The organism is Leisingera aquimarina DSM 24565 (genome assembly GCF_000473165.1).
Lineage (GTDB): Bacteria > Pseudomonadota > Alphaproteobacteria > Rhodobacterales > Rhodobacteraceae > Leisingera > Leisingera aquimarina.
Genome location: NZ_KI421504.1, coordinates 1,565,878 through 1,677,840, shown reverse-complemented (window position 1 = coordinate 1,677,840; position 111,963 = coordinate 1,565,878). Strand labels below are relative to the sequence as shown.

Sequence of the window (111,963 nt, the reverse complement as noted above, 5' to 3'; positions counted from 1 at the left end):
TGCCGGCGGAATGTTCCCGACAGGCTCAAGCAGACGGCGGTTGTTGAACCAGTCCACCCATTCGAGTGTTGCGTATTCCACTGCCTCGAAGTTGCGCCAAGGGCCGCGGCGGTGAACGGCCTCGGCCTTGAACAAGCCGTTGATCGTCTCGGCCAAGGCATTGTCGCAACTGTCTCCGGCGCTGCCGGCAGAGGGCTCGATACCAGCTTCTCCCAACCGCTCTGTGTATTTGATCGACAGGTATTGGCTGACCCACTGCGTGACAGGCGATGCGAGCATCGCCGAGAACGGCGGCCGGAGTGGTGAACAAGCCCCATCGCCTTTGCCGGCCGCCGCTCGTGAACAGCCTGCTCCAGAGCATCGAGAACGAACCCGGCATGCGCCGGGGTGCTGACACGACCCATTGACCGGCAGGCGATTTGGCCATGCCAGATCTGCCGGGAGGGGGCCGGCGATCTTGCGGGCATAGGCATCAATGAGCGAGCCTTTGTCCGCCATTGGTCCGAGGACAATGGCGAGCGCCTTGAATACCCATGCCCTTCATCAGCCGAGCAACCGTGCAGCGGGCGGCGTCAAAGCCTTTCCGCTGCAATTGCCGCCAGACCTTCCGCACGCCATAGACCCGCCAGTTCTCTTCGAAAACCCGCCGGATCTCGGGCCGCAATGCCGCGTCACGCCGGGCACGCTCCGACAACCGGGCCGGACCGGCCCGCTTCGCCAGGTGCTCATAATACCTGGAAGGGGCAATCGGCAGGAATGAGACATGCCGCGCCATTGGTCCGAGCGGCAATGGCGAATGCAGATCGGCTTGCCCCCATGCTCCGCGCGATGCATGCCGGTAAATGACACCATCACTTGGACCGGCGGCCGAGCGCCGCCATCGCAAAATACGCGGAGGCTTTGCGGAGGATCTCGTTCGCCTGGCGCTGCTCGCGGTTCTCCCGCTCCAGCGCCTTCATCTTGCCGGCTGCATCTGTTGGCACGCCCGCCCGCTTGCCGCTGTCGGCTTCTGCCTTCTTAACCCACTCATTCAGCGTATGCGCCGGACGCCGGTCTTTGCGGAGATCGACATGATCGCCTGCCAACGGGAACTGTGCTGGCCGTTCGCCATTGGGCGCGAACCAATGGCGCCTCAATGGCTCACTTGTCCAGCACCAGCCGCACCGCACGCTCGCGGACCTCAGGAGAATACTTGTTTGTTGTCTTGCTCATTGTGGCTTCATCCTAATCAGGAGGTGAAGCCTCCGGCAAACCCGGGGCGGTTCAAGGATCCGGGCCGTCTTGTTCGTCATCGCCACGGCCGCCACGCGGGCTGGTTTACGCTCGAGCAGCGCTGTCGGCCACTTGCTGGCACGGTTGGGATGGGACCGTGTCTGCCGGACCAGAGAGGTCATGCCGACAACCAGCAACTGCCGCAGATACTGGCCGCCCATTTTGGTGATCCTGCCCAATCGCTCCTTTCCGCCGCTCGACTTGTTGGCAGGCGTCAGGCCGAGCCACGCGGCGAATTCGCGGCCGTTTCTGAACTGAGGGCCACCACCAATGGCTGCAGCAATCGCCGAAGCCGTCACCGCGACGGCACCCGGGATGGTCTGCAACAACTGAACCCGCGCATCGCGTTTGGCTTCCAGCCGCAGCCCTGCCTCCTGCCTCCTGCCTCCTGCCTCCTGCCAGCGAACCTGGCTATGAAGGGTTCTCAATTGCTGGGACAGGTTACGGATCACGTCCTGCGCGACGGAAGGCAGCCCAAGGTCTGTACCTTCAACCACGCCTTCGGCAAAACTGATCACCCGTGCCAGTCCGCGGGCGATGCAGACGCCGAACTCGGCCAGTAGGCTGCGCAGCGCATTGATCAACTGAGTCCGTTGGCGAACAATCAAGTCTCGCGCACGGTGCAATGACAGGAGCGCCCGTTGATCAGTGGATTTGACTTCGACGAACCGCATGGAGGGCCTGGTCACCGCCTCGCAGATTGCCGCCGCATCGATGGCGTCTGATTTGCCTCGCTTGACGTACGGCTTGACATGCATGGGCGGCATCAGCCGCACATCGTGGCCCAGCCGCGTCAGTTCGCGCGCCCGGCAATGACTGGTGCCGAAAGCTTCGATTCCGATCAGGCATGGCTCCAAACGCTCAAAAAAGGACAGAACCTGCGGGCGCCGATGCGGCCGATTGAAGACTATGTTCCCTTCTGGGGCAATCCCGTGAACCTGAAAGATGTTCTTGGCCAGATCAAGGCCGGCTGTTGCAACCTGCATTGGGCGGCTCCTCTTGCAGCAGGCAACTGCATCATGGCGCATTGCGGCGCCGGTTCGAGCAGGAGCCATCCACCCCATCGGCTATAGTGAGCAGCACTTCGGCCAATCGGAGAGAGGAGCAGGCTTTGCGCCGCTACGAGTTGACGGATCGATGCCGCGCCCTTTACGTCCCGGGCAAACCGGCAGTGATACCAAACCCCTGGTATATTTGATCAGCAAAGACAATGGCGCAGCCAGGTGCGCAGGCGCAGGCGACAACACCTTCAGGGTATGGCGTCACGCTGGGCCTGACCGATGGCCGCCAGATCACGCGCGACATCGCCCTGCAGCACGCTGCCAGTATCTGCGCATCGGTCGACGTGCCGGTGAACCGCGATTTCGAAAACGGTTTCGGAGACGATCCCGAGACTGTGAAACTGGCAGCAGAGGCCGGGCTTTCTGGGGTTTCGGTGAAAGACACGGCTGTCCCGGGGACAAATTCCAATCCGTTTGATCCGGCATTGGCACGGATAGAGGCTGCGGGGATCGTGCTGACTGCCCGCGCTGATGGCTGGCTCATGAATAGTTATGAACTAGCCGAGGCGCTGCGCCGCTGCCACGCGTTCGCCCAAGCAGGTGCAGATGTGATGTACGCCCCGCTGGTAGATGCCGGAACCACCCGCGCGCTTGCCGCCACAGGCACACCCGTCAATCTGCTGGCCGCGGGTGCGATGCGCGATCTCACAACAGATGAAATTGGTGCACTGGGTCCCGCCCGGATTTCCATCGGCGTGGGCTGGCCCGCGTCACCCAGCAGGTGTCCTGGATGGCACCAGTGCGATGCTGGAACGGGGCGATTTCACGATCCTGAAGGGGGCGGCAAGCACGGCCGAGATTGATGCGATGTTAGCAGGGTGAGCCGCAAACCTGCCTTCGCCGACCTTTGCGTGCAATTCCCTCCCTGCAAAACCCGACATGCGGCGACAGAGGGCAGTCCAGGCGCTTCAAGCCTTGATTCAGCGGGCTGCCCTTCCGCAAGCCGGCCATTTTCTGCGGCTAGACCAAGTGAGAAACAGTGGACCTCAATGACCACAAGAAAAGGCCGCCCCGGATGGAGCGGCCTTCTTTGAATTCGAAAGCTCCGGCGCCTTAGGCTGCCAGCGCGTCCTGTGCCTGGCGCACGATGGCACCAAAGGCTTCGGGCTCGTGCACGGCTAGGTCGGCCAGAACCTTACGGTCCACTTCAATGCCGGCCAGGGTCAGGCCGTTGATGAAGCGGGAATAGGTCAGCGCTTCGTCGTGCGAACGGACAGCAGCGTTGATCCGCTGGATCCACAGCGCGCGGAAGTTACGCTTGCGGTTCTTACGGTCGCGGGTTGCATACTGGTTCGCCTTGTCGACGGCCTGACGGGCAACTTTGAAGGTATTCTTGCGGCGGCCGTAATAACCTTTGGCTGCCTTGATGACCTTCTTGTGACGGGCGTGAGTGACGGTACCACCTTTAACGCGGGACATATCTCAATCTCCTCTTAGCGGTCGTAGGGCATGAAGCCCTTGACGATCTTTGCGTCGGGTGCCGACAGGGTTGTGGTGCCGCGGGCGTCGCGAATGAACTTGCGGGTCCGTTTGATCATGCCGTGGCGCTTGCCGGCCTGACCACCCATGACCTTGCCGGTCGCAGTCACCTTAAAGCGCTTCTTGGCGCTCGACTTTGTCTTCATCTTGGGCATTTCCGTCTCCTTCAATGCGGGTTCGCTAGACGCGCGACTCGGCATGCCTAAGAAAGGCCGGCCACGCGGAACAGAGCTGCCCAATACGCAATGCCTGCCCGGTGGGCAAGCTGATTCTCTAAAGAAGGCGTCCCAGAACCCGGAAAAACGCATCCGGGATCTCGTCCAGGCGGTAGCCGCCGGGTTTCATCACCACCGCATAGATGATCAGACCGATGGCAATCAGAATGGTCGCCACAGAGGCCCGCGGCGGGCGCCGCTCGCTGAAGGCCGACAGAATCGACGGCACCGTAAACCCGGCGATCACCAGCCCCGCAATCAGCGGCAGATCCGTTTCCATCCGACTCTTACCTCACACACCTGTGAAGTCAGGCTATTCCGGGTCGGTGCTGTAAATCAATCGCTCATCACAGGGGGCAATGCGCAGGATGTTTGTGGTGCCCGGCACGTTGAAAGGCACGCCGGCAGTGACCACGATCTGGTCGGTGTCCCCGGCATAGCCGCCGGAGCGCGCCGCCCGCGCCGCACTCACCACCGCACCTTTGAAGCGGTCCAGTTCCGGCGTCATCACGCATTTGCAACCCCAGCTGAGACACAGCCGCCGGGCGGTGGCGCTGACCGGGGTCATGGCAATGATCGGCACACCGGGGCGTTCGCGGGCAGTCAGCAGCGCAGTGGTGCCCGACTGGGTGAAACAGCAGATCGCCTTGATCTCGGTCTTTTCCGCAATCTCGCGCGCTGCCGCCACAATGCCATCGGCCACAGTGGTGCCCTTGGCCGAGCGCGAGGCGGCGATGATCTGGGTATAGGTCGGGTCTGCCTCGACCTCGACTGCGACCTTATCCATGGTCTGCACCGCCTCGATCGGATACTGGCCTGCGGCGCTTTCGGCGCTCAGCATAATCGCGTCGGTGCCCTCGTAGATGGCCGTCGCCACGTCCGAGACTTCGGCGCGGGTCGGCATCGGGCTTTCGATCATGCTTTCCAGCATCTGGGTCGCCACGATCACTGGCTTGGCCGCGGCGCGGCACTTGCGCACCAGCCGTTTCTGGATCGGCGGCACCGCGGCAACCGGCAGCTCAACCCCCAGATCGCCGCGCGCCACCATGATCCCGTCCGAGGCGTCCAGAATAGCCTCGAAATCCTCCACCGCCTGCGGCTTTTCAATCTTTGACAGTACCGCGGCGCGGCCGTCCGCAAGCCCGCGGGCCTCAAACACGTCCTTGGCCCGCTGCACGAAGGACAGCGCCAGCCAGTCCACACCCAAGGCGCAGACAAATTCCAGATCCGCCCGGTCCTTCTCCGACAGCGCCGCCAGCGGAAGCACCACGTCGGGCACGTTCACCCCCTTGCGGTTGGAAATGGTGCCGCCGGTCTCCACCACGCAATCGGCAAAATCCGGACCGCACGCCTCGACCGCCAATCGAATCTTGCCGTCATTGACCAGGAGATGCGCCCCCGGCTCCAGCGCCTGGAAAATCTCCGGATGCGGCAGGCACACGCGGTTCACGTCGCCCTCCGCCTCATCCAGATCGAGGCGGAACTTGGCGCTTTCCATCAGATCCTCGGCCCCGTTGGCAAAGACCCCGACCCGCAGCTTCGGTCCCTGCAGGTCCGCCAGAATGGCAATCGGGCTGTCCAAATCCTGTTCCACCTGGCGGATGATCTTGTGCTTCTCGGCAATCTCCGGATGGCTGCCGTGCGACATGTTCAGCCGGAATACATCGGCGCCGGCCTCATGCAGGGCGCGGATCGTTTCATAGGTCTCCGAAGCCGGCCCCAGGGTGGCGACAATCTTCACATTGCGCGAACGTTTCATAGGGGTCTTCTCCTCCGGACCTGAAATATGTTACCGCAAACAGCGTTCAGGGTGCTTATCCCCCAATTCCCATTCTGCCGCAACTCCCGTAAACAGCTTGCGGCAAAACATATCAGGCTCATGACATACACACCCTATTTTGTTCACGGCGCAGACCGCCCCGCCCGCTGGCTGATCACCTGCGACCACGCCACCAACCACGTGCCGGAATTTGCCGGCGGCGGCGACCTCGGCCTCCCGCGCGAGGATATGGAGCGCCACATCGCCTATGACGTCGGCGCCTATGAGGTGTCGAAGCTGCTGGGCGAAATGCTGGACGCGCCGGTGGTGGCCTCCAACTTCTCGCGGCTGGTGATCGACCCCAACCGCGGCGAGGACGACCCGACCCTGTTGATGAAGCTTTACGACGGCACCATCATCCCGGCCAACCGCCACGCGGGCGCGGCAGAGCTGACCGAGCGGCTGGAGAATTGCTACCGCCCCTACCACCGCGCCCTGGCGCGGCTGGCGGAACGTCCCCGCACGGTGATCGTCTCGGTCCACAGTTTCACCCGCCAGCTGCGCGGGCGCCCCCCGCGGCCCTGGGAGATCGGCATCCTGTTTCCCGAAGGTGAACGGTTCTCTCCCTTCGTGATCGACGAACTGAAAGCCGAGGGCGGCCTGTGCGTGGGCGTCAATGAGCCCTACACCGGCTATCTGCCCGGCGACGCGATTGAGACCCACGCCACCAAACCGGGCCGCCCCAACACGCTGATCGAGCTGAGGAACGACCTGATTGCCGAGCACAAGAGCCAGCACATCTGGGCCGAACGCTTGGCCGGTGTCCTGCCCAAAGCGCTGGAGGCCTCCGGCCTCTGAACCGGAATTCGACGCGAATTCCGGCCAGGAAAAATCGATTTTTCCTGGCCGTTTCCCTCAAAGGGAAACCGCCCCGCATTGCGGAACTGGCAGAAAATCCCCATATTCGTAACGGAAGCGCGGGCGAAACGGGAAAGGAGTCATCATGACCCTGGACATTCTCTCTGCTTTCTTCGGCTGGCTGACCGTGCTGCATCTTAGCTTGTTCACCCTGTCTGCCCTTTTGCTGCTGGCCCTGCGGGATTGGGTCGCCGGCCTGCACGCACGGATGTTCGGCCTGGCGCCTGCCGATGTCAGCCTCACCGTCTACCGCTGGCTCGGCACCTATAAAATTGTGATCTTTGCCACCGCGCTGGGACCGTGGGTTGCGCTGCAGCTGATCTGACGCCCCATGTGGCCCCATTGCCCGCACTAGCGTCGGCTGCTAGGCCTGTGCCAGACGCCAATATTCACTCCGGAGCCACCGCCATGGACAAGCAAACCGAGATCGAAATCCAGGCCGCCGCCTTCCGCCGCCTTCAAAAGCACCTGATGGAAGAACGCACTGACGTTCAGAACATCGACCTGATGAACATGGCCGGCTTTTGCCGCAACTGCCTGGCGCGCTGGTACCAGGAAGCCGCCAATGAACGCGGCATTGAGATGGACAAGAACGAAGCCCGCGAGATCTATTACGGCATGACCATGGCCGAGTGGAAAGCCAACTATCAGACCGAGGCCAACGCCCAAAAACAGGCCGCATTCGAGGTCGCGTTCAAGGAGAACGTGACGGACAAGCAATAGGCTGGTCAGCAGGCTTTTCAGGCCGCCGCGAGCGAACGGGCGGTTTCTGCGTCCACAGAACGGCAGTGAGTATCACCGCCCCGCCCAGAACCGTCGTCAGGCCCGGACGTTCCGCCAAGATCAAAAAGGCTAGCAAAGGCGCCAGCGGCGTCTCCAGCGCTGACAACAGCGCGGTTTCTGCCGCAGGCAACCGCCGCGCGCCCTCGCACAGCGTGACCGAGGCCACCGCAAAGACCAGCCCGAACAGCACCAGCACCGGCAGCTCCCCGGCTGGAATCTCTGCCACCGGCGCCATCAGGGCAGCCACAGGTAACAGCAGCAGCGCAGACACCGCGTTGGGCAGTGCAGCTGTGACATCCGGCCATTTGCGGTAGGCCGTCATGATCCCCGCCATCATCAGCGTCATGAACAACGCCAGGGCATCGCCCGCCAGACTGCCCCGCCCCAGCGAGCCTGAGACGATGATCCCCACACCGGCCAGCGCTGCAACACTTGCCAGCAGCACCCGGCGCGCCGGTGCTTCGCGCAGCGCCAGCCAAGCCAGCCCCGCAGCGGCCAAAGGCGCTGCCGCATAGATCAGCGCCACATTGGCCACGCTGCTCAGCTTGAAGGCTGGAATAAACGCGGCACTTCCCAAAGCCCCCATCACCGCAATCAGCCAGGCGCGGCGATCAAAAACCCGGGCTTCTCCTGCAAGTTGTCCGCGCAAGCCCAGATACGCCAGCATAAACCCCGCTGCGGTCAGCCCGCGCCAGAAGATAATGACCCATGCTGCCGCCGTGACGGAGCGGGTGAATATCCCCGCCGAGCTGAAGACCGCGGCAGAGACCGCAATCAGGATTATTCCCGCCATACGCTGAGAGATATTAAGTGACATCAAGGCCCGCCCCTCCAGTTTTCCGGGCCTGCCTATCACTGCGCTGCTGACATCTGCACGTCAGCAGCGGACAGCCTGTCCGCATTGGATCGCGGTGCAGCCGCTCCCATACTGTTTCATCCCGGCAATCAGCCTCTCCCGCGCCCGCACGAAACCCTGGCCCAACTGAGGGGGCTGCATTTTCAATGCAGATCCGGCAGGCGGGAGATCCCCGCTCAACCAACACGGACCGCCGTTTTCAGGCCACTGTTCCCCGCGCTTTCAATGCCTCGAACGCCTCGGGGGCAATGCCGATGCCTTCCAGCACCGCGGCACTGTCAGCGCCATGCCCATGCGGACCATGGTCCAGCGCCGGGCTGCCGTGATCATAGGCAAAGCCCGCCACCGCCAGGTTTTGCCCCTCCACCTCCTGCACAGCGCGGCGGGCCTGAAAATGCGGCTCAGCCAGGCTTTCCTCCAGATGGCGCACCCGGGCGGCAGGCACATGATGCGCATTCAGCAGTTGCTCCCACTCTGCCGCAGTCCGGGTCAGCATCACCTCTGTCAGAATTTCCGCATCCCAAGCCCGGCGCCCGGCGATCTCCGCTCTTGGCGTCCTAGCGATCGCGTCTGCCTCAGCCGGACGGCCCGCGGTACGCATCAGCGCCGCCATCTGCTTGCTGGTATAGGCACCTATCATCAGCGTGCCGTCCGCGGTCTTATAGCTGGCATAGCCTGCAAGCGCCGGGTCCTGATTGCCGTGCGAACGCGGCCCCTTGCCGGTGGCCAAGGCCTGGCAGGCACCCGAGTTCTGCAGCATCAGCGCAGCATCCGCCATCGCAACGTCGATACAGCGGCCCTGCCCGGTCATCGCCCGGCCATAGAGTGCCGCCGAGATGGCCAGCGCCGCCTGCGCGCCAGTGCCGTAGTCCACCATCGCAGGCCCGACCCGCACCGGGTCCTGCCCGGCCTCTCCATTGGCCGCCATGATGCCGCTGAAGGCCTGGATTACGGTGTCATAAGCGGGGTGCTCAGCCTTCGGCCCCAGCTGTCCGAAGCCGCTGATTGCGCAATAGATCAGATCCGGCTTCAGCGCCGACAACCGCTCATAAGTCAGCTCCAGCCGCCGTACCGCAGGCAGCGTGTAGTTCAGCACCACCACGTCCGCGGTCTCAACCAGGCGGGCAAAGATCTCCTGGCCTTCGGTCCTGCCCAGATCCAGCGCCAGGCATTTCTTGCCCGCCCCCTGGGCCTGAAACGCCAGCCCCATGCCCCGCGCGTTCAGCTCCGCATCCGCGCCCTCGCTCCGGGTCATGTCGGGCTGGTTCACCGGCTCGATCTTGATCACCTCTGCCCCCAGGGCTGCCAGCTGATAGGCCGCGAACGGCCCCGCGTAAACATGGGTGAGATCGAGAACCCGCACTCCCTCAAACGGCCGCATGGAAAACCCTCCCTGTTTCCTGAAGGCTAAGCGCCGCAGCCTGCACTTTTCCGGCCCGTTCCCGCCATGCCGGCTGTCGTTTTCCTGCACAAGCCGGGTGGCTGTGCGGGGTGCTGCCCCTCTTGGCCTGCCGACCAATTCACCCCGGAGTATTGCAGACGGGAAGAAACGCGGATTGAAAACGTGCCACACCCGCAAGGCGTGAAAAGACTTGTGCAGTTTACACCATGAGTGAATACACCCGGCACAGAGCATGATTGGAAGACTGTGAATGAAGGTTTTGATACCAGCTTTCGCCCTTGCAGGCGCACTATTGCCCCTGCCGTCCTGTTCGCCAGCACACCGCCGCCGGCAAGAAACTGTAATGCATGGCGGAGGCTGCCGGAAAAGCTCTCCTCCGGGCCAGTGCTGCCATATGGAAAAGGCAACTGGCACGGTCCATTGCCATTAAAAAGCAAAAAGGCCGCCGGTCAGGGGCGGCCTTGTCATTTCTGTTGCGGGGCCGTGCCGGGCGTAGTCCCTTGGGTGATCCAGCAACACAGGGGGCTGCACACAGGACAAGGCGGTGAAGCTCAGCCGCAGAACCGGCCAAGCAACCGCGCCGCAAGCGAACTTGTGACTGAAGGCTCAGAAGCCCGCGCTTTGCCCGCGAACCAACCGCGCTTGGCAGCCGACTGCGCTATCTCCGGTTCAATGACCTCTTCTGCCGTCAGCACTCTGCGCACCGCCGCCAGGATTTCTGCTTCGCTGCCCTCGGCTGACGGGCCTTCCACAACTGCGGCGAACTCCGGCTGAAAGGTCTGGTCCATGGGGCAACTCCCTAACGTGAAACTCTGGCAAACACCCGGTTATACGGGCACTGCTTTCTATGCCTCCACCCTATCCTATTTCGTCCTGAACTGGCCCATTTTGTGTAAAATTAGTTAAAATCCTGCCGCGAAGGGCCAAATCTGGAGACATTCACCCGGCGCGCAAGCGACTGTGCCCAGGCGGGCATCAATGGCGGCCAGTCCTCACCGCATCAAACCGTGTGAAGGCCTCGCCATCTGCCAAGGAATGCAGAAAGGCCGCCCCAGCGGGACGGCCTTCATCATCTGTCCCAGCATCATCGATCCGGCTACCGTTAATCCGGGCTGTGCGCCTCAGACCGCTTTCTTGCGGCTTTCTTCCAGGTAAATCTCGCGCAAGCGCTTGGCGATCGGGCCGGGGGTCCCGTCGCCCAAGGCCACACCGTCGATCTCTACCACCGGCATCACAAAGGCCGAAGCCGAGGTGGTGAAAGCCTCATCCGCTTCCTTAGCTTCGTCGATGGTGAACAGGCGCTCTTCGATTTCCATCTGCGCTTCTTCCGCCAGACGCAGCACTGCGGCGCGGGTGATGCCGTGCAGGATGTCATTGGACAGCGGCCGGGTCACGATCTTGCCGTGCTTTACGTAATAGGCGTTGTTCGAAGTCCCTTCGGTGACATGGCCATCCTCGATCAGCCAGGCATCGTCGCAACCGGCCTTCTTGGCCATCATCTTGCCCATTGACGGGTACAGCAGCTGCACGGTCTTGATGTCGCGGCGGCCCCAGCGGATGTCCTCGATCGAGATAATCTTGGCGCCCTTCTGCGCAGCTGGGCTGTCGGCCAAGCCCGGCTTGTTCTGGGTGAACAGCACCAGCGACGGCGGGGTATCGGCGGAGGGGAACACAAAATCACGGTCGCCATCGGAGCCGCGCGAGACCTGCAGGTACACCAGGCCTTCCTCGATGCCATTCAGTTCCACCAGCTTGCGGTGGATTTCCAGCAGTTCGTCCTTGGTGCAGGGCGAGGCCATGTCCAGCTCTTTCAGCGAGCGGTCCAGACGCACAGCGTGGCCGTCAAAATCGATCAGCTTGCCGTCCAGAACCGAGGTCACTTCATAAACCGCATCGGCAAACAGAAAGCCGCGGTCAAAGATTGAAACCGTGGCTTCCCCCTCGGGCAGGTATTCGCCATTCACATAAACGGTACGGGTCATGGTATTCTCCTCAGCCCCAGAGTGCAGCCACTGGCGGGTGCACGCCCTCGGCATCAAATGTCAAAGGTTCCTCGCGGTCTTCGGCCAGCAAGAGCGGCCCGTCAAGATCCGTAACCGCCGCACCCTGCGCCACAAGCGTCGCGGGCGCCATCGCCAGCGAGGATCCAACCATGCAGCCGACCATCACCTGATAGCCCTCAGCCAGCGCCTGCGCGCGCAGCTTCAGCGCCTCGGTCAGGCCGCCGGTCTTGTCCAGCTTGATGTTGACCACATCGTATTTGCCTTTGAGCTTGGGCAGGCTGGTCCGGTCATGGCAGCTCTCGTCGGCGCAGACCGGCACCGGACGCTCCATGCCAATCAGCGCGTCGTCCTCGCCCGCGGGCAGCGGCTGCTCCACCAGTTCCACGCCCAGCCGCACCAGATGCGGTGCCAGTTCGGCATAAACTTCGGCCGACCAGCCCTCGTTGGCGTCGATGATGATCTTGGCGTCCGGCGCGCCGGCGCGCACGGCTTCCAGCCGCGGCATGTCATCGGGCGTGCCCAGCTTGATCTTCAACAGAGGGCGGAAGGCGTTCTCTGCAGCTTGCGCCTGCATCTTCTCGGCTGTGTCCAGCGACAGGGTGTAGGCGGTGATCTCCGGCCCAGGCGCTTCCAGCCCGGCCAATTCCCAGACACGTTTCCCCGCCTGCTTGGCCTCCAGATCCCACAGCGCGCAGTCAACCGCGTTGCGCGCGGCACCGGCGGGCAGCAGCGATTGCAGCTCTGCGCGGGTGAAATCAGCAGGCAGCCCTTCGATCTCGGCGGTCACGCTGTCCAGCGTCTCGTTGTAACGAGCATAAGGCACGCATTCGCCCCAGCCTGTAACGCCCTCCTTCTCCATCTTGACGGTCAGCACCTTCGCTTCGGTGCGCGAGCCGCGCGAGATGGTAAAGACCTGCGCCAGTTTAAAGACGTCAGAAGTGACGGTAATGTTCATGAAGCAGCCCTTTCCACCGGTTCTCCGCAACTGGCGGCTAACCTCAGCCGGACGCCCGGAAAATCCGGCTCCGGCGCTTTCATCTTTTCAAAAATACTCCCGCCGGAGGCTCCTGCCCGCAAAGCAAGCACCTCCGGCGGGGCTGTTAGATCAGACTACAGCCAGCGCGTCCACCAGGCGGCCGGCACCGTGACGGTACGGGTCGACGGCGGGCAGGCCCATCCGCTCTTCAACTTCCGCCAGATACTTGACCGCCTCATCCTCGGACAGGTGCTGCGTGTTCACCGAGACACCGACAACTTTGCAAGCCGGGTTGGCGCGCTGCGCCAACGGCAGGGCCACGGCTTTCAGCTCTTCCAGGCTCGGCACGTCATAATCCGGCAAGCCGCGCATATGGGTGCGGGTCGGCTCATGGCACAGGATCAGCGCATCCGGCTGGCCGCCGTGCACCAGCGCCATGGTGACACCCGAGTAGGACACGTGGAACAACGAGCCCTGGCCTTCGATCAGGTCCCAGTGGTCATCGTCGTTGTCCGGGGTCAGGTATTCGATCGAACCTGCCATGAAGTCGGCAATGACCGCGTCCAACGGCACGCCGTGGCCGGTGATCAGGATGCCGGTCTGGCCAGTGGCGCGGAAGGTCGATTTCATGCCACGCTGCTGCATCTCGGCATCCATCGCCAAGGCGGTGTACATCTTGCCGACCGAACAGTCGGTGCCGACAGCCAGGCAACGCTTGCCTTTGCGCTTCACACCATTGGCAATCGGGTAGCCGACAGTGGGAACGCGCACATCATGCAGGGTTCCGCCGTGGGTCTGGGCTGCCGCCACCAGGTCGCCCTCGTCACGCAGCAGATTGTGCAGGCCCGAAGCGATGTCATAGCCCATTTCCAGCGCCGCGATCAGCACCTCTTTCCATGCGGGCGAAATCACACCGCCGCGATTGGCCACGCCGATCACCAGCGTCTTGGCGCCGGCTTCCTTGGCTTCCGCCAGGGTCATTTCGGTCAGGCCCAGGTCGGCGCCGCAGCCCGGCAGGCGGATCTGGCCAACGGCGTGGTCCGGTCGCCAGTCGCGGATGCCGATGGCAACCTTGGCGGCCAGCATGTCAGGCGCGTCGCCCAGGAACAGCAGATAAGGGGTCTCGATCATCGCGCTCATCCTTCGAGTTAAATTAGTCGTGCTAAAATCGGGCTAATTTCGCGCAAAGTCCTCTCGAAATCGCGCAGGAACACCCTCCATGCGCGATTTTCTTCGCGATATTTACCGAATTTCCGAAGATTCTTCGTGACCGCCACTACTTACAGACGTTTCCTCCTCTTCCGCCCATGATTCCGCCTGAAGCACACCCGGCTGCGCCACGCCGATCACACCCATGGCCTGGAATTCGCCGGTGTCCTCGGGCGCCTCTGAGGTCGCGCGCCGCGCAATGGCGATCAGCGCCACGGTCACACCGACCCCGATCAACAGGTATTGCAGCCCCCGCCCGTCTGCGACGCTGATCATGTTTGGCCCGATCAGGATGCCGAAAAACTGCCCCAGCTGCAGCAGGAACGCCATGGTGCCGCTGGCCGGCACCACCTGCCCCGGCTGCAGCTGGTCGTTGGCGTGGGCCGCCAGGATCGAATAGATCGGCAGCGTGGTTGCAGCGATAACCGAAAAACCGACCACAATGCGCGACGGCGCCGTGTCCACCGCCATCCACAGCGCAACCACCGCCGAGATCCCCGACAGCGCGATCACCACATAACGCCGGTCAGTGCGGTCCGACAGCCAGCCGACCGGGTATTGCACCAGCGCCGAGGCGACAAGCGCAATCACCAGCGCGCCCGAGGCCTGTGCCTCGCTGAACCCGTTCTGCAGCGCATAGAGCGGCAGGCTGATGTACCAGGCCACCACCCCCGCCCCCATGATAACGATGCCCAGGACCGTCATCGGCGACACTTTGTACAGCCGCGTCACCGGCATCCGGTCCGGCGCCGAGTAGTCCGGTGCCCGGATGTTGGACAGCAAAAGCGGCACAATGGCCACCGACAACAGGATCGAGGTGACACCGAACAGCAGGTTGCCGCTGGGATCCGGCAGGCCGACCATCGCGGTGCCCAGCGCCGGCCCCGCCGTCTGGATGATGAAATAGACCGACAGCACCTGCGCCCGGATCCGGTTTTCCGACTTGGCATTGAGCCAGCTTTCGGTGATCACGTAGAGGCCCGGAAAACAAAAGCCCGCCAGCAGGCGCATCGCTGCCCAGCTGACCGGGTCTGAGGTCAGCAGATGGGCAATCGCCGCCACCGAGACCATCGACGCCAGCGCCGAAAACACCCGGATATGGCCGACCTTCTCGATCAGCCCCGGGGTCAGCATGGTTCCGGCCAGCGCCCCCAGCGGATAGCAGGCCTGCATGACGGAAATTTCGAGATCCGTGAACCCCAGTGTTGAGCCGCGGATCGTCAGCAGCGTGACCAGCAGCCCGTTGCCGACCATCAGCAGCAGCATGCCTAGAAACAGAGCCCAATTGTCGATCAAAGCGCGTTTCATGAAACTCCTTTTCCGCACGGATCTGCGCCCGTGTCTTTTCTTGCGCAATGCAGCATGCCGACGGTTGTTTCGCGCGGGTTTGCGACGGAAAAGGCGCAAACGGGATTGCCGCAACGCGGCGTTTCGTGCCGCAAGTGCAAAATCCACTTGCAAGCAAGCGCGCAATTTAATAACCCGAAGGGCGAAAATTCTGCAATTTCCTTACCCAGGAGGTTTCCGCATGTCCTTCCGCATCCAGCCCGCCGCTCCGGCGCGCCCCAACCGCTGCCAGCTGTTCGGCCCCGGCTCCAAAGTCAAACTGTTCGAGAAGATGGCGGCTTCGGCGGCTGACGTGATCAACCTGGATCTTGAGGATTCGGTGGCGCCCTCTGACAAGGAACAGGCCCGCGCCAATGTGATCGAGGCGATCAACGGCGTCGACTGGGGCAGCAAGTATCTGTCGGTGCGGATCAACGGGCTCGACACCCCCTACTGGTACCGCGACGTGGTGGACATTCTGGAACAGGCGGGCGACCGGCTCGACCAGATCATGATCCCCAAGGTGGGCTGCGCCGAGGACGTCTATGCTGTCGACGCCCTGGTCACCGCGATTGAGCGTGCCAAAGACCGGACCAAGCCGATTTCTTTCGAGGTGATCATCGAGTCGGCAGCAGGCATTGCCCATGCCGAGGACATCGCCAAATCCTCCCCCCGGCTGCAGGCGATGTCGCTGGGCGCTGCGGATTTCGCCGCCTCGATGGGGATGCAGACCACCGGCATCGGCGGGACGCAGGAGAATTACTACATGATCCGCGAGGGCCAGAAGCATTGGTCCGATCCCTGGCATTGGGCGCAAGCCGCTATTGTCGCCGCCTGCCGCACCCATGGCATCCTGCCGGTGGACGGGCCATTCGGCGATTTCTCGGATGAAGACGGCTATGTCGCGCAGGCGAAACGGTCCGCGACTTTGGGCATGGTCGGCAAATGGGCGATTCACCCAAGCCAGATCGCGCTGGCCAATCAGGTCTTCACCCCCTCGGATGAGGCTGTGTCGGAAGCCCGCGAGATCCTGGCGGCGATGGAAGAGGCCAAGGCGTCGGGTGCCGGCGCGACCGTCTACAAGGGCCGTCTTGTCGATATCGCCTCGATCAAACAGGCTGAGGTGATTGTGGCGCAGGCCGAACTGATTGCGGGCAGCTGACGCCAGTTCGCATAGACAGATTGCAAAGGCGTCCCGATGGGGCGCCTTTCTCGTTTGGAGGGTTTGATGACAGATTTGACTTTGCTGCATACGGCAGAAGTGCACGCGAGGACCTTCCGGGCCCTGGCACCCGAAGCGGATCTTAACCAGCAAGTGCGCAGTGATTGGCTGGCACGGGCGCGGGATGGCATTGGCGCGGACCTGAGGGCAGAGATTGCTGCGGCCGTCACCGAGGCTTACGGCCCGGTGCTGTGCACCTGTACCACCCTTGGTCCGGTGGCAGAGGAAGCAGGCGCCATCCGCATCGACTGGCCGATGATGCAGGAGGCGGCGCGGATCGGCGGGCCGGTTCTGTTGACCTATTGCCTGGACAGCACGGCAGAACCCTCGGAGGCATTGCTGCGGCGCGCCTTTGGCAGGCGTGATCCGCAACTGGCCCCGTTGTTTCTAGGACAGCACTGGCCGCTGTTTGAAACGGGCGCCGACACGGATTTTTCTGCGGCCATAGCAGAAAGCATCGCACTGGCGCTGAAGAATGGCACGTTTGGCTGCGTTGTGCTGGCGCAAGCCTCGATGGCCGGGGCGGCAGCTCTGCTGCGGGCGCAGACACAGGTGCCAGTGCTGGCCTCGCCGGAGATGGCGTTGCGGGCTTTGCTGGAGCCGCGATAGAGCGCTGGCAAGCCATGGTGTTTTACCAGCCAAGGCGCTTGCCCTGCCGGTTCCAAGCCTGCCGGGAAGCCAAGCCCCGGCACGTGATCGCGATCAACGGCAAGACTGCCATGAAACGCCCAAACCGCGTAAATGGCGCGTGCGCAGGTTACGCAACGCCTTGGGCCGCTGTCTTCGCGGCAGCGCTGTGCAGTGAGTATTTAAGAAAAAGATGAAGAGACCACTTGCTTCACCTTTTTACAAATACTCAAAATCCAAAGCCAGCCAGGGATCACGCCCGCAAGTCTTTGGGCGAGCCCATCACCACATAGGTGGTAATCGCCGTGACATAAGGAGACGTACCCAGGATATCAGTATGGAATTTCTTGTAGCTGGGAAGGTCGGCGCATTCCACGCGCAGCAGGTATTCGATGGTACCGGTGATATTGTGGCACTCAACCACCTCCGGTGCGGCCTGCATGGCGCGCTCGAAAGCCTCCTGCGCCTCTTTGGTGTGCTCTCCCAGACCCACGCCGATATAGGTAGCAAAGCCCACACCCAGCTTCTGCCGATCCAAGACCGCGCGGTAACCGGTGATGACGCCGGCACGCTCCAGTTCCTGCACCCGGCGCAGGCAGGCGGAGGGCGAAAGACCCACACGCTCCGCCAGGTCCAGATTGCTGATCCTTCCATCGCCGGTGAGTTCCTGCAATATTTGCTGGTTTATCTTATCATTCTTCGCCATTGATTGCGAAATTAGACGAGAGGCGCTGCAAAACGCAATTTCATTTGGTGCTTTTGGCGTAATCCTTTGCAAATGACCTACGAACTCCTTCTTGCGCTGGCCGGTTTTGTCTTTGGCACGGTCTTCACGCCCGGCCCCAACAACCTGATGCTGATGGCATCGGGGGCCAATTTCGGCTTTCACAAGACAATTCCGCACTTGCTGGGTGTAGCGTTCGGCTTTCCGCTGATGATCCTTCCAGTCGGGCTGGGGGTGATGCATCTGTTTGACGCTTTCCCGGTGCTGACCCCGGTGATGACAGTGCTGTCGGTAGCCTATATGCTGTGGCTGGCCTGGAAGATCGCCAATGCCGCGCCGCCCCGGGAGGGCGGGGCCGAAGGTAGGCCCCTGAGCTTTGTGCAGGCCTGCGCCTTTCAATGGGTCAATCCCAAAGCCTGGGCGATGGCGCTGGGGGCAATCACGCTGTATGCGGCCAGCCGCGACCTGAGCGCCATTCTGTGGGTCTCCGGCACCTATTTGCTGATCGGCTGTTTTTCTGCCTCGACCTGGACCATGCTGGGCCAGCAGCTGCGGCGGCTGCTGACCCGGCCCGCACAGCTGCGGGCGTTCAATTGGACCATGGCCGCGGTGCTGCTGGCCTCGCTGGCGGCAATCCTGCTGCAGCAGTAGCGGTCACTTAAGCGGCAGGCAGATTTCGGTCAGCAGCTCCTCGGGCGCGGTGCCGCGCGGGTTGTTGAGGTGGATCTCGTAACAGGGCTGATCCGCGGGTTCCTCGCCTGACTGCGGCAGCCAATTGCCGAACAGGCTGTGATAAGCGGTTTGGATGCCGGAATACGGCCCCTTGCAGGTGAGCACCGCAGCCTTGCCGCCCGGCAGGGTGACTTCCTCCATACCTTCGGGAATCGCATCACCGGCAAACTCAGCGCCCGCAAAACTGAGCAGGTCCGCCTCTGCCACCTCTTCCGGGCTGTCGAAATAGACCCCCAGCACCGCGCCCACCTGCGGCCAGAGCCCGCGGCTTTCACAGATCGCGCCAAAGGCTTCAAAGCTTTTGCCGATTTCCATTTAGGCGCCCTTGTGCGGCAGGCCGGCCAGGCGGCGGGCGGGGTCTGTTCGGATGATCACGTCATGCATCGGGTAGCTTCCTGTTCTGAGGGTTGGGTTCGGCAGCCGGATCTGCCCCTGCCGCCGGAAGGCCGCCGGGCTGCTGCCGTAAGCATTAGAGAACGCACGGGAGAATCTGTTCAGGTTGGGATAGCCTGCACGGGCCGCAGCCTGTGCGATGGGCATGTCCCCTTGCACCAGCCAGCCAGCGGCACGGTGCAGCCGGATGCGGAGCACGGCCTGGGCGCAGGTCTCGCCGGTCAGGGCGCGGAACACCCGGTGCCAGTGAAACCGCGACATCGCCGCCACATCCGCGAGCCGGTCCAGCGACAGATCGCCGTCGGTGTTGCCGTGGATATAGGCCAGAACCCGCAGGATCCGGTCTTCCTAACTGGCGGCCATTAGCGGTGCCTCCCCTGCGCTCTCTGCTCTTCCCTCTTGCCATGGCAGCAGATCACAAATCTTGCTGAGTTGCATCTTGGCGCTGCTAAGGCCATATAACGGCAAACCCGCTGAGCAGAGGCGATATGACCCAGTATCTGGAATTCGAAAAACCGCTGGCCGAAATCGAAGGCAAGGCGGAGGAGCTGCGGGCGCTGGCGCGCGCGAATGAGGAAATGGATGTGGCGGATGAGGCCGCGGCGCTGGACGCCAAGGCGGCGCAGCTGCTGCAGGATCTCTACAAGGATCTGACCCCCTGGCGCAAATGCCAGGTGGCGCGCCATCCCGAGCGCCCTCATTGCCAGGACTATATCGACGCGCTGTTCACCGAATACACGCCACTGGCCGGCGATAGGAACTTTGCCGACGACTTGGCGGTGATGGGCGGCCTGGCGCGCTTCAACGACCAGCCGATTGTGGTGATCGGCCATGAAAAAGGCTCCGACACCAAGTCGCGGATCGAGCGCAATTTCGGCATGGCCCGGCCTGAGGGTTACCGCAAGGCAATCCGGCTGATGGAAATGGCCAGCCGCTTCAAGCTGCCGGTGATCACCCTGGTGGACACCGCCGGCGCCTACCCCGGCAAAGGTGCCGAGGAGCGCGGCCAGTCTGAGGCGATAGCGCGCTCAACCGAGATGTGCCTGAAGATCGGCGTGCCGCTGATCTCGGTGATTATCGGCGAGGGCGGCTCGGGCGGTGCGGTGGCCTTTGCCTCGGCCAACCGGGTGGCGATGCTGGAGCATTCGGTCTATTCGGTGATCAGCCCCGAAGGCTGCGCGTCGATCTTGTGGAAGGATGCCGAGAAGATGCGGGAAGCGGCGGAAGCGCTGCGTTTGACTGCGCAGGACCTGCAAAAACTGGGTGTCAACGACCGGGTCATCCCGGAACCGCTGGGCGGCGCGCACCGCGATGCCAAAGCGGCGATGGCGTCGGTCAGCGGCGCGATCCAGGATATGCTGGACGAGCTGAAGGGCAAGACCGCAGACGAGCTGATCAAGGACCGGCGCCAGAAGTTCCTGGACATCGGCTCCAAGGGTCTGGCGGCCTAAGGCAGCTTACCTGCGCGGATCCGGGTGATAACGCCGTCCCGGTCCGCCCGCACTTTGTCACTGAAGCCGGTCATTGCATGGCCGGCTTTGTTGTATTTGGCGCTCCACAGGGCGATATCTGCCAGTACTGGCGCCAGATCCCGGCCTTTTTGCGTGAGCGCGTAGATATAGCTGCGGCCGTTTTCCGGATCCTTGCTTTTGCTCAGGATGCCGGCTTCCTCCAGCTGCTTCAGCCGCTGCGCCAGGATGTTGGTCGATATCCCTTCCCATCCGTTTTGAAGCTCGCCGTAGGTGCGCGCACCTTTGACCGCCATGTCGCGGATCACCAGAAGGCCCCAGCGGTCGCCGAAGATATCAAGGGCATAGGCCACCGGGCAGCCGGATTCATATTTGCTGTGTTTGCGTGTCATGAACTCTTGGTAGTTTTTATACTTGCAATATGCAAGTCATCATGCAAACCCCTATCAACTTGCAAAATGCAAGTTATCAAACCGGAGCCAACATGTCCCACGACCAAAACAACGCGGCCTTCCGCGACCGATCCCGGATGTCCCGCCGCCAGCTGCTTGCGGCCTCAGCCGGGGCGATGCTGCTGCCTTCACTTGCCAAAACACAGGAAATTGCCATGACCCCAAAAGCCTTTGTCTATACCGAAGTTGCCATCTCGGTGCCGTTCGACCAGGTGCCGCTGCAGGAAATCAACGCCGCGATCCGGCAACAACTCCATTGGCGGCTTTTACGCCTTTGACAACATTGAAAACGCCCGCAAATTCGTGACTGGCTATTTCCCAGACGAGCCGCGCAGCTTTGGCGTGGCGCACAACACGCGGGTGTTTGACGCCGAGGCCACCGCCGCGGCCAGCCGCGATATGGGTGCGGCGCATTACAACAGCGGGGCTGCGGCACCAGGGGCGTTTGTGTACACCGAACTGCAACTGTCCGTGCCGTTTGAGGAAGCCCCCTGGAAAGCGCGCAACGCGGCGCTGAAAATGCTGCCGGGTCTACAGAACAAGGTTTGGCTGAGCGGGCTGCAGACCCGGACTCTGGGCGGGTTCGACGCCTTTGACACGCTGGACACTGCACTGGATTTTGCGCTGAACCTGTTCCCGGAAACTGCGGCGGAACTGGGCTGCGCCTTTTACACAAGGGTCTTTGATGCCTCGGTCACCAAGGCGGCGAGCCAGGCAATGAACTCACCCTATTACACCGGCAGCGGCGCGTGATCAGGCGAGCCTAACCATTAGGGTACAGGCAGCGGGTCCCCCTGACATCGCCGGCCGCCGCCGCCGCTGGCGGCCTTGGGCCCGGCCCGGCGCCCCGGCACCGGGCCGGGCCCAACTGCAAAGGTCTGCCTGTCAGGCAGGCCTGCGCAGGCGGGAGCCGCCTGTCGGGAGCTATCTGCGCAGGCCAGCGCTGTTCAAGTCCGCAGATCGCTTACCAGCAAATGACTGGACGATTTCAGCTCCCTCAAGGACAGGCTGGACTTAATCCCCGACACCCCCGGCAACCGACGCAGCACGGTTTCAACGAAACGGCTGTATTCATCCAGGTCGCGCGCCACCACCAGCAGCAGAAAATCCGCATCCCCGGTTGTATTGTGGCAGGCCAGCACATTCGGGCTGGCCTCGATGGCGTGCTGGAAGTTAGCTGTCGCGGCCGCGTCATGCTCAGTGCAGCTGAGCTGAACAAAGGCCATCACTCCGAACCCCAGCGCGCGGCGGTTCACTGAGCAACAGCCGTTCCGCCAGCTTGGCATTGGACAGTCTGCCATCGCGCTGAAGGCAATCCAGGATACGGGCATCTATCTTGTCAATCTGTTCCACAGCGGAAGACTCCTGCTAAACAGTGGCATTTCTGGAAAGACTACGCCGGATTTTTCCAGAATCGTAGAGGCAGCAGAATGGCTCCCCCGGCAGTCGCCTGCTAAAAAGCCTTGTCTCCTGCAAAGGCCAAAGGAACCTGACGCGATGAAAGCTGTGCTCTATGAACGCTTTGGTGAAACACGGAAGTGGTTTCGCTGCCGGATCCGTCTCCGGCGCCCCACGGCGTGGTGGTCAAGGTTGAGGCAACCGGCGTTTGCCGCAGCGACTGGCATGGCTGGATGGGGCATGATGCGGATATCACCCTGCCGCATGTGCCGGGCCACGAATTGGCGGGCACGGTTGCGGCGGCTGGAAGGGATGTCAGCAAGTGGAATCCCGGCGACCGGGTGACCGTGCCTTTCGCCGGCGGCTGCGGCGCCTGCCTGGAGTGCCACGCCGGCCATCAACAGGTCTGCCACAGCCAATTCCAGCCCGGCTTTACCCATTGGGGGTCTTTTGCCGAATATGTGTCCATCCATCATGCGGATTTGAACCTGGTGGCGGTGCACGGCTGCGGCGGCGTTGGGCTGTCGGCGGTGATGATCGCCACCGCACTTGGCGCCAATGTGATCGCTGTCGACATATCCGAGGAGAAGCTAGCACTGGCCCGCAGCCTGGGCGCGGTTGCCGGGGTCGATGCCAGCACCGTCGCGGATGCGGCAGAAGCGGTGCGGGAGATCTCCCGCGGCGGGGCGCATGTGTCGCTGGACGCGCTAGGGGCATCCGGAAACCTGCTTCAATTCGGTCAATTGCCTGCGCAAGCGCGGCAAGCATGTGCAAGTGGGGCTGATACGGGCGGATCACAGCACGCCGCAGATTCCGATGGCGCGGGTGATCGCGGATGAACTGGAGATCCTTGGCAGCCATGGCATGCAGGCTCATCGCTACGGTGCAATGCTGGACATGGTGCAATCCGGCAAGCTGGCGCCCGGCCGGCTGGTCGGCCAGGAAATCAGCTTGGAGCAATCGCTAGCTTCACTGATGGAAATGGACCGGTTCCAATCCGTAGGCGCCACCACAATCACCCGGTTCTGAGCGGGCTGGCCAAGGCTTGCACAGCCTCGACGCAGAGCGGACCTTTAGAACTTGGCGACTTCGGCTCATGCAGGCCCTCCCGCGCCCGCGCGGCACCGGCTTTGCCAGTGCCGCTGGCAGCCTTGGGCGTGGCCCGGCGCCACGGCGCCGGGCCACGCCCAACTGTGAGGGCAGTTTTCAAATTGCCCCGAACAGGCGGGAGTGCTTCCGCCCTCGTACATGCCAGCATGATTGGGACACAGACCTACCCGGTCAGGAGCCGCAGACCCTGGGTCACGTCCGAGCGCACTGCCAAACGCAAGCCCGGTTCATCCCCAGCTTTCAGCGCCGCGATGATCAGGCGGTGGTTTTGCGGCGGATCGGTGCGGCGCAACCGGCCGTAAAGCGCCCGCATGGTGGGGCCCAGCTGCAGCCAGACGGTCTCGGCCATTGCCAGCATGGCCGGCGCCTGGGCGCGCAGGTACAGGGTGCGGTGGAACTCCAGATTGGTGCGGATATACCCGACCGCGTCGCGCTTGGTGACCATCTCGGCCACCGTTCCATTGATCATTTGCAGCCGGTCGATCAGGGCCATATGCGCGCGCGGCAGGGCGCGGCTAGACAGCTCCACCTCCAGGAGCGCGCGCAGGGCGGCCAGCTCCTCGATCCGTTCGTTGGTGAGTTCCGGCGTCGACACCCGCCCCGACGACGACAGAAACAGCGCGCCCTCGGCGGCGAGCCGCCGGACAGCCTCGCGCGCAGGCGTCATGGAGACGTCGAATTCGCGGCCGATGCCGCGCAGCGTCAGCGCTGCGCCAGGAGTGATTTCGCCATGCATGATACGGGTGCGCAAAGCGCGGTAGACGCGGTCGTGGGCCGGGGCGGCAGCGTCCTGGGGAGAGCGGGCAGTCAGGTTCATCCCCTCAAGTGATCACAAATTGAGCCGCGGTCAAGCGGACAGATCCGCGCGTGTGATCACAATTTGCGGGCACGGGCCGCAGGTCCGGAGCAGCGCGTCACGGCCGGCCGGGTAGCCCCGCCAGGCTGAACCCGGTGCGCAGCCGTTGCAAAGGGCTGCCGGGTCCGGCCCTGGAACCATAGGGAAAGGCGCCCGCTGCTTGATCCAGCGTAAGCCCCTCCGCCTGCAGCTGGGCGCAGGCGCTGCCAGCCTCGTCAAAGCGGCCCAGCGTAGCCAGCCCGGCGCAAAGCACCGCCTGGGCCAGCTGCGCCCGCGGCTCCAGCGCCAGTGCTTCGCTGGCTGAGGCAACGGCGGCCTCCTCCTGCCCGGCATCAAACAGCATTGACGCACGCAAGCTGCGGTATAGCGCTGGCGGCACCGGATTGAGCCGCAGAGCGGTGGCATAGGCGGCCTCTGCGGCTGTGCCCTGCCCCTCCATCTGCAGCAGCCAGGCCCGCAACAGATGGCCATCTGCGTCGTTTGGGAAAGAGCGTTCGAGCGTCCGCGCATGGGTCAAGGCCATGTCCGGCGCGCCACTGAACTGCGCCGCAAGAGCGCGAATGCGCAAAGTGCCGGGTGTCTCCGGCAGCCCCTCCAGCTGCTGTGCCGCTTTGGCAGAGCGCTGCGGCAGGCTGGCCAGCGGGCCGGTCAGCAACTCCAGGTCAAGCTCCGCCTGCAGCACAAGTGCCTCTGTCAGCCCCAGGACCAGAAGCAAAGCCTGATGCACGGCCAGTCTGGCCTCTTGCTGCCGTCCGGCCGCCAGCATGCTGCGCGCAGCCAGCAGCTGCATCAGCGCCTGGTCCGGCACCGGCGACGCCGCAACCTTACGCATGGGCTGACTGAAGGAACTGAGGATATCAGCCGCCACCGCGGACGCCACCGCGGACAGGCTGGTTTGCGGGCGGGGCGGCAGGGTTGCCTGCCCGGACGGGCTGCGGATATCCAGCCGGATCCCCTGCAATGGAGCGGCAGGCATGTGGCCGCTGACCAGAAACTCTGTTCCCAGCAGTTTCGCCGCCTGGTTCTGCGGCAGTCCGGCCGCCGCCCGGCTGCTGGCCGGGGCCACCACTGCCAGGCCGGGAACCGCGGCAAGAGCGCGGATCACCTCGCCGGTGAGCGCCTGGGCCAGTTCAGGAGATGCCGAGGCCGCCGTGAAAGGCAGCACGGCAACCAGAGGCCGCGCCTGCTCCGCCCCGCTGGCGGCCTGGCCCGCCCCATGCAGACCCGGCATACCCGCCGCCCACCAGCCGCCGCCCGCCGCAGCCAGGACCGTAAACGCAGCCAGCGCCAGCCACACAGGCCGCCCTGCCCGCCGGCGCGGCGGCGAAGCTGCCTGGACCGCTTTCTCTGGTGCAGCGACCGGGTGCAGACCGGGCAGCGAGGTCAGCTCGTCGCCGAGCACATACACCTGCACAGGCTCGGGAATGTTCTTGACCTCATGAAGGCCCAGGTCCTCGAACGCATAAGGAATGCGGCCCCGCACCTGGCCATATGCTTCAGCCGATAGGGCCACCCCGCCAAGCGGTGCCAAAGCCTCCAGCCGGGCGGCGATATTGACATCGTCGCCATAGATATCGCCCTGGGCAATCAGCACTTCACCCAGAGTGATACCGATCCGAAGCTGCAGATGCCGGTTGCGGGCGGCGGCGGCCTGGATCCCGGCTGCCGCCTCCACTGCCGAGATCACGCTGGGAAAAATCGCCAGCACCCCGTCGCCCATCAGCTTGATGATCCGGCCCCCGTGGCTGCGGATCGCCGGAGCAATCAGGCTTTGCTGCTGCGCCAGAACCTGGTTCAACGTGCCGGCCTCATCTTCGGCCATCAACCGGCTGAAGCCAGAGACATCCAGCACGAAAATGGCAGCAAGGCGTCGTTGCGGTTTGTCTGACACGGGCAAGCCTCAAGAACCGGGGAAACTGGAAACAGGTACCTGCCAAGAGGCTAGCCCGCGCATCGGCAGGGTCAAAGCCTTGCCGCTATTCGCCGAACCGGTAACGGTGCAGGCCGGCGCCGTTTTCGCGCAGCCAGCTGCGCGGCGGCTCGTATTGGCCATAGAGGCGTTCCACTACCGCCCAGAATGCTGCCGAGTGGTTCATTTCCTGCAGATGCGCCACCTCGTGGGCGGCGACATAACGCAGCACTGCGGGCGGCGCCAGGATCAGCCGCCAGGAATACATCAGCCCGCCATCGGCGGTGCAGGACCCCCAGCGCGACCGGGTGTCGCGCAGGGTCAGGCGGCTGTAACCCTTGCCCAGCCGGGCAGCATAGAAATCCGACGCCTCGGCCAGCCGGTTGCGTGCCAGCTCCTTCAGGTAACGCTGCAAAACCCGCCCCGGACTGTCCCCCGGAACCGCAATACGGCCCGCATCCAGCTGGATACGGCGCCCCGGCGCGCGCTCAACCACCCGGTTCTGGCCATCAACCGGCAACACCGTGCCAAACTCCGCTTCCACCGCCTCGGGATGCTTTTCCAGATGCGACCGGATCCAGTCCGCCTTCTCCTCGGCAAAGGCAAGGGCGGCGCGTTCCGGCAGGCTTTTGGGCAGGGTCAGTGTCACCCGCCCGTCCAGCGAGGAGATCCGCAGGCTGATCCGCCGCGCCCGCGCCGACCGCCGCAGCGTCAGCGGCACCGGCGGATTTCCGGGCAGGTGATGTTCGGCCATAGGCGCCCCTTTCCGGCAAAGGCTTTGACAGTGCCACCCTCATATGGCAAGGCACCGGAATCGTCGATACGACTCACCAGTAAATCAAGGGGATCCACATGCCCAAGGAAGAATGGGGTGTAAAGCGCGTCTGCCCCACCACTGGCAAGCGCTTTTATGACCTGAACAAGAACCCGGTTGTCAGCCCCTACACGGGCGAGGCTGTCGAGCTGGACACCGGCAAGACCCGCATGATCGAGGCTGATGCCGAAGATGCGGCCACCCTGAAGGCCAAAGAGAACCTCGAAGGGAATGACGCGGTTCTGGAAGATGACGACGACGTCGATGTTGATCTGGGCGATGATGTTCTGGACGACGACGATGACGAGGACAACGTTCCGCTGGACGAGATTGCCGACATGTCGACCCCCGAGGACGATTCCTAAGGCATTTCCAGCCACCCGGGGAAGCGCCTCGCCTTCCCCGGGCGGCCAGCCGGCGGTGCCGGAAAAAAAGTTTGAAACCCGGCGCATTTTCCGCTTGCAGCCCGCGCCGCCGTCCCTTAAACGACGCTCACACCGCAAGACGGACCGCACCGGAGACGGGGTGGACACGGGAAAGCGGATAGGTTTGGGGCCTTAGCTCAGCTGGGAGAGCGCCTGCATGGCATGCAGGAGGTCAGGAGTTCGATCCTCCTAGGCTCCACCAAATCTTCATTGAAAAGCGTCAGATTGATTTGCCTTTTTGGTCAGAGATATTGCTTCTGGCGGTGATTTGTGGCTGATCGGAGACCAACTCCACTTGGCACGGCCACTTGATTTCCACGAACATGATGGGCGCAAAACTGAAGTTCACTGGACAGGCGTCTCGCTTGATCGGGAACTTCCGAAGTGGACCTTGCAAAGCGGTCAACTCAATTGAATGAAGTCATTGAATAGGCACTGTTACAGCGATACGCAACTATTGGGAGAATAGAGGCGGGTCAACTAGTGCAGGTCATTGAAGGTGGCCCCGAAATCCCGGATGAACTCTTGCTTGCGCTTGATGAGGGACGCGTGGTCTTCTTCTGTGGCGCAGGTGTTTCTCGTGCCAGGGCCCAGTTGCCCGACTTCTTCGGCCTGGCAAACCAAGTTCTGAACACGCTTGGCGTTCCTGACGACTCTCCTTCAGTCAAGATTCTTGCTGAAGCTCGCGAAATTGAAGCTCGAACCGGCGTGCCCGGACTAATTTCAGCCGACCGTGTGTTTGATCTTCTAGAGCGCGATATAGAACGTGCAGTTGCGCAAGCACTTGCCCCTCAAGAAGGCGTTGACCTATGGGCACATGATCTGCTTCTGGACCTTGCTACGACCAAGGACGGCGTTGCGAAGCTGGTAACGACTAACTTCGACCGATTGTTTGATGATTGCGAGCGCGGGCTGGAAGCATGGCAACCACCTAGACTGCCTGACCCGGCAAGACCCGGAGACTTGCACGGGATTGTTTACCTGCATGGCCGCGCGCGAGAAGAATACGATGGGTCTGAAGGTGATGGGTTCGTATTGTCGAGCGCCGAGTTCGGTCGGGCCTATCTTGCAGAAGGTTGGGCAACCCGTTTCTTTAAAGATGAAATTCACTTGTTGCGGGCAGGCCACCAGAACGGATCAGCAACTTAGGTGTGTCGATCGGGAAGGTTTCAAACCAGAACGCGGCAGTATGGTGGGGCGCAAGGCAATAGGGCCTACAGTGCTCTGGGCTACCGCCCGACTGCGCCAGAGGCCATCGTCCCGATGGACCAACGGCCAACCATGCACTAACTTTCAATTTGGACCACTCAAGTGGGGCTACTCAGGGGCGGATTTCAAATCGTCCGTTCACGGCATGGAAGCTGAAGAAGCGAAATGCGGGACTTTGCAGCCGTTCGCTGCACCTGCAACCTGGGCATCACCCCGCGTCCGTTTCGCTGCAGTTAGTGACCTTTGCAAACCCGTGGCTCATTGAGCGACTTGTCGGGTTCGGCTGCCCCAATGAAGTCACTCCCGCGCTAAAAGGGAATTAACGGGTTCGAAGGTTTTTCGATGCGGGCCGCGGCGCATCGGTGGCGTTCGTGTGCAACCCGGCCCGCGTTGAATAACCTGACAAGGAGGAAGCTGCGGGAGGCTGGGCGGCGTCTATGGGGAAAGTATGCTGCGGGTGATTGCGAGAGCTGGTTCTGAGCGCCAGCCAGGCAGGAAGCGCCGGTTTAGAAAGGTTGTCCAGCGGGGTGTGATCATGCGTTCCGTGTGCCGGCGGAGCCGTTGACCGGGTGATTGCGGGCCAGCCACAGGACCGGGCGTACCGGGGGCGTTCCGGAGCACGAATTGGAACCGGGGCAGTCTTCGCGGCGTGGACGGGCGTTTCGTCATGCGGCCTGCTCCCTGGGTGGCGCGCGGCTCATCGGTTTTTGCCCGCGCCGGAAGATTTCGACGATGCGCATCGGGCCGCCGCAGCAAGGGCACGGCTCGCGCAGGGTGAGCGGTACGGTCTCAGCAGTCTCCTGCGTTTCCTGTTCGGCCGGGGTCTTCACAAGCAAGCCGCGGATGCGGGCGATGGTGGCCTTGCGGGTGGCGCCGGCCAGCAGGCCGTAGTGGCGAATGCGGTGAAAGCCGCCCATTGCCCGGCAGGCGATTTGGCCGCGCCAAATCTGCCGAAAGGGGGCAGGACGTGCAGCAGGAACCGGCGGATGAATTCGCCGGTCTTGAGCCGCATCACCTTCATCCTCCCTCTCGTGACATTGCTGCGCAATGCACTGCCGGGCAGTGGTGCGCCGCGCTTGATCCGGTAACCCTTCCATCGGAACGCCACAGTATCGGCATCGGCGCTGACAAGGCGATGGTTCGAGATCGCCACGCGGTGGGTGTACCGGCTGAGATAGGCGAGGACAGCCTCAGGCCCGCCGAAGGGCGGTTTGGCGTAGACGACCCATTCGGTCTTGCGGAGCGGGGCGAGGCAGGCGGCGAAGGCTGCGGGGTCGGCCAGTCCTTCCAGATCACCGAAGAACTGAAGCTGCCCGGCCTTGTGCAGCGCCGACAGCCCTTCCAGGAAAAGGCGCCGGAACAGCCGGGCCAGGACGCGCACGGGCAGAAGGAAGCCAGGGCGGCAGGCGATCCAGCGTGTAGCGTCAGGTGACAGGCCGCCGTCCCGTTGCCCGGCAGGCGATTGCGCAGCAATCTGCCGGGAGGGGGCACGATCATGTGGACATGCGGGTGGTGGGTCAGCGCCGAACCCCAGGTATGAAGTACAGAGGTCATGCCCACACGGGCGCCAAGATGCCGGGGATCGGCGGCGATAGTCGCCACGGTCTCGGCTGACGCTCGGAACAACAGGCCGTAGACCGCCTTCTTGTTCCAGTAGGCGATCCGTGCGATCTCCGTCGGCAGGGTGAAGACCACGTGGAAATACTCCACCGGCAGCAGGTCATCGGCCCGCGCCGCCATCCAGTCCCGCGCCGCGGGCCCCTGGCACTTCGGGCAGTGCCGGTTCTTGCAGGAATTGTACGCGACGTGCCGGTGGCCGCACTTGGCGCAGGCGGCCACATGCCCGCCGAGCGCCTCGGTCCGGCAGGCTTCGATCGCCGACATCACCCTGAGCTGGGTGAGGCTGACATGCCCGGCATTGGCCCGCCGCCATGCGGGACCATGGGCGCGAAAGATGTCAGCGATTTCAAGCCTCGGGCGGGGCACCGCCCCGGTCCGCTAATCCCGGCTTCGATCCTGCAGCTTGGCCAGCGTCTCGTAGGGGCTCGCCGTGTCACGGATCAGCTTCGTGGCGACATGTGTATAGCGTTCCGTTGTCTCGAGTTTGGCATGCCCGAGCAGTACCTGGATCACCCGCACATCCGTCCCGGCCTCCAGAAGGTGCGTCGCGAAGCTATGCCGCAGCGTGTGCAGCGTGCTGCCCGGCTTCTTGATCCCCGCGATGAGCTTTGCCGGGCTGAAGGCGCGGTGGAGCTGGCGCGACGAGAGGGGGGTGATCTTGGGCTTGCCCGGAAACAACCAGCCCTCGGGCCGCGCCTCGCGCCAGTACTCGCGCAGCAGGTTCAGCAATCCCGGCGACAGCATGACCTTCCGGTCCTTCCGCCCCTTGCCCTGTTCGACATGGATCAGCATCCGGTCGCTGTCGATATCGCTGACCTTGAGATTGCAGACTTCAGATGCCCTGAGCCCGGTCCCATAGGAAATGCTGAGCGCCGCCCGGTACTTCAGCCCCGGTCCAGGCGCGCCCCGCAGCAGCGCCGCTACTGCCTCGGCGCTGAACACCACGGGGAGCTTGCGCGGCTGGGTGCGGAACTGCATATGCCGCTTCATCTCGCCCCGCCCGCAGGTCGTCTCGAAGAAGAACCTCAGTGCGATGATGCGGGCGTTGTAGGTCGGCGGCGTGACACCGCGGTCGGTCATGTGAAGCTGGTAGGCGCGCAGATCATCCGGCGTCGCGGTGTCCGGCGACCGTCCCAAAAACGCTGCGAAGTCCTTGATTGCCCGGATGTGCGACTTCTGAGATCTGTCACCCGGCCCCTTGATCCGCATGTCCTCGATCATCCGCGCGCGAAGCGGCGTTGTTCTCCCCTCCGCCATGGGAACCTCCTGTCTTTCGATTGAGAGGTCCCAATCGTCAGACAGCCGCGCCCATTCCCAAATGCACAGCGGTCAGATCAATGCAAAACGCCTGCCACAGGCGCCAGTGCCGCGCGAGCGGCTTCGTCCTCTCCACCCCAATGCCGACATTACAGATTTGAGGTTAAAATTCAGCAGGATACGAGCAATGAGCCTATCGGCCCATGGCCCAAACGTTGGACGGGCTTTCGGTTCAATCCCCATCCGCGACCCCTTGCGCCCGCAACCGGGCTCGCCGGTTACGGTAGCTGGGCAGAATAACCAGCAAGGCGGCAATCACCAACAAACCAAGGGTCATGGGACGTTCCCAGATGAATGCGATACCGTCATAGAGCTGCATTGAGCGGGAGAAATTGTCTTCCAGCATGCCGCCGAGGATGAATCCGATCAACAGCGGAGCCAAAGGGTAATCTGCAAAGCGCAAGGCCGTGGCGCAGATCCCGAAAGCCACCAGAAGCAACAGCTCAGTTGCGTTGTTCTGACCGATGTAGGCCCCCATCAAGGTGAAGAAAAGGATGAAGGGGATTAAATAGTTGCGCGGGATTGCTAGTACTTTGGCGATATAGGGGATCAACGGCAGGTTGAGGACCAGCAAGACCAGGTTGCCGATGAACATCGACATGATCACCGCCCAGAAAATCTGCGGCTCGTCGATCATCAGCCTCGGTCCAGGGGTGACGTTGAGCGCAATGAGTGCGCCAAGCAGGATTGCGGTTGTGCCAGAACCCGGAATGCCTAACGTCAGCAGCGGCACAAAGGACCCGGTGCAGGCGGCGTTATTAGCGGTTTCCGGTGCCGCCAGCCCTTTGATTGATCCCTTACCAAACTCTGACTGTTCCTCCTTGGAGGCAATATTGCGCTCCACCGCGTAGCCCAGAAAACTTGCAATTGTCGCACCCGCACCGGGCAGAACCCCGATGAAGAACCCTTGCAGGGACTGGCGGCCAATGACCGGGGCGATGGATTTCGCTTCTTGGCGGGTGACGCGCAGCTCTTTAATTTCTTCGCCTTTGCCAGCCTGGGCTTTGGGGTTCAGCACCAAAAACAGGGCTTCAGGCAGCGCAAACATGGCCATCGCCAAGGTGATGAAGCCAAAGCCGGACTGCAGGTCCATGATCCCCATGGTGAAACGCGGCAGGTTGAATAGCGCACCTTCACCGACTGTGGCCATGATCAGCCCTAGTGTGGTCATCATCAGTGCTTTGGCGACTTGTCCGGTGCCCGCAAAGGCCGCAATGGCCGAAAGGCCAACAACCATCAGCGCAAAATATTCAGCAGAATGGAACAAGAGCGCCACCGTGGACAGGGCGGGCGCAAAGATCATCAGCAACAATGCTCCGATGCTGCCACCCGCAAAGCTGGCGATCGCGGCAATCGTCAGCGCCTTGCCTGCCTTGCCCTGCTTGGCCATCGGGTAGCCGTCGAAACTGGAGGCCACTGTGCCCGCCACACCCGGAGCATTGAGCAGGATTGAGGACGTCGAACCGCCAAAGATTGCGCCATAATAAACGCCTGCCAGCAGGATCAGCGCCGCCGAGGGATCACCCATTGAAATGGCCACAGGGATCATGATGGCGATGATCGACATCGGCCCCAGCCCCGGCAGCATTCCGATAAACGTGCCAATCAGGCAGCCGCCGATCACCATTAAAAGATTTTGGAACGAAAGGGCCGTTTGCAGGCCAATCAGGAGTCCTTCGAGCATGCCATTATCCTCCGATGAAGCCAGGTAGGGGGCGCAGGTAGATGCCAAGAACCTGTTGCACCAGGTACCAGACAATCCCGGTCGCAAGTAGGGAAACGGGCAGCATCACCAGCCATTTCCGCTCTCCCAGAATGAATGAGCCAAGGATCAGGAACGCAGAAGTGGAGAAGAGGAACCCAAGGGGACGCAGGCACAGCGCGTAAGCAACCATAAGCCCCAGCAGCAGCAGGGCCTGACCCAGATGGTAATCAGTAAGACGGCGATAATCGATCTCGGCCTTTTGTACCTTGGCCTTCTCGAGCCCCAGCAAGATCACCAAAGAGGCAGCCAATCCGATCACAGACAGGACCTTAGGAAAGGTGCTGGGCCAGATCGGGTTGCGTTGCATGAAGGGCGCCAATTCGCCATCCATCGTAAACCAGGCCGTGTAGCCATAGGTCAGGCAGACCCCGGCCAGAATGAGTGCGATCCAACGATCAAGTGCCATCTTTCCCCCCAACGAAATAGCAGAACAGAGCGGTTTCCCGCTCTGCAATTTGCGGCTTCAGAGGAAGCCCAGTTTTTTCATTAGGTCACCGATGACCTGCTCTTGGCCTTCGAGGAAGGTTTTGAAGTCATCACCCGAATTGTGGATGTTGACCCAGCCGTTACGGGCACGTACGTCTTCCCATTCCGGTGTGGCATACATCTCGCTCAGCGCCTTCTGATACTGAGTCAGCTGATCAGAAGGCAGGTCCGGGGCTGCAAAGAATCCGCGCCAGTTCACAAAGGAGGTGTCGATCCCCTGTTCTTTCATGGTCATGGCATCAGGCGCGGCGGAAACACGATTATCCGAGGTCACACCGATAATCTTAACCTCACCGGCCTCAGCCAGATCCACCGCTTCAGAGAACCCGGTCGACAGAGCAGCAATCTCACCCGACAACAGGGCTGCCATTGCCTTGCCGCCTGCGTCATAGGGGATGTATTTAACCGACAGGGCGTCCTTTCCCGCCGCTTCAAACACCATTGCGGCGACCAGATGGTCCATGCCGCCTGGAACCGAGCCGCCGCCGATAGCAGTGCTGCTTGGATCAGCGTCAAAGGCGGCCAGCAGGTCGTCCATCGAATTGACCGGGCTATCCTTGCCCACGACAACCGCAGCGTAGTCGCCGATGGTTCCGGCAACCAGCGTCAGGTCGCGGAAGTTATGCGGAAACACTCCGGTGAGCGAGCGGATCACGATCGGGGTCGAATTGACCATCAGGGTGCCATGGTTGCTGGCGGCGTTTTCGATGAGGTAACCGATGGCTTTGCCGCCACCGCCGCCCGACATGTTTTCATAGGAAGCGGAGCCGACAATGCCCGCCTTGGTCAGCGCTTCACCGGTGCCGCGAGCGGTTCCGTCCCATCCACCGCCTGCACCGCCTGGGATCAGGAAATGAATGCTGTCCAGCGTCTTGTTGCCATCGGCCAGGGCTGGCGCGGCAAATGTCATTGCGGCAAGCGTGGTGGCGATAAGGGCACGGCGGCCCATTGAGAATGTCGTCATGGTTTCCTCCCAAAAATTGACAACTGTGCGAAAGGCAGCTCAGTTGAGGAAGAGAAACACTTCAACCTGACACAGACCTGTCACGCCCGTTCAAAGGTGTAAAAAGCCATGAAATTCCTGCTGGTAGAGGATAATGCCGATCTGGCGAATGCCATCTGCTCCCGTATGACGCAGGACGGTCATGTCGTTGATCATGCAGATAAAATTCTGGATGCCTTTGCCTATTCAGAAACCGGGGACTACGATCTTATCCTGCTTGATATCATGTTGCCGGATGGGGACGGCCGCAGCTTCCTAAAGCGCCATCGGGCCGGAAAAAAGGACACCCCGGTCATTGTTCTAACGGCGCGGTCGCAGGTGTCAGACAGAATCAGCATGCTTGATCTGGGAGCGGATGACTATGTCACCAAACCGTTCGATCACGAGGAACTTCAGGCGCGATGCCGGGCGGTTCTGCGTCGCAAATCGGGCACCGGCCAAACGACGATCCGGATGGGAAATGTTGTCTTTGATCCAGTCGCAGGAAGCCTAACGATTGACGATGCAGCGATCAGTCTGCGCAATCGGGAGTTGCGATTGCTGGAGCTGCTGATCAATGCGCCCGGTCAGGTATTCCCCAAACACAAACTCTTCGACAGGCTGTTTTCCTATGACGAAGACGTGTCGGAAAACGCTATCGAGGTCTACATCGGTCGGCTGCGCAAACATCTGGAACCATCCTCGTTGCGCATAACCACCCTGCGCGGGCTTGGCTACAGGCTGGATTATGACTGAAGCGGTCAATGTCTCGGGTTCTCTGCGCAGGCGCATGACGCTGACGCTGATCGGCGGCGCTGCGGTTCTAGCAGTCGTGCTCTATGCTGTTGTCCGCCTCTATGCGGCACAGATTGCACAGCAAGGGCAAGACAGCATTCTGGCGGCCTCCGTGACCTCAATTCTGGATGCGGCGATTCTGCGGGATGGCACAGTGGAGGTGGATTTCCCTTACGCCGCGCTATCGATGCTCAGCACCGCCTCGGATGACCGGGTCTTCTATGCGATCCATAAGAATGAAACACTTCTGTCGGGATATGAACATCTGTCACCGCCCGATGGCACGTCCCATACCAGCGGCACCTACCTTGCCGAGACTCCCGACGGCGCGCTGATCAGAGTGGCAACGGATTCGCGCACCTTGGTCGGGGCGGATACCCGCTCGGTAATCACGGTATCCGTGGCCCAAACCCAAGAGGCATTGCAGGTAACGCTGAACGGGATTTCAAGAAATGTCGCACTTTTCGGTGCAGGGTTCTTTTGCCTGTCGGCACTGCTGTCCTTTTGGGCAAGCGCATCAACTATCACGCCGATCCGCCGTCTGACGTCCTCCATTGCCCGGCGCGGCCCACAGGATCTCAGCCCGGTTGCCAGCCCAGTGCCATCGGAAATGGTGTCGCTGGTGGCCTCGCTGAACCGGTTGATGGGACGGCTCGACAAGGCGCTAGCCCAGTCCGAGGATTTCATTGCCGAAGCCGCACATCGCGTGCGCACGCCTCTGGCCACGGTGCGGTCCCATGCGGAGGCCATGCTGCACCGGGTGGATCAGGATGAGAATCGCAAGGCCCTGCGGTCGATGGTGCGGGCCATCGACGAAAGTTCGCGCGCGGCAGGTCAGCTGCTGGATCACGCGATGATTACATTCCGCACCGATCACTTGGAGCGCAAAGAATTGGATCTGACAGAGCTTCTTCAAGAGCTGGTGCTGCGTCTCACCCCAGTTGCCGACATGAAAGACATCACCCTTCATGTCGAAAGCAAAGAACCGGTTTTGGTGTCTGCTGACGCTATCCTATTGCAAAACGCCATCCGCAACCTGATCGACAATGCGCTGAAATACTCGCCCGTCGAAAGCGACGTCATGATCCACGTCAGCGCGCGCCCTTTGCCGACACTGGAGATCCGCGATCAAGGGGCGGGTTTTCCACAGGACCAGATCGCACATTTGTCTTCGCGGTTTTCACGCGGCGACAATGCCAAGGGGATTATCGGCTCGGGCTTGGGATTGACCATTGCACAGGAAGTTGCCGAGGCCCATGGCGGCGCACTCAAGCTATCTAACCTGCCAGGAGGAGGCGCATGCGTTACATTCTCTTTGTAATTAGCCTGCTGTGGCCGGCGTTCATCAGCGCCCAGACCTGGGAGGATCAGCAGCTGTTCAACGAGGCAGCCCCAAGCCAGACTCTGCGCATTCTGTCGAGCACGGACACTGCGTTCTTTTCCCCGATCATCGAAGATTTCCTGGAAGAAACACCGGGTTGGAGTGTTGAATATCTGGTGACCGGCACTGCTGATATCAGCCGCGTTCTTCAACAGGATCCTGAAGGCTATGACGTTGTTATTTCAAGCGCAATGGACCTTCAAGTGAAGCTTGTGAACGACGGGTTTGCTTTGAAGCTTGCAGACATCAGCCACCGGGATTGGGCGCAATGGCGCCAAAGCCTGTTTGCCTTCACGTCAGAGCCTGCAACCATTGTCGTCAATCGCGAGGCCTTTGAAGGAAAGCCCATTCCCGGTACCCGACAAGAGCTGATCCAAGCTCTGAGAGCTGAGCCAGATCTCTTTCGGGGCAAATTGGGCACCTATGATGTGCGAAGCTCTGGCGTTGGCTATCTCTTTGCCACGCAGGACGCCCGCGCCTCGGAAACTTTTTGGCGGCTGATGGAGGTGATGGGGGGCCTGGAGATACGGCTTTATTGCTGTTCAGGAGATATGATTGACGATGTAGCCTCTGGCGATCTCTTGGTTGCTTACAACGTGCTCGGCAGTTACGCCGCCGCACGCCAGGCGCAGGACAATCGGTTCGAGATCATTCTGCCTTCAGACTTTCCGACCACGATGATGCGCACGGGATTTGTGTCAAAGGAAACCAAGCACCCAGCTGCAGCAGAAGGTTTTGTCCGCCATATGATCGAGGCGCAGGATTTGGCGACAGGTGCAAAATCCTCTCCGCTTCCGCCACTGGGCTTGCATCCTGACGGGCGGAACCCAACCGTAATCGCGCTGGAACCGGCGTTGATGACCTATCTCGACAAGTTGAAGCGAAGAACTTTCATTCAGGAATGGTCAAATGCGGTAATTCAATAGCCCGATTTCATCGATTTTTATCATGATTGTACATGGCATCCTTTCTCCGGGAGCGGCCCTTTGCATCCGCGACATCCCAGTTGATGGGCAAGAACGGCTATGGGCGTATTCCGTTCTCTAATTTGTCAATGATGTCCTTCTTTTGTCGATGTCTGAGGTTGCCTTCGTTCTCTTCGAGCTCCGGGGCTCATGATGGGGTTGGCTGGAGGTAGGCCAGCAAGGTTGAAACCGCAATTTGGCTTGCGCCGCTGCTACAGAATACGCGCCGTGTCCTACGCCCTCCCTCGGGCATCGTTCCCGCTGGGAACTGGCTGTTGGAATCCTCGCTTTGGTCCTTTTGGTTCAGGCTGCTTTGAACTTGGTATGGTCGCGCATGATGGCGTGAAGAATTATCGCGAGCCGCCGAGCCAAGGCGACTCTGGCTTTGCGCATTGTTGAGCGGGCCGCAATGCCGAGCGCCCACGATTTCAGTTTGATCGGAGCCGTGCATCTGGTGAGCATGACGTTTGCCGCCTCATAGAGGAGCGTCCGCACTTTGACATCTCCACGTTTTGTGATGCTGCCCGTGTAATCAATTTCGCCGGACTGATGCCGCTGCGGCACGAGCCCGAGATACGCTCCCACGTCACGCGATTTCTTGAAGCGCGATGGATCGTCAATAGCGGCCGCGAAGGCCAGCGCAGTTATTGGGCCGACGCCCGGCACTGTCATTAAACGTCGGCAAACGTCAGATTTTCGAGTCATCTTCTTGATGTCGGCGTCGATGGCGGACACGGCTGTCAGAATAGCTTCGCGCTGCAAAGAGCCCACGTAGCGCAGCATGCAAGCCGGGGACACCATCGCTGACTTTCAGTGCCGCATCCTTGAACGCAGGCGACAAGGCTCGAGGCAGCCGCACACCAAACACGACCACTAGGCCGCGGATATGATTATCAATCGTCACGCGCTGCCCGACTAACTTTTTGCGAGCTGCGATAAGGGACCGGACTGCATGAGCAGGCAGGGATTTGACGTGGGTCGGTTTGTAGAAGCCGGTCCGAGCCAAGTGGGCCAAACCGCGCGCATCGTTCCTATCCGTCTTATGCCCTGCCAGCGATTTGAGCGCCTGGTAGGCCTGTCTGCTTTCAATGCATTGCACAGGAACGCCGCGCTCTGTGAGGCCGTGATACAGCATGGGAGCCATTCTGCCGGTCTCAAACACCGCGTCCTTACAGTCAGGTCCAGCGGCCAAGAATTCTGCTATCGCAACTGGCGACGTTTGGGTTTTCCCTTCCCGGATCAAAGTACCTTCGCGATCCAAGATGCAAATATGGGTCTCTTCCATTGAGACATCCAACCCGGCAAAGTAATCCATCTGGTAGCTCCTCAAAATTACGTACGGTCCAGACTCTACAGTGTCTTGGTAGGCCCAGATGATGATTACGCCATGTTGAAAAACTCCTTCTTGATTGAGGTGCCCGCGGCTGATTCAATTCCCTCATTGGGTGGGAGGATCGGCGATGATGGGACCGCGGCAAGAGGCGCAACCGGCGCTGTTTTACGAGTTCTCGCTCGAGGATCATGTCCCGCAAAACCATTTCCTGCGCTCCATCGACCGGTTTGTGGATCTGTCCGGGATCCGCAGCTACCTTGCCGATTTCTATAGCCACACAGGTCGGCCTTCGATTGATCCCGAGCTGCTGATCCGCATGTTGCTGGTCGGCTATTGCTTCGGCATCCGGTCGGAACGGCGGCTGTGTGAAGAGGTCCACCTGAACCTCGCCTATCGCTGGTTCTGCCGCCTTGATCTGAGCGACCGCACCCCGGATCACTCGACATGATGTGATTGCGGCGGCCGCTCTCCGGTGGCGAGCGAGGTCCAGTAGCCTGGCCTCATGGATATAAGCCGTGAGGAGAACGACCATGAAGTATTTTGCAGGTTTGGATGTTTCTTTGAAAGAGATTTCCATGTGTGTTGTCGATGACGATGGCAGCGTTGTCTTTCGGAAGAGCTTGCCCTTTTGTCCGCTAGCCGTACGGGATGCTTTGGAAGAGCAGAAGTTGATGCCTGAGAGGATCGTGCATGAAAGCGGCCAGATATCGATCTGGCTTCAGCGGCAACTTGAAGACTTGGGGCTACCCGCCATCTGTATCGATGCGCGGTCGGCCCACAAGGTGCTATCAGCAAAGCTTAACAAGTCTGATCGTTCCGACGCGGAAGGATTGGCGCAATTGGCCCGGATCGGCTGGTTTACTGCCGTTCACGTCCGCAGCGAAGACGCTGACCGCCTCCGGACAATCATTGGTGCCCGCGATCGTTTTGTGCGTCTCAGAATGGAGCTTGAGGCGCATGCGCGGGGGATCCTTGAGACATTCGGCATTCGCCTGACAGCAATCGGAAATGGGCGGCAAAGACAGCGCTTCAGAGATCAGCTATCAATTGCGCGGCAGTCCGACCCGGCGCTAGCCGTAATCATTGATCATGTTCTTCCCTCGCATGAAGCCATATGCGCAGCGGCGGCTGCGCTCGAGGTTGAGATTACTGCTATCGCCAAACGCCATGATCTGTCTCGTCGTTTGATGACGATCCCTGGGATCGGACCGGTTGTTGCGTTGAGCTTTCTGGCACTCATCGAGAACACCGAGCGGTTTCCAAAGACTGCAAATGTCGGAGCGTTCGTGGGCCTAACGCCGAGACGATATCAGTCCGGTGAGGTCGACTACTCTGGCCGAATATCCAAAAGAGGCGATGCCGCCATGCGTCGCCTGCTGTACGAAGTGGCCAGTACATTGATCAATCGTGTGAAGCGATATTCACCGTTGAAGTCTTGGGCTGTCCGCCTAGCGGCGAGGCGAGGCTTCAAAAAGGCCGCTGTCGCGACAGCCCGCAAACTGGCTGTACTCATGCTGACACTTTGGAAGACTGGCGAAGAATTCCATTGGACAAAGGAGGCCACTACTTGAGCTAAAATCCCGCCGGAGCCGGTAGGAAGCAAAGTCCCTGTGGGACGGAAGGCAGATCGACCTCGGAGAGAACTATGCCCCACAGTGACAATGCGAACTTCCGTTGACATAGCCGCAATCAGAGAACCTTCTCCAAGAACCGCCCTCTCGGCAGATTGCTTCGCAATCGCCTGCCGGGTAATACATGGCCGGTTCCGTGACAGCGAACTGTTGCGGCATCTCTTCGAGACAACCGTCGCGCGGTGTATCGAAGAGGGTCTGGTCAGCGGGCAGCGCATGGCCATCGATGCCAGCCTGATCGAAGCCGATGCCAACAAGCAAAATTCTACGCCTAAGGAAGAATGGGACGTCAGGCAGATCGATCCCGCCGATGCGCCTCGGGCGGTCCGTGAGTATCTCGACACCCTGGACGAGGCTGCCTTCGGCGCGGCCAGCGAGGTTCAGCCAAAGTTTACGTCCCATTCCGACCCTGCCAGCCAATGGACCGCAGCCCGCAAGGGTCCGGCCTTCTTCAGCTATTCCGACAATTACCTGATCGACACGGACCACGGCGTCATCGTGGACGCGGAGGCGACGAGATCAATCCGCCAAGCCGAAGTTGGGTCGACCAAGACCATGCTCGCGCGCGTGAAGGCCAGGTTCGACCTCCACCCTGAGCGCCTGATCGCAGACACCGCCTATGGCACCGCGCCGATGCTTGGCTGGTTGGTCGACCGCAAGATCGTCCCGCACATCCCCGTCTTCGACAAGTCGGGGCGCAGCGACGGAACCTGGACCCGCGCGGACTTCGAGTGGGATGCCGGGAACAATCAATACATCTGCCCGGAACGCCACGAACTGAAGCAATTCCGCCGGAACTATTCCGATCCGAACCGAGGGCCGACCAGAAAGGGCGTCGCGAAATACCGGTGCCTAAAGCACACGTGCCAGGCCTGCCCTTCGAAGTCTCGTTGCTGCCCTAACATGGACTTCCGGTCGATCACCCGAGAGGAGCATGAAGACGCGCGGCAAGTCGCTCGCGACATCCACTGCCCGGCAGTGCATGTTTACATGCACGAGAGGGGCGAAGACCGACCAATACATCATCTCAATGAAGCTGCGCAAGAAGGTCGAGATGCTCTTCGCCCACCTCAAGCGTATCCTTGGACTCAGTCGGCTCCGATTACGCGGCCCATGCGGCGCAAACGACGAATTCCTCCTCGCCGCCACCGCCCAAAACCTCCGCAAACTGGCCAAGGTCATTCCCGCACCGCGGCAACCGAAGAAAGCCTGATAAGAAAGGCGCTCACGCTCTTTTCCGGCGCCCATATTCTGCGCCCGCGAACGGGTGTTTTTCCACGGAATGGGCTCATCTGAGGCATTCGCCGCATTGCCCTTGAACGGCTGCTACGCAGCAAACGATCCCTGCTGGACGGATTAACCGGGCCGTCCTGGCAAGGCTGCCCAGTCAGATTTTTGAGAAGGTGATGACCGAGCGCGTGAAATGTTACAGTAGGTCTTTGCAAACCTCGGTGCAGCTGAGCTGGCCATCGATGCCAGCACAAGCGATTTCGTTCAGATACGAGTCAATTTTCGTCTAGCCACTCACTCAGACCGTGCTTCGCATCTCTCCGCGCGTAATACACGCGATAGATTGCTTGGTCGATCAAGTCTGGGTCTTTCGTGGCATAAGCTTCTTGAAGCAACTTAAGCTGCGCCTCTGGATCTGAGGCAATTTCCTCGTCTGTCATCTTCAGCGGTCATCCCCCCGATCTTAAGGGGATGCGGAAGTAGAATTTTCTCGGCAGGATGAACGAGGAGATTCCGATGAAGAAGACCCGATTCACAGAAGCCCAGATCATGGGTGTGCTGCGCCAGATGGAGGGCGGTGTGCCTGCCGCCGAGCTGTGCCGCGAGCACGGGAGTGAGGTGGAATAGGAATTGATCCAGTGGATCAATTCCCCGCCGAACCAGCGCCACGCTGTACAAGTGGCGAGCGAAGTACGGCGGCATGGACGCCAGTCTCATCAGTGAGAGCGAGCCTTTGTCCGCCATTGATCCGAGGGCAATGGCGAGCGGCGATGGCCGAGGAGAACCGGCGGCTGAAGCGCATGTACGCTGACGTCAGCATGCAGAACGACCTGCTGAAGGAGGCGCTCGGATAAGCAAGATCCTGAACGCCACTGGTTCGAGAGAAGGATCGAACGATCCGGCCATCCATTGCCCGGCAGGGCATTGCGAAGCAATGTCCCGAGAGGGTCAACGCCGAGAGTTGGCCGTGAAAGCGGTGGCGATGAAGGGCGTCAGCATAGCGCTGGCATGCCGGGCATTCGATGTCAGTGAGACGTGCTATCGGTACAGCCCGGAACTGGACGAGGAGAACGAGCAAATCGCCGACTTGCTCCGCGGCCTGACGGCTGCAAGAAAGACTTGGGGCTTTGGCCTGTGTTTCCTGTATCTGCGCAACGTGCAGGGTCATAGGTGGAACCACAAGCGGGTTTACCGGATCTACCGCGAGCTGGAGCTGAACCTGCGGATCAAGCCGCGCAAGCGTCTGAAGCGGGAAAAGCCGGACGAACTGGCTGTGCCTGAGGCCCCGAATGAGGTCCGGTCGATGGGCTTCATGGCCGACAGGCTGGGGGGTGGAGGGCAATTCCGGCTGCTGAACGTTCTGGACGACTTCAACCGCGAAGGGTTGGGCATTGAGATCGGCTTTTCACTGCCTGCGGAACGGGTTGTTCGAGCCCTGAACCAGATCATCGAATGGCGTGGTGCCCCTGGGACAATTCGAGCCGGCAACAGCCCGGAATACGTCAGTGGCACCCTCATGGAATGGGCCGAGAACCGGGGCATCACCCTGGCCTGCATCCAGCCCGGAAAGCCCCAGCAGAACGCCTATGTCGAGCGCTGCAACCGGACGGTCCGGCACGAATGGCTTCTGCGGATGGCTCCTGCATTGCAAGAGTTTATTGTGACTTCAACGGTGGTCTGTCAGTACAGTCGTCTGTCCGGCCTGTTTGCGCAGCATTTTCAAAATACTGCTGGCCCTGATGTGTTCCGCAAGCGAGGTTCCAATCGGGTTAACGAACTCTGAGGTTCACGCCATTCGCCGGAGTGTCCTGGCTCTTGGTTGACTTGTTCCGCGTCATCACTTCTTTCGTCTTGCATCTCGTGGCGGCGCTGCCGCGTTATGCGACGGGCTGCCGGTAGTTCTGTTTTTTTGTCAGAATTGCCCAGATAACCCGCGCTGACTTGTTGGCCATCGCAATGGTCGCCAGCCGGAATGGTTTTTGTACGAGGATATTAGCGGTCCACCGGTCGGCGCGCTCGGGATGGGTTTTGGCTTGCAAGGCGCGCGACGTCATACCAACGACCAGCAACTTGCGGAGGTACCTGTCGCCCATTTTCGTGATCTTGCCGAGCTTCTCTTTGCCACCGCTGGACTTGTTGCGCGGGGTCAAGCCCAGCCATGCAGCAAGATCCCGACCAGTTCTGAACTGGTGCCCGTCGCCAATTGTCGCGACCATGGCTGACGCTGTAATTGGCCCGACACCCGGTATGCGCGTCAGGCGGCGGCAGTTTGCGTCAAGCAACGCATGTCGTTTGATGAGCTGGGTGTATCCGTCGATCCGCGCATTGAGCCCCAGCAGCTGATAGCACAGCGTTCCCAGAATACCGTTGGCTAACTCGGGCATGTCCAATTGATCCCCATCCATATGGCTTTGCGAAAAGCGGTTCACGGCTTCTACGCCTGCCGGCAGAACATGCCCAAATTCTCGCAGGATGCTACGGATCGTGTTTACAACCTGAGTTCTCTGCCGGACCACGAGGTCGCGGGTGCGATGCACGGTAAGGAATGCCTGTTGGTCCTTCGACTTTATCTCAACAAACCGCATTGATGGCCGCCGGACTGCTTCGCAGATCGCCTCAGCATCAACCGCATCGGTCTTGCCGCGCTTCACATAAGGTTTGACATAGAACGCTGGCATCAGGCGGACATCGTGCCCGAGCTTGCGCAGCTCACGGCCCCAGTAATGTGCCGATCCGCACGCTTCCATGCCAACGGTGCAGCGCGGCAGGGTTTCGAAAAATGTCAGCAGCTTCGCCCGCCTAATTGTCTTCTTGAAAATCACGCGTCCATTCTCGGAAATTCCGTGAACCTGAAACACATCCTTGGCCAAATCCAGGCCGACTGTTTTAACTGTCATAGGGTGGCTCCTCTCCTGGCAGGCCATGACAACTGCATTATGGCGCATTGCGACGCCGGGGGAGCAGGAGCCATCCACTCCATCCGGACTTATACATTTTCGAAAGCATCGAGGAGGTGCAGCAGATTGCCACCGGGTGGCTGTGGCCCTACAACCATGAACGCCCGAACATGGGCAACGGCGGGATGACACCTGCACAGAAACTGAAGATGGCCGCGTGAATTCTACGACCAAGCCCCCGCAAAAACGGGGGGATTACCCAATGACGGCAATACAACACAAATCAACTTAGCTCCTAAGTTGTGCGGGCGAATGGCTGAACCCTTCTGCAATAGCTCTATTTTTGTCCAGAGAATTGGAAAGCGGCCATTCGAAGATAGTTACGCGCTGCAGATCGTAACGGATGCCGCGTTGTGGATGGCTAGGCGCAGGTATGTTACCTGCGCAAAGTTTGCTGCATTTCCGGTTACGGCGGCAGTTATTTGAAGTTCTGCTTGGAAATTTCTGTCTTGAATGCGGGTCGCACGCCGGAGCGCAGAATGCGCCCCGGCTAGCATCGTTACTCTCCCGGAATGGCTTGCAGCTCGGGTTCGTCATGGTGGTGGTGATCTTTCACCGGACGCATCAAGAGATTGGCAAAGAAGGCCACCGCCAGCAGCGCTGCCATGCAATACATCGTCGTATTGTACAGGCTGGGCGTCGGGTCCACGGTGCCGACCGGTGCGATTTCCATCAGTTTGGCGATGGTCACGGTCTTGGCTGCCACCAGCTGGTCCAGCTGCGCTACGGGCGCGCCGAATTTTACGGCGAAGGCGGCCGGGTCCACCTTGGCGGCCAGGTCCTGCACCGCACTGGTCACCGACATCTGCCGCAGCGAGGTGATGGCCAGCGGTCCGAGCACGCCTGCGGTTGACCAGGCGGTCAGCAGGCGGCCGTGGATGCCGCCGACATGCATGGTGCCGAACATGTCGGCCAGATAGGCCGGGATCGTGGCAAAGCCGCCGCCGTACATCGAGAAGATGAGCATCGTGGCCAGGTAGAAGCCCATCAGGTAGACCAAAGACGGATTGGCCGCGGTGGCAGAGGCGAAATAGGGGATCGACAGGTAAAGCGCGGTGCCCAGAACGAAGAAGCACATGTAGGTTGCCTTGCGCCCGATGTAATCCGAAGCAGAGGCCCAGAAGAACCGGCCGACCATGTTGAAGACCGAAATCATCAGCACATAGGTCGAGGCGAAAGCGGCGGTTGCCACCAGCGGCATCACCGAGCCGAAGATCTCGGACATCATTGTCTTGGCGACACCGATCACACCTATGCCCGCGGTGACGTTGAAGCACAGCATCACCCACAGCTGCCAGAACTGCGGGGTTTTCAGAGCCTGGTCGATATGCACGTCGTTCTGCGTCACCAGCCCGGATGCGGCAGGTTTCGGCTCCCAGCTTTCAGGCTTCCAGTCCTTGGCGGGGACCCGGTACTGAAAGGCGGCCAGGATCATCACTGCGAAGTATACGACGCCCAGGGTCATGAATGTCTGTGCTGCGCCGGTGTTGCCGGTGCCCACGACGTAAGCGCCCGCCTGGCCGCCGAACTCTGCAGCCTGCGCCGCGCTGGCGATCACCACCTCGATCTTGCCCTGTGCGGTCTCGGCAAAAACGCGGCCGTTCTCGACAACTGTCTGAACCGCGTCCCCGGCGCCAAGATAGGTGGGGGCCGTTTCATAGAAGTCCAGCAGCCAGCCCTTGACCGGAGCGGCGATCATTGCACCGCCGCCAAAGCCCATGATGGCCATGCCCGTTGCCATGCCGCGCCGGTCGGGGAACCAGCGGATCAGCGTCGAAACTGGAGAAACATAGCCCAGTCCAAGCCCGCAGCCGCCGAGCACGCCGTAGCCCAGATAGACCAGCCATAGCTGATGGCTGGAAATGCCGAACGAGCCGACAATGAAGCCTCCGCCCCACAGCAGGGCTGCCACAACGCCGACCATGCGCGGGCCCACTTCCTCCAGCCATTTGCCGGCAAAGGCGGCAGCCAGCCCGAGGAAGACGATGGCGACCGAAAAGATCCAGACAACAGAGCTGAGGCTCCAGTCGTCGGCGCTGGAAGCCACCACCCCCAGCTCGCGGGTGAGCGGCGGGTTGAACACCGACCAGGCATAAACCGAGCCGATGCAGAGATGGATGGCGATGGATGCCGGCGGCACCCGCCAGCGGTTGAAACCGGGTTCGGCGGTGATGTGCTCCTTATGCAGAAAGCCCAGCCCGCCGGATGATGGCGTACTCATGTGATGTCCTCCCTAGTGCTGTTCAGGCGGCTGCAACCTCCTATTGCGGCCGTCCCGAATGGCCCGCGGCAATGTGCCGTAGCTTGACAAAGGCGGAGGGATGGCCCAGCTGTCAAATAAATAATTTAGCAATAACAATATCTTATAAGGTCACTTTGTCTATCTTGCCAGAGGTCCGCAGCCGGTTGCGGGACTTTCTGTCCGCACCAGGGGCCCAGGACCTGCAGATCTGCGCCAATTTGTCCGGATCAGGCGCTGGCAGGCGCGGGAAGAAAAATTTCGAACCGGGTGCCCTGCCCCGCCTCTGACTGCACGGTGATGCGGCCGCCGGCGCGACTCACCAGCTGATGGCTGATCGACAACCCCAGACCGGTTCCCTGCGCTTGCTTGGTGGTGAAGAACGGGTCGAAGATGCGGTTCAGCAGGTCCGCGGGGATGCCCGTGCCAGTATCTTCGGCGGTCAGCAGCACACCGTCCGGGGCATCCTCAGCGCTCAGCGTGAGGCGGCCGCCTCCGGGCATCGCCTGAACCGCATTCAGGATGAGATTGACGATCACCTGCTGCAATTCCGTGCGCGATATCCTGACCTGGCCGGTACTGGCCAGATGCGCCTCTGCCTTGATCCCGGTGGCCTCGATCTGATGGCGGGTCAGCACCAGGCAGTCAGCCACCACTTCAGCCGGGGAAATCAGCCCGGCGGCGCCGGAGTATTCCTCGGGCCGGGCGAATTGCAGCAGTTTGGAGACGATCACCCCGATGCGGTAGACCTGATCGTCGATCAGCCGGAATTCCTCCTCGACCGGTTCCGCGTGGCTGCCCAGCACCGTGCGGGCCAGATCCAGGTTGCCCTGAATTACCGCTACCGGGTTGTTGATCTCATGCGCGACGGACGCCGTGATTTCGCCGACCGCGGCCAGTTTCTCCGAGACGATCAGCCGTTCGGTGGTCCGCTCCAGCCGTTGGTTTGCCTCGCGCAGATCCGCGGTGCGCTCCTCGACCTTGGCCTCCAGGCTTTCACCCCAGCCGCGCAATTGCTGGTCGCGCTCCTGGACCTGATCCAGCAGGCTGTCCAAATGCGCCGCCACGCGGGCGATTTCGCCGCCGCCTTCCTGCGGGCGGTTGCGGGCGGCCATGTCGCCCTGCTCGACCCGGGCGATGGTCTGGGTCATGCCCTCAAGCGGGCGGAAGATGCGCCCGGCCCACCGCAGGAAAATCGGCACCGACAGCGCCGCGATCAGCAGGAAGGCCCCGCCGAGCGTCAGCACCGTGCTGCGCTTGGCCTGGCGGAACGGGGTTTCCAGAAAACCGACATAGAGCATTCCGGCCCGGTTGCCGCGGCTGTCCAGGATCGGTTCATAGGCGGAGATGTACCAGTCATTCACAACGAAAGCCCGGTCGAGCCAGACGTCGCCGCGCCCCAGCACCTGGCCGCGCACCTCGGCCGAGACCCGGGTGCCAAGCGCGCGCACGTTTTCGAACAGCCGCACATTGGTGGAGATCCGCACGTCCTCCAGAAACAGCGTGGCGGTGCCCTGGCTGCCCTCCGGCAGGCTTTGCGCGCGGTAGACCAGCGCATTGATGGTGTCGATGAAATCCAGGTTGCGGTTCAACAGCCGCCCGCCCACCAGCACCGCCGGCTGGCCGTCCGGCAGGGCTACCGGAGCCGCGGAGTGGATGATCATGCCGCGGGTCTCGGCGGTGCGGTCCGTGGGGACTGCCGCTTCGGTCGCCACCAGCGGGATGGCGGCGCGGACTGCGAGGCCGGGGGCCAGTGCCTCAAGCTGGGCGGCGTCCAGAATGTCGACCGCGCTTTGCCGTTGCCCCTGCAGCGCGCTGCGGATGACGGGCCAGTCTGCGGGAGGGAAACCGGCACGGCCGCCGGGGCCCGCCAGATAGAGGAAATCGAGACCGAGCCGGGCCTGTTCCTGCGCCAGGAAATCTGCGGTGCTGCCCGCCATGAACGCACTGCTGAAACGCACCGATTGCGCCACTGCATCCAGCAGCTCGCCCGAGGTGGCGGTCAGCCTGGCCAGATACTGGTCGGCAATAGTCAGATCACCGTTCACCTTGGTGATCAGAAGGCCGTCGGTCTTTTCCGACCAGCGCCACGTGGCAATGCCCAGCAGCAGCGGCATCAGCACCAGCATCGGCAGCAGCGCAATCAGCAGCAGCCGGACCCGGACCGACCGCATCAGCGAATGCAGCCTGCGCACGGCTCAGAGCCCCCAGGCCGCGCATTTGCGGTCAATGGTCTTGCGCGAGACACCCAGCCGCCGCGCCGCTTCGCTGCGGTTGCCGTCTGCGGCCTCCAGCGCGTGCAGGATCTCGCGGCGTTCGACCTCCTCCAGCGGCAGGATGTCAGCAGCGGGACGGGCCGGGGCCAGCGTGTCCAGGGAAAAGCTGCCGAAGATCAGCGAGCGCTCAACGAAATTCCGCAGCTCGCGGATGTTGCCTGGCCAGTCATGGCGCAGCAGGGCGGATTTGACGCTGGCGGACAGCTCCAGCGGCGGCAGCTGCAGCTGGGCAGCGATTTCTGCGAGGAACAGTTCGGCAAGCTCGACAATGTCAGTGGCGCGTTCGCGCAGCGGCGGCATCGGCACTTCGATCACGTTGATGCGGAACAGCAAATCCTCGCGGAAATTTCCCGCGGCCACCGCCTCGGCCAGCGGGCGGCTCGAGCTCATCACAAAGCGGACATCGAGCTGCACCGTTCGCTCCGTGCCGATCGGGCGGATCCGGCCATCCTCCAGCACCCTCAGCAGCGCGTTTTGCGCCGAAGTGCTGAGTTCACCGATTTCATCGAGGAAAACGGTGCCGCCCTGCGCCGAAGCCAGCAGGCCCTCGCGGCCCGCAGGCGCACCGGGAAAGGCGCCAGGAGCGTGGCCGAACAGTTCGTATTCGATCACATCCGCCGGAATGGCGCCGCATTGAACCGGCACGAAAGGCGCTCCGGCGCGGCTGGACAGCGCATGCAGGTGGCGTGCGGCAACCTCCTTGCCGGTGCCGGAGGCGCCGGTGATCAGCACCGGGGTAGCGACCTGTGCCATCCGGTCCAGCAGGGCCCGCACCTGGCTGACGGCGGGCGAGGTTCCGACCAGCTCGCGGCGGCGCCGGCGCCCTACTCCAGTAACTTCCAGCTCCCGCCGCAGCAGCATGTTTTCGCGCTTCAGCCGGGCGGTTTCGATGCAGCGGCGCAGGGCATTGAGGATCTGGTTCGAGCGGAAAGGCTTCAGCACGAAATCCGACGACCCGGCCCGCAGCGCGTCGATCGCCGTCTGCAGATCGGCATAGGCGGTAATTAGGATGGTATCCGTGAAGCCGCCCTCCCGCCGCTGCTGCTCCAGCCAGTCCAGTCCTTTCTGGCCGGGCATGATGTTGTCGAGGATCATCACATCATACTGCCGGGTATTGAGCAGGGCAGCCGCGGCTTCGGTGTTGTCGGCCTCATCCACCAGCTGGCACAGGGGGCGCAGGGTTTTCACCAGGAAATTGCGCATGCCCGGCTCATCGTCCACGATGAGGATGCTTGCTTGACTGAGCGGGTCGGCCAGCCTTGCCATATCTGTATTTGTCATACCTGCCGCTCTTCTATGGGCGCGGTATTGGACTATTGTCGCTTTCCGGTGCTTTGTCGAGAGAACAGGGCCTTGCTCACTGCAGGGCGCTGCGTTCTGAAAGCTGCAGATTGAGTGAACCGGCAAGATCCCCTGTATCTTTCCGCAGCGGGCGGCGGCCATCACGGTTTTCTGCACCATCTCGACCAAAACTCGGCTGGTCAGCACAAAGGCGCCGGACGCCGGTTCCGTTCTGGCGCGGGCCAGCGCCCCGACCAGCTTGTCCAGCGCATTGTGGCGTCCAACGTCCTTCCCGTGCCATGACAATGCCTTGACCCGGCAGCAGGAACCCCGCCGCGTGGGTAGAATGGGTCTGATCGTGCAGGGGCTGGTGGCTGCGCAATTCATCCGCCGCCCGGGCAACTTCATCTGCACTGAATTCCGGGCCACCCGAAGCCAACACCGGCAGAGGGCGCAGGGCCTGGTCCAGGCTGTCGATGCCGCAGAGCCCGCAGCCCACCGGCCCCATCATCGCCCGGCGCCGTGCCTTCAGTGCCGCGGCGCGTTCCGGCGGCAGCCAGATCCGGGCCTCGATGCCGCCGGAATGCTCGGCGGATTCAAATTCACGGATTTCGCCCAGATGCCGCACATTGCCCTCGCTGAGAGCGAAGCCCATGGCGAAGTCCTCAATATCCTGAGGCGTTGCCATCATGACCCCCTGGGTGCTGCCTTCGAACACCATGGCAACCGGCAGCTCTTCGGGCAGACTGCGCAGCACCGGGCACTGCCCGTCGCACTGGACAGACAGGCCGGGCTGGCTTTGGCTTGAGCAGAGCGCCATCATATTACTCCGCTGCAGGCAGGATGCGCCGCGACCGCTGGGGCCGGGATGCATAATCCTCTTGCCAGTCGGTAGGGCCATTCGACAGGCTCACCTGCACAGCTGTTACCTTGTATTCAGGGCAATTGGTGGCCCAGTCCGAGAAATCGGTGGTGATGACGTTGGCCTGCGTATCCGGGTGGTGAAAGGTTGTGTAGACCACGCCAGGGCTCACCCTGTCGGTCAATTCTGCCCGTAGGGTGGCTTCGCCCGAGCGCGAGGCCAGCTTGATCCAGTCGCCCTGTTTAACCTCGCGTGGCTTTGTTGCACAAATCGGGTGGCGGGCGGACTTCCCCTTTGCCCTGAAGGACTTACCCGATAGCCTCTGTTGCGGGTATGCCAAGAGCGGTGTAGCGGTTGAGCACGGCGATACGGGTTTGGATTTCCGCGGCCTGCCTGTCGAAGTCTCGCGCCGAGAGGCGCTGCCCCAGCAGTTTCACGCAATGCATCCTTTCGTCGGGAAAATGATCCCTCCGATCATTTTCTGACCCTCCTCAAATCTCGGCGCGGCTTCGGCGGTGATATCCGCTCCACCGCCTCCAAAGGACGCGACGCAGATATCGCGAAGCGTTTACGGCCTCGTTTCGGGCAATGGCTCCTGGGCTTGTTGGCTTCCATGGCTTGGCGTTCTTGCGGGGCGGGATGACGGCGTGAGCGCCACGCGACGCAATCGCATCATGGCATTTACNGGTGTCATACGCCCCGNCCACTGCACGGCAGCACATGCACCGCATTGCGATAGGGGGCTTACGGGCGTTCCACTCGCCTTCGCCCTCTGACTTGATGCNAGTGCTATCGATGAGGAGATTCAGCGGGCCTTTGCTGCCACGAAATGGGAGGCTCACGTTTGGGGTCTTTTGCCTCCGGCATAAGGTGCTGAAATCCGGCACGGCCCAGTCCAGTCCAACCAGCCGCAGCAGGCTTTCAACGAACCCGGTTCGTCTGCCGAAGCGGCATCCCGAACAACACCTTCAAGGTCAGACAGGCCTGGATCGCCGCATCGCTGAATTGCGGGTGCCGGCCGCGTTTGCCAGCCGGTCGAGGTGTCCAGATCATCTCAGGATCAAACCAGATCGACAGCGATCCACGCTGCCTCAAGCTGTCATTGCAAGACGGCCAGTTCGTGGTCTTATACTTCGTAGGGGCCCAACTGCTCATGCGCTCCAGCTATCACGCTGGATTCACAACATGAATCCCCTCAGTTCATTTGTGCAACAAAGCCATTCGGCGGCTGAAAGCCCTTTCCGACCGATGCTGGATTTCCGCGAACGTCCGATAAGTCTGCTGAGGAAACGCTGATTTCGCCTTAGTTTTCAATCGTATTTACCTTGTAAACAATAGACATACTCTCCAGTCTCGGGGAGAACTCAAATCCCAAGTACCATTTTATAAAGCTCCGTTGGATCAAGCAGTCCTTTGTGTGCCGACCAGTCCGCTTGCAACCAGTAGGCTTGCGACGGATTTTGCTTCGCGCGCAGCCGATTCCGAATGTGACATAGCCGCAATGACAATCGCCCCTTCCTTCAACAGCAGGAATTGCCGGGCTAGGGCATGCGGGTTCTCTGCCCCGGCATGCGTTGCCAGATTCTCGAAATGGTCCACAAGCATGCGTTTGTGCGCATAGGCCTGCGCGTTGATAGCATCGTCCGGATTTTGAAATTCGGCACTTGCCTTGATGAACATACAGCCCTTGAAACCGTCTTCTAAAAACCACTCCTCAAGCGCATCGAACATTGCCAGCAACTGCCCTTGCGGCGTGTCTGCCAGTTCTTCCATCCTTCGGAATAACCAATTCCGGAATTCCTCGTCCCGCAAGCGGAGTACCGCGAGTATCAACTCGTCCTTGGTGCGAAAGTGTTTGTATATAGAGGTTTTCGACACCCCTGTCTCTTTGGCGACAAGATCCATGCCCGTCGCATGAAACCCGTTTCGGTAAAACAGCAAGAGCGCTTTTCGAATCAGTTCTGCCCGTTTGCTTTGGCTCATATCGGCCCTTCACATTGACTGATCGGTCAATATAATCGAGCGGCGCACCAGTCAAGAAAACATCTGATATTATGATGTTATTTGGAGTAAATTCGGCGTGACCAGGGGCCGTGACGGTGTGGATCGTGAATTTTTACTTGATCACGTTGACCGATCGGTTCACCCTGATTGCGCATTTGCCGATCTGTTTAGCCGTGGATTTCCGAGGCGAGGGCATCCATCGCGCCCCGCTCGAAATTCTTGGAACAACTCGGACAATCTGACCATTGGATAACCAACATGGCCTATGCCCGGCTCAGCCCGGGCGGGGGCTGTCCAAAAGAGGAACCGCACGATGACCACGGCGGATATGACAGACCTACGCCAGGCCGCCGCTTTTTCCGAAGGTGGCGCCGGTGGAAACCCCGCAGGCGCCCTTATTGGGGACAGCCTGCCCAGCGACGCAAAGTTGCAGGCCATCGCAGGCGCTGCCGGATATTCCGATACCGCTCTTGCAGCCCCCGAGGGAGTTCACTGGCGCGTTCGTTACTTGACCCCTGATTGCGAAGTAGATTTTTGCGGTCACGCTACCATCACTGTTGGTGCGGTAATGACGGAGCTGAACGGCCCGGGCACCTATCCCCTTCAGATCAACGCAGGCGGTATCTGCGTTGCCGGGCGGTTGGATGACGCCAGGCAGTCACAGATCGAACTGTCATCGCCACCGGCGCACATCGGTCCTGTCGATGCCGCACCGCTTGAAAAGGCCCTTGCGCTCTTTGGTCTTCGCGGGGATGATCTCGACCCTCAGATACCCCCGGAAACTACAAATGCAGGCAATGATCACCTTGTACCGGCCTTGCGTCATCGCGTGCGGCTGGCGGCCATAGTGTATGATCTGGAAGCCGGTCGGCTTCTTATGGAGCAACATGGGTTGACCATCATCAATCTGATCTGGGCTGAGGACCGGCGCCAAATCCATTCCCGAAACTCCTTTTCCATTAGCGGCGTGCCCGAAGACCCCGCCATCGAAGCCGCCGCAGCGTTCGTCGGATATTTGCGCGATCTTGGCTGGTCCTACACCGCCGGCATCGAGGTTACGCAAGGCGCCGACATGGGCATGTCCTCCAAACCAAGAGACACCATTCCGGACGAAGCCGGCGCGCCGGTGCTGGTGTCGGGGACAACCCGTACAATCGAATAAGGACGCAGGGAAAAACACACGTGCAAAATGGCTTGGGGAAATCGAAATGGCATCAGTGGCATCTATCTTTGCAACCACGTTAACCCGTGCGGCCGGGCTTGATCTTAATGAGGGCGGGGAGGTTTTGGGAAATGGAGAGACCCTGTACTGCCTGAACAGCCCTACGGCAGACAAAATCCCCGAAAGCGCCTATTTCGGGTTGATCGACTGGCTTCGGATACGAACGAAGGACGATCCCGAACTTGTATTCAGCTATGCACGCGAAATCCGAGGCAACGATCTTGGCGCTTTGGGTCTGGCTATAAAATCCGCACCAACTCTGAGGGAAAGTCTGCTGCGCCTTGAGCGCTATTTCCGGTTACTCACAGACACCGCCGTTTACAGCCTGAAAGAAGACACTGATCCAGTGCTGTTTGCCCTAGAGGCCCGCACACCGGATCGCCCGGCACTCCAACTTCGAGATGAATGTGCGCTTGCCGCCATTGCAGATAACATCAAAGCCTTTGGCAGCAACGATATCGAATTCGACCACGTTTCATTCAGACATGACTGCCGCGGAGATCCTGCGCTCTTCGAAGCCTTTTTCGGATGCAAGGTCCACTTTGGTGCAAGCGACAACGCGATTGCTATTACTCCGGACCTCCTCAATCAACCAAACAAATTGGGGGATCAGGGCATCTCTGACTTCCTCACCCAACACCTTGATACAGAGATCCGGCAGCTGCCCGATCCGTCCTCCCTGAAAGATGAGGTCCTGGATCATCTCGCTTCGCGCCTTAGCGAAGGGGTGCCGCAAGCTTCTGACGTGGCGATGCGTATGGGCATGAGTGAGCGCACCTTTTATCGTCGACTAGCGGATGAAAACCTGTCCTACAGGGATGTCTTACGGGATGCGCAACTGTCACTGGCGCAGGAACTGTTGGCAGACAGCAACTGCTCTATAGCAGAGGTCGCTTTTCTGACCGGGTTTTCCGAACAAAGCACATTCAGCAGGGCGTTCAAACGCTGGGTGGGCGAGGCTCCCGCGCAATTCCGTCAGCTTTCACTGTGACGTGCCAAGCACCAACCGTGATTGGCAGACAATGCCAATACCTTGGCAGAACCGGCCAATACCCAGAGCCCCCTGGCACCTAAATTGGTTTCATCAGCCACCTGAGGGATGCCAGCACTCAAGCGTCAGAACAGTCCCTGACGACGCCACGGCAGACCTCCAACCGGAGAAGCAGGAATGAGACGTCCCGTAACAACTGTCCGCCTCAACTGGCATTCATTGCCATACGTGGTTTGTTTCCCTTGCCATCGCGAACTCAGCCGATCCCGGGCCATTCCTGCTTCGCCCCATTCACCAACCCGCAATGCCTGGAAGCCGTACAAGGGTCTGCCAAACGAAAGGGCGCTCGCAGTGGTGCTGATCTGTGGCGTCTGGTCGGCTCTCGCGACCATTGCTGAAATCATCAGGCTTGCTGAGGCAACTGCGACGGCATTCTGCCCCTTGTCGTACGCAGCACCATCTGCTCCCGCCCCATCAATACTCACCAAAAGGACAACGAAATGACCCGCCCGCCATTGCCGCCATTCACCCATGACACCGCCATCGAAAAAGTCCGCATGGCCGAAGATGGCTGGAATTCCAAAGACCCCGAAAAGGTTGCACTTGCCTATACGGCCGACAGTGTCTGGCGAAACCGCGCCACATTCATCACCGGGCGTTCCGCCATCATAAAATTCCTGACCGACAAATGGACCCGCGAACTGGATTACCGCCTGATCAAGGAACTCTGGGCCTTTACCGGCAATCGCATCGCGGTGCGGTTTGCCTATGAATGGCGCAACGACAGCGGCCAGTGGTTTCGATCCTACGGAAACGAAAACTGGGGATTCGCCGAGGACGGGCTGATGAAGTGGAGGATCGCTTCGATCAATGACCTGCCTATCGATGAAGCGCAGCGTCTGTTCCACTGGACAGATGCGACGCGCCCCCTGGGACACCAGGGTCTGACTGAATTGGGTCTCTAGACAACCTGAAGATCTGTCGCGGCTGCCGCTCTTTCCTGCGCCGGTCCTGCAAGCAAGAGAACATTCAACACCAGCGACGCAGCCTCATCGGCTGCGAATAGGGAAGCTTTGTCCGAATGCCTGCGTCCTCAATGCAGAGCCACGATGCCCTGCTCCAACTTTAACCAAGGAGACTACTCATGAATTCCGTTCACGAACATGACCACAATTGCGGGTGCGGACACACGCGCGAAAGCGTCGATCTTGCACGCCGCCGCGTGCTGGCGGGTGTTGCCGCAGCCAGCGCAGCGGGCGCTGCATCCATCATAGGCAACGCAGCGGGTGCTGCAACCGATGCGGCAAAGGCAGCATATGCGGATCCTGAAAACCCCGGTTTGCCACAGATTGACATGACCATCGAACCCGGGCGCACTGCCCTTGTAGTCACCGACCCGCAGATCGATTTTCTGTCGGAGGACGGTGTGACATGGGGTGTTGTGGGCGAAAGCGTCACGGAACAGGGGACCGTCGACAACATCGAACGCCTCTTCATTGCGGCCAAGGCGGCGGGCATGCCGGTCTTTATCTCTCCCCACTACTACTACCCCCATGACCACAAGTGGAACTTCGAGGGCACGCTGGAAGCGACGATGCACAAAATTGGCATGTTTGACCGCCTCGGACCGCTGAACATCGACAACTTCGAAGGGTCGGGCGCCGATTGGATGCCGCAATACAAGAAATACATCGAAGACGGCGAGACCATCGTGTGCTCCCCCCACAAGGTCTACAGCCCGGCGCAAAACGACCTGAATCTGCAGTTGCGCAAACGCAGGATCGACAAGGTGATCCTTGCGGGCATGTCCGCCAACCTTTGCACTCAGGCGCATCTCTATGACCTGCTTGAATTGGGCTACGAGGTTGCCGTTGTGCGCGACGCAACTGCGGGTGCCAAAGTGCCCGAAGGAGACGGATACCTTGCCGCACTCATCAACTTCCGCATGGTGGCTAACGGCGTCTGGTGGACCGACGACGCTGTCACTCGGATTGGAAACGGCGCCTGACCCCCGAACCCTTCATCCCGTATTCTGGAGAAGAAAATGACCAATAGCATGTCTGACATCAGCACCTGTGGGCCTGATTGAGGGGTTTGCATAACGGAAGGTTTCTGGCTCATCTGAATCGTCAAGGAGTGAAGATGAGACGGAAAGCTGGAACCGACGGCAAACCGGCGGCTGATCGGGTCGTCAAAGACATTCGCCGCAAGACGCGCAAGCATCATTCGGCTGAGGAGAAGATCCGCATTGTGCTGGAGGGTTTGCGTGGCGAGGAGAGCATCGCCGCGCTCTGCCGTCGCGAAGGGATTGCCACTAGCCTGTACTATTCCTGGTCGAAGGAGTTCCTGGAGGCCGGCAAGAAGCGGCTGGCAGGTGACACAGCCAGGCAAGCGACAAGCTCCGAAGTGAAGGAGCTGCGGGCTGAGGCGTCGGCCCTGAAGGAGGCCGTTGCCGACCTCACCCTGGAAAACCGCTTGCTCAAAAAAAGCATGCTCGGGGATGGGGACGACGACATATGAGATACCCCGCAACGGAGAAGCTCGAGATCATCCGACTTGTCGAGCAGTCCCACTTGCCAGCGAAGAGGACGCTGTCGAGGCTGGGCATCCCGAAAACCACGTTCTACCGCTGGTGTGCCCGCTATGAGGCGTTTGGTGAAGCGGGGCTCGAGGACCGCCGTCCACACCCCGGCCGGGTCTGGAACCGCATCCCCGACGAGATCCGGCAGGCTTTCGTTGACCTCGCCCTGGATGAGCCGGAACTATCGCCGCGTGAGCTGGCATTCCGCGTCACAGACACGAAAAAGTACTTTGTATCAGAGCCTTAGGTCTATCGCATCCTCAAGGAACAGGACCTGATTACTGGCCCGGCGTTCAATGTGATCAAGGCTGCGGACGAGTTCCACGACAAGACCACAAGAACGAACCAGCTTTGGCAGACGGACTTCACCTACCTGAAGGCGACTGGCTCGGGTTGGTTCTATCTCTCGACGATCCTGGACGACTTCAGCCGTTACATCGTGGCGTGGAAACTCTGCACAACGATGAAGGCCGGCGATGTCACCGGCACTCTGGAACTGGCGTTGGAGGCATCAGGCTGTTCGTCCGCGGCCGTCAGGCACAAACCGAGGCTGCTCAGCGACAACGGCTCATCATACATCTCTGGTGACCTGGCGGATTGGCTCCAAGATCAGGGTATGGACCACGTTCGAGGGGCGCCAAATCACCCGCAGACCCAGGGAAAGATCGCGCGGTGGCACCAGACGCTCAAGAACCGCAACCTGTTGGAGAACTATTACCTACCGGGCGCACTCGAGGAAGCGATCAGAGCCTTCCTCGGCCACTACAATCACCGCCGCTATCACGAGAGCCTCGGCAATCTGACACCGGCCGATGTCTACTTCGGTCGCAGCGACGGCATTCTGAAGGAAAGGAGAACCATCAAGGAAAGAACACTGAAACAGCGACGCTTGCTCAATCTCGGGCGCGCCGCGTAAGATCAAAATCGATGAGCCAGGCCGTCCTAAACGCCGTCAGCTCAATCGGACCATTTCATTTGATGACGGACACCCGACGAAAGGATGCATTGCGTGAAACTGCTGGGGCAGCGCCTCTCGGCGCGAGACTTCGACAGGCAGGTCGCGGAAATCCAAACCCGTTTCGCCGTGCTCAACCGCTACACCGCTCTTGGCATACCCGCAACAGAGGCTATCGGGTAAGTCTTTCAGGGCAAAAGGGAAGTCCGCCCGCCACCCGATTTGTGCAACAAAGCCCTTTGAAGCGAAAGCCATTCCTGCCCTGTCATCAGTACCAAAAAACCCGACCCCATTTTGGAACCCGGCCTTGCGAAGCCGCCTGGCAGTGATGTTTGCCTGAACTGCCGGTACGAGACAGGAAACCAGCGGTGAGACCGAAGGCAAACGGGTGGCAGTCAAAGGGGCCTGACAGCCCCTACAAAGAGGGCGTCTTAGCTTGGCTCATACTCCGGCAAAGCTTCCAGCTGTTCACGGGTTATGCTGGTGGTCAATCATTGAGAAGGCTAAGCCGAATGGCATCATATGCGGCAACGCTGCGCGGACCGGTCGCGCCTACTCTTTCACAGGCGGCCCAGGAGCGGCGTGCCGCGCCGCGTAGTCGCGCAGCAAAGACACACGCCGGGGTCTGAAGCTGCGTCCGTTGAGGCATGCGCGTTCCATCCCCGAGGCGTGGAAGACGCGCCAGTCCTGCCGCAGGCAGCACCAGGCCAGCACCTTCAGTGTCCCGTCCGAGTAGCTGATGCCCAAGGGCCAGACCTCGCGCTGAGTGACCCGGCCCTTAAGGTCACGATACCGCACGTCGAGCGCCAGCTCCTCCCAGCAGGCGCGTCGCAGAAGCGCCATGTCCACGGTGAAATCCACGCGGGCAGGCGGCGGGCGGAAGCTGCGCAAGACGGTGTGCATGGCGTGCCGTGATTGTTCGTCGGCAAGCGTGGCGATGATCCGGGCAAGCGCCGAACGGCCTGCCGTCTCCAGTACCGCGTCACCCGTCTGGCGCAATTCTCCCACGGCGAGAACCAGCGCCTCAATCTCCAGCCGGGAGAAGCTTTGCGGCGGCAACGCCGGATCCTCGGTCAGCCGGTAGCCCACCCCGGCCTCGCCGTCGATCAGGGCGCCGCCCGCCCGCAGCGTGGCGATGTCCCGGTAGAGCTGCCGCCGCGACACACCCGTCTCCGCCGCCAGCCTCGCGGCTGTGACCGGCGCCGGCAAGCGGCGCAGCGCGTCCATCAAGCGCATGAGACGGTCGGTCCGGGCCATGCTGACGGGATCTGTCAGCAGCCTGAGGCTAAGTCAAGGCATGACGCAATTTCAGGAGGCACCCATGCCGACACTCTACCACGCCCCGAACTCCCGCTCGACCTCGATCCTCGTCCTGATTGAGGAAATGGGCATCGCCGACCGTATCGACGTCATCGACGTCACGGTCGCCCGGCAGGATGGCAGTGGCGGTCCGGACCCGCGCAATCCGCATCCCGAGAAGAAGGTACCCTACCTGACCGGCGGCGCGGACGCCGTTCGCGAGCGCGGTGCAATGGTCGCATTCCTGACGGACCAGTTCCCCGAGGCGGGGCTCGGCCGTCCTGTCGGGCATCCGCAGCGCGGGGCATTCCTGAGCTGGCTGTTCTATTATCAGGGTGTGATGGAGCCCGTGCTGGTCCTTGACTGGGCGAAGATCGATCATCCCGTCTTCCACGCGACGTTCCGCGATCTGGATGCCGTTTTCGCCCGCCTGTCCGAAGCGCTGGACGGCCAGCGGTATCTTCTCGGCGAGGACTATTCGGCGGTCGACCTGCTGCTGTCGAGCCCGTTCCATTGGCTTCCGGACGCCGTGCCGGAACAGTCCTCCGTCCAAGCCTGGATAAGGCGCTGCGCCGATCGTCCGGCGTTGAAAGCCGTCATGGAACGGGAGAGATCGGGACTGCGGACATAGGTCGAGGTCGCGAACCCAAGCCTTTTGATCAGGCAGATGTTTTTCGGACGGATAGTCCTCCGGCTATCTCGGGCGTTCGACAGCTCCGTCCCGCACTGGGTGAGTTCGTTTGATCCGGGATTTTGCGATCGCAGCGAACGGCGGTTTCGACGGGCCGCGTTGGAAATCCTCCCAAGGTGAAAGCCGCGGGGAGCTGGGATCAGCCTATAGGTAAAGCCCGCTGACCGTTGGGGCGGGTCGCAACTGGCGCGCCGCCGGAAGGGTTGCAGGCCTGTGGTGCAATCCTGGGGATGCGCATGACCCGCGGATTTTCCGGTGATCGAGGTTGCTCTGCTCCTTTCATGTTGCAGTCTGAGGCCTCGGATACAAAACGTGCTGACCGGGTCTGCGGGGGCAGCCAGGGGATTATCAATATGGTGAAAGGGCTTTGGGTCATGCGGCCTGCTCCCTTGGCGGCACGCGGGACATCAGTTTCCGACCACGCCGGAAGATCTCGATGATGCGCATGGGTCCGTCACAGCAGGGACAGGGTTCACGCAGGGCGGGCGGGATGACCACGGTGTCCGTCGCAGCGTCTTGCTTTGGCTGTTCCACCTCAAGCATCGCGCGGATCTTCGTAATGCTTGGGGGCATGGAAGTGTCCGAGGCCAAGAGGCTGAAGGCCCTGGAGGCAGAGAACGCCAAGCTCAAGAAGATGTTGGCCGAGCACATGCTTGATGTGGCAACGCTGAAAGAGATGCTGGGAAAAAACTTCTGAAGCCCGGTGCGAGGCGGCGAGCTGTGGACTGGGCTATGACAGAGAAGAACTACAACCAGCGGCGGGCCTGTGCCCTGGCCGGGATCGATCCGCGCGTCTATCGGCGTGGATCAACCAGGCCTGCGGACGCCGAGTTGCGAGAGAGGCTGAAGGAGCTGTCCAGCGAACGGCGGCGCTTCGGCTATCGTCGGCTGCACCTGCTGTTCGGCCGCGAGGGCTGGAAGGTGAACTGGAAGAAGCTCTACCGGATCTACCGCGAAGAGGGGCTGAGCGTGCGCAAGCGCGGCGGGCGAAAACGCGCCATTGGGACGCGTGCGCCCATGGCGATCCCGCAAGGGCCGAACCAGAGATGGTCGCTGGACTTCGTCTCGGACAGCCTGTCCGATGGCCGCCGATTCCGGGTGCTATGCGTCATAGACGACTTCAGCCGGGAATGCCTGGCCACTGTCGTGGATACATCGCTGTCGGGTCAGAGAGTGGCACTACATCGCACCCGGTAAACCTAGGCAGAACGGCTTCGTGGAAAGCTTCAATGGCCGCCTGCGGGACGAGTGCCTGAATGAGCACCTGTTCGCCAACCTGCGCCACGCACGGGAGCTGATCGCGGCCTGGCGCCACGACTACAATCACCACCGCCCCCACACGAGCCTCGACGGGCTCACCCCGTGGGAGTATCACCAACGGTCAAAAGAGGACCAAACCCTGAACAGAGCGAACTAATAACCGCGGTCTCTACGGGGAGCACGTCAAACGCTGCGTAGCATAAAATTTCCGACGGTCTCTGGCGCAAACGCTGGGCATGCGAAAAGACTGCTCTCGAACTTATACTGCCCAAGGGAATGCACGGATTGCCGCCGGGATAAACGGCCACTGTTCTCCAATGGTTTGATGGTGTGAACCGATGAACATAACGCGATTCTGCTGCCGCGAATGGAAGGCTGTCTTGTGCGGTATATTAAGTGAGCAAATGCAAGAATGAGTATGAGGGGAAAACGTCCGCTCTGTGTTGAAACCTGCCCCTGCCCCAATCGAAAAGCCCCGCAGAAACCTGCGGGGCTTTCGTTTTCAGCAGCCGTGAGGCCGGGGCGATTATTCGTCGCCCGACTTCAGTGCGGCGCCCAGGATGTCGCCCAGCGATGCGCCGGAATCCGAGGAGCCATACTGTTCCACTGCTTCTTTTTCTTCCGCGATCTCGCGCGCCTTGATGGATAGGCCCAAGCGGCGTGTCTTGGAGTCGACGTTGGTGACGCGCACGTCGACCTTGTCGCCAACCGAGAAACGCTCAGGGCGCTGGTCAGCACGGTCGCGGGACAGGTCGGAGCGGCGGATGAAGGACTTCATGCCTTCATATTCCACTTCGATGCCGCCGTCTTCGATTGCGGTCACATTCACGGTCACGATCGAGCCGCGCTTCACGCCGCCAACCGCTTCAGCGAACTTGTCGCCGCCCAGAGCTTTGATCGACAGCGAGATACGCTCTTTGTCGACGTCCACTTCGGAAACAACGGCCGAAACCATGTCGCCTTTGCGGTAGTTCTGGATCGCGTCTTCGCCGCGCTCGTCCCAGGACAGGTCGGACAGGTGAACCATGCCGTCGATGTCGCCGTCGAGGCCGATGAACAGACCGAATTCGGTGATGTTCTTGACTTCGCCTTCGACCTCGGTGCCTTCCGGGTTGGCTTCGGAGAAGACTTCCCACGGGTTGCGCATGGTCTGTTTGAGGCCCAGGGACACGCGGCGCTTGGCACCGTCGATTTCCAGAACCATGACGTCGACTTCCTGGGAAGTGGAGACGATCTTGCCGGGGTGGACGTTTTTCTTCGTCCAGGACATCTCGGAGACGTGAACCAGACCTTCGACGCCGGGCTCCAGCTCAACAAATGCACCATAATCGGTGATGTTGGTGACGCGGCCCTTGTGCACCGAGGACAGCGGGTACTTGGCACCAACCAGATCCCACGGGTCTTCCTGCAGCTGCTTCATGCCGAGGGAGATACGGTGGGTCTCTTTGTTGATCTTGATGACCTGAACCTTGACGGTTTCGCCGATCGACAGGATCTCGGAGGGGTGGTTCACACGGCGCCATGCCATGTCGGTGACGTGCAGCAGGCCGTCAACGCCGCCCAGGTCAACAAACGCACCGTATTCGGTGATGTTCTTGACCACACCGTCGACCGCTTGGCCTTCGGTCAGGTTGCCGATGACTTCGGCACGCTGCTCGGCACGCGATTCTTCGAGGATTGCACGGCGCGAAACAACGATGTTGCCGCGGCGGCGGTCCATTTTCAGGATCTGGAACGGCTGTTTCAGACCCATCAGCGGGCCGGCGTCGCGCACAGGGCGCACGTCAACCTGCGAACCGGGCAGGAACGCAACTGCGCCGCCCAGGTCGACAGTGAAGCCGCCCTTGACGCGGCCGAAGATCGCGCCTTCGACGCGCTGATCGTCTGCGTAGGCTTTTTCCAGGCGGTCCCAGGCTTCTTCACGGCGGGCCATCTCACGCGAGATGACGGCTTCGCCGCGGGCGTTTTCAGCCGAGCGCAGGAAGACTTCCACTTCGTCGCCGACAGCAATATCAGCAGCTTCGCCGGGATTTGCGAATTCTTTCAGATCAACGCGGCCTTCCATTTTGTAGCCGACGTCGATGATGGCCTGACCGGCTTCGATTGCCAGTACTTTGCCTTTGACAACCGAACCCTCGTCCGGAGTGTCCATTTCGAAGCTTTCGTTCAGGAGGGCTTCGAAATCCTCCATTGATACGTTTTGAGCCATGAGGTCTCAGATTTCCTTTTCATACGGTTTTTCTGGCCATGCGGTTGTCTCCGCCGGTCTTGGTTAGCCGTAAAGGACGTAGCCCGGATCACATCTGATCAAACAAACACAAAGGGCCGAGGTGTGCCTCAGCCCTGCTCAGATGTGTCATCCGGACATTGACCGCCCTTGTACCGACAGCGCGCGTATAGGCGGATTCCCGGTTGCGTGCAAGGGGGAACAGCGGCGGGGCAAGCAGGCTGGAGCCTGTCTAAACATCATCGGATAGCGCGTGCACGAACGCGTTTGTGATCTCAGCCCATCCCCGGGCTTTGTCAGCAAAATCCCCTAGCCTTGCGCCGGTACCGTCAGGCCCCAACAGAAACGGGGCTTTTGAACTTTCATATTGCCTCAGTTCCCCGCCAATCAAATCGCGCAGCGACTCCATGTACCTTTGTCCTGCTGCAACCTGCCCTGCCTTCTTCGCATACCACCAGCCATCGCCCGCGATAACCTTTCCGTTGCTTTCAATGTACCCTGCAGAAACAGTTCCTTCGGACGCTGTAGAAAATCGAAGCACAAGGGTCTTTCTGAATTCGGCTTCAATGCCCGCCTTCACTGTCAGATGCAGGAACTCCTTAAGGCATACGTCACCTCCGGGAACGGATTGATCAAGTTGCTCAAAAAACTCCACCTCAGATATTGTATAGGGTTGAGCTGGTGCGCCTTGCGAAGACGTATCGGGCAATTTTGAAGGAGCTTCGATCCTGATGCTGGCGTCTTCCGCGATCCGTACAACACCCCGCTCCACAAGCACTGTTTTCATCGGCACCCTGGGCACCACCAGAATCCGGTTCGGACCGTCTTTCCAAATGGTCAGGTCCAACAAGGCAAGCCCGGTGTGAAGACCGGCATGCATTTGCAAAAACTCGGTCAGTTCCTCAACACCTTCGCGAATGCCGTCAGTAATGATCATAACCATGAACCTTCCAGAGCGAAGCCTGCGTTCAACGGCATCAATGAATTGAGCTTCGTCCAGGAAGGCCTGTTCTGCGACTGCCTCCCAAAGGGTTTCACCCGCCATGGACTGGCCACGCAATACTGCGGCTTCGAACTCACTGTAATGCAGGCCATGAAGTGCCGCCGCATAATCCAATGCCTGAGCCACCACCTCGCGGCGGGCTTGCGGGTTACGGGCCAGCTTGCACTCTCCGATGATTATTCCTCCGGCAGGCGTCATCCAAAGATTATCCAGAATACCGGCGGTTGTCGGGAGCTCCATGCAAATGGGGATCAAAGGCGTGAAAGCTGGTTCGATTTCTGCCATTGGCATGATTTCAGGATGATCATGCACCAATTGCTGAAGGAAACTCTCCCGCAAATCACCGCTGTCAGGAGACCCAAGCAGCACGCGCTTCCAAGCAACGCCGTTCCCGTTCCCGTTCCCGTCAATCAGGATTGGTGCGGATTGAGGGGTGCGCAAGCTCACGGTGCTTGTGTTTCTGTGATGCCCATAGTCATTTATATGGAGGCCGACAGCCAGCTGTCCATACAACAGAACAGCTGGCTGACAGTGTCAGGATTAGAGTAAAGACGGCATGCCGGGAGTTTCAGGCTACCACCGTGTTATCACCGTTCAGGCCTCAGGCGATCTCGGTCACGATAGTGTCGCGGGATTTGCGGACCTTTTTCATCGGCAAGAGCCAGTCGCCCTGTTCTTCCCTGGTGCCGAGCGGCAAGAGCAGGACCGAGCGCAGGCCGCGCTCCTTGAGGTTCAGGATTTCGTCGACCTTTTCCGGTGTGAAACCTTCCATCGGGGTGCTGTCGACCTCCAGCTCCGCCGCAGCGGCCAGGGCAAAGCCCAGCGCGATATAGGCCTGACGGGCGGCGTGGTCGTGATTGGTGCGCTCCTCGCGCGGCAGGTAGGTCGCCTTGAGGTTATCATAGTACTGGTTCAGCATCGGGATCTCGCCGCGTTCTTCGGTCATCTGGCGGGTGACGGCATCAATGCGGTCTTCCGAGTAGTTGTCCCAGGCGGCAAAGACCAAAAGATGCGAGCCGTCGGTGATCTGGGCCTGATCCCAGGCGTGCGGGCGGATCTGCGCGCGGATCTCCGGGTTGGTGATGACAAACACCTCGAACGGCTGGGTGCCGGAGGAGGTCGGCGCCATCCGGATCGCCTCGATAATCTGCTCGACTTTCTCCTGCGGCACCGGTTTTGCCGGGTCCATCTTCTTGGTTGCGTAGCGCCAGTTCAGTTTCTCGATCAGGGTGCTCTTGCTCATGTCGCGGGTCCTTTCTCGGCAGGTTGCCAGGGGTGGTATAGATTTGTGACTGGCTATATAAGAGGCACTGGATGGGGCACAAGAAGGCACAGGTTTGAGCCCAGGTAACACGGAAGGAACCGCCATGGCAGACGCCGCCAAATGCCCGGACTGCAGCCGCATAAACGAAGTGTTGTCACGGGTCGGGGACCGTTGGAGTGTGCTGGTGGTGATTTCACTGGCGCAATACGGGGTGCTGCGGTTCAACGAGCTGAAGCGGAATTTGGGGATTTCCCAACGGATGCTGAGCCTGACCCTGCGCAGCCTGGAACGCGACGGGCTGGTCAGCCGCACCTATTACCCGACGATCCCGCCCAAGGTGGAATACGCGCTGACGCCGCTGGGAGAGTCGTTCCGCGAGCCATTGCGTGCGCTGGGGCTCTGGGCGCTGGAGCATTTGCCGGTGATTGATGCCGCACGGGCCGATTTCGATGCGGCGGCGCTGGCAGAAAAGAAATCCGCCTGACACTCAGTCCCCGTCAATGCCCCAGTCAAGGCTCAAGTCCAGGCCCCGTTCAAGGTGCAGCGGGCTGCTGCAAGCGGGGCCTGAAGCTATGTCCGGAACTCCCAGACTCTGGCATCCCGCTGCAGCATAGCGGTTTCGGCGGCATCAAGCCGTGCTGCTGCGGCTACGGGGTTTTGGCTGCCGCCAGCCTTTATCCAGACCCTGAGGGCCGATGCCGGGCTCCAAGGCAGGCAGGCGGAGGCCAGCCAGTGCCGCAGCCCGGGCGGCAGCGCGTCATAGGCCTGCATCGGGTTCCCTGCCCTGCGCCGGCGTTTCAGGCGGGAATTCAGATTCCGACGAGCCCTGCGGTCAGCCATTGCGGCGCCAGCCCGGGAAGGGATCGTCCAGCGCGTCCCAGGCAGGGTCAAAGCCGCCAGGCGCTTCCTGCATCAGACAGGCGTCGAGGCGGGCGGAGATCGCGTCCTTATCCAGTCCCGCGCCGATAAACACCAGTTCCTGGCGGCGGTCGCCCCAGGTTTCATCCCAGTTTTGCAGGAACTCGCGCCGGGCCTCAGGGTGGGCGGGCCAGCGTTCTGTTGGCACTGCAGCCCACCACAGGCCCAGCGGGCGGATCGAGGAAATTGCCCCGGCCAGCGAGAACTCGGCGGCCCATTCAGGGCGGGTCGCCAGCCAGAAATGCCCCTTGGCCCGGATCACGCCAGGAAGATCACCGTTCAGCACTGCGTGAATCCGGGCGGGATCAAAGGGCCGCCGGGCCCGGTACACAAAGGAGGAAATGCCGTATTCCTCGGTCTCCGGCACGTGGTGTTCAAAACCGTAGAGTTCCTTGGCCCAGAGGGGGTGCTCATGCGCACGGTCGAAATCGAACCGGCCGGTGTCAAAGATCCTGCCGCCGTCCACCTTGGAATGATCCGCGTGGATCACTGCGGCATCCGGGTTCAGCGCCTTGATGACGGCCATGGCTGCGGCGGTCTGATCCGGCCCTGCATCCGACACTTTGTTCAGGATAATGACATTGGCGAACTCGATCTGGTCGGTCAGCAGGTTGACCAATGTGCGGTCATCTTCCTCACCCAGGCTTTCGCCGCGGTCGCTGAGGAAATCGTGGCTGCTGAAGTCCTGCAGCAGGTTCACCGCATCGACCACCGTCACCATCGTGTCCAGCCGGGCTACGTCCGACAGGCTGGCGCCATCGGCATCCCGGAAATCGAAAGTTGCGGCCACCGGCAAGGGTTCGGCAATTCCGGTGCTTTCGATCAACAGATAGTCAAAGCGCCCCTCCCCCGCGAGGCGGCGCACTTCCTGCAGCAGGTCATCGCGCAGGGTGCAGCAGATGCAGCCGTTGGTCATCTCCACCAGTTTTTCGTCCTGCCGCGACAATTCGGACCCGCCGCGCACCAGGTCTGCGTCGATGTTCACTTCGCTCATGTCATTGACGATCACCGCCACCTTGCGGCCCGCGCGATTATTCAGGACGTGGTTCAGGAGCGTGGTCTTGCCCGCCCCAAGAAAGCCGGACAGGACCGTAACCGGCAGCCTGTTGTCGGTCATGCAGAATCTCCATATGTTATATCATAACAAATATTCCAGATGACTAGCAGCCTGTTTCACAACACGCAACCCTGGAACCAATAGAAGAGCCATGGCTAATAAGTGTATTCCGCCTTCAGGATGACGCAAAACGGCATTCAGCGGCCGTGTTTCGCTTGCAGTCTGGACCTGCAGTCAAGAGCGGGGACAATATGAGCCAGCAACTGAATTTCCTTGTCATCATCTCCGACGAGCACCGCAAAGATGCGATGGGCTGCGCCGGTCATCTGATTGTGAAAACCCCGAACCTGGATGCGCTGGCCGCACGCGGCACGATGTTCACCTCGGCCTATACGCCCTCACCCATGTGCGTGCCGGCGCGGGCGGCGCTGGCCACCGGCGACTGGGTGCATAAGAGTGGGCATTGGGACAGCGCGACGCCCTATGCCGGAGAGCCGCAAAGCTGGATGCATCAGCTGCGGGAGGCAGGCCGCGAGGTGGTTTCAATCGGCAAGCTGCATTTTAGGTCGGGCGAGGATGACAACGGGTTTTCCGAGGAGATCCTGCCGATGCATGTGGTCGGCGGCGTCGGCTGGGCGGTCGGCCTGTTGCGGGAGAACCCGCCGGACTACGACGCGGCGGCAGAGCTGGCAGGCGATGTGGGCGCGGGATCCAGCACCTATACTGATTACGACCTGACGATCACGGGCGCAGCAGAGGCCTGGCTGGCGGATCCGAAACGGCAGGATCAGCCCTGGGCCGCCTTTGTGTCGCTGGTCAGCCCGCATTATCCGCTGACCTGTCCCGAAAAGTGGTACAGCATGTATGATCCGGCAGAGATGGATCTGCCAGTGGGCTATGGCGCGGGACTTCCGGACCATGAGGAGCTTCGCAATATTGCCGCGTTCTTCAATTACGGCGACTATTTCGATGAGCAGAAAATGCGCGAGGCCAAGGCGGCCTATTACGGGCTGACGTCGTTCATGGATCATTGTACGGGCCGGGTGATCCAAGCGCTGGAGGCAAGCGGCCAACTGGAGAATACCGTGATCCTTTATGTGTCGGATCACGGCGATATGATGGGCGATCAGGGGTTCTGGACCAAACAGGTGATGTATGAGGCCAGCGCCGGGGTGCCGATGATTGCCGCGGGTCCGGGCATTCCGGCAGGCGGGCGCCTGGCGACTTGCACCAGTTTGACCGACATCGCCGCCACCGCGCGGGAAGTCTGCGGCCTGGCAGAAGATGCTGTCAGCGAAGGGCTGCCGGGCGAATCGCTGCGCAGGATTGCCAGTGCGCCTTATGACGAGACCCGCAGCGGTTTCAGCGAGTATCATGACGGCGGATCGAAAACCGGTGCCTTTATGGTGCGCTGGGGCCGGTGGAAGTATGTCCATTACGCCGGAATGCAGCCGCAGCTTTTCGATCTGGAGGCCGACCCGCAGGAACAAACGGACCGGACAATGGACGGAAGGAACGATCCGGAGGTCACGGCAGCCCTGGCCGAAGGAGACCGGCGGCTCCGGGCGATCTGCGATCCGGAAGAAGTAAATGCCCGCGCCTTTGCCGACCAGCGCCGCCGGATTGCCGAATTGGGCGGCGAAGAAGCCTGTCGCACGGCTTATGTGTTCAACCACACGCCAACACCCGACGAGCAGGACCAGATGCGCGAAGGTTCGCCGCTGTAGCGCTTGCCGACGATCCGGCCTTTCCCTAGGCTCGCCAACGGGAGGGTCTGCAATGACACTGAACGAAGCGATCGCAAGCCAGCCCCTCTGGGTGCAGATCTGGGTCAACATCCTGTTCCTGGGTGCATTTGTCCTGCCGCTGGCGCTGCTGATCTGGAAGGCCAGCCGGGTGGCCGGGCTGGTCACGGTGGCGGCCAGTGTATTGGCGGGGGCCGGAGTTTACTGGCTATACGGGCAGCTTGGATATGTGCGCCTCTTGGGACTGCCGCATGTGGTCCTGTGGACACCTTTGCTGATTTGGCTGTGGCGGCAGCGGGCGCAGCCCGGTATGCCAGAATGGCCGCGGCGGATCATCCTGGCTGTCTGCACAGTGATCGCAGTTTCGCTGGCCTTTGATTACGTCGATGCGGCGCGGTATTTGCTGGGAGAGCGGCAACCGTACTAACCGCTGCCGCGCGCAAAAGTTTTTTTAAAAAAAATTAGCAATTTTCCTGCCTAAGAAAATTGCAGCGCCCGGCTAGAGGTCGATTTCCAGCACGCCGTCCGGTTCAACCGCGCGGGATTGGCAGAGGATGATGGCGCCCTCGCGCTGCTTATTCGAAAGCACGAAGTCGCGGTGATCCGCGTCGCCTGAGATCAGCCCGCACTTGCAGACGCCGCAAATGCCATCGGAGCATTTCACATCCACATGGATACCGCTTTCGGCCAGTGCCTCGATGGCGGTTTTTTCGGCTGGCACCAGAATTTCCCGGCCCGATTTCGCGAGCCTCAGGGTGAAGGGGTGGTTTTCATATTCGGGCTGCTCAGGGACCGAAAAATACTCCATGTGGCAGCTCTCCTCGGGGAAGCCGCTTGCCTCTGCCGCGTCCTGCACCGCCTGCATGTAGGCTTCCGGTCCGCAGGTGTAGACATGGCTGCCGGGCGCATAGCGCAGCACGTGTTTCAGATCTGCGCGGGAGCCTTGATCCGAGAAATGCAGATGCACTTTGTCAGCCCAAGGGACGCCCTTCAGGTCCTTAAGAAACCCTGCGCTTGCCTTGTTCGAACATGAGTAGCGGAATTCAAAGTCTTTGCCCAAGGCCTGCAGGCGATGCGCCATGGCGATCATCGGGGTCACCCCGATGCCGCCGCCCATCAAATAGGATTTGGCCGCACCCTCGACCAGCGGGAAATGGTTGATGGGTTTGGAGATGAACACCATCCGGCCTTCCTCGAAGATCCGGTGCATGAGCCTGGAACCACCGCGGCCCGTGTCCTCGCGCAACACTGCGATCTGGTATTTCGTGCGGTCCGCCGGGTCGCCTGACAGGGAGTACTGGCGGAAGAACTCCGGTGCCACAACCACGTCGATATGGGCGCCCGCAGTGGCCGCGGGCAGCAGGGCGCCGTCCGGCAGGGAGAACTCATACTTGGTGACGGCATCGGTCATCTGCTCCACCTTGGAGAGCCGCACCCGCATCACCGGTGCGGCGCCCTGGCCGGCGGTATAGACATGCTCGGGCGGCAGGCCTGCGGCGCGGCGGCGCTTGTGCTCGGACGCCGGGATCATGGCCTGATAGGCGGCAATCCCGGCCTCGCGGTCCATCGGCGCGGGCCAGGCATAGGGCGGCGGTGCCAGCGGCGCCGGGTAGACCGCCAGGGTCTGGTCCTCAAACTTCAAGTCCAGGTCCTTGGACAGTTTGCGGACGTTCACAGGATGCTGCGAGGGCGCATAAGGGCCCTCCTCCGCCATCTCCAAATCCCACCACCACGTCTTGGTGCGGTTGATCTCGCCATTGCCCAGCGCATCGTCGAGTTTCGCCAGCAGCGGCGCGCTGCCCGGCAGGTTCATTGCCGCCCAGCGGAAGGGCGCCTCGGCAAACAGGCCTTCGAGGTTCCAGGGGCAGGTTTTCATGCAGCGGCCGCACATGGCGCCGCCGGGGACGGTGACGCGGTAGGTGGTGCATTTCTGGCTGTCGGATTTCCAGATCTCGTAGCCGTTGAACATCAGCTTCGGCCCGGCGGTGATGGCGCCGGAGGGGCATTCGCGGGCGCATTTATTGCAGGCCTCGCAAAACCGCTGCAGGCCGAAATCGATCGGCCTGTCATGGGTCATCGGCAGGTTGGTGGTAACGGCGCCGGATTTCAGCCGCGGACCAAGGAAGGGATTCAGGATCACCTCGCCGATGCGGGACACTTCGCCAAGACCTGAAAGCAGCAGCAAGGGCGGCTGCAGCACTTCGCCGTCCATTACCGAATGCACCCGGGCGGTGTAGCCGAGGTTGCGGATCTGCTGCGCGATCACCCCGCCCAAGAGCGAGAACCGCAGATAGGCACGCATCGACTGGGCGCAGGCGATCCAGTCGTCGCCGGAGGCCCCCTCCATGGTTTCGTGACCCTGGTCGATGATGATGCTGATGGCGTTTTCGTGATAGCGGGCCAGTGGCTCTCCCGCCGCGTCGTGGGAGTAATAGGCCCAGTCCGGGCAGCGCGAGATGCCCACCGCGTCGCAGCCGAGGAAATAGGCGGCGGCCTTGATATTCGCGGCATTGCGGGCGGCGTCTGCAGCGCTGGGGTCCACCTGCGACGCGGCTTCGCCGTCCTGCAGCAGCACAAATGCTGCGAGCGAGGTGCGGAAGGCAAAGGCCGAGGAGGACTTTCGGACGTAGTTGCCGTTCTTCGCCGCCTCCTGCGGGCCTTTGCCGAGATCACCGAACAAGGAGCGCGCAAACATGTCGGCGCGTTTCGGCACCCGGGCGACGTTCACTTCGTCGATATAGGTTGTTGGGTCTTCCACCCGTTTCAGGGTCTCGAACGGGTGCGCACCATCCATGAAGCGGCGCTTGGCGTAAGGATCGCGGGTGTTGGCGCTTTTGGCGTGGGCGCCAAGGCCCATCCGGTAATTGAAGCCCGGCGCCTGGCCCGGCGACAGCGGTTGATCGGAGGCCAGCTCCAACGTAGTGGTTACGGCAGCAATGCCAAAGCGGCTGCCGAGGAATGGGTTGGTCAGAACTCCGTTTTCACAGGTGGCAAGACCTGCCTGCACCGCCAGCTTGCCCAGATGCACATCACTGGTGGCACCGGTGTGGGCGCGCGCCTCCCACCCCAACAGGCGGATGTAATTGGCCAGCGTCACCACGGTTTCTGCCGCCCGCAGGCAGGCGCGCTGTTCCTGCGCATCCGCCAGCCATTCGGTGCCCTCCTCACCCGTTTCGGGATCGCGGGAGAATTCATAGACATAGACCAGCGCGTACGTGTGGTGGCGGCAGTCTGCGGGCGAGGCCTGCATCGACTCGCGCAAACTGGCCATCACCACGTCGATGCCAGAGGCAAAGGTCTTGGTTTGTTTGGTGCGCAGATCCGCGGCCAGCGCCGCCACGTCCGGGTTCGTTAACGGTGTGTCCAGCCAGGCGCCGGATGGTACTGTGCAGGCGCCCGCGAGCGAGGCATCGCAGAAATAGCCGAATGCCTTCAGGTGATCCGTGCGCTCCTGCGGGTTTGCGGGGATGTTCGCGCGTTCCTTTTTCACCAGCCCTTCACGAGTAGCGTCCAGCATCGCCTGATAGTCGCGCATCGCATTGACGATCGACAAGGGAGCTTCAGGGCGGCGGAAAGACGTCCGGGACAACGGCGGCAGCCTGTCCAGGTCCGCAGGTGCCGCCTGGCGCGCCAGCGTCTCCATCGGATAGGCGCCCAGATGCACAGGCCGGTTGCGGTATGAAAACAGTTTGCCCATGGTTTGCCCCTGAGGAGTTACAGCTTGGCGACGATGCGCGGCTCGTCCTGCAGCAGTTTGGCCGCGGTCTGACGCAGCTCTGCCAGTTCCTGCGCGGTAAGCTTGGCCTCGAAATGGGCGGCGTTTTCCTGCGCAACCGGCAAGACCGCCTGCAGCGCCGCCTGCCCCGGCATAGTCAGCCCCACCCGGATCGAGCGGCCGTCGCCGGTGCCGCTGCTGCGAGTGATCAGGCCGCGCGCCTCCATCTGCCGCAGGGCGCGCGAGGTGGCGGTTCTGTCGATGCCGATGAAATCCGCAATCTCCGACGGAGTGCTGAGACCCTCTTCACCCGCGGCCAGCAGCACGCACCAGGTGACGCGGGTCAGCCCGTGTTCAGCAATGCGCTGTTCAAAACGGCGCTCGATCACCCGCGCCAGCATGGTGACCTGGTAGCCTAGGGAGTTGTGGAGATGGAAGCGCTGGTCAGTCATATTAATTGACATTGTCAACTATATTGCCGGAAAAGGCCAGCCGTATTTCTGCGCGCGTGCCTGCAGGCCTTGTGCTGCCAGGCAACTGATCCGGCCGCACCGGCTGTAAAGCTGGTTATCACGCTTTCCCGCCCGAACATTATGTGTATATATATTACCATTAAAATTTTTTAATCGAATTGGGATTCCGGATGCCAGCCCCCCGCGAGAACATGAGCTACAGGGATATCAAGCAGGTCGTTTTGGACCGGATCCAAAACAAGATCTGGGCGCCGGACAGCCTGCTGCCAAGCGAAACGGAACTGGCTGTTGAATTCTCGAGCACGCGCACCACTGTGAACCGAGCGCTGCGGGAACTGGCCGAAGAAGGCTATCTGGAACGCAAGCGGAAAGCCGGGACGCGGGTTTTGAATTCGCCGGTCCGCAAAGCCCAGTTCTCCATCCCCCTGGTGCGGGACGAAATCGCTGAAACCGGCGCCGCCTACCGGTATTCCCTGGTGGAACGCCGTACCATGCCCGCCCCGGCATGGCTGTCAGCCCGGCTTGACATCCCCCAAAAGCAGGAGGTTCTGCACCTTAGATGCATGCATTATGCCGGCAATGCGCCGTTCCAGTACGAAGTGCGCTGGGTGGTGACAGACAGCATCCCCGAGATTCTGGAGGCAGATTTCACCCAATCCGGTCCGAATGACTGGCTGGTGCAGAAGGTTCCCTTCACAAATCTTGAGCTGAGCTTCATGGCGACCAAGGCCGATCAGACAGTGTCCGACTTTCTGGACACTGCTTTGGGGGATCCGTTGTTCACGGCGGAAAGGATTACCTGGTTGCGCACCAAGCCCGTAACGCTGGCAAAGCTGTTCTTTGCTCCTGGATATAAAATGACAACACATCTGTGAGGTTTGCGCCTGCAACCTGCCGCTTAAGGCTGCCAGACTGCATCCTGGCCCTCACGGGTGATGCTGGCGGACAGGGTCTTGAACTCGCTCTGCATAGTGCGGTCACGGAGAGCCTGCTGGGCATCCGGCCCGGGCGCATTTTTGCCGCTGCCACGGCAACCGCGCCGCTTCTGTCGAACTATGGTATCGCGAATATGGCGGTCAACCGTTTCGGATGGCCCGCCAGCACACCCCACGCGCGTATCACCAAACTGCGCACGATGGAGGTGCTGCGCAATCCGGGCACGATATCGAGGCGAAGGCCTATATGCATGCGGCCCGATCTTTGACCCCCCTGGCATGAACGGCGGCACCGGTTTTGAGGAGTTCCGCCTCTGGCGCGGCTTCCCATTGAGAAACCATGCCGGAGGCGGAAAAGAAGCGTACCGCAGTCCGCGATGCAATCGTCATTAAGAAGTTCGGCGTCGGCACCCATGGGGTGGAAATGAATAAGCGTTGTAATTTCAACACGGTGGCCACTGACGGCCAGATGGAGCCGGTCTTCGAACTGGACGCGGAACTGCATTGTCAGCCCACCGCCTGGCCGGATGCGCGGCTGCCGCAGGTCCGCCAAGGCCTTTCGCGGCCTGGGCCGGATGCCGTCAGGCGGCATGCAGGTGTTGCAGGTTGCGCCGCTTAAGCGCCTGGCGGGCCAGGTCGCCGTAAGCCCTGCGGACCAGCCCGCGGCCGTGTTCGCCGACCAACCCATGAACGGCAGCCAGTTCGGGGAAGAGGCCGAACAGTTCCCGCCTGTCTGCAGCGCACAACCCGCGGACTGCTTCGGGACCGGGCCAGAATGTCTCTGTTGCGATGCCTTCTGCGAAAATCACCTCATGCCGCTCAGTCAGGAGATGCACATAGGTGACCGGAGCGGCTGTCCCGGTCTGTTGGGTGCAGTTTTTGTCAATTTCTGCCAGCAGTTTCGCAGACAGAAAGCTTTCGCCAAACTGCGTGTCTTGCCCAAAGGCCCTGGGGCCGGCTAACAGGCGATGCTGGGGGGACAGCAGCATTGGCCGCTCTGGAGTCAGCAAACCGCCCGGGCGGACGCAATACGGCCTCAGATGCGGGCGCTCCGCCAAGTCTGCCTGGCTCAGAGTGCGTTTGCCGACCCAGATAACTGGCTGGAACCCATTGTCGGCGGTTTGCAGCATGTCGCCCACCTGGATCCGGCCTGCGGGCACTGCGCCACGCTTGGTGGCGAGAAGAACATCCGATGTGAAACAAGGGATACCTGCAGAAATGAGCTGGGCTGTGGTTGTGATCTGCGACGGGGCCACCCCCTCCAGAACAATCTTTTCACCTCCTGGAAACGTTAGCAGGGCATTGCCGGATCCATCGTCGGTTACGGAGACATCGCTGGTGCGAACAGCCCCGTCGGGTCCGGTGCCGCCGGTCAGATCGGAAACATCAAGCTGGTCGTTGAAAAAACCGTCGCTGTCATCATCGGCAATGCTGAAGTCGCTGACAGTGTCGATGCCGCCCGCCCCTGTCAGGATCAGCTCGTCATATCCCGCCCCGGTGGTAATGGAGTCGTTACCCGAACCAAGTGTGATCGTGTCATCGCCCGCGCCTGCGTCGATCGACACCCCGGCGCTGTCAGCCGAAGCATCCACAACATCCCCCTGATCCGTCAGCTTAAGCGCCTCGATCTCGGAAAAGGTAATCGTGTCGGAGCCGTCGGTGATCGTGCCGGCCTCATCGCCGGTGTAGGTGACCGTAACCCCGGTGGTGACCGCCGAGACATCGACCGTATCGAGGTCATTTCCCGCCTCGCCGCCGGTCAGGGTGTCATTGCCGAACCCGTCGGACATCTGGAACGTGTCAGCATCAGCCTCGCCGTGCATTTGATCGTCGCCGCTGCCGCCGACCAGCAGATCGTCATCGTTGCCGCCGTACATGGTATCGGCGCCGTCGCCTCCTTCTAGGGTGTCGTTGCCCTCGGTTGCGACGATGCTGTCGTCACCGGCGCCGCCAACCAGGCTGTCGTCACCGGCGGAGTTCCTCAGCGTGTCATTGCCCGCGCCGCCGATCAGCGTGTCATTGCCAAGACCGGTGGTCAGGCTGTCGTCGCCGTCGCCGCCTTCGATGTAGTCGTCGCCATCGCCCCCGGCGATCGTGTCGGCGCCGGCACCCCCGATCAGGGTGTCGTTGCCGAGCCCGCCATCCATCACATCGTCGCCGTCGCCGCCTTCCAGGCTGTCATGGCCTGACTCGCCGTACATCAGATCGTTGCCGCTGCCGCCAACCAGCAGGTCGTCATCGTTGCCGCCGTACATGGTGTCGGCACCATCCCCCCCTTCAAGGGTGTCGTTGCCGTTGGTTGCCACGATGCTGTCGTTGCCCACTCCGCCGACCAAGCTATCATCACCGGCGGAGTTCCTCAGCGTGTCATCGCCTTCGCCGCCGATCAGCGTGTCATTGCCAAGACCGGTGGTCAGACTGTCGTTGCCTGCGCCCCCTTCGATGTAATCATCGCCTTCACCGCCAGAGAGCGTGTCGCCCCCGGCACCGCCGATCAGTGTGTCCGCACCGATGCCGCCATCCAGAACGTCGTCGCCATCGCCACCATCCAAACTGTCATTGCCAGCCTCGCCGAACAGGGAGTCATCCCCCCCCTGACCAAAGACAACGTCGCTGCCGTCACCGGCCATAACAGTATCGGCCCCCTGTTCTAAGGCGGTGGTGACCGGGTCATCAATCGTGCTGCCCGAAAGGGTAAATCCCGCCCAGCCTTCACGGGTTTGCAATGTGAACTCAATCGACGATTTATCTTCGAATCCGGCAGAAAACCAGGCATCCTGATCGGTGTAATCGTTGTAGTCGGACCCGGTGGCGGTGACCACGCTGCCGTCAACCGCAGTGCCGAGTGACGAGTCCGAAGACACCCCGAAAGAGGTGAAACTATTGCCGTCGATTATAACGGCCTCGGCATCGCCATGACCGCTGTTGTCATCCACGTCATTGAAGGTCGCCGTGGAATTCAAGTATACCGGCTCACCGGTATCCGGATCAAAGAACTCAAGCCGGAAGGTCGCCTGGTCACCCGGATCGTCACCACCCAACAGGATTTCTGCACCGGCTGTGTAGCCGAATTGCACTGTCATGTCCGGATTGGATTTCTCCACCAGAACCAGCCTTCCCCAGACTTTGGTTCCGTCCTCCAAGGTGGCCACGTCGCTGAAGACGGCGTTATTGCCTGCAGATCCAGCCCAGCTGTCGTAGGAAATGCTCTGGATGTTGTTGATATCCAGCACCAGCGGCGTGGCATCCAGCCCCTGGTCGAACCCCTCCCCCATATCGCCATAAACGGTATCATTGCCCTCGCCGGCGTCTATCAGGTCGCTGCCTTCTTCACCGGCAACGGTATCCTCGCCTGCACCGGCGTCGATCGTGTCGTCGCCAGTGGTCCCATCCATTTTGTCGTTGGCTTTCGTGCCGGTTTTTGAGGCTTCGAGATCAAGGGCCCAGTCTGGTATCGGCATAATTTTGTTCGGCCTTCAGTTTTACTGTGAATGAAGCGCAACCGAATTTCTCCGGAGGCCGGCTGCCTTGCCGGCGGTTGCCGCTTGCGTCGCAATGAGCGATACGCGCGTGCAGGAAAACAAACCGTAAACTCACCGAAAATTACAAGCTTGCTGCCTCCCAGGAGAATGGTCCAGCGTTGTGGGCAGAGCACCAGCCCTTTCACAAGCAACCTGAGCTGAGTGCCTGATCAAAGCACGAGGTTGCGGTATTTGCGCAAAATCGCGGAAACTTCTGTCTTGGCTTCCGGCGGCAGTTCGGCCTGTTCCAGCTCAGCCGGCATATCCTTCAGGTCATCGTCAACGCGCTCGAACAGGTCCTGATCCGCAAGCCAGGCGTTGCTAAGCGGAATATTTGGGCCAAAATAGCGGGAATTTCAGACCTGAAACAAGCAGTTGCCGACCATGTGCTGGTGAGCGAAGAAGTTGCCGGTGCCGGTCAGCGACGGAAACCCCAGCGCGCCGCGCACCTGGCACATTGCCATGTCCGCAACCGGCGTCTGAGAAAAGCTGCCGATAGCGCCGGTGGCCGGCTCCATGAAATTCACATCCGAACAGCCGACGCAAAAGCTGCCTTCGGCGGCCAGCTGGCCCGGTATAACGGTCGCAAAATCCGTCATCAGCGCTTGAGTGATGCAACCGGCCAGGGTAATCGGAGAGGAGGCGCCGCCGATTGGCAGGGTGCCAACACCAACCGGGATCCCCGCCCGGGCTGCGATGATGATTTGCTCCGAGTGGATCCGCGCGAGATTGACCGGCAGCGGCGTGACCAAATGCAGGAAATAGGGTTTTTCCCGAAGCGCTTCTTGCGAGCCGCGCAGCGCGGCTGCCATCTCGATCACGGCATCAAGCGATACCCTATCGGCTTCTTTCATATCGACATCGCCGAGGTTCAGACGGTGGAGGGCAAGCTTTATCTCTTCGCGGGCACTGACCGGACCGGCAAGTTCGCAGTCACCACGACTCGTGGACAAGGCAGATCGCAAGACAGCCTGGGAGTTCCTCGAACATCTGCTCAAAGCCGTTCCTTATCGGATACATACGATCCTGACCGAGCGAGCTATTGATGGCGCCATTGGTTCAAGCCCAATGGCGAGCGGCATCCAGTTCGCCGCGCAGCCCCGCAATCGCAAAACCCCTTGTTCTCGGCAGATGCGCTTCGGCATGATCTGCGAGGCCAATGAGATCGAGCATCGGTTGACCAAGCCAAACCACCCATGGAGCTGCGAGGAAAGGCAAACAGTCCGGGGGACTGTTTGCCCGAGCGGCGGCCAGGTCGAACGCATGAACCGAACGATCAAGGAGGCGACCCTCAAACGCTTCCACTACGGCAACCACGACCCGTTGCGAACACACATTGCCGACTGCATGGCAGCCTGCGACTTCGGCCGCAGCCTCAAGACGCTGAACGCGTCTCACGCCCTACGAATACATCTGCAAGATATGGACTTCTGAGCCAGATCGATTCACCCTTATACGCACCGGTGTAGCACATGCGGCGTGGTATCCGGAGCCTTGCAACCCTAGTGAACCACCACCTCCGTGATCGCAGATACAGGGCCGGTCGCGGCACAGACCGGACGCCCCCGCTAGAATTCCATCAGCCGCCCACCCCGCAGCAGCCATCTCCGGTATCCCAGGCCGACGCATGCCGTTTCTGGACGAGGCGACAGAGAGGGGCATCACCAGATCCAAGCTGCGGCGGAAGCGGCGTCACGTATAGATTTCAAACTCCATGCGGGTGAAACAATCGTAGACAGCTCCTGCTCCGGCGGCGGTTGCCAGGAGATTTCAGGCGCGCAAATCTTCGTTCCCGCACTTTGCGGGAATACCTTGAGCGGCCGGTTCGCCCCGTCCTTCCGGCAGCAATCACGATCGCCTCCTTGTGCGTCACACGAGACGTTACATTCGCAAGGTGGCACCTCACAGTCCAAGGCATCATACGGCCGCCAAGCATAGCTCAAACTCCTCACCGCTCCGGACATGATGGTTCTCCCCCTTCCCCAAAAGGGCGATGACCAAGTGACCCGCTGGCCGTCTTCGTCTCCAGATCTTGCCAAAGCCCCGGATCCGGGCGAAAGGATCCTGATCTGTGAAGCAACCCCGCCCCAAGGCACGCAGTTCCGCCAAGCCCGTTTTGTCCCCCCACGAATGCCAGTATGCTTCAGCGTTAGGATAGAGCCCAGTTTCTGAGGCCGAGTCGCTGAGGGTCCGTTCCGGCCACCTCCAGCCATAAGCGCGGCTGCGGAAGGCCTGCCCGGGCAGCAGCAGCGGAGGGTTAGTGCTCGGCAGAAATTGAGGAGGTCACCCGCTCGTGCTGGTCATAACGGACACCCCGGCATCAATACCCCACCACCACGCGTGCGATGTGATGCGGTAGAAACCCGGGATTACGGGACCCGCCCGGATCCGGCTGCCTGCAGCCGGGCGCTTGCGACTTCAAAGGCCACTATCGCAAGGGGGCAGGCTCTATCCGGGAATACTTAAACAGCCGAAGGAAACCGTACTGATGAAGCTGCTTTCATTTTGCGGGCATCAGCCGCTGGCAGCTTCCTCACAATCCTTCACATCCCGTTTTAGCAGGAACTGGTTCTTAAAGTTCTTCAAGCCAAACATGACGTCCGCCTTTGCGATATCATCGCTGGCGTGGATCTCGTGCTCAAGAAACCCTTTCAGCGCATCAGCGTCATCGCTGACCAGCTCAACGATCAGGTCATAGCGGCCCGCGACCCACAGGATGAAAACGACGCGCGGGTCCCTCTCCAGCCTTTCCGCCACCTGCCGCGGGGTTACCCCGGCTGCGACGTTCAGCCCGATCATCGCGTCGGTGGTGTATTCCGTGGCCACCGGGTCCGACATCGCCACGATCCGCAGCATGTTGTTCGCCCGCAGGCCGCTCACCCGGTTGCGGATTGTGCCTTCGGAAACCTCCAGTTTCTGGGCAATTTCTGAAAATGCCATCCGCCCGTCCTGCTGCAGCAGCCGGATGATCTGCTGATTCAGATCGTCCCCTGGAGAACGGATGCTTTGACTGGCGCGCTTGCTGCGCGCAGAGGATTGCTGCTTGCCTGCCATATGCCTGCTGCCCGGTTACTGTATCCGCAACCGACCATAAGCATCCATGGCGGAATTCGCAAACCACTCACGCGGCATTTCCCGTTTCCAGGAGCCTGCAATCCAGCGCCTTCGCCCGGACACGCCGCAAATGCCCTGCTGCAGGCACGGTGTCCGGCAGATCTCCTGCTATAAAAAGCGATTCCCGGCACTGACCCGACTGATACATGCGAATTTCGCACTCACTTGACGCTTTCTGAACAGCTTTCTCCTATTTCTTGTCTGAAAATTCCATAAAACGACGAATATCGTAAAAAAATGTTGCCAAATCGTGCGATTTTCGCAAACATGACATCCAAGTCCTGCGAATGGCGCAGAACCTGAAACGGGACAGTCAGTGCAAGAACAGTTTCCATGCGCATGGCCCATAAAGCCGCTGTGCATGTGGCAGTGTCGAAGGGAGGACAAATGACAATTGCCGAAGAAAAAGCACGGGTAGCCGGAGGGCCTCAGCATGGCCTGACCGCGGACGCCTACCGCAGCGAGGGCATCTGGCAACGGGAATGCCAGACGGTCCTGTCCAAGAACTGGGTGTTCATCGGTTTTGCCCATCAGATCGCCAATCCCGGCGATGCCAACCCGGTCAGCTGCGCCGGTCTGCCGTTGTTGACGGTACGCGATCAGGACGACAGCATCCAGGTGTTCCACAACGTCTGCCTGCACCGTTGCATGACGTTGGTGGACAAGCCCAAGAACGTCGGCAAGCTGATCCGCTGCCCCTATCACGCCTGGGCCTATGACCTGGAGGGCCGACTGCGCGCCGCACCGCATTTTGCCGGCACCGGCAAGCAGGAGTTTGACGGTTTCGATCTGAAGGAGCACCGCCTGAAGCCTGTGCGCACCCATGTCTGGCACGACTGGATCTTCGTCAACCTGGACGGCAACGCGCCGGAGTTCGAAGAGTATGCCGCACCGCTGATCAACCGTCTTGAAGGGATGGATTTTGCCAAGGTGGAACCGATCGGCCTCCTCGATTTCGGCGAGATCGACACCAACTGGAAACTGATCATGGAGAACTTCATCGAGCCCTACCATGTCCAGTTCGTGCATGCCTCGACCACCGACCAGCCGCTGGAGGATCACTATACCATCACCGACGGCAACTGCATCGGCAGCGCCGTGGATCTGAAGGAGGAGATCGGCACCTCCGGCAGCCTCGGAGTCAGCTCGCGCTATCTGACGCTTTATCCCAACTTCATCCTGGGGCGATACTTCCCCGACCAGCTGGGCGTCTACCTGAACGTACCCATCGGCCCCGGCAAGATGCGCCAGTACCGCGCGCTTTACACCACCGAAGGCGAGGAGCTGAGCGCCGAGGAAATCGAATGCCTGAAAACACTTTGGTGGGATGTCCACAAGGAAGACCACGAGATGGTCGAACGCATGTTCGAAGGCCGCAAATCTCCAGTTGCGGCCGATGGCGGCCTGCTGTCGCCCGCCTGGGAAGACAGCGTCCGCGCTTTCCAGGACCTGATTGAACGCGACTTGGCCAGTTCCGGGGCCAGCACTGTGGCAACCGATCCGGCAAACGCCTGAATCAAAAGGAACAAACCAAATGAGTGACCCCATTTCCAAGGGTTTCCGCCTAGCCCACACGATGATGCGGGTGATGGACATGGAGAAATCGCTGGAATTCTACTGCGGAATTCTGGGCATGGAGGTGCTGCGCCGCACCGACTACCCCGAGGGCAAATTCACCAACACCTTCATCGGCTACGGCCCGGAGGCGGAGTCGCCGGCGCTGGAGCTCACCGCAAACTGGGACCAGGAAGAGCCCTATGACAAGGGCAATGGCTGGGGCCATATCTGCATCGAAACGCCGGATGTCTATGCCGCCTGCGAGCAGCTGGCCGCCGCGGGCGTGAAGATCACCCGCCCGCCGGGGCCGATGAAGAACGGCACCCGCGTCATTGCCTTTTGCGAGGACCCGGACGGCTACAAGGTCGAACTGAACGAGAGCATCCTGAAACATCTTGCCAGCGAAGGGGCATAACCCATGGGCGATCAACCGCAGCTATTCAAATTCGACCTGGTCCAGGAGCGCTATGACGCCATGGGCGACAGCGACACCTACATCAAGCCGATGGTCACCAGCGAATTCAGCAAGTCCATGTGCGGCGGCATCAATGTTCTGAACAACATCAAGGTGCCGTGGGACCTGACCTGCGACGAAATCATCTATTGCCTGGAGGGCACCTTCCGGCTGGTCTGCGACGGCAAGGAATACATCTGCAACCGCGGCGACGTGCTGTTTGTGCCCAAGGATAACCACATCTCCTACGAGGCGGACGGCAAATGCGTGATCTTCTACGCCGCCTATCCGCATAACTGGAAACAGCTGGCCGGGATCACCGAGGTTCCGGGCATCGACCCCGCGGATTTCGTCCCCGGCTAAGCCACGCCGCTCCTGGCGACTGGGCACCCTCGTCCCTGCATCAGGTTATGCATGATGGACGGCGGGTTGCCCGCCTTTTCGCCAGGCAACTGCTCAACACCCGAAACCAACAGTCACGCTGACCGGCCTCCGGCAGCGAATGATAACTGATTGCCTTTTTAGGGAGGAAAACATGCTGAAAGCCAATCCCGAAGCAAAGATCTACTACGACAATTTCCAGGACGCGGTGGAGCGCAACCGCCCCCGCATCCCCGAAGTGCGCGAACGGCTGGAAGCGGCCGGCGTCAAATACGTGATGGCCGCCTGGATCGACCTGCACGGCATCCCCAAGACCAAACCGGTGCCGATGAGCGATTTCGAACCGCTTTGCCTGGGCAAGGGCCCGCAGTTCGCGGTGCATTCGATTTCCTTCGTGCCGGAACTCAGCCCCGCCGACAGCGACCAGGTGGTGGTGCCGGATCTCGATGCGGTCTATGTCTGCCCCTGGGACACCACCCTGGCGATCATCTTATCGGATCTCTACTGGGAAGACGCGCCCTACAATGTCTGCCCGCGCCAGGCCCTGCGGCGCGCCATGCACGAGGCCGCGCAGGAGGGCTACACCGGCTTTGCCGGCGTCGAGCCGGAATTCATCGTGATGAAATACGATGAGGCCGGCCAGCCGGTGAAAGCCTTTGACGACGATCCTGCAGACGGCCTGCGCCCGCGCCGCCAGGCGTTTGGCTATGACGTGGAATATTCCATCGATTCCATGTCCTTCCTGAAAGACATGATTGACATCATCGAAGGCCTGGGCTGGAACCTGCACGATGTGGTGGCCGAGGGCGCCTATTCCCAGTTCGAGCTGGATTTCCACTACACCAACATGCTGGAAATGTCCGACCGGCTGGCGTTTTTGCGCATCACCCTGAAGGAAGTCGCCAAGAAACACGGGCTGTTCGTGACCTTCATGCCGAAGCCGACGGTGGGGGACTGGCGCTCCGGCGCGCATATCAACATGTCGATGCAGCATGAAAGCCGCCCCGGCCAGAACATCTTTGAAACCCCGGACGGCGAATGGAGCGACGAAAGCCGCTGGGCCGTGGGCGGCCTGATGCAGCACGCCGAGGCAATCACCGCGATCACCTGCCCCACCGTGAACTCCTACAACGGGCTGGTGCCGCGAGTGGGCGGTTTCGAGGGCGGCACCGTCACCTGGGCGCCGACCAACATCACCTACGGGTTCAACAACCGCTCCGCCCAGTTCCGGCTGCCGCAAAGCCGCCACTGCATCGAAAACCGCGCCTGCGACATGACGATGAATGTCTATCTGGCAATGGCGATGCACCTGAGCTGCGCGGTGATGGGAATCAAGAATAAGATCGACCCGGGCAAGCCCACAGATTTCGACCTTTACTCCAAGACCGAGGCGGAACTGACCGAATTGGGCATCCGCCGCCTGCCCCGCACCCTGTTCAGCGCGACCGAGGCGCTGCGCCAGGACGAGATGGCCGAGCACGTGATGGGGCCGGTAATGCGCAAGTCGTTCCTGGAATACAAGAACGACGAATGGGAGCGCTATCACCAGTCGGTTACCGACTGGGAAGTGCAGGAATACATGCGCCTCTACTAAACGCTCCCAGCAAAGGACAGACCCATGACCCAGGCCCTTCGGACGATACCAGCAACCCGGGCCAAGGACACGCGCCCGAAACTGCGGATCTTCGAGTTCAAATCGGAGATCCCCGCATCCTGGCGCCTCACCCTCGGCGTGGCGGTCTGGGTCATCTTCTTTGCCATCTGGCAGCTCGCCGCCTGGTCCGGCGTGATGCCCGCAATCCTGCTGCCAGGGCCCGGCAAGGTCCTGACAGCGCTCTATACGCTCTTTGCCGAGAGCGGTTTTCTCGGTGATGTGCTGGTCAGTGTCTGGCGGGTGATGCTCAGCTTTGTCCTGGCCTGCGCCCTAGCGGTGCCGCTTGGCATCCTGATGGGCGCGTTCAAGACGGTCGAAGCGTTTTTCTCCCCCTTTGTATCCGCCTGGCGCTACCTGCCCGCCCCGTCCTTCATTCCCCTGTTGCTGATGTGGTTCGGGGCGGGCGACGCGCAAAAACTGGCTCTGCTGTTCATCGGTGTGATTTGGTTCCTGATCACCCTGATCGCCGACCACACCAAGGCAGTGCAAAAGGATCTGATCAACACATCGGTGACCCTTGGCGGCTCCCGCTTGCAGGTGCTGCGCACCGTTGTGGTCCCGGCAGCGCTCCCCAACATTGTGATCGCCATGCGCCAGATGCTGGCGGTCAGCTGGACCTATCTGGTGATCGCCGAGATCACCGCCGCAGACGCCGGTATCGGCGCCATGATGATGCGCGCCAAACGCTTCCTGCATGTGGACCAGATCATGGCCGGAATCCTGGTGATCGGCCTTCTGGGGCTGATCTGCGACTACCTGCTGCGGGCGCTGCATGCCCAGGCATTCCAATATCTCGACGAATATTCCTGAGGAGCCGGAGCAGAACCCGAAAACAACAGGCCAAACAACAAAGTGACGTCGCAAGAGAGGTATCGTGACGATGACCAAGAAACTGCTGAAATCCGCCAGCCGCTGCATTGCAGCCCTCGCGCTGACAGGCGCCGCCGGGCCAACATGGGCCGTAGAAAGCGTCAAGATCGCGGGCTTCACCTGGCCAGGCTACGGCTTCTGGCACATTGCGGCGGAAAAGGGCCTCGCCCCGGACCTGGACATCCAGTACCAGACCATCGAAGACCCCTATGAAAGCTTCAACCTGGTCGCCGCCGGCCAGCTCGACGTTGTCTCCTCCACTGCCGAATTCACCCCTGTCGGCGTCGAGCGCGGCTTGCCGGTCAAGCTGGTCGCCTTCGGCAACCTTTCCTATGGCACCGACAAGATCGTCGCCGGGCCGGGGATTGAAACCGCCGCCGACCTTGCGGGCAAGGAAGTCGCCGTGCTGGAGGGCGGCCTGGCGCAGATCTACGTCGCCATGTGGCTGGAACAGAACGGCGCCGCCTATGACTCCGTCACCTACCGCAACATCATCGCCGACGATGCCTTTGCCGCGATGATCGGCGGCGGCGTAGCGGCCTCGGAGTTCTGGGAGCCCTATGGCACCAACACCCTGAAAGCGCTGGAAGGCGCCAGCGTTCTGGCCCAGTCCAAGGACCCCTACTGGCTGCAAAGCGGCGTTATCGCTGACGGCCACTATATGAGCGACGCCCTGATCAACGACCGCCGCGACGTGGCGCTGCTGACCATGAAGGCGATGTATGATGCCATCGCCTGGTGGAAACAGAACCCGGATGAGGGCAACCGGATCATCGCCGGCGGCATGAGCATGAGCCTGGCGGACGTCGAGCTGGTGATCGGCAAGAACGGCACCGGGCTGGATGGCGGGCTTTATGTCTATGACTTCATGGAAGCGGCGCAATTCTGCGGCTCCGCGCCCGGCAACCCGCCCTTTGATCAGAAGAACGGCCAGATCAACGATCACTGGAATCTGGTCAGCGGCTGGTGGGTCAAGTTCAACCTGATCGAGGCCGCGGCACCGCCGGAAACCGGCATCGACTGCAGCCTGCACAAGGAGCTTTACGACAGCGGCTACCGCGGTTGATCCACCTGACCTGCAATGAGGGGCGCATCATGCAATCCAGCACAATTCTATCCGTCCGGAATGTCTGCAAGACATTCCCCACTCGCGGCGGCGGGGTCGAAGCCTTGCGCGATGTGTCCTTCTCGGTGGCCCGCAACGAGCTTTGCGTGCTGCTGGGGCCCTCGGGCTGCGGCAAATCCACGCTGCTGAACATCGTGGCGGGCCTGCATACACCCACCAGCGGCAGCCTCAGCCTGGAGGGCCGGCCCATCCACGGCCCGGCGCGCGAGCGCGGTATGGTGTTTCAAAGCTACACCTCCTTTCCCTGGCTGACAGTGCTGGAGAACGTCGAATACGGCATGAAGCTGAACGGCATCCCCAAGGCAGAACGCCGCGAGCGGGCGCTGCATTACATCGGCCTGGTGCATCTGACGAAGTTCCGCGATGCCTACCCCAAGACCCTCTCCGGCGGCATGAAACAGCGGGTCGCCATCGCCCGCACCCTGGCCAACGCGCCGGAAATCCTGCTGATGGACGAGCCCTACGGCGCGCTGGACGCCGAAACCCGCTGGCATATGCAGGAGATGCTGCTGGAGATCCTGCGCACCACGCAAACCACCATCCTGCTGGTCACCCATGACATTCAGGAGGCAATCTTTCTCGCCGACCGCATCGTGTTTTTGTCAGCCCACCCGGGGCGGCTGAAAACCATCCTCGAACTGGACTTCAAGAAGGGCAAGGAGATCCGCAGCAAGGAGGATCTGGTCGAACTTGCCGGTTATCCTGAATGCGAACGCGAGATCATGCAGCTGATGCGCGGCGAGGCCAAGCTTGAAGAAGACGCCTAGCGGACTGGTTCAACGGCCCAAGCGGCAAATTTTCAAAGGATTACAAGATGCCGGATTACAAGATCTTAGACCTGGGTGACTTGCCGCTTCTGTCAGGCGACGTGCTAAGGGGTGCCAAACTCGCTTATCAGACCTATGGCCCCCTGTCGCCCGCACGCGACAACGTCATTGTCCTGCCCACCTTCTACACTGGCACCAACTCCCGCAACGAAGGTTTCTTCGGCCCTGGCCGTGCCATTGACCCGGCGTGCCATTTCATCGTCAGCCCGAACCTGTTCGGCAATGGCCTTTCCTCCTCGCCGTCAAACACCCCGGCGCCGCAGGACGGCCCGCGCTTCCCGCTGGTGCAGATGTACGACAACATCGCCGCCCAGCACCGCCTGATCCACGATCACCTCGGCATCGAGCAAATCGCTCTGGTCGCTGGCTGGTCCATGGCCGGCTGCCAGTCCTACCAATGGGCAGCGCAATATCCGGACATGGTGCAGGCGATCCTGCCTTTCTGCGCCTCAGCCAAGACCTCTCCGCACAACTTCGTCTTCCTCGAAGGCGTCAAATCCGCCCTCTGCGCGGACCAGTCCTGGAATGGCGGTGACTATGCCTCGCCGCCGGTTGCCGGGCTCAAGGCTTTTGGCCGGGTTTACGCAGGCTGGGCCTTCTCGCAAACCTTCTACCGCGAGGGTCTCTACCGCCAGCTTGGGTTTCAGACCATCGAAGACCTGCTGCAGGACTGGGAGCAGGACCATGTGCAATGCTGGGACGCCAACGACCTGCTGGCCAAGCTTGCTACCTGGCAGGCCGGTGACATCTCGGCAGGGCCGCTCTACAACGGCGACTTCAAGGCCGCGCTGAAGGCCATCAAAGCCCGCGCCATCCTGATGCCCTGCACCCAGGACCTCTACTTCCCACCCGAGGACAACGGGATCGAGGCCCAGCACATGCCCAATGCCATCTTCCGCCCTTACAACTCACCCTGGGGTCATTGCGGCGCCAATCCAGGCAATGACGCGGGCTTTACCGCCCAGCTGGATGCCAATGTACGAGAGTTGCTAAGAGCATAGTGCCTCGTGCGATGTTACAGGGCAATTCTTGAGGTAATTTTTGGGTCACCGGATCACACGCAGGGCAGCTACTCGGAGGGCGCTCTGCGCTGTTCGCCTGCTTAGCGGCGGCCCGAATTGTAACGTCAACTTAGTGGTCAAAAGGGCTTTGATGATGGGTTGGGTAGCCCCTCCTGAAGGCACTTGTGCCAAAGTGGTCCTGATTGGATCAGGAGGATGAGCAATGAAGGAAGTATCGATCATCGGCGTCGACTTGGCCAAACAAGTCTTTCAACTTCATGGTGCGACGGCCGTTGGCGAGGTTGAGTTCCGCAAGAAGTTGTCGCGCAAGCAGTTCTTCGCGTTCACGCAAGAACAATCACACTGCATTGTCGCGATGGAAGCCTGCGGAACGGCTCACCATTGGGCGCGATCCCTGACCTGAGCTACTCCCCAATCGCTGGACAGTTTCCGGCGTAGATTAAGCTACTCTCTGCCCCTGCTGACCGGGTTGGGTTTCGTCTTTTCTCAGCCAATGGACCACGGCTGGCGGTCTGCCGCCTAGGGCGGAATGCGGGCGCTTCCGATTGTAGAATTCCACCCACTTTCCGACGCCTGCCCTTGCCTCCGATCCGGTTTCCCAAGCCTGCAGGTAGACGCATTCGTATTTCAGCGACCGCCATAGCCGTTCCACGAAGATGTTATCTAGGAACCGGCCTTTATTGCCCTCTCAACTGTGAGAGACCGCTGTCCGTGCGGTCCGCCTGGGGGCTCTCGGCTCATCGATACGAACACAAAGCCGAAACCGCTAACTTCTCACTGCTAGAGAAAGCGTCCGCCACCCCCTCGCCAAGCATGAAGTTACTCAGCCCGTCAATGTGCAGGCACGGCAAAACAATGGAGCCTGATCTCTGCTTTCCTAAATGCAGGCGGCCTCAGCCCTTATACTCCAAACCAGATATAGAAAGAACGCCCATTGGGCGCTCTATATCCAGATCCCGGTGAGAACTCGTGTAGAAACGGTGGAAACTCGTGGAAGATTTACACACCGGATTGCCAACGACCGCTTCAGGCGCGCTGCATTGCGGAAAGCAACTAACCGCAGATGGCGGCTTTGGGCCGGTCAGGTTCCGAAGGGCGAAGACGGTTCGCAACTGTGAAGCGGCAGCTTCCTGCGCTTTGCTGACCCTGCCCCAGCGGTATCAGAACAAGTGCTCGCGCCCGGCTGAAGGTTCGCTTTCGCTGGAAGGCTTGGAAAAGCTCGCACATGCAGCGATCGGCGCCAAGCATATCAACTTAAAGGCAAGTTTGGACTGACTGCCGTCTTGGCGCAGGCTGATGTGAAACTCTATCTTTTCACTGCTGCAGAAAGCGGCTGCTGCCCCCATCGCTGGGCATGAAGTTACCCAGCCCCCGAATATGCATGCACAGCAAAACGAAGGAGCCTGTTCTCTGTTTCCGCAATGCATTCGGCCTCTGCCACAATGCACCAACCCAGATATAGAAAAGGCGCCCGCCGGGCGCCCTATATGTAGATCTTGGTGCGAACTCATGCCGAAACGGTGGGAACTCGTGGAAGATTTACAATCTTTCAGTGTGTCCAGGGGCCGCGGCGATTAGTGGCGAAGTTGTCGCCATAGCCGCCCGGGCGGATGTTGGCCTTGCGCTCCTTCGGCTCGACAACCACGGCGTCGATGCCGTGGTCCTTGGCGTACTCCAGCGCCGTTTCCTTGCTCTCGAACCGCAATTTGACCTGGCTCTGGGTGTCGCCGGAGGAGGTCCAGCCCATCAGCGGATCCACTTCGCGGGCCGAGGCAGGCGCGTATTCCAGCACCCATTTCCGCGTCTTGGCCATGCCTGAGGTCATGGCATTGCGTGCCGGCCGGTAAATCCGTGCTTGCATGGGTTGTCTCCCGCTTCGAGTCTCAATCCAGCGCATTTATGCGCCGGATGCGGCTCTGCGGCAAGGTGCCATTTGCACAGGATTAAACGGGGTTTGCGGCAGTGCCACAGGCGGCCCGCGCCAGCCCGCCCAGATGGGATGGCCGCGCGCAGAGGAAATCCATCAGCCGGGCCGGATACCCCTCCGGCGGCGCCTCTTGCACCGATGGGCGTGTCATGACCGCCCCCCTCCACGCTGCCATATGCACGGCCTCCGGCATCAGCCCGAAGTCCCCGATGGTATCAAAGGTCTCGAAGTAGCGGAAAATGGTGCCCCAGACCCCATCCACCATGCGGAAGGTTTCTCCGGCAAAGAAAGGCCCCTCCACCTCAGGTGTGATCCGCTCAATCCGCTCGCGCAGAACCCCGGCAGCGGCGGTAAATGCCGCCTCATCCGGTGCGCTGTACAACTTGCCGATGGCGGCCAGCGTCTCGGAGCCGAACGCGATCCAGGCCCGGTGCCGTGCCCGCTCCAGCGGATCCGCCGGATGCAATGCGCCCGGTGTGGTCTCGTCCAGGTATTCCGCGATCACCTGGCTCTCAAACAGCACCCGCCCGCCAGTTCCCAGCACCGGAACCCGGCCCAGCGGCGACAGGGCGGCGAACCAATCAGGCTTGTCCGCCAGATCGATATAGGTGCGCCGGTGCGGGATGGATTTTTCGCTCAGCACAATCGCTGCGCGCTGCACATAGGGGCACAGGTGGTGGCTGATCAGGTGTAAATCACGCATGGGAATCCTCATATAGATGCAACTGCATTAACATGCAAATAGGGGCACCGCCTTGCATGTCAATGCATATGCATTTAAATTCTCTGCATGGAGACACCTGACTCATTCGAAATCTGGCTGCCGCTCGCCCGCTCCCACAAGTCCATCCTGACCTCGGTGGAGGCCGCGCTGAAACAGGCCGGCCTGCCGGGGCTGGATTGGTATGACCTGCTGTGGGAGCTGGAATGCGCAGGCAGTGACGGTCTGCGCCCCTTTGAGCTCCAGGAAAAGCTGCTCTTGCCGCAATACGGCGTCTCGCGGCTGGTGGACAGGCTAGCCAAGGCAGGCCTGCTGGAACGCCAGACGTGCAACGGCGACGGCCGCGGCCAGGTGCTGGTGATCACACCGGAAGGCGCCGCCATGCGCGTCCGCATCTGGACGGTCTACTCGGACACTATGCAGCAGGCCGTCACCCCGCATTTCAGCGCTGGCGAGGCGCGGCGGCTGGCGGAACTGCTGGGAAAGCTCCTGCGCCCTGCCCCTGCTGACAAAATCTGACACCACACCCCGGATTACCGGCCAGCCCCTCTTGCACCGGAACAAAAACAGACCAAAATCAGCGCCAGCCGCCAACGGAGTCGCCCGATGCCCTATGCCCATTCCGATAAGACCATGCCGATGATGACCCAGCGGGCACCGCAGCAGCGGCCCAAACTGGAAGGCGGCAAGCGGTTTGTGATGCATACCCCGTTTCAGCCCGCAGGCGACCAGCCCACCGCGATCCAGGACCTGTCCGAGGGCGTGCTGGACGGCGAGCGCAACCAGGTTCTCTTGGGCGCCACCGGCACCGGCAAGACCTTCACCATGGCCAAGGTGATCGAGGAAACCCAGCGCCCGGCGATCATCCTTGCCCCCAACAAGACGCTGGCGGCGCAATTGTACGGCGAATTCAAGGGGTTCTTCCCGGAAAACTCGGTCGAATACTTCGTCTCCTTCTACGACTACTACCAGCCCGAGGCCTATGTGCCGCGCTCGGATACCTACATTGAGAAGGAAAGCCAGATCAACGAGCAGATAGACCGGATGCGCCACTCGGCCACCCGTGCCCTGCTTGAGCGCGACGACGTGATCATTATCGCGTCTGTGTCCTGCATTTACGGCATCGGCTCGGTTGAGACCTATTCCGCCATGACCCAGGATCTGAAAGCGGGTGAAACGTACGACCAGCGCCAGATCATGGCCGATCTGGTCGCCCAGCAGTACAAGCGCAACGACCAGGCCTTTCAGCGCGGCTCCTTCCGGGTCCGCGGCGACACCCTGGAAATCTTCCCCGCCCACCTCGAGGACCGCGCTTGGAAACTGTCCTTCTTCGGCGAGGAGCTGGAGGCGATCACCGAATTCGACCCGCTCACCGGCGAAAAGACCGGCAGCTTCGACCAGATCCGCGTCTATGCGAACTCCCACTATGTGACGCCGAAACCGACGCTGAACCAGGCCGTCATCTCGATCAAGAACGAGCTGAAGATGCGGCTTGAACAGCTGCTCGGCGAAGGCCGCCTGCTGGAAGCCCAGCGGCTCGAGCAGCGCTGCAATTTCGACATCGAAATGCTGGAGGCCACAGGCCACTGCAACGGGATTGAAAACTACTCCCGCTACCTGACCGGCCGCGCCCCGGGCGAGCCGCCCCCCACCCTGTTCGAATTTATCCCCGACAACGCCATTGTTTTTGCCGATGAATCCCATGTCTCCGTCCCCCAGATCGGCGGCATGTACAAGGGCGACCACCGGCGCAAGTTCACCCTCGCCGAACACGGCTTCCGCTTGCCGTCGTGCATGGACAACCGCCCCCTGAAGTTCGAGGAATGGGACGCCATGCGCCCGCAGTCGGTCTTTGTCTCCGCCACCCCTTCAAAATGGGAGCTGGAGCAATCCAGCGGCGTCTTTGCCGAACAGGTGATCCGCCCCACCGGCCTGCTGGACCCGCTGGTCGAAATCCGCCCGGTCGACATGCAGGTCGACGACCTCCTGGACGAGGTGCGCCGCGTCACCGCCAACGGCTTCCGCACCCTGGTCACCACGCTGACCAAACGCATGGCCGAGGACCTCACCGAATACCTGCACGAACAGGGCATCAAGGTCCGCTACATGCATTCCGACATCGACACGCTGGAACGGATCGAGATCCTGCGCGACCTGCGGCTTGGCGCCTTTGACGTGCTGATCGGCATCAACCTCCTGCGCGAAGGCCTCGACATTCCGGAATGCGGGCTGGTCGCCATTCTCGACGCCGATAAGGAAGGCTTCCTGCGCTCGGAAACCTCGCTGATCCAGACCATCGGCCGCGCTGCCCGCAACGCCGAAGGCCGCGTCATCATGTATGCCGACCGCGTCACTGGCTCAATGGAGCGCGCCCTGGGCGAAACCGACCGCCGCCGCGAAAAGCAGATCGCCTACAACCTGGAGCACGGCATCACCCCGGAAACGGTCAAGAAAAACGTCGAGGACGTGCTTGCCGGCCTCTACGAGGGCGATGTCGACATGAACCGTGTCACCGCCCAGATCGGCAAGCCGATGCACGGCGCCAATCTGGAGGCGCATCTGGCGGGCCTGCGCGACGAGATGCGCAAGGCGGCGGAGAACCTGGAATTCGAAGAAGCCGCACGTCTCCGCGACGAGGTCAAACGGCTGGAGGCGGTGGATCTCGCCATCTCCGACGACCCGCTAGCGCGGCAATCGGCGGTGGAGGCGGCGTCTGATGCAGCGGTGAAATCCCGCGGACGGTCAACCGCGGGCAAGGCCGGGACGCGGGCGTACCGGGGCAAGTCGCAGAAGAAGTTTTCGTAGCCAAAAGAATACTCTCTTTCACGCATCACTAGCGGCTAATGACATTCAAAGCGGAAGGCTCCTTATTTGCACGCCCACAAGTAAGAGGTGAAAAGTTGCTGGACTTTAAGACTGAACTTCTACCCGATCTTCACTACCTCTATGATCGATCAATCGAAGAGGTGTCAGACTTTGAAACCAGCCTAAATGCGGGTGATCTGCGGGCTACAGATGTGCTTAAGGCTCACTTCTCTATTGTCGACTATTTTCTGAGGCAAGGTGAAGGTGAAGGCGTTGGAGGGTTTGGTCCGAAAAATACAGGTTTGCCTATCTCTGCGCTGAGCAGACAGCTTGTGGGATTCGGAGCGGACAAAAAATGGAATACGGTTCCAGAAAAAGCTGCGACGCTTATGTTTGGGCTTATTCAGAACCACCCGTTCCATGACGCAAATAAACGAACAGCTTACTTAAGTACAGTCCACTATCTGTACCAGAACGGTTTGATTTTTAAGCTGCCTGAAAAGGCACTTGAGGACATGACCGTTAGCATTGCTAACAAGGACTTATCTAAGTTCAGAAGGTACAAAGACCTAAAGAAAAAATATGCTGATCCTGAAGTGGCATTTCTTGCATATTGGTTAAAGAAGAACACCCGAAAAATCGACCACCAGCAATATTTCGTAACTTATCGAGAGCTTGATCTGATTCTAAAGCGGTTTGACGCCTAGCTGGAAACCCACACAATGGCCAAATCGATGTGATGCACTGGGAATGGATGACTAAGCAAAAAGGCACACTCTTCAGGAAAGAGAAGAAAACCAAGGAAATTCGCCACGCTTGCGCATTGGGCTTCCCTGGATGGAAAAATCAGGTCGGAAAAGGCAGAATTGGTCCTGTTCGAAAGGTACTAGGGTTAACCCCTGAAAATGGCGTGGATTCACAATCATTCTTCAAAGACGTAGACGATATGAAAGTACTGATCGAAATGTATGAGGGTGCCTTAAAACGTTTGGCATACCGTTAAAGGTGAAAAGTCCACCCAGCGCCCGATCCTGAGGGTGGGTGTTCGCACCCGCGTCACACCGAAGACGTGCCACCCCTGATCGGCGCACCTATGGTAGACGAGGGCGGATCTGACGTGATGCCTGCCTGCGCCGCGCATTTGGCTCTGCAAAACCGCCTAGATCAAACTAACCACCTGTTAAAAAATAAAGTTTCGCAACGCCTCTCCCTTTTCACTGACAACCCCGCTGCACCCACTCCCCCTGCCGGCCCGCCCTTCCTGACCCGGAAAGCACTACCATCTGCCCTTTGCAGCCTCCATTGGCCACCGCGCCCACCTGATTGATCTCCCCGGAAAATTATGCGCATCAAGGCGGTTATGATTTGCAAGCTGCCGCATATCCGCCCGGGCCAAAGCGTCGGGCTGCTGGGAGGATCCTTTGATCCGCCGCACCGCGGCCATGCAGCGATTTCCCATGCAGCGCTGAGGCGGTTCGGGCTTGATCACCTGTTCTGGCTGGTATCTCCGGGCAACCCGCTGAAAGCACGCCAGCCGGCCGCCCTGCAGCGGCGGATTGCAGCGTCGCAAGGCCTGATACAGCATCCGCGCATCCATATCAGCGGCATTGAGGCGGAGCTTGGCACCCGCTACACCGCCCAGACCCTGCGCCATCTGCGCCGCCGCCATCCGGGCGTGCGTTTTGTCTGGCTGATGGGGGCCGACAATCTGACCCATTTCCACCGCTGGAAAGATTGGCGGCAGATTCTGGACACCGTGCCCGTCGGCGTGCTGGCCCGGCCGAATGACCGGATCTCGGCGCGGTTTTCACCCTCTGCGCGCTTTGCCCGCCATGCGATGCTGAAAGGCAGTCAAAGCCATCTGCTGGCGCGGGCCGAAGCCCCCGCCTGGTGTTTTGTCAACGTGCCAATGGTGGATGTCAGTTCAACCGAAATCCGGGCCCGCGGTGAATGGTCAGCGGCGGAGCACGGCTGAGGCCAGCCCGGCGGACAGCACCACCGCCAGCCCGGCCCAGGTCCAGGCATCAGGCAACTGGCTGAACACCGCCCAGCCGAGGCTGACAGCGGCAACCAGCTGGAAATAGACCATTGGCGCCAGCTTCACCGCCTGCACCCGGCCATAGGCAAACAGCAGCAAGAGGTTGCCGGTCATCGAAAAAGCCGCGCTGCCAACCGTCAGCGCCGCAGTTGACGGCGTGAATTCAGGCAGGCTGCTGAGGCCCAGCGGCAGCATCAGGACGGCGCTGAGCAACAGCTGTGTCAGGCTCAGCTCCAGCGGCGTGCCCACATGCGCCAGCCAGCGCGAACTGGTCAGGAAACCGCCATAAAAACAGCCCGCCAGCACCGCCCACAGCAGGTTGATGGAGCCGCCTAATCCAGGCCGCACCACCATCAGCACGCCGATGAACCCCAATGCCATCAGCAGGCTGCGCAGCAGTGTCGCCTGCTCCCGCAGCAACAGAACCGACAGCACATAGCTGACCATCGGACCGACAAAAAAGGCGGCAAAGACATTGGCCAGCGGCTCGGTCGTCAGCGCCAGCTGGATCGAAAAGATGCCGCCGGTCAGCAGCCCGGCCCGCAGCCACAGCCGCCAATCGCCCAGCAGCGCATAGGCGCGGCGCGGCACAAAGGGCAGGATCAGCGCGGTGCCGATGGCAAATCGCGACCAGGCGACAAACGCCGGTGTGGCCAGCCCGCCGCCCGTCAGCAGTTTCCCGCACAGATCGCCCGCAGGGATCATTGACATGGCCACGAACATGAGGATGACTGCCTGCAACATGGCTGCCAGCGGTAGCAGGACTTCCCGCGGGGCAAAACCCCGGATCTTGCGGCGAATTGACAGGAAAACGGGATTGAAGAAGAGCAGGTCCTGACACTAAAAATGAATAAGATGACCTCACGCCGGACGTTCCTCCTTTCCGGGCTTGCCGCTTTGGCGGGTTCCTCTGCGCTGGCCAATGCGCCGGCGGTGTCACTGCGGCCCGTGGCACGCCGTGTCAGCTCTCTTGCGGCCGGAACGGACGGGCTCAAGGCGCTATTGGCGCGGGCCGATCTGCCGGGCCAGGCGGTCTGTGCGGTGGCCGATGTGAAATCCGGCAAGCTACTGGAGGCCTCGGGCCAGGCCGAAGCACTGCCGCCAGCCAGTGTCGCCAAAGCGCTGACCGCGCTCTATGCGCTGGATGTGCTTGGGGCGGATCACCGGTTCGAGACCCGCATTCTGGCGACCGGCGGCGTTGCGGGCGGCGTGGTCAAGGGTGATCTGATCCTGGCCGGCGGCAGCGACCCTATGCTGAACACCGATCATCTGGCGCTGCTGGCCAAGGCATTGAAGACCGCAGGCGTGCGCGAGGTGCGGGGCAGGTTCCTGGTCTGGGACGGCAGCCTTCCGGCGGTCAAAACCATCGACCCGGACCAGCCCGACCATGTCGGCTATTCCCCGGCGGTCGCGGGCATCGCGCTGAATTTCAACCGGGTGCATTTTGAATGGAAACGCGCGTCCGGCGGCAGCTGGGCGATCACCATGGATGCAAGGACCGAAAAGTACCGCCCCGAAGTGGTCAATGCGCGGATGAAAATCGCCTCGCGCTCGGGGCCGGTCTATACCTACGCCGAAAAAGGGGGTGTCGATCACTGGACCGTCGCCAGCAAGGCGCTGGGCAAGGGCGGATCGCGCTGGCTGCCTGTCCGCAACCCTGCGGCCTATTCCGGCGATGTGTTCCGCACCCTGGCACGGGCAAACGGGATCAAGCTCGACAAGGCAAAGGCCGCCAAATCCTTGCCGAAGTCGCAATTGCTGGCCCGGCATCACAGCCCGCCGCTGGATATGATGCTCAAGGCGATGCTGAAATACTCCAACAACCTGATGGCCGAGATGATCGGCATGTCGGCCACCGCCGCGCGCGGCAGCCGGCCTGGCTCGCTGAAGGCGTCCGCAGCCGAAATGAACCGCTGGGCCGCTGCCAAATACGGCATGTCCGGCACCAGGTTGGTGGATCATTCCGGCCTGGGCGAGGATTCGCGGATGACACCGGGGGATCTGACAGGTGCATTGGTTGCCGCCTACAAGGCGGGCCGGCTCAGACCGCTTCTAAAACCTTTCCGGATGCGTGATGCCAAGGGCGGTATCGTCAAAGGACACCCGATCAAGGTCGCGGCCAAAACCGGCACGTTGAACTTTGTCTCGGGCCTGGGCGGTTTTATGACGGCTGCGGACGGGACGGAACTGGCCTTTGCCATTTTCACCGCTGACCAGAAAACGCGTGCCCGCATCCCCCGCGCACAGCGCGAACGCCCCAAAGGCGCACGCGGATGGAACCGCCGCGCCAAGAAGCTGCAACAGCAATTGATCGAACGATGGGGCGCGGTCTACGGCAGCTGACCCGGGTCCGGAACAGGCGGGATTGGTCTGGTCATATTGCCAGAATCTGGACGTTTTTTCCGGTCCGGGAGCGTGGCAAACCTGCGCAGGACGGTGGTGCAAGCCGCCGCGATATTGCTGTGAAAAGGATGCCGCCATGACCAGATACTTCAACGAGCATGGCCAGCCCATCGGCGCACCGCTGCCGGACTGGCGCGGTGCCCGCCACCCCGGCCACACCGGCATGGCGGGGCAATACTGCCGGGTTGAGCCGCTGAATGCGGACCGCCACGCCGCGGATCTGTTCGCGGCCTTCCGGCAGGACCAGGCCGATGCGATCTGGACCTATGTGCCCTATGGCCCGTTTGAGACGCCGGAAGGCCTGCATGCCTGGGTGCAAGCGGCCAGCGGCGTGGATGCACAGCCCTATTTCGCGGTCATCAATGGCGTCAGCGGCAAGGCCGAAGGCATCGCAAGCTTCATGCGCATTCAGCCCGCCCACGGTGTGATCGAGGTCGGCGGCATCACCTTCGCACCGTCATTGCAGCGGACGCGGGCGGCGACCGAGGCGATGTATCTGATGATGGCGCGGGTGTTCAATGATTTGGGCTACCGCCGCTATGAGTGGAAATGCGACGCCTTGAATGCGCCCTCCTGCCGTGCGGCAGAGCGCTTCGGTTTTACCTATGATGGTCTGTTCCGCCAAGCCATTGTCTATAAAGGCCGCAACCGTGATACCGCCTGGTATTCAGTGCCGGATGGCGAATGGCCCATGCTTGAAGCCGCCTATCAGACGTGGCTTGATCCATCAAACTTCGGTGCGGAAGGGCAGCAGAAGCAAAGCCTCGGCACTTTGATCGCAGCGGCCAGACGGACGGGCTGATACCACATGACCCTGCGCAGCCAGTCCCGCCCGCGCTTGGCTGCATAAACTTCACCAGGCCGCAAGGCCGGGGGCAGCGCCCCCCTTCGCCCTTCAGACCATGTGCCGCGCCCGTGCGCCGCGTTCGATGGCCGCGGCATGCAGCCGGTCGATGTTCAATTCATAGCGGACCTCTGCCAGAAACTCGAGCTCGGTCTCGCCCAGGATCCCGTCCGCAGCCGCCACATCGCAGGACAGCGCATAGGCGGTTTCAAACAACCGCTCCGGCAGATCGCCGCGGATCAGGCCGAACAGCGCCGCCAGACCGTCTTCCTGCTCAAACAGGTCCAGAACGGTCTGCGAAACCCGTGTCACCCGGTCGATGTCATAGTCGGCAAACACCGGCAGCATGTTGACCGCAGACTGGATCTTTACCAGCTCGGCAGTGCGGATGTTCTCGTCCGAGGCCGAAACCGCCACCATCAGCGCCACCAGGCAGTCCTGCGGGGACATCGGGTGCGGGGTTTGCTCACTCATGGACGAAATCCTTTTTTGCCAATATTGATCCGATCAGGATAGGTATGCCAGCGGTGAGGTTCAACAACAGGCTGTGTCTGCGCGGCGTTTTTATCCTTTTTGCTGCAGCAAAAGACGGCCTCGGCGGGCCAGTGATTATTGACTCATGCTGCATCAGCACAATAGAGGAAAGGGCTGGATGCATGGGGCATCCGCACTGATCTTGCGGCCCCTGGAAAACCGGAAACGACGCCGCCGATGGAGAATACGAATGTCTGATGTGCGCGAAGAAGCTCTGAAGAGCAAAGCCTGGCCGTTTGAAGAGGCCCGCCGGGTTCTCAAACGTTATGCCAAGGGCGCGCCGGACAAGGGCTATGTTCTATTTGAGACCGGCTATGGCCCATCGGGCCTGCCGCATATCGGCACCTTCGGCGAGGTCGCCCGCACCACCATGATCAAAACCGCGTTCGAGGTGATCTCGGACATACCCACCAAGCTGATCTGCTTTTCGGACGATCTGGACGGGATGCGCAAGGTGCCGGGCAATGTGCCCAATGCCGACAGCCTGCAGGAGCATCTGCAAAAACCGCTGACCTCGGTGCCGGATCCGTTTGGCACCCATGAGAGCTTTGGCCACCACAACAACGCCATGCTGCGCCGCTTCCTGGATACCTTCGGCTTCGAGTATGAATTTTATTCGGCGCAGGAGTTCTACCAATCCGGCCAGTTCGACGAGGTGCTGAAACGCGCTGTCGACAAATACGACGACGTCATGGCGATCATGCTGAAGAGCTTGCGTGAGGAACGCCGCCAGACCTATTCGATCTTCCTGCCGATCCATCCGGAAACCGGCCGCGTCCTCTATGTTCCGATGAAGAAGGTCTGCGCTGAAACTTACACCGTCACCTTTGACGACGAAAACGGCAAGGAATGGACCCTGCCGGTCACTGGCGGCAATGTGAAGCTGCAGTGGAAGCCGGATTTCGGCGCCCGCTGGGCGGCGCTGGAAGTCGATTTTGAGATGTACGGCAAGGATCACTCCACCAATACACCGATCTATGACGGCATCTGCCGGGTTCTGGGCCACCGCGCGCCGGAGCATTTCACCTATGAACTGTTCCTGGATGCCAACGGCCAAAAGATCTCGAAAACCTCCGGCAACGGCATCTCGATCGACGAATGGCTGACCTATGCCTCGACAGAGTCGCTGGCGTATTTCATGTACCAGAAGCCCAAGACCGCCAAGCGGATGCATTTCGATGTGATCCCCAAGGCAGTGGACGAATACCACCAGCAGCTGCGCGCCTATCACACCCAGGACCTGAAGGGGCAGCTGAACAACCCGGTCTGGCACATCCACGGCGGTGACGTGCCGCAGTCCGATATGGTGGTGCCGTTCTCGATGCTGCTCAACCTCGCTTCGGCCTCCAGCGCCGAGGACAAGGAAACCATGTGGGGCTTCATCAACAAATATGCACCCGATGCCACGCCGGAGACCAATCCGGCGATGGATCAGGCGGCAGGTTTTGCTGTGGCCTATTTCAACGACTTCGTGAAACCCGCCAAAGTATTCCGCCTGCCTACCGATCAAGAGCGTGCAGCGCTGCAGGATCTGGCCGATGCGCTGAAATCGCCGGAGGCCGCACTGGCAGCAATCGCCAAGAAGAACGAGCTGGCCGGCAGCGACGACCCGCTGCCCGAGGCCGATTTCGCGGATGAGGAATTCCTGCAATCCGTGGTCTTTGCCATCGGCAAGATCCATGGCTTCGAGCCGCTGCGCGCCTGGTTCTCGGCGATCTACGAGGTGCTGCTGGGGGCCTCCCAAGGTCCCCGCTTCGGCGGCTTCATCGCGCTTTACGGCGTCGAGGACACCATCGCGTTGATCGAAAAGGCGCTGGCGGGCGAGCTGGCCTGAGCTTTCACCGAATAGCGATCAGCAAGGGCGCGGGTTTTCGCGCCCTTTTCTTTTTCAGCCATGCGCGGCGGCCTGCGGCCTTGTCCCGCGCTGTGCACCAGCTCCCCCAAAATTTTCTTTGACGCAACGTCACTTTGCCCTAACTGGAGTCAAACGGACCGGGAGGGACAGATGCGCAGTGTTCTGTTTGCGGGGGTAAGTGTTTTTCTTCTGGCCTTCCCGGCAATAGCTCAAAGGGAGCCGGTCACAGCCGTGATCGGCTCTCAGATTTCTGCCTTTCTGAACAATGATACCGAAACCGCCTTCTCCTATGCTTCGCCGGCGATCCGGCGCATTTTCGGCACCCCGGACCGCTTTGGCGAGATGGTGCGCCAGGGCTACCCGATGGTCTGGCGACCTGTTGAGGTGCGTTACCTGCAATTGCGCGAAGTGGCCGGCAGCCTGTGGCAGCGGGTGATGGTCACCGACGAGCAGGGCGCCGTGCACCTATTGGATTACCAAATGATTAACCTGGAAAGCGGATGGAAAATCAACGCCGTACACCTTCTGAAAGGGCAGGATGAAAGCGTCTGAGCCCTGGCCTGCGCACGCACCGCTGGGCGGAATTTAACGCGGCATCTGTAAATCCTTTTCCCTGAACGCGACATGCGCAGCAGGAAAAGGAAATCTCATGAACAAGGCAATCACCGAAGGTTTGCAGCTGATGCCCCCCGCCTTTGCGGACGGTCTGAACGTCTGGTCCAGCGGCGACGGCACGCCGGGGTCGGACACCTATGACGGCGCGGCCAATGCGGTTTTTGTGGCGGCGGACGCTGATTTCGGCGGCTGCCTGGAGATGCAGAAGACTGAGAACACCCAGAAGCTGCGCTTCATGGGCCAGACGCCGCTGCAACCGGGCTGCTACCTGCAGATCAAGATCCGTATCAAGGCTGTTAGCGGCGCGCTGCCTGCGGTCCGCGTTGCAGGCTGGGCTGGTGCCAGCGGCGGCAGCCACATCGGCGGCGTGTCCGAAGCCGGGCAGCAGCATGCGCTCAGCACCTATGGCAAAGTACTCGAAGTCACCGGCATCGTCGGCAGCGGCGAACGCGGCGGGGTGGACATGCCGTGGGGGCGCAGTGCGGCCTACGGCCACTTCGGCCTCGACCTGACCGGCGCCAACGGCGGCGTGGTGCGGATCGACGATATCGAAATCACCGATATCACCAGCGCTTTTGTGCGCGACATGCTGAGCGTGGTGGACGTCACGGACTATGGCGCGGTGGGCAATGGCAGCTTTGATTGCACGGCGGCTTTTGAAGCGGCCGATGCTGCTGCCGACGGGCGGCGCATCCTGGTGCCTGCAGGGGATTTCCGCCTGAACAGCACCGTTTCGCTGAACCACCAGGCCGTGTTCGAAGGCACCGTTTCCATGCCGGACAGCCAGATGCTGCTGCTGACAAAGAATTTCGATTTCCCCGCATATGCGGCGGCATTCGGCAATGAGGAACTGGGGTTCAAAAAGGCGTTTCAGGCGCTGATCAACAACGCAGATCATGAATCCCTCGATCTGAAGGGCCGCAAGATCACCGTCACCGGGCCGATCGACATGCAAGCGGCAGTCCCGAACAAAAGCTCCTATGCGACCCGCCGGGTCATCCGGAACGGCCAATTGGAGGCCGCCAGCAATGCGGCCTGGGACACCGATGCTGTGATCTCGCAGGCAACCTACAGTGCATCGGACTCCAAGAAGCTGACCAATGTTGCGAACATCACCAATGTTGCAGTTGGCTCTTTGGTCGAAGGCGCCGGGGTGGGCCGCGAGATCTATGTGAAATCCAAAAACACCGGCGCCGGAGAGCTGACCCTCAGCGGGGCATTGTATGATGCTGAAGGCACCCAGACGTTCACTTTCCACGACTTCAAGTATCTGGTGGATTTCAGCGGCTTCAGTTCGCTCAGCAAATTCGGTATGGAAGGCATCGAGTTTCAGTGCAATGGCCGCTGCAGCGCAGTGCGGCTGGCGCCGGCCGGGTCGGTGAACGCGTTTGACAGTTGTTTCTTTTCACGCCCCAAGGACCGGGGCATCACGTCGGCTGGTTCCGGCTGTCAGGGGATTCTGGTGGACAATTGCCAGTTCCTGTCGAATGAGGACGGAGAGGATGTGCCGGACCGGGTCAGTATCGGCCTCAACGTCAATGCCAACGATGCAAAGCTGCGCAGCAACCGGGCCACCAGGTTCCGCCATTTCGCGCTGCTGGCAGGCGGCAGCAACACGGTGACCGGCAATCACTTTTTTCAGGGCGACAATATCGCCAACGGCGTGCGCACGGCGGGGCTGGTTCTGGCCTCAAACAACTGCACCTCAACCGTTTCGGACAATTACATCGACAATTGCTTTATCGAATGGACCAACGAGCGGGACGCAACACCTGACTTCACCGGCGGATTCTCGTTCAGCGCCTTGTCAGTGAGCGCCAATGTGTTCCTGTCCGGCGATGTCGCGCCGTGGTTCAGCTATATCGTCGTTAAACCCTATGGCAGCGGCCATTTCCTGAACGGGCTTTCTGTTACCGGCAATAAATTCCGCTCGCTTCAGGGCAGTATCGACCGGGCGGAACGGGTGGATACCAGTTTTTCGGATCTGGATTTCAGCCGGTCTAAAAACGTCGATTTCAGCGGCAACATGTACCACAACGTCGCGGCGCAAACCGCCAACCCGCTGCGGGTGCGGCACGATCAATCTTCGGCCTCAACCTCCTGGTCGGTGCAGGCCGAGGGGCTGCTGCCGTTCCAAGGGTTTGCCCGCTATGTCGATAGCGTGGTGCCGCTGGGCGCGCTGAAGAGCGGCGGCAACAGCACCCGCTACATTGTGCCGTATACCGAAGCGCAGCAAGGCTCGAACAACGACGAGATCCGGCTGCGCTGGGGCGAAGCCGTCAAGGGCGAAGTTCAGGTCATCATGCGGATGGACAGCTAACCAGTGCCGCCAGAGTGCTGAAGATCGGCGGCGGCAAGGCGGAAGGCCTTGCCAAAGCCGCCGTTCAGGTGCGCACCCGTCACAGCAAACCGCACAAAGGTGAAATCAGCCAATTGCAGATACAGCTTGGCCTTGGGCTGGCGGCGCAGGTAATGCGCGGCCAGCGTCTCATGCTCCGGGCCTTGCCTGCTGATGAAACGTGCCCGGCACATCAGGCTCAGGCGCGGATGGGCTAGCGGATCGCCTTTGCCTTCCGGCTCGCCGACCAGCAGCGAGCAGGCCGGCCGCTGACCCAGCGCAGCTGTGTGCAACGACAGGCCGGAGATCAGGCTGACAGGACCCCCTTGCGGATCCAGTCCGAAAGCCACCCGTGTGACCAGTGGGCTGCCATCGTCCAGCAGCACTCCGAGGGCGGCAAAGCGGGCGCTTGCCATCAGGCTTTGGGCCAAGGCGCGGGCGTCGTCATCTGCGGGGCGGACCGGGTCGGGCATCTGCATCTCTGGTTTCAGTGAAAGGCTTCAGAACCTTTGCCATACCCCCAGCTCCAGTCCAAGGCTGCGCCGGCCTGTGTTGCGGTACTCCAGCCCCAGGATCAACTCCCGGCTGCCGTCCAGCGGATAGCGCACGGCCGGGGTCAGCGCATAGGAAAACCGGCCGCCGCCCGGCTTGTACGTTTCTATCTGCAGCATCGGCGCGATTTTTCCGGGCCGGTTCAGACCGATGGTGGCGTCCAGTTTCCAGGCCGCATCGAAACCGCTGTTGCGCAGCTCGTACGCGGCATCGACCGCCAGCCAGCCGGTGGTTTGGCCGGTATCAAAACTGCGCCCGTAAGACAGGGTTGCCTTTTGCATCATTTGCCAAAGACCCCGGAAATGATTGCCGCCGGCCCCTGCCTCAGCAGCCAGCCGGTAACGGGGGCCGGCGCGCAGCGGCAGGCGGGCAAAAAACAGGGCATGGCCGGAGCCCGCGGAATTTTGGTTCAGATCAATGCCGAGAGTGAGTTTGGAGGTAACGCCGAATGCCCCGTAATAGCTCAGCTCTTGCGCGCCTTCATCACCGGTTTGCCGGTAGGTCGCGCTGGCAGAAGCAAACCCCCTGCCTGGCTTCTCCTGCCATGCACCGCCAGCCGCCGGCTGGGCCAGCGTCAGGGCAAGACATACGGCACAGGCAGGTTTCATTCCAGAACCCTCAGAACATTGCGGCAAGAGTTTCGGCTTATAGTTAAGGTTGTATTAAATTTTCGCTTATCCCGAAATGGTTGCAACCTCAAAAAAGGTCGTGCGCTTTATGCGCGAACAGGCGTAGGCTGGGGGAAGTCAACGGAGGGGCCAATGCCGAAAATAGCAAAAACCGCTGATATCCAAACCGTTATCACCACATTTGAGATGACCCCCGGGACCTGCCAGGACCTGCTGGAGGCGCTGCAGGACGCCTATGCGGACTTCATCTCGAAACAGCCCGGCTTTGTTTCGGCCGGCCTGCATGTGAATGACGCGCAGACACGTATCGCCAACTACTCGCAATGGCGCCGCCGCGAGGATTTCATGGCAATGCTGCGCAGTCCCGAAATGCGCGAGCGCAACCGCAAGATCAACGAACTGTGCCGCAGTTTTGAGCCGGTGATGTATGACGTGGCGGAGGTCTTCGGCACCTAGCGTCTTTCAATTCCACCCGGAGCAGCACCTGCTTTGACCCCGGTCATGGCAGGCTGCCGCCGGCAGGACTATCATTGACAGGAACATCAACCGATGGAGGTTTGTTATGTACCACAATGTCCTGGTGCCGATTTCATTTGATCCCGAGCGGGATGTGACCGGGCCGCTGAAAGTGGCGCGGCTGCTGTCTGCGCCCGGAGCCAAGGTGACGCTGCTGCATGTGATCGAGCAGGTTCCGGCCTATGCGATCTCTTACATCCCCGCAGATTTCATGGATGGCACCCGCAGCGCGCTGCAGGCCGAGTTGGACGGGCTGGCAAAGACGCTGCCCAATGCCACAGGCGAGCTGGTCGAAGGGCATTCCGGCCGCACTATTCTGGACTGGGCCGATCAGAACCAGCCTGATCTGATCGTCCTCGCCTCGCACCGCCCGTCGATGCAGGACCTGCTTTGGGGGTCCACCTCCGGCCATGTGGTGCGCCACGCCGCCTGTGCGGTGCATGTGGTGCGCTGAGGCCGCACTGGTCAGGCCGCCCCAGTCAATCCGCCCGGGTCAGGCAGGAACCGCCGCCTTGAGCAGCGTCCAGACCAGCCGGATAGCCCCACCTGGCAGCAGGGCTGAGCGCAGCAGAACCTTATTGGAGTTCACCGCTTCGGCGATGCGGGCATAATGCACCTGCTTGTCCGCGGGGGAGCGCAGCAGGATGGTTTCGGCCTGTTTCATCGCCCGTTCGGTCTGCCGCTGAATCTGCGGCACTGCGGCGGGTTTTACCGCGCGGTAGAGGTTCAGCCCCTTACGCTTGGGTTTCTGCGCCGGGTCCAGGTTCTGTTTCACCGCCTGAGTCAGCGTGTCCTGCACCAGTTCCAGCGCCTTGGTTGCTTCGGCATAGGCATGGTTGCCGCCCAGTTGCTGAACCGCCAGCTTGTAGGTGTGGCGGTAGCAGTCGTATCTGTAGACTTTGGGCAATGTCCCGCAGCGGTCAAAACCGCGTGTCAGCGTCGTGACAACGGTTTTTGTCGCCCGGGAGCTTAGCCCGCTGCGCTGGCCGCCGCCGCCGCTGCTTGCACCGCTGTCCCGGCTGCCGCCGCCACCGCCTTCGCCGCCGAATGCGGGGGTGCTGGCAAGGATCAGGGTCAGAAACCCGGCCTGGATGGTTTTGCTGCTCATGTGTGCCTCCATGGTTTGCAGGCAGCTTACCATGGGTCAGGTCCTTGGGAATGGGCGGAATTCTGCAATTTTCCCGAATTTGCGGGGCTGTTGCCTTGCGCAAGCGAGCGGGGCTGCCCACGTGAGTCGCTGGAGTTGCACAAGGAGACACAGATGCAGTGCCCGATTGACGGAACCCAGCTGGTTATGAGCGACCGCGCCGGTGTGGAGATTGATTATTGCCCGAAATGCCGCGGCGTGTGGCTGGACAGGGGCGAGCTGGACAAGATCATCGAGCGCTCCTCCCAGCCAGTGCAGGCCGCACCGCAGCAGCCGCAGCGGCATGACGACCGGGGCGGCGATTATGATCCGCGCTACGGCAAGAAACCCTATAAGAAGAAAAAGAAGAACTTTCTGGAAGATCTGTTCGATTTCTGACCCGCATCAGGCGCCGCCCCGTTGACACGGGGGCGGCAGTCCTTTGCTGCACGGCTGTTAGTGCATGGTGCAGAAGGATCCGTGTTTCGCATCCTTCATCAGGGCATCGAAATCATTCCCCTTCATTTCCACCAATGTCTTGTGGTCGCCGGCTTCGAACCAGACTTTGTCCAGGCCGGTCAAGCTGTCGTCGATCACCGTCGGTACATGGTAAGCCTGCCCCACGCAGGGGGCAGCACCGGGGTCGCAATCATCAAAGACCTGGTTCAGCTCATATTCCGGCGCCAGGCCCAGGCGGCGGTCCATCATGGATTGCAGCGCGTGCAGATCAACGGTTTGGTTGGAGGGCACCACGGCCAGCACCGGGCCTTCCTCCATGTGGATGAGCACCGATTTTGCCAGATGGTCCCCCGGCACATGCGCGCTTTCGGCGCATTCGGCGGATGTGGCGGTATAGGGATGGCGGACCGTGCCGAATGGCAGGCCTTGTGCCTCCAGATGATGTTTCAGGCGTGAGGCGATCATCAAAGGGTCCTCCTGTGTTAGGAAAGGCCCCCCGGCCGCTGTGGCTCAGGTCTTGGATGCCGCGGGTGTGTCTACAGTCACTGATAGGGCGGCATCGTCAGGTCTGGGCGCAGCCAGCGGCAAGCCGGGGCGCCCCGAAGTTTCCGGTGCCCATCAGTGTGGGCCAGGACGGGTGAGTCGGGCAAGAGGCAGCCGGTCCCGCCCCGGTTCGGACGCCGGTTCCGGCCTCCCGCATCCCTCATTGCCCCGCCGCCGCCCATCCGTTATCACACCAGCCAGCTAGAATTTCCCCATCATGGAGCAGTCACATGGCCGCCTATCAGTACGTCTACCACATGCAGGGTGTCTCCAAGACCTACCCCGGTGGCAAGAAATGCTTTGAAAACATCCACCTCTCCTTCCTGCCCGGCGTGAAAATCGGTGTCGTCGGCGTCAACGGCGCCGGTAAATCCACCCTGATGAAAATCATGGCAGGCCTCGACACCGATTTCACCGGTGAAGCCTGGGCCGCCGAGGGCGCCAAAGTCGGCTACCTGCCGCAGGAGCCGAAACTGGACGAAAGCCTGACCGTGCGTGAAAATGTCATGCTGGGCGTCAAGGCTAAGAAGGACAAGGTCGACCGCTTCAATCAGATCGCGGTCGAGATGGCCGAGAACTACACCGACGAACTGATGGAAGAGATGACCGCACTGCAAGACAGCATTGATGCGGAAAACCTCTGGGATCTGGACAGCCAGATCGACATCTCGATGGAGGCGCTGCGCTGCCCGCCGGATGATGCCGAGATCGCCAACCTGTCGGGCGGTGAGCGCCGCCGCGTGGCGCTGTGCAAGCTCTTGCTGGAAGCGCCGGAAATGCTGCTGCTCGATGAGCCGACCAACCACCTGGACGCCGAGACCATCGCCTGGCTGCAGCAGCACTTGATCGACTACAAGGGCACCATCCTCTGCGTCACCCACGACCGGTATTTCCTGGACGACATCACCAGCTGGATCCTGGAACTGGACCGCGGCCGCGGCATTCCCTACGAGGGCAACTATTCCGCCTGGCTGGAGCAGAAGGCCAAGCGCCTGCAGCAGGAAGCGCGCGAAGACAAATCCAAGCAGAAAACGCTGGAGCGCGAGCTGGAATGGATGCGCCAGGGCGCCAAGGCGCGCCAGGCCAAATCCAAGGCCCGGATCAACGCCTACAACGATCTGGCCGGCCAGTCCGAACGCGAAAAGCTGACCCGCGCCCAGATCGTCATCCCCAACGGCCCGCGTCTGGGCTCCAAGGTGATCGACGTCGAAGGCATCTCCAAACACTACGGCGACAAACAGCTGGTTGAAGGCCTGTCCTTTGATCTGCCTCCCGGCGGCATTGTCGGCGTGATCGGCCCCAACGGCGCCGGTAAATCGACCCTGTTCCGGATGCTGACCGGCCAGGAGCAGCCCGACGCGGGCACCGTCACCTATGGTGACACGGTGAAGCTGTCCTATGTCGACCAGTCGCGCGATGACCTGAACGATGGCGACACCGTGTGGGAAGCAATCTCCGGCGGTGCCGAGATCA

At 61.0% G+C, this 111,963-nt stretch carries 97 protein-coding genes, 1 tRNA gene, 20 pseudogenes and 1 other annotated feature (2 of these 119 cut by a window edge); of the genes and pseudogenes, 61 read left to right on the top strand and 57 right to left on the bottom strand.

The features are described from left to right. Positions 1-1,212, bottom strand: a pseudogene (locus tag AQUI_RS32465) (transposase); its annotated part reaches 51 nt to the left of the window's first position; the annotation flags it as partial. After that, positions 740-894, bottom strand: a sequence feature (AL1L pseudoknot). It overlaps the preceding pseudogene by 155 nt. After that, on the bottom strand, positions 1,209-2,258 hold the full coding sequence (locus AQUI_RS0112390) for an IS110 family RNA-guided transposase (protein ID WP_027257796.1): 1,050 nt from the start codon (positions 2,256-2,258) through the stop codon (positions 1,209-1,211). The gene AQUI_RS0112390 and the pseudogene AQUI_RS32465, both read right to left, overlap by 4 nt. 224 nt (positions 2,259-2,482) lie before the next feature. Here AQUI_RS0112390 and AQUI_RS27795 point away from each other — a divergent pair, with 224 nt between their 5' ends. Then, the gene (locus tag AQUI_RS27795; protein ID WP_051371887.1) at positions 2,483-3,136 is read left to right on the top strand and encodes an isocitrate lyase/phosphoenolpyruvate mutase family protein; all 654 of its coding nucleotides are present in this window, start codon (positions 2,483-2,485) and stop codon (positions 3,134-3,136) included. A 250-nt stretch (positions 3,137-3,386) separates the two neighbouring features. On the opposite strand, the gene rplT is transcribed toward AQUI_RS27795, so the two are convergent. From rplT to pyk, 4 genes are all read right to left on the bottom strand, one after another. Beyond that, positions 3,387-3,752 carry a 50S ribosomal protein L20 gene (gene rplT / locus AQUI_RS0112380; protein ID WP_024088794.1) on the bottom strand — a complete coding sequence of 122 codons (366 nt, stop codon included), beginning with the start codon at positions 3,750-3,752 and terminating at the stop codon, positions 3,387-3,389. Positions 3,753-3,766: 14 nt separating this feature from the next. Continuing rightward, the gene (gene rpmI / locus AQUI_RS0112375; protein WP_027257795.1) at positions 3,767-3,967 is read right to left on the bottom strand and encodes a 50S ribosomal protein L35; all 201 of its coding nucleotides are present in this window, start codon (positions 3,965-3,967) and stop codon (positions 3,767-3,769) included. A 118-nt stretch (positions 3,968-4,085) separates the two neighbouring features. Beyond that, positions 4,086-4,307 carry a hypothetical protein gene (locus tag AQUI_RS0112370; protein ID WP_027257794.1) on the bottom strand — a complete coding sequence of 74 codons (222 nt, stop codon included), beginning with the start codon at positions 4,305-4,307 and terminating at the stop codon, positions 4,086-4,088. Between the two features lie 33 nt (positions 4,308-4,340). Beyond that, positions 4,341-5,786, bottom strand: a complete 1,446-nt coding sequence (gene pyk, locus AQUI_RS0112365; protein ID WP_027257793.1) for a pyruvate kinase — start codon at positions 5,784-5,786, stop codon at positions 4,341-4,343. A 120-nt stretch (positions 5,787-5,906) separates the two neighbouring features. Between pyk and AQUI_RS0112360 the strand changes: the two genes are divergently transcribed. From AQUI_RS0112360 to AQUI_RS0112350, 3 genes are all read left to right on the top strand, one after another. After that, entirely contained in the window at positions 5,907-6,644 is a 738-nt protein-coding gene (locus tag AQUI_RS0112360) for an N-formylglutamate amidohydrolase (protein ID WP_027257792.1), read from the top strand. Between the two features lie 145 nt (positions 6,645-6,789). Continuing rightward, the gene (locus tag AQUI_RS0112355) at positions 6,790-7,029 is read left to right on the top strand and encodes a DUF6868 family protein (RefSeq protein WP_027257791.1); all 240 of its coding nucleotides are present in this window, start codon (positions 6,790-6,792) and stop codon (positions 7,027-7,029) included. 83 nt (positions 7,030-7,112) lie between these two features. Continuing rightward, on the top strand, positions 7,113-7,427 hold the full coding sequence (locus AQUI_RS0112350; protein WP_027257790.1) for a DUF1244 domain-containing protein: 315 nt from the start codon (positions 7,113-7,115) through the stop codon (positions 7,425-7,427). Here the strand turns inward: AQUI_RS0112350 and AQUI_RS27790 are convergent. From AQUI_RS27790 to AQUI_RS0112315, 7 genes are all read right to left on the bottom strand, one after another. After that, positions 7,399-8,304, bottom strand: a complete 906-nt coding sequence (locus AQUI_RS27790; protein ID WP_084294376.1) for a DMT family transporter — start codon at positions 8,302-8,304, stop codon at positions 7,399-7,401. The two genes, AQUI_RS0112350 and AQUI_RS27790, sit on opposite strands and share 29 nt — an antisense overlap. A 238-nt stretch (positions 8,305-8,542) precedes the next feature. Further along, the gene (locus tag AQUI_RS27785; protein ID WP_035919944.1) at positions 8,543-9,724 is read right to left on the bottom strand and encodes a CaiB/BaiF CoA transferase family protein; all 1,182 of its coding nucleotides are present in this window, start codon (positions 9,722-9,724) and stop codon (positions 8,543-8,545) included. Between the two features lie 572 nt (positions 9,725-10,296). Continuing rightward, entirely contained in the window at positions 10,297-10,533 is a 237-nt protein-coding gene (locus AQUI_RS0112335) for a hypothetical protein (protein WP_027257789.1), read from the bottom strand. Between the two features lie 333 nt (positions 10,534-10,866). Then, positions 10,867-11,727 carry a D-amino-acid transaminase gene (locus AQUI_RS0112330; protein WP_027257788.1) on the bottom strand — a complete coding sequence of 287 codons (861 nt, stop codon included), beginning with the start codon at positions 11,725-11,727 and terminating at the stop codon, positions 10,867-10,869. A 10-nt stretch (positions 11,728-11,737) separates the two neighbouring features. After that, the gene (gene dgcA / locus AQUI_RS0112325; protein WP_027257787.1) at positions 11,738-12,703 is read right to left on the bottom strand and encodes an N-acetyl-D-Glu racemase DgcA; all 966 of its coding nucleotides are present in this window, start codon (positions 12,701-12,703) and stop codon (positions 11,738-11,740) included. A gap of 150 nt (positions 12,704-12,853) precedes the next feature. Then, positions 12,854-13,855, bottom strand: a complete 1,002-nt coding sequence (gene dgcN / locus AQUI_RS0112320; protein WP_027257786.1) for an N-acetyltransferase DgcN — start codon at positions 13,853-13,855, stop codon at positions 12,854-12,856. Between the two features lie 111 nt (positions 13,856-13,966). Continuing rightward, positions 13,967-15,241: an MFS transporter gene (locus AQUI_RS0112315; RefSeq protein ID WP_027257785.1), complete on the bottom strand. Its 1,275-nt coding sequence runs from the start codon at positions 15,239-15,241 to the stop codon at positions 13,967-13,969. A gap of 220 nt (positions 15,242-15,461) precedes the next feature. Between AQUI_RS0112315 and AQUI_RS0112310 the strand changes: the two genes are divergently transcribed. Further along, on the top strand, positions 15,462-16,421 hold the full coding sequence (locus tag AQUI_RS0112310; RefSeq protein ID WP_027257784.1) for an L-malyl-CoA/beta-methylmalyl-CoA lyase: 960 nt from the start codon (positions 15,462-15,464) through the stop codon (positions 16,419-16,421). 66 nt (positions 16,422-16,487) lie between these two features. After that, positions 16,488-17,090: a hypothetical protein gene (locus AQUI_RS0112305; protein WP_027257783.1), complete on the top strand. Its 603-nt coding sequence runs from the start codon at positions 16,488-16,490 to the stop codon at positions 17,088-17,090. Between the two features lie 271 nt (positions 17,091-17,361). Here the strand turns inward: AQUI_RS0112305 and AQUI_RS0112300 are convergent, their stop codons facing one another. Then, a complete protein-coding gene (locus AQUI_RS0112300) occupies positions 17,362-17,814 on the bottom strand; it encodes an Lrp/AsnC family transcriptional regulator (RefSeq protein WP_027257782.1) in 453 nt (150 codons plus the stop codon). A 72-nt stretch (positions 17,815-17,886) separates the two neighbouring features. Between AQUI_RS0112300 and AQUI_RS0112295 the strand changes: the two genes are divergently transcribed. Further along, positions 17,887-18,483 carry a LysE family translocator gene (locus tag AQUI_RS0112295; protein WP_027257781.1) on the top strand — a complete coding sequence of 199 codons (597 nt, stop codon included), beginning with the start codon at positions 17,887-17,889 and terminating at the stop codon, positions 18,481-18,483. Between the two features lie 3 nt (positions 18,484-18,486). On the opposite strand, the pseudogene AQUI_RS27780 reads toward AQUI_RS0112295, so the two are convergent. Further along, positions 18,487-19,296, bottom strand: a pseudogene (locus AQUI_RS27780) (AraC family transcriptional regulator). Positions 19,297-19,445: 149 nt separating this feature from the next. Between AQUI_RS27780 and AQUI_RS0112285 the strand changes: the two are divergent. Then, a complete protein-coding gene (locus tag AQUI_RS0112285; RefSeq protein ID WP_027257780.1) occupies positions 19,446-20,408 on the top strand; it encodes an acetyl-CoA carboxylase carboxyltransferase subunit alpha in 963 nt (320 codons plus the stop codon). Here the strand turns inward: AQUI_RS0112285 and AQUI_RS0112280 are convergent. Beyond that, entirely contained in the window at positions 20,405-20,818 is a 414-nt protein-coding gene (locus AQUI_RS0112280) for a winged helix-turn-helix transcriptional regulator (RefSeq protein WP_027257779.1), read from the bottom strand. The two genes, AQUI_RS0112285 and AQUI_RS0112280, sit on opposite strands and share 4 nt — an antisense overlap. Positions 20,819-20,847: 29 nt before the next feature. Here AQUI_RS0112280 and AQUI_RS31925 point away from each other — a divergent pair, with 29 nt between their 5' ends. Both AQUI_RS31925 and AQUI_RS31920 read left to right on the top strand, forming a co-directional pair. Further along, positions 20,848-21,156 carry a hypothetical protein gene (locus AQUI_RS31925; RefSeq protein WP_245596914.1) on the top strand — a complete coding sequence of 103 codons (309 nt, stop codon included), beginning with the start codon at positions 20,848-20,850 and terminating at the stop codon, positions 21,154-21,156. A 25-nt stretch (positions 21,157-21,181) separates the two neighbouring features. Beyond that, entirely contained in the window at positions 21,182-21,631 is a 450-nt protein-coding gene (locus tag AQUI_RS31920) for a hypothetical protein (protein ID WP_245596913.1), read from the top strand. 194 nt (positions 21,632-21,825) lie between these two features. Here the strand turns inward: AQUI_RS31920 and AQUI_RS27770 are convergent, their stop codons facing one another. Next, on the bottom strand, positions 21,826-22,164 hold the full coding sequence (locus tag AQUI_RS27770) for an Lrp/AsnC family transcriptional regulator (RefSeq protein ID WP_245596912.1): 339 nt from the start codon (positions 22,162-22,164) through the stop codon (positions 21,826-21,828). Between the two features lie 4 nt (positions 22,165-22,168). Further along, positions 22,169-22,231, bottom strand: a pseudogene (locus AQUI_RS31915) (hypothetical protein); the annotation flags it as partial. Between the two features lie 144 nt (positions 22,232-22,375). On the opposite strand from AQUI_RS31915, the pseudogene AQUI_RS27765 reads away from it, so the two are divergent. Continuing rightward, positions 22,376-23,305, top strand: a pseudogene (locus AQUI_RS27765) (zinc-dependent alcohol dehydrogenase family protein). A gap of 244 nt (positions 23,306-23,549) precedes the next feature. Here the strand turns inward: AQUI_RS27765 and AQUI_RS0112260 are convergent. From AQUI_RS0112260 to AQUI_RS0112250, 3 genes are all read right to left on the bottom strand, one after another. Further along, on the bottom strand, positions 23,550-24,203 hold the full coding sequence (locus tag AQUI_RS0112260; protein WP_027257778.1) for a GntR family transcriptional regulator: 654 nt from the start codon (positions 24,201-24,203) through the stop codon (positions 23,550-23,552). Between the two features lie 97 nt (positions 24,204-24,300). Continuing rightward, positions 24,301-26,133 (bottom strand): adenylate/guanylate cyclase domain-containing protein, encoded by a 1,833-nt coding sequence (locus AQUI_RS0112255; protein ID WP_027257777.1) that lies wholly within the window; start codon positions 26,131-26,133, stop codon positions 24,301-24,303. Positions 26,134-26,218: 85 nt separating this feature from the next. Then, the gene (locus tag AQUI_RS0112250; RefSeq protein ID WP_027257776.1) at positions 26,219-26,905 is read right to left on the bottom strand and encodes a M48 family metallopeptidase; all 687 of its coding nucleotides are present in this window, start codon (positions 26,903-26,905) and stop codon (positions 26,219-26,221) included. Positions 26,906-27,003: 98 nt separating this feature from the next. Here AQUI_RS0112250 and AQUI_RS0112245 point away from each other — a divergent pair, with 98 nt between their 5' ends. The 3 genes from AQUI_RS0112245 (at position 27,004) to AQUI_RS0112235 (ending at position 28,539) form a co-directional block, all read left to right on the top strand. Then, on the top strand, positions 27,004-27,330 hold the full coding sequence (locus AQUI_RS0112245) for a TIGR02300 family protein (RefSeq protein ID WP_027257775.1): 327 nt from the start codon (positions 27,004-27,006) through the stop codon (positions 27,328-27,330). 186 nt (positions 27,331-27,516) lie between these two features. Continuing rightward, a tRNA-Ala gene (locus tag AQUI_RS0112240) sits at positions 27,517-27,592 on the top strand. A gap of 281 nt (positions 27,593-27,873) precedes the next feature. Beyond that, positions 27,874-28,539, top strand: coding sequence for an SIR2 family protein (locus tag AQUI_RS0112235; protein ID WP_027257774.1), 666 nt, complete (start codon positions 27,874-27,876; stop codon positions 28,537-28,539). A 725-nt stretch (positions 28,540-29,264) separates the two neighbouring features. Here the strand turns inward: AQUI_RS0112235 and AQUI_RS27760 are convergent. From AQUI_RS27760 to AQUI_RS0112205, 5 genes and pseudogenes are all read right to left on the bottom strand, one after another. Next, positions 29,265-30,585, bottom strand: a pseudogene (locus AQUI_RS27760) (IS91 family transposase). A gap of 12 nt (positions 30,586-30,597) precedes the next feature. Further along, positions 30,598-31,476, bottom strand: a complete 879-nt coding sequence (locus tag AQUI_RS0112220; protein ID WP_027256056.1) for a tyrosine-type recombinase/integrase — start codon at positions 31,474-31,476, stop codon at positions 30,598-30,600. A 232-nt stretch (positions 31,477-31,708) separates the two neighbouring features. After that, positions 31,709-33,220, bottom strand: a complete 1,512-nt coding sequence (locus tag AQUI_RS0112215) for a tripartite tricarboxylate transporter permease (RefSeq protein ID WP_027257773.1) — start codon at positions 33,218-33,220, stop codon at positions 31,709-31,711. Between the two features lie 4 nt (positions 33,221-33,224). Then, positions 33,225-33,707, bottom strand: coding sequence for a tripartite tricarboxylate transporter TctB family protein (locus AQUI_RS0112210; protein ID WP_027257772.1), 483 nt, complete (start codon positions 33,705-33,707; stop codon positions 33,225-33,227). A 57-nt stretch (positions 33,708-33,764) separates the two neighbouring features. Next, entirely contained in the window at positions 33,765-34,751 is a 987-nt protein-coding gene (locus AQUI_RS0112205) for a Bug family tripartite tricarboxylate transporter substrate binding protein (RefSeq protein ID WP_027257771.1), read from the bottom strand. A 108-nt stretch (positions 34,752-34,859) separates the two neighbouring features. On the opposite strand from AQUI_RS0112205, the gene AQUI_RS0112200 reads away from it, so the two are divergent. The 3 genes from AQUI_RS0112200 to AQUI_RS0112190 are packed head-to-tail and all read left to right on the top strand — an operon-like array spanning position 34,860 to position 37,871. After that, complete coding sequence (locus AQUI_RS0112200) at positions 34,860-35,525, top strand: response regulator transcription factor (RefSeq protein WP_027257770.1); 666 nt, start codon at positions 34,860-34,862, stop codon at positions 35,523-35,525. Further along, positions 35,518-36,885 (top strand): sensor histidine kinase, encoded by a 1,368-nt coding sequence (locus AQUI_RS0112195; RefSeq protein ID WP_027257769.1) that lies wholly within the window; start codon positions 35,518-35,520, stop codon positions 36,883-36,885. The genes AQUI_RS0112200 and AQUI_RS0112195 overlap by 8 nt, the downstream gene beginning before the upstream one ends. Beyond that, the gene (locus AQUI_RS0112190; RefSeq protein WP_027257768.1) at positions 36,864-37,871 is read left to right on the top strand and encodes an ABC transporter substrate-binding protein; all 1,008 of its coding nucleotides are present in this window, start codon (positions 36,864-36,866) and stop codon (positions 37,869-37,871) included. The genes AQUI_RS0112195 and AQUI_RS0112190 overlap by 22 nt, the downstream gene beginning before the upstream one ends. Positions 37,872-38,213: 342 nt before the next feature. Here AQUI_RS0112190 and AQUI_RS27755 read toward each other — a convergent pair. Continuing rightward, a pseudogene (locus tag AQUI_RS27755) lies at positions 38,214-39,225 on the bottom strand (IS110 family RNA-guided transposase). Between the two features lie 145 nt (positions 39,226-39,370). Between AQUI_RS27755 and AQUI_RS0112180 the strand changes: the two are divergent. The 3 genes and pseudogenes from AQUI_RS0112180 to AQUI_RS27750 all read left to right on the top strand — a co-directional run. Then, positions 39,371-39,688 (top strand): annotated as a pseudogene (locus AQUI_RS0112180) (transposase); the annotation flags it as partial. A gap of 85 nt (positions 39,689-39,773) precedes the next feature. Next, positions 39,774-40,814, top strand: a complete 1,041-nt coding sequence (locus tag AQUI_RS0112175; RefSeq protein WP_027257766.1) for an IS110 family RNA-guided transposase — start codon at positions 39,774-39,776, stop codon at positions 40,812-40,814. Between the two features lie 183 nt (positions 40,815-40,997). Then, positions 40,998-42,087, top strand: a pseudogene (locus AQUI_RS27750) (transposase); the annotation flags it as partial. A 292-nt stretch (positions 42,088-42,379) separates the two neighbouring features. Here AQUI_RS27750 and AQUI_RS30730 read toward each other — a convergent pair. Next, positions 42,380-42,544: a hypothetical protein gene (locus tag AQUI_RS30730; RefSeq protein WP_156916820.1), complete on the bottom strand. Its 165-nt coding sequence runs from the start codon at positions 42,542-42,544 to the stop codon at positions 42,380-42,382. A gap of 76 nt (positions 42,545-42,620) precedes the next feature. On the opposite strand from AQUI_RS30730, the pseudogene AQUI_RS31905 reads away from it, so the two are divergent. Then, positions 42,621-43,887, top strand: a pseudogene (locus tag AQUI_RS31905) (IS3 family transposase). A gap of 94 nt (positions 43,888-43,981) precedes the next feature. Here the strand turns inward: AQUI_RS31905 and AQUI_RS0112150 are convergent. Further along, a complete protein-coding gene (locus AQUI_RS0112150) occupies positions 43,982-45,001 on the bottom strand; it encodes an IS110 family RNA-guided transposase (protein ID WP_027257765.1) in 1,020 nt (339 codons plus the stop codon). A gap of 86 nt (positions 45,002-45,087) precedes the next feature. Between AQUI_RS0112150 and AQUI_RS30715 the strand changes: the two are divergent. Then, a pseudogene (locus tag AQUI_RS30715) lies at positions 45,088-45,222 on the top strand (IS3 family transposase); the annotation flags it as partial. A gap of 338 nt (positions 45,223-45,560) precedes the next feature. Here AQUI_RS30715 and AQUI_RS0112140 read toward each other — a convergent pair. From AQUI_RS0112140 to AQUI_RS0112110, 8 genes and pseudogenes are all read right to left on the bottom strand, one after another. After that, complete coding sequence (locus tag AQUI_RS0112140) at positions 45,561-47,282, bottom strand: OFA family MFS transporter (protein ID WP_027257764.1); 1,722 nt, start codon at positions 47,280-47,282, stop codon at positions 45,561-45,563. Positions 47,283-47,530: 248 nt separating this feature from the next. Beyond that, complete coding sequence (locus tag AQUI_RS0112135) at positions 47,531-49,474, bottom strand: sensor histidine kinase (RefSeq protein ID WP_051372014.1); 1,944 nt, start codon at positions 49,472-49,474, stop codon at positions 47,531-47,533. Between the two features lie 24 nt (positions 49,475-49,498). After that, positions 49,499-50,857, bottom strand: coding sequence for a sigma-54-dependent transcriptional regulator (locus AQUI_RS0112130; protein WP_027260016.1), 1,359 nt, complete (start codon positions 50,855-50,857; stop codon positions 49,499-49,501). Between the two features lie 213 nt (positions 50,858-51,070). Further along, positions 51,071-51,244 (bottom strand): annotated as a pseudogene (locus AQUI_RS32350) (formate dehydrogenase accessory sulfurtransferase FdhD); the annotation flags it as partial. Beyond that, positions 51,216-51,545: pseudogene (locus AQUI_RS32345) on the bottom strand (formate dehydrogenase accessory sulfurtransferase FdhD); the annotation flags it as partial. The pseudogenes AQUI_RS32345 and AQUI_RS32350, both read right to left, overlap by 29 nt. Before the next feature lie 136 nt (positions 51,546-51,681). Continuing rightward, a pseudogene (locus tag AQUI_RS29925) lies at positions 51,682-51,972 on the bottom strand (molybdopterin dinucleotide binding domain-containing protein); the annotation flags it as partial. 55 nt (positions 51,973-52,027) lie between these two features. Continuing rightward, positions 52,028-52,874, bottom strand: a pseudogene (locus AQUI_RS29920) (IS5 family transposase). A gap of 246 nt (positions 52,875-53,120) precedes the next feature. Then, positions 53,121-53,702 (bottom strand): TetR/AcrR family transcriptional regulator, encoded by a 582-nt coding sequence (locus tag AQUI_RS0112110; protein ID WP_027257760.1) that lies wholly within the window; start codon positions 53,700-53,702, stop codon positions 53,121-53,123. Positions 53,703-54,036: 334 nt separating this feature from the next. On the opposite strand from AQUI_RS0112110, the gene AQUI_RS0112105 reads away from it, so the two are divergent. The 6 genes and pseudogenes from AQUI_RS0112105 to AQUI_RS30710 form a co-directional block, all read left to right on the top strand. After that, entirely contained in the window at positions 54,037-54,885 is an 849-nt protein-coding gene (locus AQUI_RS0112105) for a PhzF family phenazine biosynthesis protein (protein WP_211236012.1), read from the top strand. Positions 54,886-54,931: 46 nt separating this feature from the next. After that, positions 54,932-55,936 carry an AraC family transcriptional regulator gene (locus AQUI_RS0112100; protein WP_027257758.1) on the top strand — a complete coding sequence of 335 codons (1,005 nt, stop codon included), beginning with the start codon at positions 54,932-54,934 and terminating at the stop codon, positions 55,934-55,936. Positions 55,937-56,436: 500 nt separating this feature from the next. After that, positions 56,437-56,901 (top strand): nuclear transport factor 2 family protein, encoded by a 465-nt coding sequence (locus tag AQUI_RS0112095; protein WP_027257757.1) that lies wholly within the window; start codon positions 56,437-56,439, stop codon positions 56,899-56,901. 179 nt (positions 56,902-57,080) lie between these two features. Then, positions 57,081-57,944 carry a cysteine hydrolase family protein gene (locus AQUI_RS0112090; protein WP_027257756.1) on the top strand — a complete coding sequence of 288 codons (864 nt, stop codon included), beginning with the start codon at positions 57,081-57,083 and terminating at the stop codon, positions 57,942-57,944. Between the two features lie 134 nt (positions 57,945-58,078). Continuing rightward, positions 58,079-59,433: pseudogene (locus tag AQUI_RS27730) on the top strand (IS3 family transposase). A 75-nt stretch (positions 59,434-59,508) separates the two neighbouring features. Continuing rightward, positions 59,509-59,655, top strand: a pseudogene (locus AQUI_RS30710) (IS5/IS1182 family transposase); the annotation flags it as partial. Between the two features lie 369 nt (positions 59,656-60,024). Here the strand turns inward: AQUI_RS30710 and AQUI_RS0112070 are convergent. Continuing rightward, positions 60,025-60,729 (bottom strand): helix-turn-helix transcriptional regulator, encoded by a 705-nt coding sequence (locus AQUI_RS0112070; RefSeq protein ID WP_027257753.1) that lies wholly within the window; start codon positions 60,727-60,729, stop codon positions 60,025-60,027. A gap of 64 nt (positions 60,730-60,793) precedes the next feature. Here AQUI_RS0112070 and AQUI_RS0112065 point away from each other — a divergent pair, with 64 nt between their 5' ends. Both AQUI_RS0112065 and AQUI_RS27720 read left to right on the top strand, forming a co-directional pair. Further along, positions 60,794-61,402 (top strand): glutathione S-transferase family protein, encoded by a 609-nt coding sequence (locus AQUI_RS0112065; RefSeq protein WP_027257752.1) that lies wholly within the window; start codon positions 60,794-60,796, stop codon positions 61,400-61,402. Between the two features lie 625 nt (positions 61,403-62,027). Beyond that, positions 62,028-62,879: pseudogene (locus AQUI_RS27720) on the top strand (IS3 family transposase); the annotation flags it as partial. A gap of 369 nt (positions 62,880-63,248) precedes the next feature. On the opposite strand, the gene rpsA reads toward AQUI_RS27720, so the two are convergent. The 3 genes from rpsA to AQUI_RS0112040 form a co-directional block, all read right to left on the bottom strand. Continuing rightward, entirely contained in the window at positions 63,249-64,931 is a 1,683-nt protein-coding gene (gene rpsA, locus AQUI_RS0112050) for a 30S ribosomal protein S1 (protein WP_027257751.1), read from the bottom strand. 250 nt (positions 64,932-65,181) lie between these two features. Further along, complete coding sequence (locus AQUI_RS29265; RefSeq protein WP_156916817.1) at positions 65,182-66,399, bottom strand: hypothetical protein; 1,218 nt, start codon at positions 66,397-66,399, stop codon at positions 65,182-65,184. A 154-nt stretch (positions 66,400-66,553) separates the two neighbouring features. After that, the gene (locus AQUI_RS0112040) at positions 66,554-67,195 is read right to left on the bottom strand and encodes an NAD(P)H-dependent oxidoreductase (RefSeq protein WP_027257750.1); all 642 of its coding nucleotides are present in this window, start codon (positions 67,193-67,195) and stop codon (positions 66,554-66,556) included. A 124-nt stretch (positions 67,196-67,319) separates the two neighbouring features. On the opposite strand from AQUI_RS0112040, the gene AQUI_RS0112035 reads away from it, so the two are divergent. Continuing rightward, positions 67,320-67,700 carry a winged helix-turn-helix transcriptional regulator gene (locus AQUI_RS0112035; RefSeq protein ID WP_027257749.1) on the top strand — a complete coding sequence of 127 codons (381 nt, stop codon included), beginning with the start codon at positions 67,320-67,322 and terminating at the stop codon, positions 67,698-67,700. 86 nt (positions 67,701-67,786) lie between these two features. Here AQUI_RS0112035 and AQUI_RS31900 read toward each other — a convergent pair whose 3' ends face one another. Together AQUI_RS31900 and AQUI_RS0112025 are read right to left on the bottom strand one after the other, a co-directional pair. Continuing rightward, positions 67,787-68,056, bottom strand: a complete 270-nt coding sequence (locus AQUI_RS31900; RefSeq protein ID WP_027257748.1) for a DUF6525 family protein — start codon at positions 68,054-68,056, stop codon at positions 67,787-67,789. Continuing rightward, entirely contained in the window at positions 68,049-69,251 is a 1,203-nt protein-coding gene (locus AQUI_RS0112025; protein ID WP_027257747.1) for a GTP-binding protein, read from the bottom strand. The genes AQUI_RS31900 and AQUI_RS0112025 overlap by 8 nt, the downstream gene beginning before the upstream one ends. Positions 69,252-69,442: 191 nt before the next feature. Between AQUI_RS0112025 and AQUI_RS0112020 the strand changes: the two genes are divergently transcribed. Together AQUI_RS0112020 and AQUI_RS0112015 are read left to right on the top strand one after the other, a co-directional pair. Further along, entirely contained in the window at positions 69,443-70,918 is a 1,476-nt protein-coding gene (locus tag AQUI_RS0112020; protein ID WP_027257746.1) for a sulfatase family protein, read from the top strand. Positions 70,919-70,970: 52 nt separating this feature from the next. Further along, the gene (locus tag AQUI_RS0112015; RefSeq protein ID WP_027257745.1) at positions 70,971-71,363 is read left to right on the top strand and encodes a hypothetical protein; all 393 of its coding nucleotides are present in this window, start codon (positions 70,971-70,973) and stop codon (positions 71,361-71,363) included. Positions 71,364-71,435: 72 nt separating this feature from the next. Here the strand turns inward: AQUI_RS0112015 and AQUI_RS0112010 are convergent, their stop codons facing one another. Beyond that, entirely contained in the window at positions 71,436-74,633 is a 3,198-nt protein-coding gene (locus tag AQUI_RS0112010; RefSeq protein WP_027257744.1) for a 2Fe-2S iron-sulfur cluster-binding protein, read from the bottom strand. Between the two features lie 17 nt (positions 74,634-74,650). Then, complete coding sequence (locus tag AQUI_RS0112005; protein ID WP_027257743.1) at positions 74,651-75,103, bottom strand: MarR family winged helix-turn-helix transcriptional regulator; 453 nt, start codon at positions 75,101-75,103, stop codon at positions 74,651-74,653. Between the two features lie 191 nt (positions 75,104-75,294). On the opposite strand from AQUI_RS0112005, the gene AQUI_RS0112000 reads away from it, so the two are divergent. From AQUI_RS0112000 to AQUI_RS0111995, 3 genes are all read left to right on the top strand, one after another. Further along, on the top strand, positions 75,295-75,999 hold the full coding sequence (locus AQUI_RS0112000) for a histidine utilization transcriptional repressor HutC (RefSeq protein ID WP_027257742.1): 705 nt from the start codon (positions 75,295-75,297) through the stop codon (positions 75,997-75,999). A 194-nt stretch (positions 76,000-76,193) separates the two neighbouring features. Further along, positions 76,194-76,328 (top strand): hypothetical protein, encoded by a 135-nt coding sequence (locus AQUI_RS30705; RefSeq protein WP_245596985.1) that lies wholly within the window; start codon positions 76,194-76,196, stop codon positions 76,326-76,328. 71 nt (positions 76,329-76,399) lie between these two features. Beyond that, a complete protein-coding gene (locus tag AQUI_RS0111995) occupies positions 76,400-76,678 on the top strand; it encodes a hypothetical protein (RefSeq protein ID WP_027257741.1) in 279 nt (92 codons plus the stop codon). Here the strand turns inward: AQUI_RS0111995 and AQUI_RS0111990 are convergent. Next, positions 76,641-79,520, bottom strand: a complete 2,880-nt coding sequence (locus AQUI_RS0111990; protein ID WP_027257740.1) for a Hint domain-containing protein — start codon at positions 79,518-79,520, stop codon at positions 76,641-76,643. The two genes, AQUI_RS0111995 and AQUI_RS0111990, sit on opposite strands and share 38 nt — an antisense overlap. A 416-nt stretch (positions 79,521-79,936) precedes the next feature. Beyond that, positions 79,937-80,434 carry a trimethylamine methyltransferase family protein gene (locus tag AQUI_RS0111980; protein ID WP_156916816.1) on the bottom strand — a complete coding sequence of 166 codons (498 nt, stop codon included), beginning with the start codon at positions 80,432-80,434 and terminating at the stop codon, positions 79,937-79,939. On the opposite strand from AQUI_RS0111980, the pseudogene AQUI_RS27710 reads away from it, so the two are divergent. Continuing rightward, positions 80,408-81,105: pseudogene (locus AQUI_RS27710) on the top strand (transposase family protein); the annotation flags it as partial. The gene AQUI_RS0111980 and the pseudogene AQUI_RS27710 sit on opposite strands and share 27 nt — an antisense overlap. Before the next feature lie 989 nt (positions 81,106-82,094). On the opposite strand, the gene AQUI_RS0111970 reads toward AQUI_RS27710, so the two are convergent. Continuing rightward, positions 82,095-82,634 carry an Lrp/AsnC family transcriptional regulator gene (locus AQUI_RS0111970; RefSeq protein WP_027257738.1) on the bottom strand — a complete coding sequence of 180 codons (540 nt, stop codon included), beginning with the start codon at positions 82,632-82,634 and terminating at the stop codon, positions 82,095-82,097. Between the two features lie 447 nt (positions 82,635-83,081). Between AQUI_RS0111970 and AQUI_RS27705 the strand changes: the two genes are divergently transcribed. The 9 genes and pseudogenes from AQUI_RS27705 to AQUI_RS0111925 form a co-directional block, all read left to right on the top strand. Further along, positions 83,082-84,209, top strand: a complete 1,128-nt coding sequence (locus tag AQUI_RS27705; RefSeq protein ID WP_051372012.1) for an aromatic ring-hydroxylating oxygenase subunit alpha — start codon at positions 83,082-83,084, stop codon at positions 84,207-84,209. 19 nt (positions 84,210-84,228) lie between these two features. After that, entirely contained in the window at positions 84,229-84,666 is a 438-nt protein-coding gene (gene gloA, locus AQUI_RS0111960) for a lactoylglutathione lyase (RefSeq protein WP_027257737.1), read from the top strand. A gap of 3 nt (positions 84,667-84,669) precedes the next feature. Further along, on the top strand, positions 84,670-85,068 hold the full coding sequence (locus AQUI_RS0111955; protein WP_027257736.1) for a cupin domain-containing protein: 399 nt from the start codon (positions 84,670-84,672) through the stop codon (positions 85,066-85,068). Positions 85,069-85,240: 172 nt separating this feature from the next. After that, complete coding sequence (locus tag AQUI_RS0111950) at positions 85,241-86,680, top strand: glutamine synthetase family protein (RefSeq protein ID WP_027257735.1); 1,440 nt, start codon at positions 85,241-85,243, stop codon at positions 86,678-86,680. A 24-nt stretch (positions 86,681-86,704) separates the two neighbouring features. Then, positions 86,705-87,550: an ABC transporter permease gene (locus AQUI_RS0111945; protein ID WP_035919941.1), complete on the top strand. Its 846-nt coding sequence runs from the start codon at positions 86,705-86,707 to the stop codon at positions 87,548-87,550. A gap of 70 nt (positions 87,551-87,620) precedes the next feature. Beyond that, the gene (locus AQUI_RS0111940) at positions 87,621-88,676 is read left to right on the top strand and encodes an ABC transporter substrate-binding protein (protein ID WP_051371881.1); all 1,056 of its coding nucleotides are present in this window, start codon (positions 87,621-87,623) and stop codon (positions 88,674-88,676) included. Positions 88,677-88,705: 29 nt separating this feature from the next. Continuing rightward, positions 88,706-89,503, top strand: coding sequence for an ABC transporter ATP-binding protein (locus tag AQUI_RS0111935; RefSeq protein ID WP_035920295.1), 798 nt, complete (start codon positions 88,706-88,708; stop codon positions 89,501-89,503). A 47-nt stretch (positions 89,504-89,550) separates the two neighbouring features. After that, complete coding sequence (locus AQUI_RS0111930; RefSeq protein ID WP_027257731.1) at positions 89,551-90,564, top strand: alpha/beta fold hydrolase; 1,014 nt, start codon at positions 89,551-89,553, stop codon at positions 90,562-90,564. 223 nt (positions 90,565-90,787) lie between these two features. After that, positions 90,788-90,982, top strand: a pseudogene (locus AQUI_RS0111925) (IS110 family transposase); the annotation flags it as partial. Positions 90,983-91,024: 42 nt separating this feature from the next. On the opposite strand, the pseudogene AQUI_RS29915 reads toward AQUI_RS0111925, so the two are convergent. Beyond that, a pseudogene (locus tag AQUI_RS29915) lies at positions 91,025-91,264 on the bottom strand (integrase core domain-containing protein); the annotation flags it as partial. A gap of 311 nt (positions 91,265-91,575) precedes the next feature. Here AQUI_RS29915 and AQUI_RS30700 point away from each other — a divergent pair. Further along, complete coding sequence (locus tag AQUI_RS30700) at positions 91,576-91,860, top strand: hypothetical protein (RefSeq protein ID WP_156916814.1); 285 nt, start codon at positions 91,576-91,578, stop codon at positions 91,858-91,860. Positions 91,861-92,134: 274 nt separating this feature from the next. Here AQUI_RS30700 and AQUI_RS0111915 read toward each other — a convergent pair whose 3' ends face one another. Both AQUI_RS0111915 and AQUI_RS0111910 read right to left on the bottom strand, forming a co-directional pair. Then, positions 92,135-92,446 (bottom strand): ETC complex I subunit, encoded by a 312-nt coding sequence (locus AQUI_RS0111915; RefSeq protein WP_027257729.1) that lies wholly within the window; start codon positions 92,444-92,446, stop codon positions 92,135-92,137. An 82-nt stretch (positions 92,447-92,528) separates the two neighbouring features. Then, the gene (locus tag AQUI_RS0111910) at positions 92,529-93,215 is read right to left on the bottom strand and encodes a glutathione S-transferase family protein (protein ID WP_035919939.1); all 687 of its coding nucleotides are present in this window, start codon (positions 93,213-93,215) and stop codon (positions 92,529-92,531) included. Positions 93,216-93,302: 87 nt separating this feature from the next. Here AQUI_RS0111910 and AQUI_RS0111905 point away from each other — a divergent pair, with 87 nt between their 5' ends. The 5 genes from AQUI_RS0111905 to AQUI_RS0111885 all read left to right on the top strand — a co-directional run bounded on the left by AQUI_RS0111905 (position 93,303) and on the right by AQUI_RS0111885 (position 98,013). Continuing rightward, positions 93,303-93,752, top strand: coding sequence for a MarR family winged helix-turn-helix transcriptional regulator (locus AQUI_RS0111905; RefSeq protein ID WP_027257727.1), 450 nt, complete (start codon positions 93,303-93,305; stop codon positions 93,750-93,752). 87 nt (positions 93,753-93,839) lie between these two features. After that, on the top strand, positions 93,840-96,038 hold the full coding sequence (uvrB, locus tag AQUI_RS0111900; protein WP_027257726.1) for an excinuclease ABC subunit UvrB: 2,199 nt from the start codon (positions 93,840-93,842) through the stop codon (positions 96,036-96,038). 38 nt (positions 96,039-96,076) lie between these two features. Next, positions 96,077-96,745, top strand: coding sequence for a type II toxin-antitoxin system death-on-curing family toxin (locus AQUI_RS29255; RefSeq protein WP_084294366.1), 669 nt, complete (start codon positions 96,077-96,079; stop codon positions 96,743-96,745). 47 nt (positions 96,746-96,792) lie between these two features. Beyond that, complete coding sequence (locus AQUI_RS0111890; protein ID WP_156916813.1) at positions 96,793-97,041, top strand: hypothetical protein; 249 nt, start codon at positions 96,793-96,795, stop codon at positions 97,039-97,041. Positions 97,042-97,398: 357 nt separating this feature from the next. Continuing rightward, positions 97,399-98,013 carry a nicotinate-nucleotide adenylyltransferase gene (locus tag AQUI_RS0111885; protein WP_027257724.1) on the top strand — a complete coding sequence of 205 codons (615 nt, stop codon included), beginning with the start codon at positions 97,399-97,401 and terminating at the stop codon, positions 98,011-98,013. On the opposite strand, the gene AQUI_RS0111880 is transcribed toward AQUI_RS0111885, so the two are convergent. Further along, positions 97,993-98,799: a DMT family transporter gene (locus tag AQUI_RS0111880; RefSeq protein ID WP_245596909.1), complete on the bottom strand. Its 807-nt coding sequence runs from the start codon at positions 98,797-98,799 to the stop codon at positions 97,993-97,995. The genes AQUI_RS0111885 and AQUI_RS0111880 overlap by 21 nt on opposite strands. 132 nt (positions 98,800-98,931) lie before the next feature. On the opposite strand from AQUI_RS0111880, the gene dacB reads away from it, so the two are divergent. Then, positions 98,932-100,419, top strand: a complete 1,488-nt coding sequence (gene dacB, locus AQUI_RS0111875; RefSeq protein WP_027257722.1) for a D-alanyl-D-alanine carboxypeptidase/D-alanyl-D-alanine endopeptidase — start codon at positions 98,932-98,934, stop codon at positions 100,417-100,419. A gap of 136 nt (positions 100,420-100,555) precedes the next feature. Then, on the top strand, positions 100,556-101,281 hold the full coding sequence (locus tag AQUI_RS0111870) for a GNAT family N-acetyltransferase (protein WP_027257721.1): 726 nt from the start codon (positions 100,556-100,558) through the stop codon (positions 101,279-101,281). A 93-nt stretch (positions 101,282-101,374) separates the two neighbouring features. Here the strand turns inward: AQUI_RS0111870 and AQUI_RS0111865 are convergent, their stop codons facing one another. Beyond that, positions 101,375-101,797, bottom strand: coding sequence for a tellurite resistance TerB family protein (locus AQUI_RS0111865; protein WP_027257720.1), 423 nt, complete (start codon positions 101,795-101,797; stop codon positions 101,375-101,377). Between the two features lie 250 nt (positions 101,798-102,047). Between AQUI_RS0111865 and AQUI_RS0111860 the strand changes: the two genes are divergently transcribed. The 3 genes from AQUI_RS0111860 to AQUI_RS0111850 all read left to right on the top strand — a co-directional run bounded on the left by AQUI_RS0111860 (position 102,048) and on the right by AQUI_RS0111850 (position 106,647). Next, complete coding sequence (locus tag AQUI_RS0111860; RefSeq protein ID WP_027257719.1) at positions 102,048-103,691, top strand: lysine--tRNA ligase; 1,644 nt, start codon at positions 102,048-102,050, stop codon at positions 103,689-103,691. A gap of 171 nt (positions 103,692-103,862) precedes the next feature. Further along, on the top strand, positions 103,863-104,264 hold the full coding sequence (locus tag AQUI_RS0111855; protein WP_027257718.1) for a DUF4864 domain-containing protein: 402 nt from the start codon (positions 103,863-103,865) through the stop codon (positions 104,262-104,264). 97 nt (positions 104,265-104,361) lie between these two features. Continuing rightward, a complete protein-coding gene (locus AQUI_RS0111850; protein ID WP_027257717.1) occupies positions 104,362-106,647 on the top strand; it encodes a glycosyl hydrolase family 28-related protein in 2,286 nt (761 codons plus the stop codon). On the opposite strand, the gene AQUI_RS0111845 is transcribed toward AQUI_RS0111850, so the two are convergent. Further along, on the bottom strand, positions 106,644-107,138 hold the full coding sequence (locus AQUI_RS0111845; protein WP_035920293.1) for a HugZ family pyridoxamine 5'-phosphate oxidase: 495 nt from the start codon (positions 107,136-107,138) through the stop codon (positions 106,644-106,646). The two genes, AQUI_RS0111850 and AQUI_RS0111845, sit on opposite strands and share 4 nt — an antisense overlap. 27 nt (positions 107,139-107,165) lie before the next feature. Further along, positions 107,166-107,825 carry a hypothetical protein gene (locus AQUI_RS0111840; protein ID WP_027257715.1) on the bottom strand — a complete coding sequence of 220 codons (660 nt, stop codon included), beginning with the start codon at positions 107,823-107,825 and terminating at the stop codon, positions 107,166-107,168. A 153-nt stretch (positions 107,826-107,978) separates the two neighbouring features. Between AQUI_RS0111840 and AQUI_RS0111835 the strand changes: the two genes are divergently transcribed. After that, positions 107,979-108,302, top strand: coding sequence for an antibiotic biosynthesis monooxygenase family protein (locus AQUI_RS0111835; protein WP_027257714.1), 324 nt, complete (start codon positions 107,979-107,981; stop codon positions 108,300-108,302). 106 nt (positions 108,303-108,408) lie between these two features. Then, positions 108,409-108,816, top strand: a complete 408-nt coding sequence (locus tag AQUI_RS0111830; RefSeq protein ID WP_027257713.1) for a universal stress protein — start codon at positions 108,409-108,411, stop codon at positions 108,814-108,816. Positions 108,817-108,855: 39 nt separating this feature from the next. On the opposite strand, the gene AQUI_RS0111825 is transcribed toward AQUI_RS0111830, so the two are convergent. Beyond that, positions 108,856-109,470 (bottom strand): hypothetical protein, encoded by a 615-nt coding sequence (locus AQUI_RS0111825; RefSeq protein ID WP_027257712.1) that lies wholly within the window; start codon positions 109,468-109,470, stop codon positions 108,856-108,858. A gap of 153 nt (positions 109,471-109,623) precedes the next feature. Here AQUI_RS0111825 and AQUI_RS0111820 point away from each other — a divergent pair, with 153 nt between their 5' ends. Further along, complete coding sequence (locus AQUI_RS0111820) at positions 109,624-109,887, top strand: TFIIB-type zinc ribbon-containing protein (protein ID WP_027257711.1); 264 nt, start codon at positions 109,624-109,626, stop codon at positions 109,885-109,887. Positions 109,888-109,944: 57 nt separating this feature from the next. On the opposite strand, the gene AQUI_RS0111815 is transcribed toward AQUI_RS0111820, so the two are convergent. Next, positions 109,945-110,412, bottom strand: coding sequence for an aminoacyl-tRNA deacylase (locus AQUI_RS0111815; protein ID WP_035919936.1), 468 nt, complete (start codon positions 110,410-110,412; stop codon positions 109,945-109,947). Positions 110,413-110,720: 308 nt separating this feature from the next. Between AQUI_RS0111815 and ettA the strand changes: the two genes are divergently transcribed. Then, positions 110,721-111,963, top strand: the 5' portion of a protein-coding gene (ettA, locus tag AQUI_RS0111810; RefSeq protein ID WP_027257709.1) for an energy-dependent translational throttle protein EttA. 425 nt of this gene lie beyond the right edge of the window; the window shows 1,243 of its 1,668 coding nt (coding positions 1-1,243); the start codon lies at positions 110,721-110,723; the stop codon falls past the right edge of the window.

Bases quoted from the DNA above. Each gene is read 5' to 3' on its own strand.
- AQUI_RS0112355 (WP_027257791.1), top strand. From the start codon at position 6,790: ATGACCCTGGACATTCTCTCTGCTTTCTTCGGCTGGCTGACCGTGCTG.
- AQUI_RS0111905 (WP_027257727.1), top strand. From the start codon at position 93,303: ATGGAGACACCTGACTCATTCGAAATCTGGCTGCCGCTCGCCCGCTCC.
- AQUI_RS27785 (WP_035919944.1), bottom strand. From the start codon at position 9,724: ATGCGGCCGTTTGAGGGAGTGCGGGTTCTCGATCTCACCCATGTTTAC.
- AQUI_RS0111870 (WP_027257721.1), top strand. From the start codon at position 100,556: ATGACCAGATACTTCAACGAGCATGGCCAGCCCATCGGCGCACCGCTG.
- AQUI_RS0111955 (WP_027257736.1), top strand. From the start codon at position 84,670: ATGGGCGATCAACCGCAGCTATTCAAATTCGACCTGGTCCAGGAGCGC.
- AQUI_RS0112150 (WP_027257765.1), bottom strand. From the start codon at position 45,001: ATGACAGTTAAAACAGTCGGCCTGGATTTGGCCAAGGATGTGTTTCAG.
- AQUI_RS0112010 (WP_027257744.1), bottom strand. From the start codon at position 74,633: ATGGGCAAACTGTTTTCATACCGCAACCGGCCTGTGCATCTGGGCGCC.
- AQUI_RS29255 (WP_084294366.1), top strand. From the start codon at position 96,077: ATGACATTCAAAGCGGAAGGCTCCTTATTTGCACGCCCACAAGTAAGA.
- AQUI_RS0112300 (WP_027257782.1), bottom strand. From the start codon at position 17,814: ATGGCGAAGAATGATAAGATAAACCAGCAAATATTGCAGGAACTCACC.
- AQUI_RS0112370 (WP_027257794.1), bottom strand. From the start codon at position 4,307: ATGGAAACGGATCTGCCGCTGATTGCGGGGCTGGTGATCGCCGGGTTT.
- uvrB (WP_027257726.1), top strand. From the start codon at position 93,840: ATGCCCTATGCCCATTCCGATAAGACCATGCCGATGATGACCCAGCGG.
- AQUI_RS0111890 (WP_156916813.1), top strand. From the start codon at position 96,793: ATGACTAAGCAAAAAGGCACACTCTTCAGGAAAGAGAAGAAAACCAAG.
- AQUI_RS0111945 (WP_035919941.1), top strand. From the start codon at position 86,705: ATGACCCAGGCCCTTCGGACGATACCAGCAACCCGGGCCAAGGACACG.
- AQUI_RS0111880 (WP_245596909.1), bottom strand. From the start codon at position 98,799: ATGTTCGTGGCCATGTCAATGATCCCTGCGGGCGATCTGTGCGGGAAA.
- AQUI_RS0111980 (WP_156916816.1), bottom strand. From the start codon at position 80,434: ATGAAAGAAGCCGATAGGGTATCGCTTGATGCCGTGATCGAGATGGCA.
- AQUI_RS27795 (WP_051371887.1), top strand. From the start codon at position 2,483: ATGGCGCAGCCAGGTGCGCAGGCGCAGGCGACAACACCTTCAGGGTAT.
- AQUI_RS0111990 (WP_027257740.1), bottom strand. From the start codon at position 79,520: ATGCCGATACCAGACTGGGCCCTTGATCTCGAAGCCTCAAAAACCGGC.
- AQUI_RS27770 (WP_245596912.1), bottom strand. From the start codon at position 22,164: ATGCCAAGCTGGCGGAACGGCTGTTGCTCAGTGAACCGCCGCGCGCTG.
- rplT (WP_024088794.1), bottom strand. From the start codon at position 3,752: ATGTCCCGCGTTAAAGGTGGTACCGTCACTCACGCCCGTCACAAGAAG.
- AQUI_RS0112005 (WP_027257743.1), bottom strand. From the start codon at position 75,103: ATGACTGACCAGCGCTTCCATCTCCACAACTCCCTAGGCTACCAGGTC.
- AQUI_RS0112095 (WP_027257757.1), top strand. From the start codon at position 56,437: ATGACCCGCCCGCCATTGCCGCCATTCACCCATGACACCGCCATCGAA.
- AQUI_RS0111865 (WP_027257720.1), bottom strand. From the start codon at position 101,797: ATGAGTGAGCAAACCCCGCACCCGATGTCCCCGCAGGACTGCCTGGTG.
- AQUI_RS0111850 (WP_027257717.1), top strand. From the start codon at position 104,362: ATGAACAAGGCAATCACCGAAGGTTTGCAGCTGATGCCCCCCGCCTTT.
- AQUI_RS0112020 (WP_027257746.1), top strand. From the start codon at position 69,443: ATGAGCCAGCAACTGAATTTCCTTGTCATCATCTCCGACGAGCACCGC.
- gloA (WP_027257737.1), top strand. From the start codon at position 84,229: ATGAGTGACCCCATTTCCAAGGGTTTCCGCCTAGCCCACACGATGATG.
- AQUI_RS0111995 (WP_027257741.1), top strand. From the start codon at position 76,400: ATGCCGGAGGCGGAAAAGAAGCGTACCGCAGTCCGCGATGCAATCGTC.
- AQUI_RS0112200 (WP_027257770.1), top strand. From the start codon at position 34,860: ATGAAATTCCTGCTGGTAGAGGATAATGCCGATCTGGCGAATGCCATC.
- AQUI_RS0112065 (WP_027257752.1), top strand. From the start codon at position 60,794: ATGCCGACACTCTACCACGCCCCGAACTCCCGCTCGACCTCGATCCTC.
- AQUI_RS0112070 (WP_027257753.1), bottom strand. From the start codon at position 60,729: ATGGCCCGGACCGACCGTCTCATGCGCTTGATGGACGCGCTGCGCCGC.
- AQUI_RS0112175 (WP_027257766.1), top strand. From the start codon at position 39,774: ATGAAGTATTTTGCAGGTTTGGATGTTTCTTTGAAAGAGATTTCCATG.
- AQUI_RS0112245 (WP_027257775.1), top strand. From the start codon at position 27,004: ATGCCCAAGGAAGAATGGGGTGTAAAGCGCGTCTGCCCCACCACTGGC.
- AQUI_RS0112390 (WP_027257796.1), bottom strand. From the start codon at position 2,258: ATGCAGGTTGCAACAGCCGGCCTTGATCTGGCCAAGAACATCTTTCAG.
- AQUI_RS0112295 (WP_027257781.1), top strand. From the start codon at position 17,887: ATGACCTACGAACTCCTTCTTGCGCTGGCCGGTTTTGTCTTTGGCACG.
- rpmI (WP_027257795.1), bottom strand. From the start codon at position 3,967: ATGCCCAAGATGAAGACAAAGTCGAGCGCCAAGAAGCGCTTTAAGGTG.
- AQUI_RS0112220 (WP_027256056.1), bottom strand. From the start codon at position 31,476: ATGGCGGAGGGGAGAACAACGCCGCTTCGCGCGCGGATGATCGAGGAC.
- rpsA (WP_027257751.1), bottom strand. From the start codon at position 64,931: ATGGCTCAAAACGTATCAATGGAGGATTTCGAAGCCCTCCTGAACGAA.
- AQUI_RS31900 (WP_027257748.1), bottom strand. From the start codon at position 68,056: ATGGCTGACCGCAGGGCTCGTCGGAATCTGAATTCCCGCCTGAAACGC.
- AQUI_RS0111915 (WP_027257729.1), bottom strand. From the start codon at position 92,446: ATGCAAGCACGGATTTACCGGCCGGCACGCAATGCCATGACCTCAGGC.
- AQUI_RS0111930 (WP_027257731.1), top strand. From the start codon at position 89,551: ATGCCGGATTACAAGATCTTAGACCTGGGTGACTTGCCGCTTCTGTCA.
- AQUI_RS0112025 (WP_027257747.1), bottom strand. From the start codon at position 69,251: ATGACCGACAACAGGCTGCCGGTTACGGTCCTGTCCGGCTTTCTTGGG.
- AQUI_RS0111970 (WP_027257738.1), bottom strand. From the start codon at position 82,634: ATGGCAGGCAAGCAGCAATCCTCTGCGCGCAGCAAGCGCGCCAGTCAA.
- AQUI_RS0112135 (WP_051372014.1), bottom strand. From the start codon at position 49,474: ATGCGGTCGGTCCGGGTCCGGCTGCTGCTGATTGCGCTGCTGCCGATG.
- AQUI_RS0112130 (WP_027260016.1), bottom strand. From the start codon at position 50,857: ATGACAAATACAGATATGGCAAGGCTGGCCGACCCGCTCAGTCAAGCA.
- AQUI_RS0112110 (WP_027257760.1), bottom strand. From the start codon at position 53,702: ATGAGCCAAAGCAAACGGGCAGAACTGATTCGAAAAGCGCTCTTGCTG.
- AQUI_RS0112195 (WP_027257769.1), top strand. From the start codon at position 35,518: ATGACTGAAGCGGTCAATGTCTCGGGTTCTCTGCGCAGGCGCATGACG.
- AQUI_RS0112310 (WP_027257784.1), top strand. From the start codon at position 15,462: ATGTCCTTCCGCATCCAGCCCGCCGCTCCGGCGCGCCCCAACCGCTGC.
- AQUI_RS0112105 (WP_211236012.1), top strand. From the start codon at position 54,037: ATGACCACGGCGGATATGACAGACCTACGCCAGGCCGCCGCTTTTTCC.
- AQUI_RS0112330 (WP_027257788.1), bottom strand. From the start codon at position 11,727: ATGACCCGTACCGTTTATGTGAATGGCGAATACCTGCCCGAGGGGGAA.
- AQUI_RS0111935 (WP_035920295.1), top strand. From the start codon at position 88,706: ATGCAATCCAGCACAATTCTATCCGTCCGGAATGTCTGCAAGACATTC.
- AQUI_RS0111845 (WP_035920293.1), bottom strand. From the start codon at position 107,138: ATGCCCGACCCGGTCCGCCCCGCAGATGACGACGCCCGCGCCTTGGCC.
- AQUI_RS0112280 (WP_027257779.1), bottom strand. From the start codon at position 20,818: ATGACACGCAAACACAGCAAATATGAATCCGGCTGCCCGGTGGCCTAT.
- AQUI_RS0112000 (WP_027257742.1), top strand. From the start codon at position 75,295: ATGCCAGCCCCCCGCGAGAACATGAGCTACAGGGATATCAAGCAGGTC.
- pyk (WP_027257793.1), bottom strand. From the start codon at position 5,786: ATGAAACGTTCGCGCAATGTGAAGATTGTCGCCACCCTGGGGCCGGCT.
- AQUI_RS0112040 (WP_027257750.1), bottom strand. From the start codon at position 67,195: ATGAGCAAGAGCACCCTGATCGAGAAACTGAACTGGCGCTACGCAACC.
- AQUI_RS0111860 (WP_027257719.1), top strand. From the start codon at position 102,048: ATGTCTGATGTGCGCGAAGAAGCTCTGAAGAGCAAAGCCTGGCCGTTT.
- AQUI_RS0112205 (WP_027257771.1), bottom strand. From the start codon at position 34,751: ATGACGACATTCTCAATGGGCCGCCGTGCCCTTATCGCCACCACGCTT.
- AQUI_RS0112335 (WP_027257789.1), bottom strand. From the start codon at position 10,533: ATGGACCAGACCTTTCAGCCGGAGTTCGCCGCAGTTGTGGAAGGCCCG.
- AQUI_RS0112360 (WP_027257792.1), top strand. From the start codon at position 5,907: ATGACATACACACCCTATTTTGTTCACGGCGCAGACCGCCCCGCCCGC.
- AQUI_RS30705 (WP_245596985.1), top strand. From the start codon at position 76,194: ATGGCGGTCAACCGTTTCGGATGGCCCGCCAGCACACCCCACGCGCGT.
- AQUI_RS0111840 (WP_027257715.1), bottom strand. From the start codon at position 107,825: ATGAAACCTGCCTGTGCCGTATGTCTTGCCCTGACGCTGGCCCAGCCG.
- AQUI_RS0112035 (WP_027257749.1), top strand. From the start codon at position 67,320: ATGGCAGACGCCGCCAAATGCCCGGACTGCAGCCGCATAAACGAAGTG.
- AQUI_RS0111825 (WP_027257712.1), bottom strand. From the start codon at position 109,470: ATGAGCAGCAAAACCATCCAGGCCGGGTTTCTGACCCTGATCCTTGCC.
- dacB (WP_027257722.1), top strand. From the start codon at position 98,932: ATGACCTCACGCCGGACGTTCCTCCTTTCCGGGCTTGCCGCTTTGGCG.
- AQUI_RS0111835 (WP_027257714.1), top strand. From the start codon at position 107,979: ATGCCGAAAATAGCAAAAACCGCTGATATCCAAACCGTTATCACCACA.
- AQUI_RS0111950 (WP_027257735.1), top strand. From the start codon at position 85,241: ATGCTGAAAGCCAATCCCGAAGCAAAGATCTACTACGACAATTTCCAG.
- AQUI_RS27790 (WP_084294376.1), bottom strand. From the start codon at position 8,304: ATGTCACTTAATATCTCTCAGCGTATGGCGGGAATAATCCTGATTGCG.
- AQUI_RS0111855 (WP_027257718.1), top strand. From the start codon at position 103,863: ATGCGCAGTGTTCTGTTTGCGGGGGTAAGTGTTTTTCTTCTGGCCTTC.
- AQUI_RS27705 (WP_051372012.1), top strand. From the start codon at position 83,082: ATGACAATTGCCGAAGAAAAAGCACGGGTAGCCGGAGGGCCTCAGCAT.
- AQUI_RS30730 (WP_156916820.1), bottom strand. From the start codon at position 42,544: ATGACAGACGAGGAAATTGCCTCAGATCCAGAGGCGCAGCTTAAGTTG.
- AQUI_RS0112315 (WP_027257785.1), bottom strand. From the start codon at position 15,241: ATGAAACGCGCTTTGATCGACAATTGGGCTCTGTTTCTAGGCATGCTG.
- AQUI_RS0111885 (WP_027257724.1), top strand. From the start codon at position 97,399: ATGATTTGCAAGCTGCCGCATATCCGCCCGGGCCAAAGCGTCGGGCTG.
- AQUI_RS0111910 (WP_035919939.1), bottom strand. From the start codon at position 93,215: ATGCGTGATTTACACCTGATCAGCCACCACCTGTGCCCCTATGTGCAG.
- AQUI_RS0111820 (WP_027257711.1), top strand. From the start codon at position 109,624: ATGCAGTGCCCGATTGACGGAACCCAGCTGGTTATGAGCGACCGCGCC.
- AQUI_RS0112260 (WP_027257778.1), bottom strand. From the start codon at position 24,203: ATGAACCTGACTGCCCGCTCTCCCCAGGACGCTGCCGCCCCGGCCCAC.
- AQUI_RS31925 (WP_245596914.1), top strand. From the start codon at position 20,848: ATGCAAGTCATCATGCAAACCCCTATCAACTTGCAAAATGCAAGTTAT.
- dgcA (WP_027257787.1), bottom strand. From the start codon at position 12,703: ATGAACATTACCGTCACTTCTGACGTCTTTAAACTGGCGCAGGTCTTT.
- AQUI_RS0112210 (WP_027257772.1), bottom strand. From the start codon at position 33,707: ATGGCACTTGATCGTTGGATCGCACTCATTCTGGCCGGGGTCTGCCTG.
- AQUI_RS0111815 (WP_035919936.1), bottom strand. From the start codon at position 110,412: ATGATCGCCTCACGCCTGAAACATCATCTGGAGGCACAAGGCCTGCCA.
- AQUI_RS0112350 (WP_027257790.1), top strand. From the start codon at position 7,113: ATGGACAAGCAAACCGAGATCGAAATCCAGGCCGCCGCCTTCCGCCGC.
- AQUI_RS0112305 (WP_027257783.1), top strand. From the start codon at position 16,488: ATGACAGATTTGACTTTGCTGCATACGGCAGAAGTGCACGCGAGGACC.
- AQUI_RS0112090 (WP_027257756.1), top strand. From the start codon at position 57,081: ATGAATTCCGTTCACGAACATGACCACAATTGCGGGTGCGGACACACG.
- AQUI_RS0112250 (WP_027257776.1), bottom strand. From the start codon at position 26,905: ATGGCCGAACATCACCTGCCCGGAAATCCGCCGGTGCCGCTGACGCTG.
- AQUI_RS0112015 (WP_027257745.1), top strand. From the start codon at position 70,971: ATGACACTGAACGAAGCGATCGCAAGCCAGCCCCTCTGGGTGCAGATC.
- AQUI_RS0112140 (WP_027257764.1), bottom strand. From the start codon at position 47,282: ATGAGTACGCCATCATCCGGCGGGCTGGGCTTTCTGCATAAGGAGCAC.
- dgcN (WP_027257786.1), bottom strand. From the start codon at position 13,855: ATGATCGAGACCCCTTATCTGCTGTTCCTGGGCGACGCGCCTGACATG.
- AQUI_RS0112285 (WP_027257780.1), top strand. From the start codon at position 19,446: ATGACCCAGTATCTGGAATTCGAAAAACCGCTGGCCGAAATCGAAGGC.
- AQUI_RS0112215 (WP_027257773.1), bottom strand. From the start codon at position 33,220: ATGCTCGAAGGACTCCTGATTGGCCTGCAAACGGCCCTTTCGTTCCAA.
- AQUI_RS0111830 (WP_027257713.1), top strand. From the start codon at position 108,409: ATGTACCACAATGTCCTGGTGCCGATTTCATTTGATCCCGAGCGGGAT.
- AQUI_RS0112100 (WP_027257758.1), top strand. From the start codon at position 54,932: ATGGCATCAGTGGCATCTATCTTTGCAACCACGTTAACCCGTGCGGCC.
- AQUI_RS0111940 (WP_051371881.1), top strand. From the start codon at position 87,621: ATGACCAAGAAACTGCTGAAATCCGCCAGCCGCTGCATTGCAGCCCTC.
- AQUI_RS0112190 (WP_027257768.1), top strand. From the start codon at position 36,864: ATGCGTTACATTCTCTTTGTAATTAGCCTGCTGTGGCCGGCGTTCATC.